This window comes from Neptuniibacter pectenicola (assembly GCF_001597735.1).
In the GTDB taxonomy this organism is placed as follows: domain Bacteria; phylum Pseudomonadota; class Gammaproteobacteria; order Pseudomonadales; family Balneatricaceae; genus Neptuniibacter; species Neptuniibacter pectenicola.
On sequence record NZ_LUTS01000003.1, the window covers coordinates 1 to 115037 of the forward strand.

The window sequence follows — 115037 nt, forward strand, 5'->3', positions numbered from 1 at the left end:
GTGAGAGTAGGTCATCGCCAAGCATTTATTTAGAGAAACCCCGGTTACTACGTAGCCGGGGTTTTTTGCGTCTGGGGGTTAGGTTTTGGCCTCTAGTCTTTCTATATTTTTAATCGATATTGTCATTTATCTGTATTGTGCATGTGCGGTAATAGACGTTAGTATTAATCTATTTAGCAGGGAAGTTCTTATGTCCGACTTATTTATGGCGGGAAAAAAAGTGCTGATTGTTGGCATAGCCAATGATAAAAGTATTGCATACGGTTGCGCCAAAAAGCTCAAAGAGCATGGCGCGGAGTTAGCGATTACCTATTTAAATGAAAAAGCTAAGCGTTTCGTTCAGCCGTTAGCCGAGGAGCTTGGCGCCAGCATCTTTATGCCGTTGGACGTGACGGTTCCTGGTGAGATGGCGGCGGTCTTTGCTGAGATTAAGCAGCAATGGGGCTCTCTAGATGGGGTTATCCATTCGTTGGCTTTCTGTCCCCTCGACGATCTACATGCTCCGATCTCTGAGTGTTCAAGAGAGGGCTTTTTACAGGCGATGGATGTCTCCTGTTACTCCTTTATTGAAATGGCGGGGATGGCGAAAGCATTGATGCCTAACGGTGGTTCTATGATTAACTTCTCATATTTGGGGAGTGCATTAGCGACCGGTGACTATAATATTATGGGGTGTGCTAAGGCATCACTGGAAGCGGCGACCCGTTACTTAGCTCGCGACCTTGGTCCGCAACATATTCGGGTTAACTGTATATCTCCAGGGACGATTGCTACCCGTGCAGCAGGGGGTATTAAGGATTTCGATGCGATGCTGGAATACAATCGCCATAGAGCAGTCGATCAGTTGCTCCCAACAACCGAAGAGGTGGGTGGCGCAGCCCTTTATTATTTGAGTGACCTATCCCGTGGAGTCACCGGAACAACGCATTATGTTGATCACGGTGTTTGCATTGTAGGTTAATCCTTTTTGCGTGTTCCTTTTTTTGGTCTATTATAAACCCAGAGCTATTCTGGGTTTTTTATTTTTCTGTCAAAACAATGTGATAGCCTACGTTATTCATCTATTTTCTATTAAGTAATTAGGTTTTCAGCCGATTACATCAATTAGATAGGCTCTTTATGATAAATCTACCATTAAGTTATTGAATCACAAGTTTAAGCTAGGTAGATTTGTAGTTCGATATTTGAGTAAAAATAGCTCAGGAGTGAAAAGTTTGCTTTCACTGTTTAAAAAGAAAACAAAATCTGGGGGAATAACCTCAGTTGTATTCACTGGGAAAGGCGTTTCCTTTGCCCATATTCAGCAAACAGCCTCCCAGCCAGAGCTATCATTCTGTGAACATATTCTTTCTCCCAACCCTTTTAAAGACACGGCTCGTTTTGCTGAGTTAATTAAAAGCAAAGGCTTGAATGGCACTAAAACATTGATTGTGATGCCCGAGTCGAGTTACCAAATACATTTGGTTGAAAGGCCCGCGGTTCCGGATGAAGAGATTGCGGATGCTCTTCGTTGGAAAATCAAAGATTTAATTGATTTTGATATAGAGCACGCGGTTATTGATTACATTGAGTTGCCTGAGGATGCTTATCGTGGGCGTTCTCGAATGCTTTATGCGGTTGCAGCAGCCCGTAACGAAATTGATCGACGGGTCGCGTGGTGTGAGAGCATAGGCTTAGAGCCGATAGTTGTTGATGTGCCTGAGCTTGCATTACTTAATTTGACTGAAGACCTTGCGGATAGTGAAGCAGGTTTAGCTGCGTTCTTTTTAGGTGATGAAAGCAGTTCGATTAATTTATTATCCGATTCATCCCTCTATTTTACACGTCATCTGCATTATAACCGCAAGGTGGATGCTGATGATGTAGGTGCTGCGGTACTTGAGTTGCAACGTTCGTTGGATTATTACGAAAGCCAGGTAGGTAAGCCACCCTGTGTTCGGCTCTTGGTCATGCCGTTTCAGCCTGATGATACGCCTTTGATGACTGAGTTACGCCAAAGCCTGTATTTAGACATCCACTCTTTAAACCTTAATAACCTTATCTCTAGTTCGGTTGAGTTGTCTGATGATTTACAGCAATGGACTACGGTCGCGGTCGCAGCGGCCTTGAGAAGTGAAAGTTTAGAGTCGGAGGGGGTGATATGAAACAACGGATTAACCTGTATAACCCCCACAAACCTAAACAGGCATTTGACCCGTTAAGTTATCGCGGTAGTTTAGCAATCGCTGCAACCGTGGCCGCTGTATTTTTCTTGCTCGGTTTGGGCTTAAGTTTTTACGCCGGTTACCAGCAGAGCCACGTGGCAGAGTTATCAAAAGAGAAAAAAAATATCGAAGCGGCTGTTATGGCTGAGCAAGCGCGTTTTGCCCATACGGAGGTGAATACGGAAATTCTCGCCGAACAAAAACGATTACAAAATGAGATCACTTCACGCCAGCAGTTAAAAAATCTGTTGTATCGGATTCAACCGAGCCAAGGGGCGAGTTTCTCATCCTACCTTTATGCGTTAGCTGAGGCATCGTTGCCAGAGAGTTGGCTGATTGAATTCCAACTAGATAATACTCAACATAGCTTTATCGCTTTGGGTGCCGCGGTTGATGCTCCGGCTGTTCCTGTGTTGCTCGAAACGGTTTCTGCTACAGAAGCATTTCAAGGCATGAGCGTGAGTGAGCTTGACTTAGAATCAAGTGAGTCGGGTGTTCTCTTCAAGGTTACAGCGGAGTTACGTGCCTATGAGTAAGGTGGAGAGCAAATGGGACGCGCTGAGCACGCGAGAGCGTTCGTTAGTGCTGATAACGGCGGTGGTTGTGCCTATCGTCCTTATCTATATTGTCTTAATTGAACCGAGCATCATGAGCCTCAAACAGCAGCAGGCTAAGTTGGCTGGACTAGAAGCGAGTATAGCGAGTCAAAATCAGGTGCTAACGCTTTTAAAGGCTAAAGAACCTGTTGATCCTAATATCGCTGCACGTGAAGGTTTAAAGCGCTTACGCCTAGAGTTAACGCAAGCCAATGATGAGATTAGACGGGCGGCAACGAACTTGGTCTCTCCTGATCAGATGTTGGCTATGCTCCGAGATGTTTTAAAAGGTGAGCAGGGTGTTGCTTTAGTCAGTGCTAGAAGCTTAGCGATTGAAACTTTGCAACTGGGTGCCGAGACCCAAAACGATGGGTCTGCCTCACCCGCACCACGTGCGTTGATTTATGCCCACCCCTTTGAGATAGAGCTGGAAGGGAGTTATCAGGGTGTCTATGACTACTTACAAAAGATTGAACAATTAGAGGGCGTTTTCTTCTGGGATACGCTGACTTATAAAGTTGATCAATACCCAACGGCGAAAGTAAAAATAAGAGTGCATACATTAAGCTCTGAAGCGAGGTGGCTAGGTGCGTAAACTACTGCTTTGTTTGTGTCTTATCGGTGTCTGGTCGTCTGCAATGGCTGAACGTTTGCCTGCTGACCCGACTCAACCTGCCGCAGGCATGTTTAACCTCTTGTCTGCTAAACCTGCCGTGTCTGCTTATACAATCAGTTCATTGGTTACTGGCAAGAAAAAGAATACAGCGGTGGTGAATGGCCAGCGTGTAGAAGTGGGAGATTTAGTTGATAACGCCACAGTGCTATCAATTAGTCGTGAAGGTGTCATGCTTGATGTTGGAAATAAGCAACAGTTGATCTCTTTATCTGAGCGGAAAGGATTCAGTAAAGTAAAGAGTGGGAAATAGGTCGAATTAGTTATGAAATATATTTTCAATATCCACATCCTACTAAGTGTGCTTTTGTTAGGTGGTTGTCAGGGCATTGCGCCGATTGCTGGTTCAACGACCCAGCAGGAAGGGGTTGCGGCCCTTGAAGAAGCCATTGCAACGAATGAGCAGCAGCGGGATATACCTGTACCGCCGTCAGCTCCGATAGCGCTATTACCCCCCCTAAGTTTGGATGCATCGGCGTCCTCATCGGAGGAGCGTTTTGACATTACGGCTGAAGCGCTACCAGCTAAAGACTTCTTTATGGGCTTAGTTCAAGGAACGCCCTATAACATGATTGTGCATCAGGATGTAGGCGGTGCAATTTCGGTTGAGTTGAAAGATGTAACTGTTGATGAGGTCATGAATGCTATCCAGCGTGTCTATGGCTATGAATACACTCGCAGCGGTAATTTATACCAAGTGATGCCGGCGTCACTGCAAACGCAAATTTTCCAAATTAACTACCTTGATATCGACCGTCAGGGCAGCTCCGATACACAAGTGAGCGCAGGCTCAGTAAGTACATCGGGAGACAACTCTAGCTCTGAAGAGATTATTGGAACGCGCATTAGCACAAAAACATCGACTAATTTTTGGGGCAATCTGCAAGGAACCTTATCGACCATCGTGGCCGGGGAAGGTCGTAAAGTCGTGGTTACTCCTCAAACAGGCGTAGTGGTTGTACGTGCGCTACCTAGTGAGTTAGCGACCGTGCGCGATTATCTGGCGCAAGCGGAGCTTATTCTGCATCGACAGGTTGTTATCGAGGCTAAAATCCTAGAAGTGACGCTTAACAATGGCTTCCAAGCGGGGGTGAATTGGACGGCACTAGGTGAAGTCGGCGCGGGTAAAACTGCCTTATTTAGTTTGTCGTCAGAAACGTTAACTAACAGTGATGATATTGGTGGGATCTTTAAAGCTGACTTGAGTTTAGGTGATTTCACGTCGGTTATTGAGCTGTTGGGTAGCCAAGGTGATGTTCAAGTGCTGTCTAGCCCACGGGTCTCCACAGTCAATAATCAAAAAGCGGTTATTAAAGTGGGTACCGATGAGTTTTTCGTTACGGATGTTGAAAATACGACAACAACCGGTACCAGCACGACCTCCTCGCCCAGTATTGAATTAACGCCATTCTTCTCGGGCATTGCGTTAGATGTAACGCCACAGATCAGTGAAGATGGCGATATTGTTTTACATATTCACCCTACGGTTTCAGAAGTTGTCGACCAGCAAAAACAGATTAGTGTTGGGTCTGATGATTTTAATATTCCACTCGCATTAAGCTCTATCCGAGAATCAGACAGCATTGTTAGGGCTGAGAGTGGGCAGGTGATCGTGATTGGTGGATTAATGAAATCAACGGATAGCGATACCGAAGCGCAAGCGCCCGGTTTAGCTGATCTTCCCGGAATCGGGAACTTATTTAAACAAAAGCGTCAGGCAGGTAGTAAAACCGAGCTCGTTATCATGTTGCGTCCCGTGTTAGCAAATCATGACAACTTGCAGAACGAACTAAAGCGTAGTCTTCGTTCGTTTAAGAATTTGCAGTCTACCCCTACGCAATAGCTGAGGCTAATGGATGTACACGGATCATTTTGGTTTAAGCGAACTACCTTTTACGCTTACGCCTAACACGCATTTCTTTTTGAATATGCCGACCCACCACGAAGCGCTTAACTTAATGTTGGTCGCTTTGGCGGGGGGAGATGGTTTTGTCAAAGTGGTGGGCGAAGTCGGTACAGGTAAAACATTACTGTGCCGTAAGCTGCTTAATGCCTTAGATCAAGATGAGTATGTTACGGCATATATCCCCAACCCTTACTTAAGCCCCTATGAGTTTCGTAAAAGCTTTGCGCAAGAGATCGGACTGGATGTGAATGGGCTTGAGCACTTTGACCTACTGAATGCCATCAATCAGCGACTTATTGAACTCGCACAGAATAAGCGCAAGGTTGTACTGCTGGTTGATGAAGCGCAAGCGATTCCAGAAGAAACGATTGAGGCGCTAAGGCTGTTGACCAACCTCGAAACGGAAACAACCAAACTCTTTCAAGTGGTACTGTTTGGTCAGCCCGAACTCGATGAACTTTTGGGGCAGCAATCGTTAAGACAGTTACTGCAGCGGATCACCTTTAGCTATGAACTCAGTCGTCTCGATGATGAGGCGGTCGCGCACTATATCGATCAACGGGTGCAAAAAGCCGGTTTTAATGGGCTCTCACTTTTTAATAAAGATGCGGCACGTAAGATAGCAAAAGCGTCCGCGGGGACCCCTCGTTTAATCAATATATTGGCCCATAAAGCGTTAATGGTGGCCTATGGTAAAGGCGACCTGAAAGTAGATAGCTCTCATGTAATGCGGGCGATCGAGGATACGCAAGGGATTGTAAAACCAAAAGATAACCGTTCGTTGTTATGGGGGGCTATAGGCGTACTTTTTGTGGCAACCTTGTGTTTGGTTTATATAGGGGTTAACCAATGAGTTTGGTTAATGACATGCTAAGGGACCTTGAGCAGCGCAATGAAAGTACCGCTCATGTACCTGGGCAGCAATCTGGGGTGAAAGCCGCCCAGTATGTGGAAGAAAGCCCTGCGAGCAATGCACCGCGTATAGCACTGTGGTTGATAGGTATTGTGGCGGTTGTCACAACGTGTTGGCTGTTATGGTTGGAAACGTCAACCGAGAACCGGTCGTCTGACTCTCAGGTAGATTCGGCCAGTAGTAGCCTTGCTGCTACCAAGGGGAAAGATACCGCGCGCTTAACGGATACTAGCGGCCGTGTTGATACGCCGGATGTTAGTGTAGCTCCCGATGAGAAACGTGCTGGGAAAGACGTGGCAGCGATGGGTAGCATGCCTGTGGCCACGGCAGAGCTCACAGCGACAGTTGCGATCAGTGATATTAAATGGGCCGGTGCTGATTTTGGCGGTGATTTAGTGGTTAGGTTGAATGGCGACGCGGATATTCAGGTTTTAAACCAGAAAGACAATGTGATCGTCGTGGCGATTGACGATGTTGCTTTAAAAACAACACTGCCTGCTATTACGAGTGACTATATCAACCGTTTAGATATAGCCGAAGACGCTGATCGTAATAGGACGTTACTCACGTTAACAACAACGCGCAAAAGTCAGTTTTCTTTTCGTGTCCAAACGTCACCGACCACGCTGATTCTTGGTGTTATTCCTGAAGAGGTGAGTCAGCCGGTTAAAGATATTACGGAGAGTGGCGCGGTGGCTAAGATCGAGCCTTCGACACCCCTTAAGCCCTTAACCGTGATTAATGTCAGCCCCGACAAACCAAGTATTCGTTCTGGGGCTGAGTTACAAGTTAATATGGCTGACGCATCAGCGCTTAACTCTGCGGTTGTTTCAAAACCGGTGAATAAGTCGACGAATGCGTTAACCGATCGTCAATTTTCAGATCGTGCACGACGCTTGATTACTAAAGGTCAGCGGGAAGCGGCGGAAACATTACTAACAAAAGGGATTGCTCAAAACCGATTAAAGGCTGAGCAATCAAGAGTGCTTTTATCCACCCTGTTGTTATCAAAGGGGGAGACCGGGGCGGCCCAAATCCTTATTCAGCAGAGCCGTGACCTACACCCAGATAATAGTGATCTGAAAAAACTACAAGCTCGTATCTGGATGGCTGAGGGTAAGGCTGATCAAGCGATCGACCTGCTTAGCACGCATGCACCGTTACTCAGCACTGATTTTGAGTACCATGAGTTGTTAGCAAGTGCTTACCAGCAAGTAAATAATCCAGAGGAATCCGCTCGTATTTATTTCCAGTTGTTACAATCGAATAACAGCACTCCCCGATGGTGGATTGGAATGGGTTATGCGTTGGAGCAAGTAAAGCGTTATGCTGATGCGCGTAACGCTTATCAGAGTTCCTTACAGATACCGACGATTGATAGTCGTTTGAAAAGTTATGCTCGCCAGCGTATTAACGCGCTGTCGGGTCGTTAGGAGGACTGGGCGGCATGGGCGCACCCAAGATGAAAATTCGTATTGGTGACTTGCTGGTTCAGAACGGTGTTCTTTCTGAAGCCCAACTAATGGAAGCGTTGGATAAGCAGAAACAGACGCGTCAGAAGTTGGGTAAAACATTGGTATCGATGGGGTATGTTAAGGAACAACAGTTTCTTGATTTTCTCTCCCAGCAATTGAACATCCCTCTCGTTGAACTGACTCACTACGCATTTAATCAGGAAGATGTACTACGGCTCCCTGAAACCCAAGCGCGACGTTTCCGCGCGCTAGTACTGAAGGAAGATGTTGACCATTTTCTCGTAGGGATGTCCGACCCAATGGATATCTTTGCGTTTGATGAACTGCAACGGGTATTGCCTAAGCCTATTGAGATCGCGGTTGTTTCCGAGGCTCAATTACTACAGTCAATGGACTTACTTTATCGTAAAACGAGCGATATAGAAGACTTAGCCGATCAGTTAAATGAAGAGATTGCAGATGATGCGTTTGATTTAGCCGCATTAACGGCAACCGACGAAGTTGATGTCCCAGTTGTTAAGCTACTTAAAAGTTTATTTGAAGATGCGGTTCAAGTCGGCGCCTCGGATATACATATTGAGCCCGATGAAAGCGTCTTACGTATTCGTCAGCGTATTGATGGTGTGCTTCATGAGCATGTTATGAAAGAGAAGCGTATCGCCTCGGCGCTTGTTCTGCGTCTAAAATTAATGGCCTCGTTGAATATATCGGAGAAACGTTTACCGCAAGATGGCCGTTTTAATATCAGCGTTAAAGGTCACAGTGTTGATGTGCGTATCTCAACGTTACCGATTCAGTTTGGTGAGTCGGTGGTTATGCGCTTATTGGACCAGTCGGGCGGCATTATCGGGTTAGAGAAAGCCGGCCTACCTAACAAGATGTTATTGCGGCTACGCAAAATGATTCATGAGCCCCATGGACTTTTGCTCGTTACAGGCCCGACAGGGAGCGGTAAAACCACAACGCTCTATGGTGCTTTGAATGAGTTAAATAGCCATCAGAAGAAGATCATTACCGTAGAAGACCCAGTGGAATACCGATTGCCCCGTGTGAACCAAGTACAAGTGCACCCGAATATCGGCTTAGATTTTTCTACTGTACTGCGTGCGACCTTACGTCAGGACCCTGATATTTTGTTAGTGGGTGAGATCCGAGACAAAGAAACGGCGGATATCGCGTTACGTGCTGCAATGACGGGCCACTTTGTACTGTCTACACTGCATACGAATGATGCGGTATCAAGCGCCATGCGTTTAACGGATATCGGCATAGAAGGCTATCTGGTTGCCTCAGCGCTGAATGGTATTTTGGCACAGCGCTTAGTACGTAAGATTTGTGAGAACTGCACACAAGAGTATTTCTCCAGCGACGCTGAAAGATTATGGCTGGATGCACGGGGTGAGGAGCTGGGTCTGGATGAGATTAGCCTGCAAAAAGGGCGCGGATGTACCTATTGCAATAATACAGGCTATAAAGGGCGTACCGGTATATTTGAACTGCTAGAAATTAATGAACATATGGCCGATGCTTTGCGTCGGAATGATAGTGCGGCTTTTACTATTGCCGCTAAAACAGACCCTCACTACCAGCCTTTAGCTTATAGCGCACTGGAGCTCGCGATAGCGGGAAAAACAACCTTAGATGAAGTTTTCCGTGTCACTGAGCAATTGGATGAATCTATCTATCTTGATGCGCCGGAGGTTGCTGCTGAGTCAAGCTCAATAGCGTCTGGCGGTTTAGAGCTTGAGTAATTGGATAAATAATTAGATGGCAACGTATAGTTATCGAGGTAGAAACAGAGACGGTGAGGAGGTGTCAGGCACGGTTGAGGCGGGGGCCGCAACGCATGCTGCGTCACAGCTATCGCTCGATGGCATCACCCCGATAAGCATTAATGAAACGGTTGCCGCTAAGGAAAGTTCATCTACTGGCAGTAAAGATATCAATTTCCAGCTGTTCCAAAAGATCACCGTTGATGAACTGATCATGTTTAGTCGCCAAATGTTTAGCTTAACTAAGGCGGGGGTGCCGATTACGCGCGCTATGCGTGGTTTGGCTAATACTGTTAATAATATGTTATTAAAGGACACATTAGATGCGTTAGCTGATGAGCTAGAAAAGGGGAACGCACTCTCTTCTGCTTTAGCTAAACATCCCAAAGTATTTAGTGAACTTTATGTCAGTATGATCCATGTAGGCGAGAATACCGGGCAGTTGGATCAATCTTTTAAACAGATGGCGGCATACCTAGAGCTTGAACGTCAGACTGTTCAAAATGTTAAGCAAGCGACCCGTTATCCTATCTTTGTGCTTGTCGCGATATCATTCGCCATTGGCATTATTAACATGTTTGTTATTCCTGCATTTAAGTCGGTCTTTCTGAGTTTTGGCGGGGATATGCCTTGGCAAACTAAAGTCCTGATTTCGGTCTCCGATTTCACTGTTGATTGGTGGTGGGCCATTATCGCGGGCTTGGTTGTTCTGTTTGTTCTTTTTTATCGTTGGAAAAAAACAGACGCCGGTCGTATGACATGGGATCGACGAAAGCTGAAATTTCCTATTGTTGGGTCTATATTTTATAGAGTGATCTTGGGACGTTTCTCGCGGACGTTCAGTATTGTGTTGAAAGCCGGTGTACCTATAGAGCAAGGTTTGTCCATTGTCTCCAATGCTGTTGGTAATCGTTATATTGGTCGTAAAGTGGCAAATATGCGTCAAGGTATTGAGCGTGGGGAGTCCTTTACTCAGACCGCACATCAGGCGGGCATGTTTAGTCCGCTCGTTATGCAGATGCTAGCGGTAGGTGAAGAAACCGGTCGGGTTGATGAGATGCTGGAAGAGGCTGCGGGCTTCTATGAGCAAGAAGTGGAATACGACCTTAAAAACCTGACCAGTGCTATTGAGCCTATTTTGATTGTGGCGATAGGGGGCATGGTTTTAGTGTTGGCACTGGGTGTCTTCCTGCCTTTGTGGGAGCTGAGTACAACGATTAATGGTTAATCTCGATAATCGGCTAAGGGTTATACAGCGAGGTTTCTCGCTACTTGAATTAGTTGTCACCCTTTTAATTATCTCTATTTTAATGGCGGTTGCGTACGCTAAGTTAGAGCAGTTGGCCGAAAAGGTAGAGCGTGTCTCCTTTGAGGGGAGCCGGAATAACATTCAGGCACAAGTCACATTGAAGGTGGCATACTGGTTTGCAGAGCAGCAACAACGTACCGCTGAACAGCTGGTAAAGGGTAATCCGATAGACCTTATTCAGCATATACCTGTGAATTATGCGGGTGAGCTGACCTACAGTGAGCTATGGGCCGCGCCGGGTGAGCATTGGTACTTTATTTCTGATAAACAGTGGCTTGTGTATAAGGTCAAAAGGAATATTCATTTACAGAATGAATTTGAGCAGCACGACGTATTGCCTTTTCAATTAGAGGTGATGTTCCAAAATCAACATCAAGATAAAGGGTTGGTTGTTAGTGCAAAGTTACAACCACTTTACAAGTTTGGTTGGGAAGTGGATAGTGATGACTGAGCTATACAATGCGGTCATAATTTGTTAAAAATCAATTAATTGCAATTTAATAGCTAGGGGCAGAGAATTCCATGAAAAAGCAAGCGGGTTTTACAATCATCGAGTTAGTAGTCGTTATTGCCCTATTAGGCATTTTAGCAGCGGTTGCTTTACCTCGTTTTATTAACGTTACGGATGATGCGCATAATGCAGCCGTTAAAGGTGCAGCGGGCGGTTTTGCGGCAGGTATTGCACTAGCCAAAGCTAAAGCCATTGTTGAAAATGCTGGCTCCGGTGCATCTATACAGTTAGATGGCGTTGCGGCGGTTGCTGTTAATGGGTCAGGTTATCCTGTGGGTGCATCTGGCGCAAATTCTACTATTGATAGCAATATTGAATGCGTTGAGGTTTGGAATAACGTGTTGCAAGGTAGCAGGCCGGTGGCTTCTGATGCTGACCCTTCGTTAGTGCCAGGGGTTGATTATCAGGCAACGTTTGATAGTGCTACTCAGTGTACGTTTACTTACCGTCAAGCTGCACCATCAGGTGATGACCGTGAAATTGTTTACGATGCCGAATCGGGTAACGTAACCGTGAACGGTGCTGACGAGTAATTAATCTCGCCGATCTGACGTCTATGAGCAGTGAACCTTTATCATTAGCTAAAGATCGCTGCTCTCAATCTCGCCAGCGTGGTTTCACGTTGGTTGAGATTATTGTCGTCATCATTTTACTTGGCATTTTGTCTGCGGTGGCTATTCCCCGTATTGGCAATGTCTCAAGCTATCAAGAAGCCTCACTTCGTAGTTCAATTCTCGGATCGTTAAGGCTTGCGCAAAAAACAGCCTTGGCTCAACACGCATCCTCCGTGTATTGGGTACTTGAACGCTCGTCATTAGACCAATGGCAGATTAGTGTGTTGATCGACCCTGACACTAACGATGGCAATCCGCCTGTCGATATATCACCAACCCAGTTACAAGCGCCGATTCCGGGCAATATCAGCCTATCTTATTCAGTTGCGCTGGATGCGGGTGGCCGCCTCGACGGTTCCCTTTCGGCGGGTGATAACGTAGTGATTTTGTACAATCAGTTGGGGGATATGGTGAGTGTTAAAAGCAATATATCTTTAACCAGTGAGAGTGCTTTTCCTAACGCTGCGCAGCCTGTAAGTAGCAGTCTGCAGTTTAGCGATGGGCAGACGGACTTTTGTCTCTCTTTGACGGGGTATAATTATGCATCGACCTGTCGTTGAGCGAGGCTTCTCGTTGGTTGAGGTTGTTATTACCATTGTTATTATTGGTATTGCATTAACGGCGGCCGTGGCAGGCTGGGGTAATATTGCACGGCATAGCTCCGATGTGATGTGGCAAACGCGGGTTTCTTATTTAGGCCAAGCCTATTTAGAGGAGATCTTATCGCGCCGTTATGATGAACTAACGCCCGCGGGTGGTAGCCCTATCTGTGCCCCGTGCTCAACCGAAGGGAGTTTTGGCCCCGACGACAGTGAAACACGAGAAACCTTTGATGATGTTGATGATTATCATGGTTTAACGGAAAACGCGGTGGGGTTGTTTAACGTTTTGGTAACCGCGGGTGGCATCCAGTCGTATAACGGATACCAAGTGAGCGTGCAGGTTAGGTATGTGGGTGGGGATTATTTTTCCGCGGGCAATGAAGAGCTGCTTAAGCAGATTGTCGTAACGGTTTCACCCCCGAAAAATACCGGTCAAAGCCCCGTTCAATTTAGTGCGTTGCGGGGGAATTATTGATGGGGTTCTGTCGTAAACACACCTCGCAGTCAGGCTTTACGCTGATTGAGTTGATCGTTGTTATCACGCTACTGGGGATTATTTCGCTTGTTACTGTCGGCTTTATCACGTCGACCATGCAAGGGTATGCTGATCTGACGCGGCGAGATCAACTATCCTCCGCCGTTAGGGTTGCTATTGAACGTATGGCCCGCGAGATTAGGAATGCGCTGCCCAATAGTATTCGGGTCAATAGTGACGGGAGCTGCTTAGAATTTATCCCATCCCTTGCGGCATCGCGTTATATTTCTGTCCCTTTATCCGCGTCTTCCGCTCGTAGTAGTTTTGTGTCAGTGCCCTTTGCTGTCGAGCCGCCACAGGGACGCATCGCCGTGTATCCTATAGATACAAATAATGGTGATGAGCCCACACGTACCTCCAACCCTATTTATGATTTGGATAGTTGGTCCATTATTTCACCGATGATGAGTGCGAGTAGTGTGTTAGCGGCTGAGTCTGGCACGGTGGATGTCATGTTGAGTGCGGTGCATGCTTTTCCAACGGACTCACCTTCACTGCGCTATTTTATAGTGGATGAGCCGGTTAGTTTTTGTGTGGTAGGGACTGACCTTTATCGCTTTCAAGGCGTTACCGCAAGTAACTATAGCTATGCCATTGATCAACCCGATGGGGCGATATTGCTGTCCAGCCTGTCTGAGCCGCAAGCCGCGTTGTTAGCGAGTGATATTGTGTCTCCCGTAGGGAGTGCTTCCTTTAAATACAGTGATGCCACCTTGTTGCGCAATGGCATCGTATTATTTGATCTATTTGTACAAGACCAGCAGTTATCGGTCTCTGATCCAACCCAAGAGAGTATTCGTATTCAATTTGAGGTGCAGGTAAAAAATGTTCCCTAAAATGACGAACACGCAAGACAAGCGCGCATCTCGGCACAGGCAGACCGGCCTAGGTTTGGTCTCTGCGATTTTTGTGATTACGGTCTTAGCGGTCATCATTGCGGGTATGGTGCGTTTTTTTTCTACTGGACAGAATGTAACTGCGCAAGAGTTTTTAGGGGCGAGGGCGATTACAGCGGCGCAAACGGGTATTGAACTCGAACTAACGTGCTTAGCGAATGGTTTATCCGGCTGTACGGCCTCGTCAGCCGTTGGTAGCGTACCTACCCGTTGGGATTACTGGCCGGGGCCAACCTCAAGTACACGTTTTTCTGTGACCGGTCTTAACGATTGTTATGCCGAGGTGTTCTACGCGACGGTGAGTTCGCCGGTGGGGAGTTTTTGGACCATTGATAGCACTGGGTTTTGTGGCGGTGATGGTCTGGACGGGGCCTCTCGACGGGTGGTGATTAGAGCTGCGCAATAAAAGCAGCGCTAATCTCCCCTGTTTTTCTGTGTGCTAGCCTTCAATACCGTATTCATCGCGGTATTTACGAATCGACGCTAGTTCGTCCGCTTTGTCGCCTTTCTCCGTTAAGTAATCGATTAGATCACTTAAGCTAACAATACTAATCACCGGCATACGGTAGTCACGCTCGACCTCTTGGATCGCGGACAGTTCGCCTGTACCTTTTTCCTGACGGTTAAGTGCGATCACAACCCCTGCCGGTGTTGCGCCAGCTTGATCAATAATCGTCATTACTTCACGAATAGCGGTACCCGCAGTAATAACATCATCAATGATCATCACACCGCCTTCGAGTGCGGCTCCCACTAAACTGCCACCTTCGCCATGGGTTTTTGCTTCCTTACGGTTAAAAACATAAGGGACGTCATCCCCATGATGGTCCGCTAAAGCCACGGCTGTTGTTGCCGCTAAAGGAATGCCTTTATAGGCAGGGCCTAATAAAACATCAAATGAAACCCCCGAGTTTTTGATCGCTTGGGCATAAAAACGGCCCAATTTGGCTAGCGCACTTCCTGTGTTGAATAGACCCGCATTAAAGAAGTAGGGGCTAGTACGGCCGGATTTAAGCGTGAACTCGCCAAAGCGCAACACATTTTGTTCGATAGCAAATTCAATAAACTCACGCTGATAATCCTGCATAGCAATCTCCGATGGATTGGGGGTTAAATAGGCAGGCGCTATTCTACCAGTGAGCGGCCTTAGGCTCCATTGTTCTAGCATGAAGCAAAAAATTTCATTTTTGCTCACTTCGCTATACAATTCGACCCTCAGAGTAAAAATAATACTAATTTGCTATTGGTCTGCTTTCAGACAGGAACACACTCTATGCGCGTCATCACCTTCAATGCACAAGGTATTGAACAAGCTGCAGAAAACGGCTTCTTCGATTGGATGGTCCAACAGGACGCTGATGTTATTTGCTTGCAAGATTTGCGCGCAAAGGAATATCAGCTCGATGATGAACGTTACCATCCCGAAGGCTATCACCCATTCTTTTTCGATGCATGGGAAGATGGTTATAGCGGCGTGGCGATCTACACCCGCGAGCTACCTAAAGCGATCATGACGGGCTTAGGCTTTGAACTCTGCGATCAGCATGGTCGTTTTATTCAAGCCGATTTTGAGCACGTAAGTGTTTCATCCTTCTTTATTCCTTCGGGGCTGAAGAGTGAGGAAGCACAAGCAGAAAAAGAAGCGTTTATGGTCGACTTCCTCGGCCACTTTAATAAAACCTTACGTAAGCGCCGTGAATTTATCTTTTGTGGGACCACTAACATTGCCCATAAAACGGTCGATTTGAGTAACTGGTATGCAAACCAAACGGTGTCCGGCTTTTTACAAGTTGAGCGCGACTGGATGGCTGAGATCTTTGACGAAATGGGGTATGTGGATGCCTTTCGCCAGATCAACAAGGCTGAACGTCAATTTAGCTGGTGGCCTGCCTACAACCGTGCGCGGAAACTCAATGAAGGTGCGCGTTTAGATTATCAGATCGCTACGGCAAATCTGCGTAAAACGGTTAAAAATGCTCAAATCTATCGTGATCAATCCTTTAGTGAACACGCCCCGATTATTATTGATTATGATATTGGCTAACGGCGTAGCACAATTAAAAAAAGGAGCTTAATCGCTCCTTTTTTTGTGCGCTAACGAACGGTTATTCAGCCAATGCTATTTTTTGCGCTTCAACCAACTCATTAATCCCTTTTCGGGCAAGATCGAGCATCGCGTTCAACTCTTCCTGAGAATAAGGTGCGCCTTCAGCGGTGCCTTGAACCTCAATAAAGCCGCCTTTACTGGTCATCACTACGTTCATGTCGGTTTCCGCTTTGCTATCCTCCGCATAATCGAGGTCAAGCACCGCCTCACCGTCATAAATACCGACGGACACAGCGGCAATCGCCTGGACAACCGGGTCACCTTTCATCGCGCCATGCTTATCTTTCTTCAATACATTAATGGCATCCTGTAACGCCACAAAAGCACCGGTGATCGATGCCGTACGCGTGCCGCCATCGGCCTGTAATACATCACAATCGATTGTAATGGTATTTTCGCCCATCTTCTTAAGGTTCAGCGCTGCACGTAAAGAGCGGCCAATCAGACGTTGAATCTCTACAGTACGGCCACTCTGTTTACCGCGGGCCGCTTCACGGCCTGTACGGCTGGTGGTTGCACGGGGCAGCATACCGTATTCAGCTGTTACCCAACCTTGACCCGAGCCACGAAGAAAGCGAGGTACGCCACGCTCAACCGTTGCCGTACAAAGGACTTTAGTATCTCCAAACTCAACTAATACAGAGCCTTCCGCATGCATAGTAAAGCTACGAGTGATCTTAACCTCACGCATCTGATCGTTTTCACGTCCACTTGGACGATGTTTGCTGATACCAAGATTTTGCAGTTGTTCTGAGATAGATGAAGTCATGCCGGTCCTTTAATCAATTTTCTAGTCAGTCATGGCGTGGCAGAGCGGCGCCAGACTGTTACAATTGTATTTAATAACGCATTTTAATCGAGAATGGATCATATGACACGCAGCATGACAGCTTTTGCTCGACAGGAAGCCGAGCATGAATGGGGTTCCCTGAGTTGGGAGATCAGATCAGTTAACCATCGCTACCTAGAACCTCACTTGCGTTTGCCTGAAAACCTGAAAGAACTCGAAGGTTTTCTGCGCGAAAAACTGCGCAAAGCCGTTAGCCGCGGAAAAGTTGAATGTACACTGCGATTTAATCCTGAAGCCACAGAGCAACAACTTGTGGTTAATAAACCTTATGCTAAAGAAGTTATTCAGGCCGCTGAGTCGTTACAAGCGATGGTTGAGAATCACCAACCTTTAGACGCTTTAGAGTTGTTACGTTGGCCTGGCGTTCTACAAGACACCAAATTAGATATGGATCTCGTTAAGAACTCAGCAAAAGCACTTTTTACCAAAGCGCTGGATGACATGCTGGAAGGGCGAGGGCGTGAAGGTGTCGAGCTCGCGACATTAATCAATCAACGGTTAGACGCGATTAGCGCCATCGTGGCAGAAGTGCGCGAAAGCATGCCTAAAATCCTACAAAATCAGCGAGAAAACTTAGCCCAGCGCCTTGCTGAACTAAAAGCTGACCTAGATGAAGGTAGGTTAGAGCAAGAGATTGCATTACTGGCGCAAAAAGCTGACGTAGACGAAGAGATGGATCGTTTAGACACCCATGTTCAAGAAGTGCGCCGTGTTTTAAAACAGAAGGGGCCCGTCGGCCGCCGTTTAGACTTCCTTATGCAGGAGCTTAACCGGGAAGCGAACACACTCTCTTCAAAATCAATTGTCGCCAGCACTACCCAATGCGCAGTTGAACTTAAAGTGCTTATTGAACAGATGCGAGAGCAGATTCAAAACATCGAATAGGTTTCTTGGTAGAAAGTTACCCGTCCAAGAATGTCTTAAAAGCCCCGTATTACCTTGTGAAGAGCATTGAAAATACAGGGCTTTTTTTATTTTTCCCGTCCAAATCGGTTTGCAGTTGTCCGTTATCTGCTGCTGTTTAAGTGGTGCCAGCTATTTTTGCCTCCTCCATTATTTCAGAAACTTTAGAACCATCCATGATAGTTACCCCACAGCCAACTTAGCCGCCTGCTGCCACATAAAGTGAGGCATTGGCTCTTTTAACTGCCAAGTAATGCTCATCGGTTGTGAGCCTGTATGCGATACGTATTCCACTTCACCATAATTAACAAAACCCATAGTGCGGCCGTATTCATCTTTGGTTTGTTCACGCACAAATAAAAACAGACGTTTACCAATATTTTGATGCTTGATGTACTCCAAACCACGCCCTTTGTCGGGCCTTGCGCTATTTTGCGACTGCCAGTGAAAGAGGTGTTCGTTAATCGCGTAATCGTGATACATAGTGGTGGGCGAAAATTGCTTTTCATTTTTGTTCAAGGTGACAAACATCAGTTCAATATTTTGAGCTTTAAGCGCAAACACACCTTCACGTGCTGGAGGTTGGCGCTCAAACGTAGTCGCACCAAATGCCACCAATATTTGCTCACGCGCATAGCGAGCATGCAACTTTAATGAAACTTCAGGCAAGGCCTGCATTGTTGGTTGCTCATGCTTGGTTTTTGCTAGTTGCCAATTTAAGACATCCAATAATTCTGCTTTTAATTCACAAGAATTTAGTTTCGCTAAGCTCTGATCAATGGAATCGAATCCACATTCAGGCCCCGTTGTCTGCCAAAAATCATAATGGCACATTAAGGCATAACGAGGGCTGCCGCCGTTAAGCATAAATTGAGTTTGGCAAAGCTGTTTTAAAAAACTTAAATAGGCATAATCATCACAGGTCAAAATTCGATTATGGATGGCCTTTCTAAATATGTTCAGCAGATTTTCACCAAACGTATTTTCGTTGATTTCATCTTTGGCTTGCTGAACCAGCTGCGACCAGCTGCCTCGCTTATAAAGTTCATTCAAGTCGATATGAGGGTTTAGAGTTAAGAAATTCGCCAGCGTTAACGGCAGTGTGGAATGCTCTGGATACTGCCGGATCATCGCAACTAAACGCTTTAAGGTTAACGAAGCTTGGCGAATATTGCTGAGCACCATTTCTTGCGTGCGCTTGCTTAATTCAATGCGGCAACCCAGTGGCGCATGAGGGAAGCCTTGCTTTATTTCATCAGTGATCGCGCGATGACTTTTACCGACTAGAGCTCTAAATTTATTGGCAAAATCATATTCAGGACGTGAATTGCCAACAAAATCCAACACGGTACAACATTCTTTGCCTTCGGCTAAGCGCAAACCACGGCCAAGCTGTTGCAAGAAAATGGTTAAACTTTCTGTCGGTCGTAAAAACAGTAAGGTATCGACTTCGGGAATATCGACACCTTCGTTGAAGATATCGACCACACAGAGCACATTGATGCTGCCAGATCGAATAGCTTGTTGCTTTTGTTGCCGCTCATGGCTGTTATCACTGGTCAACACATCTGCGTTAACGCCCTTCAACAATAACTGGTGCGCCATATATTGAGCATGATCACGACTGACACAAAACGCCAAGGCTTTCATTTGACTTATGTCGGTGACGATCTCCTGCAAACTCAGTAGTATTTTATCGAAACGCGCTTGGTTATGAGTATAAAGATTAGTGAGCTGCGCGATATCATAACGCCCACGACTCCAAGGGATCTTGCGCAGGTCGGTATCATCATCTATACCAAAATACTGAAAGGGGCAAAGATGGCGACGGTTAATCGCTTCGGGCAAGCGAATTTCTGCCGCAATCACACCGCCAAAATCCGCTAAAATATCCCCCCCATCATGGCGCTCTGGTGTGGCAGTAAGGCCGAGTAATATAACCGGTGAAAAATGCGCAAGCAGTGGGCGATAGCTTGATGCGGCAATATGGTGCACCTCATCAATCACAATGTAGTCATAATAGTCAGCCGTCAGGTTAAGCTGAGCAAGCTGATTGTTCAGCGTTTGAATAGACACAAACAATTGACGGTAGTGCTCTGGCGTATGCCCACCCACCCAAAGTTCACCAAAAGCGCCGTTGCGCAATACACCACGATACGCCGCTCTGGCTTGTTGTAATATTTCTTCGCGGTGTGCCACAAATAAAAAAGTGGCTTGCGGTTTTTGTTTAATAAAACGCGCAAAATCAAAGGCGGAAATCAGGGTTTTCCCTGTACCGGTTGCCGCAACCACTAAATTGCGAAAGCGCTGGTGCACACTGCGCTCAACGGCCAGTTGTTCCAATATGTCACTTTGGTGAGGAAACGGCGAGATATCAAAGAAATGCGTTGGGCTGGCCTCATAATCACCGCGCTGCTGGCTCAACGCTTTTTTGAGTTTTTCGCTACATTTTGCATCATCACTAAAATGCTCAAAATCATTAGAAGCCCAATAGGTTTCAAAGGTACTCAACGACTTATTGATAATGTGTGGAATTTCTTGCGAAGTGATTTTTAAATTCCACTCTAAGCCATTGGTTAGTGCGGAACGCGACAGGTTAGACGAGCCTATGTAGCCAGTGTGATAGCCGGTGTTGCGCAAAAATAAATAGCTCTTAGCATGTAAACGTTCACGCTCAGTGTTGTAGCTCAGCTTCACTTGGGTATTGGGCAAACTGGCCAAATACTCCACGGCTTTGGCATCAGTCGCCCCCATATATGACGTGGTAATTATTTTTAGCTCGCGGCCGCTTGAGGTAAATTCTTCTAGCTCTTTGCGAAAAATCCGTATCCCCGCCCACTTAATAAACGACACCAACCAATAAATGGTATCCGCGGATAGAATCTCTCTTTTTAATTCAGATTCAAGGGACAAACCGGCATTGCTACCACAAAACAGCTCACTTTGCGTTAAACCAGTTAGGGGGGAAATGTCCTTAATGTAATTTTTAAAATCGGCTGAGACCGGATTTTCGAGCTCATAGAGTGCGGTCAGAATTTTACCTTGGCTAACAAGCAAATTGTCTTCGATAAAATCCTTATCTTGAATTTGTGTTTTTAACCATAGTAACAGCTGATTAGACAAAGCAATTTGTTGTTGCAATCGATCATCAGCGGCTGGAATGGAATCAATGGCGTGTTCAATAATGTGCGAGAGGAAACGAGATAACCAAGTCGATGCTTCACTGCTATTGAGCTCTCGTTCACCTACAAAGAATCGCTCACGGTCAATTCGACTAGCAATGAGCTGTGTTATTAGCTGTTCATAAATTCCTATTTGTTGCATAAAAGTCCCTTTTATTCTAATGGCTGGATTAACAGCAGCATCGATTGATATTGCAGTTTTACCGCTAACCCATTTTGTGACTTGCGCATTTCAACTAAGTTGTACTTGCCTAGTGTTTTCAGTGTTCTCGATACATTACTCACTGCTCGTCCCGTGAGCCTAGCCAGTTCAGTTACCGACTGCGGTTGTTGTTCTGCAATCACTTTTAATAGGTGCTGGTTTTCTTTTGATAGCACATTGGCAACCGATTTAAGTGAGTCAAACCAAATATCGACAGGGTAATCAGGGTTGGGCGTTTGACCTTTAATGCCTATTACGCAACGCGATTGTTTGACGTTTTTCATATTCTGTTTATTTCTCAAAAGCTTAGTAATACGTTACAAAGGTATACAGATAGATAAGCGACACATCTTATCAGCCGTTGATAATCGAGCAAGTTTATTTTCTGGTTTTAATGTCCATATAGGGTAAACGAAAAATCGTTGCTGGCGACTTTGGTTTGTTACTGTTGTAGCTGAGTGGCTGGGGTCATTCTTTATTTCCTCACTGATCTGTTAAGTGCAGCTAGGAGTTTGCATGACCATTATTAGGAGTTAAACGGACGCAGTAGGCAGATAAATGCCCAGATCGTGCAGCTTTCTGAGGGTATTGCTAACAACCTGCCCCAAAAGCCCAAGGGGTAAGTGGAGTGTTAAAACACATGGAGTATGAGGCAAAGCATAAAAGTGAAACTATAACTTCTTTATCTGCTGAAAAATGAAAATATAGTTTCACTGACTCATTAAACGTTAAACGCCGATTCTTTCATGGCCTGCTGTGCTCGGCTGATCCCTAGGCGCTTAGCAACGGTTTGCCATTGCTTAACCGCCATTAATACTTCATCGTAAATTTGCGTGGCTTGGGTTTGCGAAAGTCGGAAGAAGTCTTTCACATCAAAGGCTAGCTGGTAGTCTAAGGCGTTGTCTGCATCGGTAATATTCAGATGCAGGCCATGCTTACCCACTATCGGATTTAAATCATAAGCGGGTGATAACTTCCAACCCTTCTTGGTTAATAAAAATCCATGATTACGCAGGTGATCATCGGTGTTGGACACCGCAATATTAAACACGATACGTCGCCATAACTGTGCTAAATCGGCTTCGGTTTGTGCACCAGAATTGGAAATAAATTCAGCAATTTCTAAGTAGCTGGCACCTTGAGATTGTTCACCATCATACTTTTCGTCTACAAAATGGCGAAGCTGTGTCATGGCCGATGAAAAATGCAGCCGTTTTTCACCGTCGCGGTCAAACCGTTTGGTTAAAAAGGTATGGTGCTGTGACGAAAATTGCCTGATCTCACTTGGATACATGTCAATCCCTGCCGCCAACGCCAATTCATAACAGACCATCTCCCACGCGCCCACATCATGGGTATCGTTTAAATTGGGAAACTTAGCAATCCACAAGTGGCCTTGTTCATCTGCCACACAAGCCTTGGGCCTAGCACCGCCTAGTGATGAGCCTGGAGAAATCAGCATTTTCAACCAGCGGTAATACTCGTCACTGTCGATGTTATCGTCTTTTTCAATCTGCATTGCTGCGTGCTCTAGTTCTCGCAAATAAGCCATTGGCGGCGCAGCAAACTCAGCGTTGTCATCTAAGAACGCAGCCGAGCCTGTTCGCTTAAATCGAATACCACCCATCCGGTAAGAGTCGTGCACGCCCAGCAGGTAATCTAGCTCGTTTAATCGACTTGTTGCTCGAATGCCTTTGCGCGCTTCAATGGCTGCACGCCGCTGCATTAAAATACGCCCCCATCTATCAGGCGATGAATCAAGAAATGCACGAAAGTTTTTATTGGCTTCATCGTTGTAGAGTTCACCGGAGTGAAGCGTCAGAATTGGATCAATTTGCAAGCGATAGGCTGAAGTTAAAAATACTTTATCGTAGGCAAAACTAAACACACCACCTCGGCTTGAATCGCTGTAAGAAAGCAGCCCTATTAGCAAAGGCGCCTCAATTGGCTGCCAGTCGGCATAGACTTCGACGATTTCACGGCTCATCTTGAACCTTCCAGCAATTTTATATTTTGCAGCTTGATGCCGACTTCATCATGGGCGGCCATTTCTGCAAAATTACTCTCCATGCCAAGAACGGCCATAACCTTTAAGTAAGTGCCTATGGCAACGCCCGGATCACCTGCGAAGACTTTGTTCACGGTTTTATGGTCAAAACCAGTACGTTCACACAGCAGCTTTTTGGTAAAACCACGTCTTTTCATCGCCAACAGTAAGTCCTCACCAAAATGAGTCAGGATTTTGCGCTGCTTTGGAAACAGTACATTGTGCAAATCACGCTTAGCCATATCACCAACCCAGGGGACTATATTCCCATTATTTAATCATTACTGGGAATATAGTCCAACTTTGAAGTCCAGACAACTCTAACATGTGAAATAAGGGACTATATTCCCACTTTACTGAATATTATCGGATTAATATCCCGCTTTTAGATTTGGTTTGCGCGTTGGCCAAGGCGATGATGTGAATCCCTGAATGCCAAAGGCCATCAAATTACACTTTTATGCGCATAAAAATGTAAAACTCTGCACTTTTCTGCGCGCAAAAGTGTGAAAAGCAAGTTGAACACTCATCAGTGTATTTTACTGAACGGGCAAATGCAGCGGTTAGACATCTACGCAAGGTGACTTTAAAGGTAACAATCTGTAGATCTTGATGCCTGATATTCGACACTTAGTCTTATTTCTATTGGATACCATTGTATCCATATCGAGCTTATATCTATTAAAATGGATGCCATAATGTCCATTTCAGGCTAGGTGAGCTTTCTGCTGACTCATTACTATCGCGTAGAACCAGTAAAAAAATAGCAAAGCTATGTTGACGGAAATCGTGCTCGATAAAGCCCTTCAAAACTGCTATTTTTAGATCCTAACAGCAAGCATAAAAACGGCGTTGTTTTTCCATTGCTAACCACTAAGATTTAGTAAAAGCCAGAGGCAAGTGGTGGGCAGTTTGGTGGGCAAACAAGCATTTTTGAACGGTTTCTTTTCGATAACTCATTGAGTTTGTTAGGGTCTAGACCGCTACTCAATGAGCAGATTCAAAACATCGAATAACCACAAGCTGACCTGAGCGCAAAAAAACGCACCCATAGGATGCGTTTTTTACGATAGACGATACCTACTTAGAAGTCATATTTCGTATCGGTATAGATCTGGAACGCTTTTTCCCAAACTTCGCCCACTTCACCGTCGCCTACCGGTTTGCCGTCAAGTTGAGTCACGGGTGCGATCTCTTTTGATGAGCTGGTAATCCATAGCTCATCTGCATTGCGGACTTCGTCCATTGTGACCACACGCTCTTCTACTTTTAGCGAGCCGTCAGCTCTTAGACTGTCCAAAATAATACGGCGGGTAATACCCGGTAGGATTTGGTTGTCCTGAATCGGTGTGATGACGACGCCATCTTTTACGATAAAGGCATTACATGAGCTGCCTTCTGTTAATTCGCCGTCGGCGTTGTACAGTAGGGCTTCATCATTTCCGGACGAGTAGCCTTCTTGGAAATGAATCACGTTACCTAGTAGCGCAGTCGATTTGATGTGGCAGCGCTGCCAGCGAAGATCTTCAGTGCTGATCATACTGTATTGAGTTACTTTCGCGCGATCTACAGGCTCTGGATCTTTAATTGGGAAGGTGAAAGCAAAGACCGTTGGTTCAACATTCTCTGGGTAGGCGTGGTAGCGCTTTACGTCAGTTCCGCGTGAGATATGAACATAGACACCTAGGTTAGCTGCTAAGTCGCTGTTGCGTGCAACAAGGTCGTCTAGAAGGGCTTTCCACTCATCGGCTGTTTTAGTGCATTTGATTTCAATTGCTGCAAGGCCATTGATCATGCGTTCGATGTGGGGCATTAAGCCGACAGACTTACCGTTGTAGTAAGGGATAACTTCGTAGATGCCATCACCGAATAGAAAGCCTCGGTCTAGAGGAGAAATTCGTGCTTCTGACAGAGGTTGATATTCGCCATTCAGGTATGAAATGCTCATACTAACTTTCCTTCCACTGATATTCGTATGGGGTCTTTCTGCTTCGTTACTGCCTACTCAGTATAGTATGGGGTGGTAAATGGGTTTAAGTCGAGTTGGCTCGTAAGTCAATCACATGATTTACATGTGTTGGATAACCGTTAAGTTGATCCGTTGAATCTGGTGCAGCCGTTAAGCGGTGGCACAGACCGTTGGGGTGAAGCAGTAATGGGCGAAGTTTCTAGTAAAAGTTTATTTCTTTCAATACCCTAAAAAAAATAAGGCAATAATCTTGTTTGGTTGAAATATAGAGTTTTTATTTCTTCTTTTATTTGTTTTTGTAGGTTATTCGACTTTTTTTCAGGATTGTTATCTTGGCGACGGGGGCGCAGCAGGCTTAGCCGGTAATGATTTTTCGCCCGCTATCGGCGAGTAGTTTAGGTAATATGCGGTCGTCATCTAAGCGCCAGTTGCAGCTAAATCCAAGCTCAGGGGGCGCTTGTTCGAGGTCTAGTTTAATCAGGCGTCCTTGCGTAAGGGAGGCTTCAATAACTGGCTCTGGAAGGAGTGCCACACCGACTGCGTGTTGGGCTAAGGTGAGTAGGTTGATGACAGAGCTACAGGTGTGAAACAGGAGTTGGTCTTCGTAGGGGCGGAACAGTTGCTGGAGGTATTCCCACGGGCGAGTATCTGGTGGAAAGCTGAGAATCGAGTAGTGCGTGAGATCCGCGAGGCGTGTGATTTTATCGGCATTAGGTAGCGCCGGTGAGGCAACCCAATGTTGTGGATAACTACATAGGGGCTCACTCACTAACTTAGGATTTGATGTGAAGTTTTCCACTGTCAGAGCGAGGTCGAGTTGATACTCTTCAAGTTGTTTGGTGAGGGTGGTCGTTACGTCACTGATCAGCTCAAATGAGATGAGTGGGTGTTGTTCTTGCCAGTGTTTTAGCAGTTTTGGGAGCCATAAGTAGGAGAGGGTATCGGTAATACCGATTCTTAAGGTGCCTTTTTGGGGGTTCTCTTCGCTAACTTGTTCTTTCATCTCTTGGCTGATAGCCAAAATCTTTTCCGCATAAGGGAGCAGTTGGATACCCCGTGGCGAGAGGCAAGTGCCACTTTTGTCGCGGATGAACAGTTGTACGCCTAGCTCGTTTTCAAGGGCATTAATGCGTGCGGATATGGCGGGCTGTGTTGCATGTAGTTGTTGGGCGGCTGCATGAAAACTGCCGAGCCTCGCAACGTTAACAAATGTATTTAGGTTTCTTAGCCGCATAGCGCGTACCCCTCCAAGCGAAGCCATTCACTATAGCGAAGTACGTTGAGCCAATCTAGCGGAATAAATAAAGCCACGGCTCCGTGGCTTTAGGTTTATGGGTTTAGACGTTATAGCCGATCAGGCGACGTAGCTCGGCAATGATGCTATCCCCTTCAGAGACGGGTAGGCCATCTTCTGTGAGCTCGTTTTCACGGGTAACACCGTCGACACTGCCCAGTTTTGACAGGTATTTTAAAATCTCTATCGGTTTGATGTCACCGAGGAGGTCTTTGTCATTCCACAGGCTCAAAAAGGCGATAATACCGTAGGCGCCCCAGTTAGAGACGTCGGCGATAAGGAGCTCATCTACTTGTGTGGCTGAGGCTTTAATATCTAATGCTTTTAGGGCCTCTTGGATATTGCCCATACCGATCTCATTGCCGCCATCGCCAATCCCGATGGTTGGACATTTGGCATTACGGACAAAGGTATCAAAACAGGCGGTGCGGTCGCTGATGCTTTCTCCGCGCATGTTGTAATAACCACCGTCTTCGGCCTGGCCTGGGCGCTCAATGGATAACACTGCATCAGGGTTGTAGTTATACAGCGCTTTAAACGCTTCAAGCGTGCGCTCTTGATGCTCCCCGACACGGATTTCATGCACACGATATGTATCCATAAGTGCATCAGATACCGGTGGGCCACATACAATGACCGGTGTGGCGCCCAAGGCTTCTAAGGCTTGATACAACGCGATCGCACCGACGGGGCCATCTGTTTCGAAGGTATCAACAACGGGAAAGCCGGTTCCGATGAGCACGTGGCCTCTGCACTTGTTGAGGGTGCGTGCGGCCCGAAGGTAGTAGCCGCTGGCTAACGCGGGTTGTATTGTCTTCATCCCACGTAAGTTACGCGCCACCAATAGATCTTCAATTTGCTTACTTAATACGGTTTCGTTGATCGAATTGTTTTGCATAGGTTTTGTTTCCAAAATTATGTTGACCCGCAGGCAGGCTGCGAACGCGTATCTGTCGCTTACGGTGCTATTTGCCTAGGTCTTCCGGCTCTGTACGTTCAAATTTGACGTGGGCAAGGCAGTGTAAATTATGGGCTTCATCAATACTGATCTCTTCAAACGAGACTTTAGATCCCGGTAGTTGCTGCGCCATGCGCGCGGTATCTATAGAGATCATTGAGCCTATTTTTGGATAACCACCAATCGTTTGGCGGTCATTCAGCAAGACAATAGGTTGGCCATCGGCGGGAATCTGGATCGCACCGTGGCAGATACCCTCTGACAAAATGCCCTCCATTGACGCTTTTATTTCTGGGCCGGATAGGCGGTATCCCATACGGTCGGCACGGTCGGTGACTTCATATTCACTGCTAAAAAACATGCGCTTATCAACATCACTAAACGCTTGCTGCTGGTATCCAGTAATCACACGTAGGTTGATGTTGTCTTGATACTGTGGACGGTGCTGTTCTGCTAACCGGAATGATTGCCCCTTGGTATTTGAGGAGCAGGGTAGGTAATCCCCCGGCTGAAGCTTACCGCCATTCAGGCCGCCAATGCCCTCGCGTGAGACAGTCGCACTGCTGGAAAAGTCATGTTGAATATCAAACCCATCGGTGACCGCGAGGTACGCTCTGGCTCCCTGTTTAGAAAAGCCCAGTTCGATACGATCCCCTTGGCGAATGCGATGTGCATGCCAGCGATCCTGCTCGACGCCGTTAATCTTTAATGGCATCTCTGCGCCCGTCACGACGAGGAATGTGTCCACTTCCGATGCTAATACCAGCCCACCAATACTCACTTCGAGCAGGGTGCTATTAAGTGGATTACCCAATAAGCGATTGGCCCACTTAAAGGCTTGCATGTCTAAAGGGCCGCCATTAGTGAGGCCGATACGATGGTGACCAAAACGGCCAGCATCTTGAATGAGGGTTAATAGGCCGGGTTGGAGTACTTTAAAACCACTCATAGCTCACCTCCCAGCTCGATAAACCGTTCACGACTAATGGGTTCAAACTTAACGCGGTCGCCGACTTGTACCGGCATGGTAGGTTCTGCTTTCGGGTCAAACATGGGGGTAGGGCAGAGACCGATTAAATTCCAGCCGCCGGGTGACACGGCAGGATAGACAGCGGTTTGCTGGTCCGCGATAGCCACCGCGCCTTTAGGTACTTTCTGGCGTGGTGTTGCGAGGCGCGGTGCCGCAATACGGGGATCAACTTGGCCGAGATAGGCAAATCCGGGGGCGAACCCGATAGCATAGACTCGGTACTCTATCTCGCTATGGATGTTAATCACCTCGTCTATGCTGAGTTGGGCCCGTTTTGCTAAAGCTGCAAGGTCGGGGCCGGACTCTGTGCTGTAGTAAGCAGGTAAGGTTACTATTTTACCTGATACAGCATTGGTTTCTTCGAGCTGGCCAAGGAGCTTGCGTAATTGACTACGCATCTCCAAGTGGTCACAGCGGAGCATGTCATAGATCACTAAGAGTGAGGCGTATGAGGGCACCATGTCGATCAGTTTGTCAGCCAACTCAGTCTCTAAAATAGTGACCGATTGCTGCACTTTGGCGGAGGTTGCTGGGTCTGTTTGTTCACCAAAATAGATGATAAGTGCATTCTCGCCCGCTATTTCAATGTTCATGATCTGATGAGCTCGCGGATCTGCTGGATTGCATTGACGCCATCCATGTTGTCACCGTGGACACATAGGGTGTCAGCCCGTAAGTGAAGTGTTGTGCCGCTTACGGTGGTGACCGTGCCGCTGTCTTTTAACTGTTTAACCTGTGCGAGCATCTTCTCTTTGTTATGCACCGCACCCTCTTTACTGCGCGCAAGTAGCTTTCCATCATCGTCATAACAGCGGTCAGCAAAGATTTCGAACCAAAGCGCAATACCTAAATCATTGGCTTCTTGCTGGTGCTGATCTGCACTGGGTGTGCTTTGTAGCATTAAGGTTAACGGGCGGTGATAATCCGCGATAGCCTGCATCACTACCGCACGCACCGCGCTGTCAGCCATCATGTCGTTATACATAGCGCCGTGAGGTTTAACGTACGCTAAGGTTAAACCGACCGATGCGGCCATCCCATCCATGGCGGCAATTTGGTAGGTCAGCATCGCTTTTAATTCCTCAGCACTGGTTTTTATGCTGCGGCGGCCAAAACCGACGAGGTCGGGGTAGCCCGGGTGTGCGCCGATCATGACATTATGCTGCTTGGCGAGTGCCAGCGTTTTCTGCATGACTAATGGGTCCCCTGCATGGAAACCACAGGCGATATTCGCTTGGTCTATATGGGGCATAACTGCTTCATCAAGGCCCATTTTCCAAGCGCCGAAGCTTTCACCAAGATCACAGTTCAAGCGTAATGACATAGATAAGCTCCTTATTTAAAGTATCGCCAAACGGGAATTGGGTAGATCCGTTACGATCATATGGCCAGGGCTATGGGTAATGCAAAACGGAGGTTTTGCCTGTTCGATGGCGACTTGAGGCGTGACACCACACGCCCAAAATACAGGCAGTTCACCCTCGTTAATGGTGACCGCGTCTCCAAAGTCAGGGGTGTTGATATCAGTAATGCCGATCTGTGATGGATCGCCTAAGTGTAAGGGGGCGCCATGTACAGAAGGGAAGCGTGTACAGATCTGGACTGCGCGAATCGCATCAGCGGCTTTCATTGGTCGCATACTGACAACGGTTGTACCACTAAAGCGCCCCGCGGGGCGACATTCAATGTTGGTTCTATACATCGGAACATTGACGCCTTCGGTAATATTTCGTATTTCAAGGCCGTCAGCTAGCAGGGCTTCTTCAAAAGAAAATGAGCAGCCGAGAACAAACGTGACAAGGTCATCGCGCCAAACATCTGAAACATCATTGAGCTCTTGCGTCATGATGCCGTGTTCATAGATGCGGTATTTAGGAATGTCGCGACGGATATCTAAGTCTTCACCTAGATCCGGCAGCATAAACTCACCGGGCGTGCTGGACATGCCAATAATAGGGCAGGGTTTAGGGTTGAGCTGGCAAAATTGCAAAAAGTCATTTGCCCATTCTTGCGGCATGATGGCTAAATTACCTTGCACAAAGCCTTGCGCTAGACCGGAAGTATTCGCGTTATGCTCACCACGACGAATCATCTGGCGAATCTGTAAAGGCGTTTTATCTGAATTCATAGCTAACCCTGTTAATCGTGAGTTGTAACGATATCGATGACTGTTATGCATCTGCCCGATTAAACCGTCAGGCTTAATGGGTGCAAGACCTCCGCCGTTGATGAAGGTCGCCGACGTTTAAAGCGTACGCTTACAACCAAATAGAGCGGTAAGAATAGGTTGTTATTGCGCGGTTATCCATTGCTGAGCGGCTTCTTCTGTATAGGCAAAAAAGACAACACGGGATTGGGTACTTAATTTGCCATTTCTATCGACAGAGCGGCGTTGCACCCACCAGCTATTTTCATCCGCTTTAATGATTTCATCAACATGACGGACACGAAGAAACTGATCCAATGGCATTGTGTTGTTCTGACTCATTTTACTAAGGCCTTTTCCTTTCAGCGCTGAATGTATTGTAATAATCGCTGAAGGAGGGGGGAGCGTCTAATCAATAATTGATCACAGTGCTGATAAATAAAACTTATCAGGCCGGGTGGGGTATGAGGGCTGACCGGCTTGGGTGTCGATACGGCAAACCTTAACCTGTTGGGCTGGTGGACAGAATAGAGGACGCGCTATGACGCGATACTCTATTCTGTGTGTGATGGGGGGTTATCGATTAAAGGGTCGATGTGTCTGCGTTTTGCTTATTGAGTACCAGTTGTTGTTTATTGGCGGTTTCGATTTTGGCCAAATAATCTTTTAACTGGCGCTGGAACGCTTCTTTTTTCTTGCCGGTAAGGGATACTGCAATCGGTATTTTAGCGGTCATCGCATTGACGGGGCGGCCATTCACATGCAACTCAAAATGTAGGTGAGCGCCAGTGGATCGACCGGTATTACCTGATTTAGCGATGCGTTCTCCGCGTTTTACCCGTTGTCCTTTAACCACATATGATTTGCTCAAATGCAGGTAACGCGTTTTATAGCTTTGGCCATGCTGGATCTCAATGTAGAGCCCTGCATATTTATGGCGAACAACGCGAGATACGATGCCATCGCCAATACTTACAACGGGAGAGCCTACGCGCATCGCGAAATCAGTACCATTATGAGGCCTAATTAAGCCTGTAATTGGGTGGCGTCGTTTGGGGTTAAAGTTAGAGGAAAGGCGGTATTTTCCATTGAATGGATAACGTTGAAAGGCTTTCTCTAAATTACGGCCTTTCTCGTCGTAATAGTTATCTTCAAACAGGAAAGCATTGATCTCATGGCGACGATTTTTAATACGGATCGCCTCGATTTTATTATTGCCGGTGGCTTCATTATCTATATATTGACGTGACAGTAGGACCTCAAACTTATCTCCTTTTTGGATGTCACGGCGAAAATCAACGCGCTGCTTGAGCAGTTCGGTAATGGTTTGTGCTTCCCATTGGCTAAGGCCCGCCTGTTTACCTGAACCGGTAAAACTATAAAGGATCTCGCCACTAATGAGCTTTTGTTGCCAGTCGCCGTCGAGCTGAACTTCGTTGAACTCAAAGCCGTCGCCTTCTTTGCGTTGATACACCACTTTATGGGCAAGGCTAAACTGTAGCTCTAAACGTTGTAGCAGCTGATCCTGCTTTTCAAACACCAACGTGTGACCTGGTTTTAGGTTATCTAACGCAAGGACGTTGAGGTCGGCTTCCAGTAGTTGATACATGGTTTTTTGCGGCAGCTGTAAGCGCTCAAAAATGCTGCTTAGGGTATCGCCTGTACGCACAATATACTGATAACTGTTACGTTGGCCGCCCATAGGTACTAATAAGGTTTCGTTGTCAGGTACGGTATCAAATGCCCAAGGGGCTTTTAATTGACGAATGCTGAACTTAGGGACCTCGAATAGCGGCGCATCGGTATCAACAATATGATCCAGTGGTAGCGGTGTGCTAACCGAACTATTAGAGGAGGGCAGAAGAAACGCCACCAGTAGCAGCACAGCTAAAGAGGCGAGCGCTTTGCGGTGGATTTTTGGCAGTGCCGTGACAAAATTTGCTGAGAAAGAGATCCAGCGCATCAATTTACCATCATACAAAAGATTAGAGTTATATTGAGTTAATCATATATGATTAATGCCTGAAAGGCCCGTATTTGCTCGTTATAACTCTGCGCGCGGTCACTGTTTTAGTGATAAAATAATAATTAATGTGACTTTTGGGGTCTATTTTGGCTGAGTGTTAGGGTAATTTATCCGACGGACTTTATTAATTAGAGATCGGCGAATGGACCGGTCTCAAGCGTATCTGATTGACGAGAGAAGATAATCTAATGGCTAAAGGCACCTTGTATGTTGTTTCTGCCCCTTCCGGTGCGGGCAAAACCAGTTTAGTAAAAGCGATGTTGGAGCAAGATAGCGAGATCGTCGTCTCGGTGTCCCATACCACACGTGATATGCGCCCGGGTGAAGTTGATGGGGTTGATTACAACTTTGTCTCGATGGACCAGTTTAATCAGATGATTGAAGATGCGGATTTTCTTGAATTTGCTGAAGTGTTTACCAATAAATACGGTACATCACAGCGTTGGGTCGAGACGCAGTTAGCGCAAGGTAAAGATGTTATTTTAGAAATTGATTGGCAGGGTGCCCAGCAGATTCGTCGTTTAATGCCGGATTGTTTGTCTATCTTTATCCTGCCCCCCTCACGTGATGTGCTGGAACAGCGTTTAAAAGGACGGGGTACCGACAGTGATGAGGTGATCGGTTTGCGGATGTCTGAGGCCGCCAGTGAGATGAGTCATTATCCTGAATATGATTACCTCGTGATTAATGACAACTTTGATACTGCATTAAAGGAGTTACACGGCATCTTTTTGTCCCAACGGATGAAAATCGACCGTCAGAAAGATCATTACCATGATTTGCTCGTTAGTCTCTTGTCATAATATCGATCTATCGGTACACTGTCCGGTCTTTCAATATACCCAAAATTTTCGAGGTTTTACCGATGGCACGAGTTACAGTTGAAGATTGCCTGGAAAATGTAGATAACCGTTTCCAGTTAGTAATGGTTGCTGCTAAGCGCGCACGTCAGCTGGCTACTGGCGGTAAAGAAGCAAAGGTAGAGTGGGAAAACGATAAGCCCACGGTTGTGGCATTGCGTGAAATCGCTGAAGGCCATATCGGTCGCTCTATTTTGGATGAAATCGAACGCGATTAATCGCTCGGTTCTGACGTTCTTTTTAAACGCCCTGATTTATCAGGGCGTTTTCGTTATTAAAGACTTTTCCTAGTCGCGTTATTACGGCATTATTTCTGTAGAGACGCACGTAGTATGGAGAGGCAATGCAAACAATAGACGCACTATCACAACGCTTAAGCGATTACTTGGATCCTATGCAGATCCAACAGGTGCGTCGTTCCTATTTTTACGCGGAACAGGCCCATGATGGCCAGAAACGTAAAAGTGGTGAGCCTTATGTTACCCACCCTCTAGCGGCCGCTAATGTGCTGGCCGAGCTACGCATGGACCATCAGAGTCTAATGGCGGCAATGCTCCACGATGTGATTGAAGATACCGATATTAGTTATGAAGGTATTGAGTCGCAGTTTGGTAAATCTGTGGCTGACATTGTTGATGGTGTTTCCAAACTAACCCACCTTGAATTTGAAACCAAAGCCGAAGCGCAGGCAAGTAACTTCCAGAAGATGGTCTTGGCCATGGCGGAAGATATTCGCGTTATTTTGGTTAAGTTAGCCGATCGTCTTCACAATATGCGCACCTTGGGAGCAATGCCGCCCCATAAACAGCGCCGTATTGCCCGTGAAACCTTAGATATTTATGCACCGATTGCTGCCCGTTTAGGTATGCGTGATGTTCAGGTCGAGCTAGAAGATCTGGCGTTTCAGTCCCATTATCCGATGCGTGCTAAATATATACGTCGTGCTGTTGTTCAGGCGCGAGGGCAGCGTAAGGATATTATTAGTTCCATTCAGGAAACGATTGAAAAACGGTTAGAGAAAGAGGGCTTAAGCGGTACCGTTACGGGGCGTGAAAAGCATCTATATAGCATCTACTCTAAGATGAAAGCGCAGCGTAAATCGTTTTCTGAAATTATGGATGTGTTCGCATTCCGTATCGTGACTGATAATGTGGATGATTGTTATCGCACGCTCGGGGCTGTGCATAACTTATATAAGCCTGTCCATGGACGTTTTAAAGATTACATCGCCATTCCTAAAGCCAATGGCTACCAATCCTTACATACCGACCTCTTTGGTGCGCGAGATATTACGATCGAAGTACAGATCCGCACCCATGAGATGGATGTGGTCGCGAGCCAAGGGATCGCGGAGCATAGTCACTATAAGAATGATGATGGTAGTGATGCTTCGGAGAGCGCTTTAGGTTCTTATAAGCGCGCCCGCAAGTGGGTTAAAGGCCTGCTGGAGATGCATCAAAGCGCCGGTAACTCCATGGAGTTTATCGATAGCGTTAAGACCGATCTCTTTCCTGATGAAGTATATATCTTTACTCCCCTCGGTAAGATCATGGAGTTGCCGAGTGGTGCGACAGCGGTTGATTTTGCTTACGCGGTACACACCGATGTGGGTAATTCCTGCGTATCTTGCCGAATTAATCGCCGCTTAGCGCCGTTGTCCCAGCCTTTAGAGAATGGTCAAACGGTCGAGGTGATTACAACGCCTAGCGCACAGCCGAATATGGCATGGTTAAACTTTGTTGTCACCGGTAAGGCGCGAACCGCGATTCGACACTACCTGAAAAACCAGCAACGACATGAGTCTGTCGAGCTTGGTCAACGCCTGTTAAACCAGTTCCTCGCTAATTATGGCACCTCAGTGAATGATATAGATCCGTTTAAATTGCGTGATCTGCTGCATGAAGCTGAGCTTGCGAACCTAGATGATCTGCTTGAAGACATTGGTTTAGGCAACCGGATGGCTTATGTTGTGGCACGACGTTTACGTCCTGAGCAACCGGCGAATAATGATGAAACGGGAAGTGAGCGCTTACGTAACCAAAAACCGATGTCCATTAAAGGGACAGAAGGTATGGTGCTGCAATATGCGAAATGCTGTTTACCGATTCCGGGCGATAAAATCATCGGGCATATTAGTACAGGTCGAGGTTTAGTGATCCATCAAACGGATTGCCGGAACATTGGCTATCTACGTGATGACCCGGAAAAATGTATCTACCTTGAGTGGTCCGATAAGCTGGAAGAGGAGTTCAGTGTAAACCTGAAGACCGAGGTGGAATCCCATCGCGGTATTATTGCTGAATTAGCCACAACTGCTGCCAGTGCTGGTGCTGATGTGGTCGCCATTGATATAGGTGACCACGAAGGTCCGTTAGCCAATGTGCATATTGAAGTGACTGTGGCGGACCGTATTCATTTAGCAAGGGTAATGAAGAAGCTACGTAACCTGAAAAGTGTTAATCGTATCGCGCGTGAATAACCTGGTCTAGGTTTACTCGCCTAAGGCCAGCCCCTCTCTTCGATTGTCGACCCCGCTCTCCCACAGGCCGTTATCGGTACGGCGAAACGCATGTAATCCACTGTTTAAATCACGTATTTTTATTTCATGGCCCATGTTGCTTAATGGCTCTGCCAGCTGCTCTGCGGCCGTGTCCGCCTCTAATTCGGTAATGCCATTACGGTTACTGACGTGGGGGGTGTTGATCGCTTGCTGAAGCGGTAGGTCTGTATTCAGCATCATTAATAAGCTTTCTGCGACATAGTTAATGATACGGCTGCCGCCGGGCGAACCCACTGCCGCATATAAGTTCCCCTCCGCATCAAAAACCATAAAAGGCGACATGGAGCTACGGGGGCGTTTCCCCGGCTGTACTCTATTCGCAATGAGCTGACCTTGTTTCTCAGGTGTGAATGAGAAATCGGTTAACTGATTGTTGAGTAGAAAGCCGCCCACCATGAGGGTTGAGCCAAATGCCATCTCAATACTGCTGGTCATTGAGGCTGCATTACCCCATTGGTCGACAACGACAAAATGGCTGGTGGAGGGGAGTTCCGGTGATTGGTCATCTCGCCACGCGCTATTCATGCCTTCAGGCTGGCCTGGTGCGATCGTACCCGCATCCTGCGTAGATTGGATCAATGTGGCCCGCTGCTGGATATAGTCTGCATTTAAAAGTCCCTCGACAGGGACATCGACAAAATCGCTATCAGCGAGGTAGCGGCCCCGATCGGCATATGCGAGGCGTGATGCTTGGGTAAATAGGTGTTTTGCGAGCGGACTGTGGGGCGGAAGGGCTGAGTAATCGGTATGTTCTAATAAGGTTAATATCTGTAATACAGTTACGCCACCCGAGGTTGGTGGCGGAAAGCCGCAAACCTTATAGGTTTTATAAGGCTGACAGATGGGGGTGCGCTCTATCGCTTGATACTGTGCTAGGTCGCGACTACTGAGTAGCCCCGGGTTGTCTTTGATTTCCTGTATACGGGCAACAATCTTTTTGCCTAAAGTGCCTTGGTAGAAGGCCGAACTGCCCTGTTGAGCAATCAGTTTTAAGCTGCTGGCTAAGGCGGGGTTTTTACGTAGAAAGCCGACCGGAAGCGGAGAGCCATCTTCGGCATAAAAGTAATTGCGTGCTTCAGGGTATCGGTTTAAACCGGGGTTGATACCGCTGGCGATCAGTTTATGTAGCCGTGGGCTGACCTTAAACCCTTTTTCGGCTTGTACGATGGCACCTTTAAACAAAGGCTTCCACGGCAGCTTCCCGTGTTTAGTGTGTGCTAGTTCCAGCATTTTCAGCACGCCGGGCGTGCCGACTGAGCGACCTCCTACGAGTGCATCAACCCAGCGCATCGGCTCTTTATTGCGATAGAAGAGTTTCTCATCCGCCGCGAGGGGCGCTGTTTCCCTACCATCTAACGCGGTTAGTTTGTTCTCCGCCTGGTCCCAATAGAGTAAAAATGCGCCACCGCCAATACCCGATGATTGGGGTTCGACTAAGGTGAGCATGGCCTGAATTGCAACCGCAGCATCGGCGGCACTCCCGCCCTGTTGTAATATGCTTAAACCGACACGGGTCGCAAGGGGGTTTGCGGTTACAACAAGCGAGGGGTAAGCATTTGATGCTATATTGGTTTGTCGCCCAGTGGCGTTTTCGGGTGCGAGATCTTCATCAACTGCATAGGCACTTGAAAGCGACAATGGAACAATGCAGAGTAGGGCGCGAAGTATATGCAGTAATTTCATAGTTGAAAGGGTAAAAAGTACACGAATAAGTGAATAATCGGTTAAGAACTTTGCTTTCCGAAAGTGTTACTAATAATCTACCCTTAACATTAAGCTAAGACTAGCATTTGGAGAAAGGAAATTGTCAGTAGGTGTATGCGTGTTGGAAAATCGCGGTGAGCTACCGCAGTTTCGTTTAGTGTTGTTACATGACGCTGAAGGAAAAGCATTAGCTATATTGCCTGCTAATTCGCTACTTAATTTGGTGGCGATTTGGAAACAGACAGAGCGCCAACTTCAGCCGGTGAAGAGTGAGGACGCGAAACGCTATTTTGGCCAAGAAGCGTTGCGATTTCCTGATGGCCAAGCAAAGCTGCTCTCCTTAAAATTACTGATCTCTCCTGAATGTTTAGAGCATGCGCAGCTCGAATTGATCGAACCTCACTCCGGTTTAAGCATTGTGGCTATTTCTGAACAGTTGCAGTTAGGCCAGCGTCTTGACCTTGGGTTAACACTGCCACAGATCGCTGAAATGCAGCCTGAGGGGGGGGATGACACGGCGGTTATCTCTAAAGCGGTAGAGCGTTTTACCGTTTTGCGTATCCAGCAGCGGCTTGAAGATACTTTAGGCTTGCCCTCGTTACCGCCCACCGTTAAAAAAATTATCATGCTGCGTTCTGATCCCGAGGCGAGTGTTAAGGAGTTAGTCCCTGTTGTTAAGGTCGACCCGAGTCTATCGGCTCAAGTGATGAGCTGGGCGGCGTCGCCTTATTACGCCGCGCCGGGTAATGTAAGTTCAATAGACGATGCGGTTATTCGTGTCCTTGGTTTTGATCTTGTGATCAATATGGCCTTAGGTACGGCGATGGGGCAGATGCTGAAAATACCGGATGATCTGCCTCGCGGTGCCACACCTTACTGGATGCAGGCGGTTTATAATGCCAGCCTTGCAGAAAAGCTGTGCCGGATGATGCCGGGGAATGATCAGCGTCCACTACCGGGTTTAGTGTACCTGTCAGCTCTGTTGCATAATTTTGGCTATTTAGTGTTAGCGCACCTATTTCCACCACACTTTTCGTTGCTTTCTCGCTATATTGAGGCGAACCCTCACTTTGCATTGGATGCGATAGAGCAGCAAATACTGAGCGTTACCCGTGAGCAAATCGGAAGTTGGCTACTGACAAGCTGGGACCTTCCTAAGCCTGTGACGGTTGCGATTAGGCAGCAAAACAGCCTTGATTACGCAGGTGAGCATCACCAGTATGCAAAACTACTTTATCTCTCTAATCGTTTACTGCGTCAGCAGGGACTCAGTGATGGCCCTGTGAGCCAAATACCTGACGAGTTGTATCTATCCCTAGGGTTAAACGAGGGCGAGGTTGCAGCCGCGTTACGCGAGCTAATGAGTAATGATAGCGATATTAAAGAATTGACGGCTCTGCTAGGAGACTAGAGGGCGATATAGCCACGGTATAGTGCATACCGTGGCTATATGAACTAGGTTTCTAATTCGCTGAGTTCCTCTTCCAGCGTTTCGAGTGCTTCCTGCTGCTCCATCCATTCCAACTCGGTTGCTTCCGCTTGTTGTTTAAGACGTGCTTGCTGTTGTAAGAGATCTTTTAGTTTGTCTTTGTTTTCCGCTTCATAGAGGGTGCTTTCGCTGAGCGCGGCCTCTATCTCGGTTAACGTTTTGTGTTGTGTTTCCATATCGGCATCAAGCTGTTCGATCCGTTTTTTGATGGGGCGAAGTTGATTTCTACGCTCCGCCGCTAAACGTTTTTGCTCTTTTCGCTCGGTTGCCGACAGGGATTTTTTTTCATCCGGTTGTGCCGTCGAGAAGGCATCCGCTTCTGTTTTTTGCTCTTGGCGTTTTTGTTCTAAAAGCCACGCCTGATAATCCTCTAGGTCTCCTTTGAACTCCGCAACCTGACCGTTCGCAACCAGTAGAAACTCATCCACTGTGTTACGCAGCAAGTGGCGGTCATGGGAGACCAGAATAAGCACCCCTTCAAAGGATTGTAGCGCCAGCGTAAGTGCATGGCGTACCTCAAGGTCAAGGTGGTTGGTCGGCTCATCCATCAAGAGTAGATTCGGCTTCTGCCACGCAATCATCGATAGGGCCACGCGCGCTTTTTCGCCACCTGAGAAGTTTTGCACCGGTTCGAGTGCTCGATCACCGATAAAACCAAAGGAGCCTAAGAAGTTGCGAATCTCTTGTTCTGACGCACTGGGTGTTATGCGTTTGATATGAAGCAGAGGTGATGCCGCCATATCTAATGCTTCGAGCTGGTGCTGGGCAAAATAGCCGATCTTTAAATTATCGCTTTCATGACGTTCCCCGTTACAGAGGGTTAAATCGCCCACTAAGGTTTTAACTAAGGTGGATTTCCCCGCGCCATTCGGGCCAAGTAAGCCAATACGTGTTCCGGGTGTAAGTGAAAGAGAACTTTTATTTAGAACGGTTTTGCCTTCATACCCACACTCTGCATCAGATAAGGTGAGTAGGGGGGAGGACATTTTGTCAGAGGAGCAAAACTGAAAACTAAAGGGGCTATCAATATGCGCAGGTGCAATTTTTTCCATGCGCTCGAGCTCTTTGATACGGCTTTGGGCTTGTTTTGCTTTTGTGGCCTTGGCGCGAAAACGACGGACAAAATCTTCAACTTCGCTGATACGTTGTTGCTGTTTGACGAAGGCGGCCTGTTGCTGGGCTAAACGCTCGGCTCTTTGGCGTTCAAAGGCCGAATACCCACCTTTGTAGAGCAGTAGTTTTTTCTGTTCAACATGGGTGATATGGGTGACAACATTATCTAGAAAATCACGGTCATGGGAGATAAGAATCAGCATGCCGGGGTATTGTCTAAGCCACTGTTCTAGCCAGATCGTTGCATCTAAATCTAAATGGTTGGTTGGCTCATCGAGTAACAGCAGGTCAGAGGGGCACATCAGTGCCTGAGCGAGGTTTAAACGGATTCTCCAGCCCCCTGAGAACTCTTTCACGCCGCGTGTGATGTCGGTATGGCTAAAGCCGAGCCCTGACAATAGCTGGGCGGCACGGGATTCCGCCGTATAACCATCGAGGTTGTCGAGTTCGGCATGCAGTTCGCCAATGCGAGCATGTTGGTGCTCTTGTTCTGCGCGGGCTAACTGCTGTTGGACCTTGCGTAGTTCAATATCACCGTCTAACACATACTCCAGTGCGGAGCGGTCCGATGTAGGGACCTCCTGAGCCATATGGGACATGCGTAAACCGCCCGGTAGCTCTAAGTCACCGCTATCACAATGGAGCTCGCCTAAGATGAGCTTAAAGAGTGAGGTTTTGCCTGCACCATTGGCGCCAACAAGCCCTACTTTCCAACCAGGGTGTAGTGTTAAATCGGCCTGCTCTAGCAAAATGTTATGGCCGCGTTGTAAGCTTACTTTTTGTAATTGAATCATGGCGGCGGATTTTAACATACAGATGCAATTGAAAAACGATCTATGGGACTTTGCGCTCAATTTTTATCAACAACCTGAGGTTGAGCCCACTTGCCTGTTGCTGCAAGCGCAGTTTGGCGTGAGCATTAATCGGCTCATCTATGCGGTCTGGTGTGGTTGTCGAGGTGAGCAAGCGGTTGACGGGGCCTCGCAGGGGGCTGATCGATGGCAGCGTGAAGTGACCCATGCACTGAGAGCCATACGTTTTAATGTACGGGAGAAACGAGCTGAATTAGATGGATTGGATGCCTGTTATCGCCAATTAAGGCAGGCTGAACTTGCCTGTGAGCAGGTTGAGTTGGCCATGCTCTATCAGCAACCACGGGTGAGTATGCATGATCAAGATATTCGCGCGTTGGTGTTGAGCAATATTAAACGTTATCTGGTCGAGTCGAATGTTGCGTTTGATGCCGCGTTAGAAGTAGCACTTCAGCCTATATTATCAGCGATAAATCACTACTTATGAACAAATGGGGCGGTTTGGGGTGGTTTGAGAGTGAACTTTGCGGTTTAATCGTGGACTAAGAAGCGAGAGAGTGAACCTGAAATATCTTTTCTCTGGCCGATAAATAGCTTGATTATTAGGAAGAGAACCATAGTTATTGGCTTCCGTTGAATGACAAATAAGGATAAGAACAGATGAAACAAACTTTGCTAGCGGTTGCTCTTGGTGCCGCATTAATCTCTCCAACTGTTACCGCAGTGGAACTAAAAACTGAAGAGCAGAAAGTTAGCTACAGTGTTGGTTTGATGGTAGGTGAACAGCTTAAAACGATTCCTAATCTTGATTTTGATACGTTTATTGCTGCAGCTAAAACAACCTACGCGGGTGAAGAGCCACAGCTTACACCTGATCAAGTGGGTGATGTGATGAAAGCCTTCCAAGAGCGTCAAGTTGCAGAACAGAAAAAGAAATTTGATCAGCTAAGCCAAGACAATCTGGATAAAGGTACAAAATACCTAGCTGAAAACGGTAAAAAGAAAGGCGTTGTAACAACTAAGTCTGGTTTGCAGTATCAAGAACTAACGGCGGGTAAAGGCAAAAAACCTACCGCTGAAGATATCGTGAAAGTTCACTACCGTGGCACGTTGATTGACGGTACTGAGTTTGATAGTTCTTATGCCCGTAACGAGCCTGTTTCTTTCCCTCTAAGTGGCGTTATCCCTGGTTGGACTGAAGGTCTACAGCTGATTAAAGAGGGTGGTAAAGCACGTTTAGTGATTCCATCTGAACTTGCTTACGGCCCAGGTGGTATGGGCGGTGCTATTGGACCGAACGAAACACTGATCTTTGAAGTTGAGCTACTGGAAATTAACCCAGAAGCTGAGCAAGCAGCAGAAGAAGGCGCTAAGTAATAACGTCTTTATCGGGTATTAATAAAAAGGCCGCTACATAACTGTAGCGGCCTTTTTGTTTGTCTTGACCCGTTATGGGTGGGGGTTATTGCAGTTCGTTCATAAAGCCATTAGAGCCGAGAGCGTAATATTTGTCTTGGCCAAAGCCAACGGCGTAAACCCCAGCTTGTACTGGGCCATAGGCGTCTCTACGATGCACTCTCCAGCTTTTAAGTTGTTCGCCTGTCGTTACATCCCATAGTTGCACTAAGCCTGATGCGGTACCTGTGAGTAGCTGCTGGCTATCAGGGGAGAAGCGGGCGCTGAGGTAGCTGATTCTTTTTTGGGAGAAGCTAGCGATGTCACTGAGGATATGCATTTCGGTACCGGAATCGATATCCCAAATAACGGCTTTATCTAAGCTGCCTGCACTAAATGCGGTTTTCATATTGGGTGAGAGGGCGACAGTATCGACCACATTGCCTAAGCTAAGTTCTTTTAATAGCTCGCCGGTTTCAACGCTCCAGAGTTTTACTTTGTAAGCGTCTGAGCCTGTTAATGCTAATGAACCATCGTCACTTAGATCAACACTACGGACTCGGGCTTCATGGCGGAAGGTGCGTTTGACTCCCCCCTGTTTTACATCAAAATATACGGCGGTATGGTTAGCTAACCCTAAAAGGGCGTAATCCCCATTGGGAGAGAGATCCATCTGCATAATTTCTGCGGGTGAACTCCAAAACCCTTCCGCTTGACCGTTACGTAAGTTCCACAGCACTAAGTCTTGTTGATTTGCGGTGGCGGCGTACTTCTCCTCGGGTGAAAACGCAGTGGCGGCGATAATTGAAAAGGTTTTGGCCTTATGGTTCCAATTATAGAGGCGCTCATTGTTTTCCAGTGTCCATAAGCTTCCGCCATGATCAAACGAGCCGATTGCACTATAAGTACCCGTAGACGATATGCTGGCTGTATACGCGCCCCTAAGCGCGTATTCAGACCAGGAGGTAGGCGCGTCGCTGCTGTCACAGCCCGCCAGAGAGAGTAATCCACCCGCAAGGAGTACGTAAGTTACGGCATGACGCATATTTCAATTCCTACTCAACTACAACCGAATCACGATGAGAGGTATGTAAAACGGCGATCATTTTATCTTCTAGCTCAAAGCGTTCTTCCAACGCCTCACCTAGGTGGGATAAATGTTCAGAAAACTCTCTAATTGTCTGTACCGTTGGTTCAGATAGGGTAGAAAAATCATCATTAAAATCTAAGGCAATGTCGGTGCTGACCTGTATTTTTGGTAACAGCTCTTGCCCCTCTTGTAAGCTGCCATCGGCAAAATCTCGACCTTCGAGTAACAATTGCTCGTAAACTTCAAAATGGCCGGATGAAAGATAATCCATCATGACTTGGCAGAACATTTGAACGCGACCGTTGAGTTCGTCGTTGATCGGCTGTTCGGGTAAATGGACAAATAAGCTGATGAGTTTTTGTCGCCCTTCTAGCCAGTTATCGATTATTTCGCTTACTCCGCCCCAGCGTTCTTTAGCGCTCTTACATTTTTCTAACATTTGCGCACCTCTGCTGCCTTTAATTTAGGCAGTCATATAAGTCTAAGCTTGAAACAAGCGTTAGTGTTGCTCTCTGATTAACTATCATCATATTCCTAAGCTGTTTCAGGGTGCAACAGCCGTTTTCTGAAAAACGGGCTTTTATTAATTATCTAATGGTAGAACGTCGTTTTTGCCGGGATGAGTAAAAATATTTTTATGAGCGACTGTTGAGCCTTACGTGAGCACGCTATACTCGGAATATTGTTAGATCTTACGGGGCGATAAATGTTTAAACGACTGGTTTTATTAATGGTAATGATTTTCTCTGTGCAGTTTGCAGCGGCAGAAACAGAGAAAACAGTTGAAGATTATGTGAACTATATCGAGTTGAAGTCATTTACAACCAATCTAGATGGCGTAGGCAAACCGCGTTTTCTTAAATGTGAGGTGACAATTCAAGTGTCGAGTGAGTCGGCGCACCATGCGGTGAACGCGCATATGCCACAGATCAGAAATGATTTAGTCTTCCTGCTCAGTTCGCAAAGTGATGAGACGGTGGGTACGGTTGATGCGCAAAATAGGCTGGCGAAAAAGGCATTAGAGGCGGTCAAAAAGGTACTGATGGAAGAGGAAGGTGAAAGCTTTGTCTCAGACCTGTTTTTTACCAGCTTTGTGGTGCAATAGGGCCGGTTGATCGCGCGATAAAGTTATATAAAAAATGCAGGCTTGGCCTGCATTTTTTATAGCTGAACAATGGCGTTGTTAATTGGCCATGTACTCAGTAAGGTAGCTGTCGAAATCCTTCTGGTCAGCTGCTTCAATATCCTGTTGCTGCTGTAATGAGTTGCCGCGCATCGCTGCCAATTTGATCTGCATAGCCTGATCAATAGGTGTGGATAGCAGGGTCTCCCGGTGCAGTTTCGCTTGCTGCATTACAAACTCCCCGTGGCTCAAGTTTTGTGTGCGCATTGCGTTAAGTACTTGTGCCGAAGGCGTTAGCTCAGGGTCATCCAGTTTTTTCTGTTGCGCTTGAACCGACGCTGAATAGCGGGTGCAGCCGTTCGCTTCATCAAGCAGTACGGCGGTCTGCTGTATTTCGCTTAGCAGGTCACTGCCCCATTGATGCAGGGATATATGTTGATCATCTTTAATCAGCGTTAAACCGGGTTCGCGCCCACGGGTGACCACGCGTTGATGGTTCTCGCTAATTTGTTCACACTCCTCTGTACTGATCTCGCGTTCTTCCATCAGTAAGCAGGTGAGTAGAAAGGCATCTAAGAAATCAGCTTGGCATTGGTCCATGCCGAGGGGGAGGAATGGGTTGATGTCGGTATTGCGCACCTCAATATACTCTACGCCACGGGCGATCAACGCATGTACGGGCTTTTCGCCAGATTGAGTAACGCGTTTAGGCCGAATATCGCTGTAGTATTCATTTTCAATTTGCAGAACATTGGCGTTTAGCTGCTTATATTCCCCATTGACTTTGACGCCTAGTTTTTCATACGGCGTGTAGGGTGTGCGAATCGCACGATTAAGCGAACTCGCGTAAGTCGCTAGGTGGTTAAAGCAGATATTGAGATCGGCTTGAGCCTTGTTTGAATAGCCTAAGTCACTCATGCGTAGCGATGTGGCATAAGGGAGATAGAGGGTGCCTTCAGACAAGGTTTCGAGTGTGTGCTGTTTACCCTTGAGGAATGAGCCACATAACGCAGGGGACGCGCCAAACAGGTACATAAGCAGCCAAGAGTAGCGGCGGAAGTTTCTGATAAGGCTAAAATAGGACGCGGAGCGAAACTCCTGTAATGACCCTGTGTTTTTGCTATAGCGTTGCAGTAGCGGCCAGAAAGCCGTCGGCATGGATACGTTATAGTGGATCCCTGCAATGGTTTGCATCATCTTGCCGTAGCGGTTTTCTAATCCGACACGGTAGATATATTTCATCTTGCCTACGTTTGAGTCGCCGTAATGGGCGATAGGAATCGCTGACTCATTGAGTAGGTGACATGGCATGCTGGCTGGCCAGATGAGTTCTTCATCTAAATTTTGATAAGTATAGCGATGTAGATCAGCCAAAAACTGTAATGCGTCCGATGATTGTTCAAAGACAGGGGTAATAAACTCCAGCAAGGCTTCAGAGTAGTCTGTAGTGATATGCTCATGTGTTAGAGCGGACCCTAGCGCTTCCGGATGGGGCGTTTGTGCGAGCTCTTGATCAAGATCTACGCGTAAACCCTCTTTTTCTAATCCGTGTTGAAGCTGAGTTAATAGTCCAGTATGGCCATTTTCTTTTAGCCAGCTGAGCTTCTGCTGTAGTTGAGAAGTCGATGTAGTGGAAGACAAACGCGAGTCCTTAAAATCACCATTGAAGGAGGGCTATTATAATTGAGCCATTGTTAAATTGCTGCAACGAAACGAAGAGTTCGCGATTTTGACCGGATTCGGGCGAAATAATTCATGGGGGCCGGTAAAAAATACCGACGCCCATGGTGTGTGGTCAGGATACGCACAAGACTTGCATTGAGTTGGTGCCGCCATGTTGTCCTAAGGTTGCGCCTCGGGTCAGTATGACAAGGTCTCCGGTTTGGAGCAGATTACGGGCTTTAAGTCCGGCTAGTACCTCGGTATTGAGCTTTTCTTCACTGATTTGGGTCGCATCAAAAAAGATAGGTTCAACACCACGGTAAAGAGCAGTACGGCGCATGGTTCTTTCATTACGGGTGAGAGCAAAGATCGGTAGACCTGAACGTATACGGGACATCCATAACGGTGTTGATCCCGACTCGGTTAGACAGATGATCGCTTTAACCCCAATCAGATGGTTGGCGGTATACATGGCTGAGAGGGCTATGGTTTCGTCAAAGCGGTCTAGCTTAACGGAGATGTTGGTTTCCATCGGACGGGCGATCTGGTGCTTTTCTGCGCCTTGGCAGATAGAGGTCATGGATTTAACCACTTCGACGGGGTGTTTTCCTGCCGCAGTTTCTGCCGAGAGCATTACGGCATCGGTGCCATCAAGGATAGCATTCGCTACATCAAATACCTCTGCCCGTGTAGGCATCGGGTTTTCGATCATGGACTCCATCATCTGTGTTGCAGTGATAACAAAGCGGTTCAGTTCTCGGGAGCGTTGAATGATATGTTTTTGCACACCAATTAACTCCGCATCACCAATCTCTACCCCTAGATCGCCTCGGGCAACCATAATGCCGTCGCAGGCAAGAATGATTTTGTCGAGCGCGTCATGGTTTGCAACGGTCTCAGCCCGTTCGATTTTTGCAATGATCTCTGCGCGGCTACCGGCCTCATCCAGTAATTTACGTGCTTCATGCAGATCTTCGGCACAGCGAGGGAAGGAGACGGCGATATAATCCATGTCGATTTCGCCCGCTACTTTAATGTCTCGGCGGTCTTTCTCCGTTAGGGCGGCTGCGGATAGACCACCGCCTTGGCGGTTAATGCCTTTATTGTTGGACAGAGGGCCCCCAATAATGACTTCGGTCAGAATTTTACTGCCATCAATGCTTAATACCTTGAGCTGTACTCGACCGTCATCTAATAAAAGAATATCACCCGCGGAGCTGTCTTCAGGTAGGGCTTTATAATCGATACCCACTTGATGCTGGTCACCCTCTTGGTTACCTAGTTGGGCATCCAACGTAAACGAGTCACCTGTATTTAAGGTGATACGATCGTTCTTAAAACGAGCAATGCGGATCTTTGGGCCTTGGAGATCACCCAAAATAGCGATAGAGAGGCCTAACTTACGCGCTATTTTTCTAACCTCACTCGCTCGTTTGCGATGATCGGCGGCGCTACCGTGAGAAAAGTTCAGCCGAACAGTGTTTACCCCATTACGTAGAATATCTTCCAAGACACCCGGCTGATCAGTGGATGGACCTAAGGTAGCGACGATTTTTGTACGTTTCAACATGAGAAAAACTTGCTCCGTATTTGAGAAACATTAGACTCTAGTATAGTGCTACTAGGTGTACGAATTAAGTATTTCTCGATACTAAGTATAAAAAGAGCTTTAATAAACGAGTAGTTAACCTAACCGGCGTTAAATTTATGTCTTATATGTTGTCGACGACATGGCGTCGTTATCGGTTCCTTTTTTTTATTATTTTAGCCTTTACGTTTGTGTTGGTGGTTGGGCAAACAACACTGATTAGCCGCTCTCAAGGCCTTGAACAGCTGCAACATCGCTCAAGTGCCGATTTAAATCGTTACCTTTTGAGCCTGCAGCAAAAGCTCGATCGTTATAAAGACCTGCCCGGGCTTTTATCAACCCATTCCACCTTAACCGACGCCCTACAACAGCAAGACGATCCGTTTTTAGTGCAACGTGCAAATACCTATCTTGAGCAGGTCAATCAGACCATTAATGCTGCCGACGTCTATTTGATGAATAACAGTGGGGATACCCTTGCTGCCAGTAACTGGGCAGATGATCGCTCTTTTGTTGGCAACAATTATGCGTTTAGACCCTACTTTAAGGACGCCATGAAAGGGAAAGCCGGGCGTTATTTCGCACTGGGCTCCGTATCTAAAAAGCGAGGCTACTATTTTTCGTACCCGGTTTATAACGTGGGTGAAATTATCGGTGTTGTCGTTTTAAAAATTGATCTTAATGAGATCGAGTCGGATTGGACCGATCCTGATCTGGACATCGTTGTGACCGATGAAGATGGGGTTATCTTTATTTCAACCCAGACCGATTGGAAGTTCAGAACACTTCGTCCTTTGTCTCAGCAGGGCATTCAGCGGATAGCTGAAAGTTTAAGGTACGGTGACCATCAGCTAACCGCGTTAGATATTGTTGAGCAGAAAGAGCGAGAAGAGGGCGGGACACTCGTGACGCTGGTGGACGGTAAACGCATCAATAATGAAGCGCTTGATGGGGTTAAGGCCAAAGAGTTTCTACTTCTCAGTCGTGAGTTAGCGGGCAGCGGCCTCACGGTGGTTGTCTTGGCGAGCACTAAACCGGTCAAGGTGCGGATGTTTTATACCGCGTTAACGATAGGGTTTATCTTTAGTGCATTAGTGCTGTTGGTTATGGTGTTACTGACGCGTCAGCGCATTACGCGGGAACGTGTACGTTTTAAGCTACTGGAAACTAAAGCGCTGGAAGCCAACGAAGCGAGGGTCAGGGCGATTATTGATAATACCCGTGCGGGGTTAATCACCTTGGATGCCCAAGGGCGGATTGAAAGCATGAACTCCATGGCTGAAAAACTGTTTGGTTATGGTGAAGCAAACGTTAAGTATGACTATATAAGTAAGCTGTTAGCGCAAGCGGATAGGGCGATCTGCTGGCGTCACATTACGGCGTCCGATGCGGATCGCCAAGAGGAGTTGTTTACTGAAGCGCAAGGCTTACGACAAGATGGCTCTGTGTTTCCTATTGAGTTAATCATTGGGCATATGGATTATGGTGCGATTAAGCGCTTTATTGTCACCATTCACGATATCACCCAGCGTAAGCAATACGAAGAGGAACTACAGCATGCACGTGAGCTACTTGAGCATCGTGTTGAGGAGCGAACCGTAGACCTGACTGACGCTAACAGAAAGCTGCTAGAGGAGGTCGAAAAGCATAAAAACACACAAGATGAGTTGATTCAGACGGCGAAGCTTGCGGTATTAGGGCAGATGTCGGCAGGGATTAACCACGAGTTGAATCAGCCGTTAACGGCGATTCGCACTTATGCGGATAATGCTAATGCCTTCTTGGCGATGGGCCGCATGGAGACTGTCCAAAAAAACTTGAATGAAATTAGTCAGCTGACGGAGAGAATGGCTAAAATCATCCATCCATTAAAAGAATTTTCACGTAAGACCTCTGGCAACGCTGAACCGGTGTGTTTAAAAAATGTGCATGATGGTGCGATGTCTATTATGTATGGCCGCCTTAGTAAGGTAAAAGCACAGGTTAATTGGCCCGATGGGTTAGAGTACAATTATGTGATGGGTGATACTGTCCGTCTTGAGCAGGTGCTAGTTAACATGATTAGTAACGCGTTACAGGCCATGGAAAAGCAAGTAACCCCGGTGATTGATATCGCGCTACACTGCGACGAACAGTGGGCGGTCTTGCTTGTGAGAGACCACGGTCCGGGGATTCCTCGCGACGATGTGAACCGTGTTTTTGAGCCGTTTTATACCACTAAAAAAGCGGGACAAGGTTTGGGACTAGGGTTGTCGATCTCCTACCGAATTATTGAGAGTATGGGTGGGTTGTTATCGGTGGAAAACCACCCTCAAGGGGGCGCGGTCTTTAAGATCTGTTTACCTAGAGCTCAAACCCCTGATAATGTTATTTCTTAAATAGATAGTTGGAATCTTATATGAGCGATCAGAGTCCCCTGCCCATTATTCTTGTTGATGATGAGAAACATATCCGTTTGGCAGCGGGGCAAGCGCTAGAGCTTGGTGGGTATGAAGTCACAACCTTAGAAACCGCCGAACAAGCATTAAAAATAATCACGGCCGATTGGCCGGGTATTTTGATTACGGATATTAACCTGCCGGGTATGGATGGTTTAGATCTGATGAAACAGGTGGTGGCGTTAGATGCGACTCTGCCGGTGATCTTGATTACAGGGCACGGCGATATCTCCATGGCCGTTAGTGCGATGCGAGATGGCGCTTATGACTTTATCGAGAAACCCTTCTCCTCTGAACTTCTACTCGATGTGGTACGTCGCGCAATAGAAAAGCGTCACCTGATTATCGAAAACCGCCGCCTCAAGCAGGAGCTTGAAGCGCAAAGCGTACCTGGCCCGCGCATTATTGGTAAAACGGCGCCAATCGCGCACGTGCGCAACCTTGTGCACACCATCGCCGATACCCCCGCTGATATTTTGATCTTAGGTGAAACGGGCACAGGTAAAGACCTGCTGGCCCGTTATATCCATGAACACAGCAACCGTAGTGATAAAAACTTTGTGGCGATTAACTGTGGTGCCGTGCCTGAAAACTTAATTGAATCGGAACTTTTTGGACATGAAAAGGGCGCGTTTACCGATGCAAAAGCGCGCCGTATCGGTAAGTTTGAATATGCGAATGAAGGCACACTCTTTCTTGATGAGATAGAGAGTATGCCCATGACCTTGCAGATAAAATTGCTTCGCGTGTTAGAAGATCGATCGATTGAACGCTTAGGTGCCAATGAGATTATACCGTTGGATCTACGGGTTATTGCAGCGACAAAAGTTGATTTAAAAGAAGCATCAGAACGGGGCGAGTTTAGGGAAGATCTTTACTATCGCTTAAATGTTGTTCGTGTCGATATCCCAGCCTTACGAGAACGTCGAGACGATGTGGGTATGTTGTTCCAGCATTTCGCGCTTATCGCCTCGTCCCAATATGGGCGAGAAGTCCCGCTACTTTCACCGGAGCGGATGCATAGCTTAATGATGCATGATTGGCCGGGTAATGTCCGTGAGTTGCGTAACTTAGCGGAACGTTATGTCTTATTGGGAGAAAGCTGCTCTTTTGATTTTGAAAACCGCCCGATCACGGATGTTAACGCCAGTAATCATATGACACTGCCTGATAAGGTGGATCAATTTGAACGGATGTTGATCCAAGCTGAGCTCTCTCGTTGTGGTGGTTCAATTAAGGAAACGCTAACGAGTTTAGGCTTACCGCGAAAAACACTTTACGACAAAATGAAAAAGTACGGTTTAGATAAAAAAGACTTTAAATAGCCGGTTATATGGCGCCTGCCGTGCGTTATTAGATAAAACGAAAACGCCCCAGACTCACAAATCTGGGGCGTTTTTTTTGTTGCGTTATTGTAACTAAGTTACAGCTTGAATTTTTGCACCATTGATTCCAGCTGGCTGGCTAGTGTGTTGAGCTCATGGGCCACTTGGTTGAGTGTTCCTGCACGGGACGAGGTTTGTGCGGCGGTGCCTGCAATCTCTTGGACGCTTTTCTCGACACTACTTGCCATTGCCGCCTGCTCCTGTGCGGATGAAGAGACCATATGATTCATATCGTTAATCATCTGGACTTCGCTGGATATCTTGGTCAACGCTTCGGCGGTTTCTTGAACTTTAGCCACGCCTAGCTCTGCACTGGTGTGGGCTTGGTTCATTACTTCGACAGCGTCTTGAGCATCCTGTTGCAGTTCTTCGATAATGGCATCGATCTCTTCTGTTGAGGTGCGGGTTTTGCTGGCTAAGTTTCGTACTTCGTCTGCGACCACAGAGAACCCGCGGCCATGTTCTCCTGCACGGGCGGCTTCAATGGCGGCGTTCAGTGCGAGGAGGTTAGTTTGCTCCGCAATTTTTTGAATAACTTCCAGTACGGTGCCAACGTTTTGGCTTTGTTGGTCGAGCTTGGTGATCACACCTAGCGCGCGGTCGATATTATTTCTGAGCTGCTCAATTGCTTCTGTTGCTTGCTGAGTGATAAGGGTGCCGTTTCGACTCTGCTGCAATGCCATGTCCGATGCTGCAACGGTGTTACTGGCATTATCCTCTACATGCTTAGTGGAGACTTCCATCTGCTCCATGGCAACGGCGACCGCATCGGTTTGTATCTGTTGGCTATGCACCGCGTTATTGGCTAAATCGGCAATATCATTAATGGATATACTTGAGGTGCTGAGCTGGTGAACTGTTGAGCTGACTTTACTTAAGCTGCTGTGAAAATCTTCCAACATCACATTGAGTGAGTTGGACATCATGCCAATTTCATCTTTTGAGTTGACGTCGATTCTAAGCTTTAGATCGGAGTTGTTGTGGATCGTATTAATGGTTTTGCCCATTCTGCGGACAGGGCGCACAACAAGGTGGCCGAGTAGCAAGCTGATGAGAATAAGGCCACCAATAAATAAGATCAGTTCAGTCACGGCGACGCTTATTAAGTTGCTACGGATGGTGTTATCTAAGTTTTCAAAAGAGTAGGTGACGCGCACAGCTCCTAAAACATTACCCTCTTGTGTTTGGTGGCAGAGTAAGCAATTTGTGCCTTTATAGTCGGGCAGGGCTTTCATTGGCGTGACAATCGTGAGGCGATGGCCTTGCTCGTCATTGATCTCTTCGACGATATGCTCACCCTCCATCGCTCTGCGGTCGAGGTCATCTTCAATTTTTGAGTCAGGTGTACCCGGGCCGTAAACACTGGCAACAATATCTCCGCGGATGATGCGGGCTTCTAGTACGTCAGGGTTGGCGAGAATCTTTTTTTGCAGGGTTTCACGGTTGGACATCGCTCCGCTCAGCATCAGTATATTGATGCTATCAAAATAGGAGTCTGCGGTATCAGCGGTGTTCTTTTTTATAACCTCGGAGACCAGCCCTGATTCGCTGCGATAGATCGCAGTGAGTGAGCTGACTAAGATAATAATAAAAACAGCAGCTAACGAAAGGTTTACTTTTGTTTGAATTGAAAGGCCATTCAGTTTCACACCTTAGCTCCTGTTTTATCGAGGTTCGGCAATCATAGTAGTCGTTTAGTTATAATAAGGTGAAGTGCCATGTAGGTACACCCCCTTATGGCTCAACTAGATAGATGTAGGTCAAGCAAAGCAGAGGATGTGTATCGAGGGTAGCAGATCGTACAAAAAAGGGTCAGTATCCCCCTTATTATTTGTTTGAATGTGTGGAAATCCGCCACTTTTGAGTGGAGGCGGATGTTTTTATATCGGGTGGCGTTGAGTGTCTTCGGTACTTGTTATGGGCGGTTCAGCCATGTCCTGTTGTTATTTTCTTAAATTGGCCCCCTTCTTGCTCTAATGCTTCTATGGATTCAGATAAGTCTGTGAGCGAAAAAAACAGAAAACGAGCTGAGTTTAATAACAACAATGATAAATAAAAGTCCCATAACAGGAGATTTCACATGCGTTTATTGACTGCTGCAGTCACATCCCTAGCTTTGACCCTTGGTGCACAAGCTATCTCTGCTGCCCCAGTGGAAATTAAATTTTCACACGTAGTGGCTGAAAATACACCAAAAGGCCAGATGGCTATCAAGTTTAAAGAGCTTGTAGATGAGCGCCTTGCGGGTAAAGTGGAAGTTAAAGTTTTCCCTAACTCTCAGCTTTTTGGTGACAACAAAGTACTTGAAGCGATGTTGTTGGGTGACGTGCAGATGGCTGCACCTTCACTGTCTAAATTCCAGAAGTACACAAAAACACTACAAATTTTTGACCTTCCGTTCCTATTTAAAGATATGGCGGCGGTAGAGAAGTTTCAGAATGGCCCAGAAGGTCAGAAACTACTGAACGCTCTACAGAAGAAAGGCCTTGTAGGTCTAGGTTACCTACACAACGGAACGGTATGAAACAGCTATCGTCCAGTAACCCACTTAAAGTACCTGGCGATGCGTCAGGTAAAAAATTCCGTATCATGACCTCTGATGTACTTCAGGCGCAGTTTGAAGCGGTTGATGCTGTTCCATTGAAAAAACCATTCTCTGAAGTATTTACACTGCTACAAACGAAAGCGATCGATGGCCAAGAAAATACATGGTCTAACATCTATTCGAAAAAATTCTTCGAAGTACAGCCATACATCACAGAGTCTAACCACGGTGTTCTTGATTACCTAGTGGTAACGTCTGCTGAGTTCTGGATGGGCCTAGATAATGATCTGAAAGTTGAAGTGAAAAAAGCACTTGCTGAAGCGATTAAGCACGGTAATACCATCGCTGCGCAAAAAGCACTCGCTGATAAACAGAAAATCATCGATTCTAGACGTTCAGAAGTGCTAACGCTTTCTGATGCAGAACGTGCACAGTGGGTTGAAGCAATGAAACCTGTATGGAAAAAGTTTGAAGATCAGATCGGTGCTGATCTAATCAAAGCTGCAGAAGCGTCTAACAACTAATACGTTGAGACCCTCCGTCGGGTAGAAGGTATCTTCTACCCGATATCTACCTCTCCCACATTCAGAGGAGAGCTTCAGACAGGTCAATCAGTAGATTGGAGCTGTCCTGTGAATGTTGTCTCATTACTCATTATTCTAACGACGTGAGTCGCTGCGGGGACCGTTATGGTACGTAATCTCATAACTAAACTGGAAGAGGGCTTTTTGTCTGTTCTTCTAGTCTCAATGACCTTGCTTGTATTTGCTGAAGTGATCGCGCGCTTTGGCTTTAATGCAGGTATCCACTGGGCGCAGGAAGTGACACTGCTTCTTGCCGCTTGGTTTGTTCTTTTTGGTGCCTCTTATGGCGTTAAAGTAGGTGCTCACATCGGTGTTGATGTGTTCGTGAAACTCCTACCTCAAAACACACACCGCTTTATTACATTAGTCGCGGTGGGATTATGCTTGGTGTATTGCGGGCTGTTTTTATACGGTTCTTGGATCTACCTCAGCAAAATGAAAATGATCGGTATTGAGTTAGAGGACCTTCCTATTCCTAAGTGGATCCCTATGAGTATTCTGGTGATCGGTTTTGTTTTACTGATTATCCGTTTCTTACAACTGGGCTGGAAGGTTGTGACGAATCAAGCAGATGGTTTTCATTTTGCTGATGAAGCGGAAGAATCCATGGAGATCGCTAAAGGGCTAAAAGAAACGGTGCTTGGCGAAGATCAACCTCAGAAGGCTGCTAAAGAGGGGGATAAATAATGACTATCGCCGTACTATTTATCACACTTTTCGGCTGCATGTTGATCGGTATGCCGATCGCTATTGCGTTGGGTTTATCCTCGGTAACGACGATTCTGCTGTTTTCAAATGATTCGCTTGCATCCATTTCATTGAAGCTATTTGAAGCGACATCCGAGCACTATACGTTACTGGCGATTCCATTCTTTATTTTATCTTCATCGTTCCTATCGACCGGTGGTGTTGCTAAACGATTGATTAACTTTGCGGTTGATACGGTTGGCCACATTCGTGGTGGTTTGGCGATGGCATCCGTCATGGCGTGTATGCTCTTTGCGGCTGTATCGGGTTCATCACCTGCCACCGTGGCGGCTATCGGGACTATCTGTATCGCGGGTATGGTGCGCTCGGGTTATCCACAGTCCTTTGCGGCAGGCGTTATAGCTAATGCGGGTACGTTAGGTATTTTGATACCGCCTTCGATTGTTATGCTGGTTTATGCTGCTGCGACTGAAGTATCTGCGTCCCGTATGTTTATGGCCGGTTTTATTCCTGGCTTAATGATGGGGCTTATTTTAATGATCGCAATTTACATTGTTGCGAGAGTTAAAGGTCTTCCTTCTCAGCCATTCCCTGGCTTTAAAGCGCTTGCGAAATCAGGATTGATTGCGCTAGGTGGCTTGATGCTTATTATCATCGTATTGGGTTCTATATACGGTGGTGTGGCATCGCCAACGGAGGCGGCGGCGGTAGCGGCTGTGTATGGTTACTTTATTGCGGTAATGGGATACCGAGATATAGGGCCTATGAAAGGGATCCCTTGGCAGAAGTCGGGGGAAAACATCATTTCTGCAGCGGTACGTAACGTTGTGCAGATGATTATCGCGATCCCTAAATCGGTGAGCGACCCTGAAGTCCGTAAAGTGCTGCTGGATGCGTCAAAAGTATCCATGATGCTGCTCTTCATCATTGCGAATGCGATGTTGTTTGCTCACGTTCTAACGACAGAGCGTATACCACACACGATTGCAGAACAGATTATTGCATGGGGCTTACCTGCGTGGGGCTTCCTGATTGTGGTCAATATTCTGCTGTTGATTGCGGGTAACTTTATGGAGCCTTCAGCAATCTTGTTGATTATGGCGCCTATCTTGTTCCCGATTGCGATGAAGCTGGGTATCGACCCTATTCATCTAGGTATCATCATGGTGGTAAATATGGAGATCGGGATGTTAACCCCGCCTGTGGGGCTCAATCTCTTTGTCACCGCCGGGATAACCGGGCAGAACATGATATGGGTGATCAAAGCCTGTCTCCCTTGGTTGTGTTTGCTCTTAGGTTTCTTAATGTTGATTACATACGTTCCTCAGATCTCGCTCTTCTTGCCAGAGTATATCGATCAGTTGAACGGGTATTAATTAATCTCGTCCTAGGGAGACTTCCCTTAAAGTCTCCCGCCCCTAATCTGTTGATTAGTGCATTTAACCACCGTTTACGGTGGTTTTTTTTTGTCTATAAGAATTTTCGTTACTTAGCACTATTGGGTAGTTCAGCTGGTAACAGGTATAATCCGCGCTTCAATCTATTTATGACAAAAAGAGATACTAGGGTGTTAGGTTATTTAGCAGCGGTGTGGGGTATTACCGGTATTGGCCTATTGTTGGGCAGTGCTATCTATCGTTTAAGCTCGATAGGTTGGCAAACGTTCTCCTATCAATTGGATTGGTATCATTGGTTAGCTATGGCGGTTTGTGTTGCCTTTATGGGGTTTGCCGAAGGTTATCGTGGCTTTCAACAAGCATGGTCGCCACGCGTTGCTGCGCGTATCTTGTACTTGTCGAAGAATGTATCCCCTTTACGTTTGCTATTTGCACCGTTGTTTTGCATGGGTTTTTTCTCCATTGTACGTAAACGTATGATTGTGACCTACTGCCTAACATTAGGCATTATCGGTATGGTGCTTTTAGTGCATCAGTTGGAACAGCCTTGGCGCGGTATTATCGACCTAGGGGTCGTGACTGGATTAATTTGGGGCGTTACTTCGCTGATCCTCTTTACCTTGCAAGCCTTTTTCGGTCAGCGTTTTAATCACTCGCCTGAGATGCCTTAAGTGCATCTATGACCGCCGAGTCCGCGCCGTTCTGCCTAACCTTTAAGGTATTTCATTCTGAAATATCGCTAACTCAGTTTCTTGCCGCTCGCCTGGTGGATGCCCATCAGGTGAGGCTACCGACACTTTTCTCCCAAGGGTTCATTTTAGTTGATGGCCAGACAGCGCGATCAGAACAAGGGGTAAGCCTTGGACAGACGGTGAAGGTTTACTTGCCGGGGCATCAGGAAGCAGCGGTTGATACCCGATGGCGCCGGGTCTGGGAAAATGAGGAGCTGTTGGCGCTGTATAAGCCCCACCTGCTGCCCGTAAGCCGCACTACGCGTAACCTGTACCATACGCTGATCTCCCTTGTTCGGCGTGAAACGCCTTATACTGAATGTCAGCTGTTACACCGGTTAGATACGGAAACGGCTGGGCTTATTGTGCTGGCTAAAGATAAAGCGGCAGACCGGAAGTGGAAGCCGTTACTTAACCAATTGATGGTTGAGAAGATCTATTATGCGTGGGTCAGTGGTGAGCCTGAATGGGCGCATAAGGAGTACGCGTGTGAACTGTCCGAGAAAAAAGGCAGTTTAATTCGTAGTCAGGTCTATGTTGTTGAGCCGCAAGCGTCTGCGCTGTTCCTTAAACCAAAATACAGTAAAACAGCGTTTAGCGTTGTGCAGCGAGAACCCGGACGCGCGCTTATAGAGTGCCAACTCTTTACTGGACGTAAACATCAAATTCGTGCCCAGTTAGCGCATTTAGGTCACCCTTTACTAGGGGATAAGATATACGCACATCAAGGCTGGTATTATTTGCAGCGCTTAGAACGGGCGCTATCAGAACAGGATTACCAGCGACTGACGAGCCGATATCAGCGTTTAGAGGCTGTAAAATTGGTGTTGTCGTTACCTGAGAGAGTTGAGATAACGACTGATACCTATCGATACTAGTAGTTATTCAAGGGGTGGCGCTACCCTAAAAACAGTTTATACGCTGTATTATCTGTTTCTTCCCAGTAGTTGTAGCCAATTTCAGACAGAAACTCACCCACTTGGGCCCGTTCAGAATCGGGAACCTGCATGCCGACCAATACACGACCATAGGCCGCGCCATGGTTGCGGTAGTGAAACATTGAAATATTCCACTTGCCACCCAGTTTACTGAGGAAGTTCATCAAAGCGCCCGGACGTTCAGGGAACTCAAAGCGGTAGATCACTTCATTGGTGAGGCTTTTAGGTGAGTGACCGCCGACCATATAGCGCACATGGAGTTTAGCGATCTCATTCTCTGTAAGGTCTTCGACCTCATAGGCTTGATCACGCAACTCTTTGAGCAGTTCATCACGGCCATTTCCGCCTGAGGTGAGCTGAATACCCGCGAAAACAATTGCGTTGTTGTCATCACTGTAACGGTAATTGAACTCCGTGATATTACGTTTACCTAAGGCCGAGCAAAACTTCTTGAAGCTGCCTGCTTTTTCAGGAATACGCGCGGCAATAATCGCTTCACGTTTTTCCCCTAACTCCGAACGCTCAGCAATATGTCGTAAGCGATCAAAGTTAACGTTGGCACCTGAGTCGATAGCGATTAATGTTTTTTCGCGACAGGCTTCGCGAGCAACATACTTCTTCATACCGGCTACACCAAGTGCGCCGGCAGGTTCACAGATCGAGCGAGTGTCATCGTAAATATCTTTGATGGCGGCACAGATCTCATCAGTGGAGACCGTGATCACTTCATCGACATATTTTTTTGCGACCTCAAAGGTGTTTTCACCAATGATGGCAACGGCAACACCGTCAGCAAAAATGCCCACTTGGTCGAGGGTCACTCGCTTACCTGCATCTAGGGCTGCTTTTAGGCACGCGGAATCTTCCGATTCGACACCGATCACTTTGGTCTCGGGGCGAAGGTATTTCACATAGGCGGCAATACCTGCGATTAAACCGCCCCCGCCAACAGGGACAAAAATCGCATCAATAGGGCCTGATTCTTGACGCAGAATCTCCATTGCCACGGTGCCTTGGCCCGCGATCACATCAGGGTCATCAAATGGATGGACATAGGTCATGCCCTTTTCTTTAACAAGCTTCTGCGCATAGGCGGCCGCATCATCATAAGCATCCCCGTGCAAAACAACTTTGCCACCTAAGCGGCGAACATTGTTTACTTTTACATCAGGGGTTGTTTTTGGCATGACGATGGTGGCTTTGACGCCTAAGTATTTAGCCGACATGGCTAAACCTTGTGCATGGTTGCCTGCGGACGCGGCAACAACGCCACAGTCTCGCTGTGCTTGGCTCAGTTGAGCCATCTTGTTGTACGCGCCGCGAATTTTAAATGAGAAGACGGGCTGCTTATCTTCGCGCTTAAGTAAAATTCGATTTTCCAGACGTTCGGAGAGGCCTTTGGCTTCATCCAAGGGGGTTTCTATTGCCACGTCGTAAACACGTGCTTCTAAAATTTTCTTTATATAACGGTCTGGCATAGGGATAACTTCATCTGAAAAACCAAATAGGGTAGAAATGGTAAAGGCAAAGCGGTATTGCGTCTACACGATGGAGGCGATGCAGCGTATAATTTACGCAGAAATTAACATTTATTAGCAAATACGGGTGTTTTAACCGCCCGTTAAGCACAGGTGCCAATCATGACGCAGGATGAGATGAAAAAAGCAGTTGCCGAAGCTGCTGTGGAATACATCAAACCTAAACTGAATAAAGAGAGCATTGTGGGTGTAGGTACAGGCTCCACTGCAAATTTCTTTATCGATGCACTTGCTGAAATAAAGCATATGTTTGATGGTGCTGTTGCAAGTTCAGAAGCGACCGCTGAGCGGTTGAAAGCGCAGGGAATCGAGGTGTTCGATTTGAACGCGGTGTCTGAAATGGATGTGTATGTTGATGGTGCTGATGAATTTGATTCCGGTTTGAACCTTGTTAAAGGGGGAGGTGGCGCATTAACACGCGAGAAGATCGTTGCTGCCGTGGCGAAAGAGTTTGTGTGTATTGTTGATAGCACTAAAAAAGTGGGTGTACTCGGCGCATTCCCTTTGCCTGTAGAAGTGATCCCTATGGCACGTTCATATGTGGCCCGTGAGATTGTTAAATTAGACGGTATGCCTGAATGGCGAGAAGGCTTCGTTACTGATAATGGTAATCTGATCCTTGATGTTCATGATATGGAAATCATGCACGCTAAAGCGTTAGAAACGCAGCTCAATAATATTGTGGGTGTTGTCACTAATGGTTTGTTTGCTAACCGCGGCGCGGATGTTGTCTTGATGGGCACGCCGGACGGCGTTGAAACGATCGCGCTATAAGCGATGTCTCGCTCGTTATTAAAAGCCTCGCGTTTGCGGGGCTTTTTTGATTGCGTGCGGCCTTACTCTGTTTGGCCTGCTTTCTTTGTTCTATCGGTACAGCGCCATCCACCCATGATTGCAAGCCCAACAAATAGAAGTGCCGTCATCTCTATACTGTTGCTGACGAGCATTAGTTTGGCATGGTAAAGGCTTGATGCGCCAAGTACTAAACCTGCACTAATCACACAGGTTACCGCCCCGATTAAAAACGCAATGTAAGTTGGCTGCTCTCGTTTTGCACACCATTTAGCTAATAAGCCAATGGTAAGCCAGTAGCTGAGTAAGATGGCAATCGCGGTTAAATTTTCCATGGGTTTCCAGATGGTTGCTATAATTGGGCTCAGGCTCAATAAACCGGTTGGTCATTGTATCAGGGCTTTATGACACCGGGGTTAAATGATGGGTCGATATCCCTGTTTTTAAAAAATCGCATTTATTCTGTTTATTCCTATCCTTGTTAATCTGTTGTAGTTAGCGTATTTCGCGGCGCCCGTTGCTTTCCTTATTAAATGACGGCTCATTTTTCTGCCCATCTGTCTTTCTAGATAATAGATATGATTGATAAATTGAGATCAAGGTGGATACCCATGACGAAAGAAGCAGACGTAATAAATATCGCTGTATTAATTGTTCATGGCACTCAGGTTTTAGATATAACGGGGCGTGTTGTCGCTAGATAACGCCTGATTTTTTTGCGCTTAATGTTAAAAAGAGGGTGGTGTAGCAGGGAGAATCGGGTGTGTTTATCGAGCACTGAGCAGTGGTTGTTATCGCCCGATAAATATTGAGCTGTTTTTATGGATGTAGATGTAAAAACAGCTCAATGCTTTTTGCAGTTTTCCTTAGACGCTTAGAACGTCATCCGGCTAACGGCAATGCTCGCAGGCATGGTAATCCAAGCCATAGCGATTAAATTAATGATGATCCAAGCGAAGCCAGAAGAGTCGCGGAAGTTTTCGTTATGTTCTGCCATGGTAGTCACCCCTTATTTAAGACATAACGGTGCCAACCTATTCAGCGAAGTAAATGATCTATTACTTCAACCCTATTCGCCTGAACCTTTAAGGTTTCTTTTGGCCGGGTATCGTGAACGGTTAGAACCGTAGTTAATATGCATAGAACTGTCTTGGTTTGTCTGTAATAGACGCGCCCAATGGCGCGGGATTTTAACAGGGTTGGTTAAAATTTAATAGATAATTTATATGAGCTACTTATGATGTAATAGCGGCGCTATATCATTACTTTTTATATGGTTTTAGTAGGCGGTTGCCAATTAATTAAGTATTCGTGAGCAATATGTTGGTTTTTTATGGAATGTTCGGCCCCTATTCATAAAATTCGATTATGATTAAACGATTAGTGTTATGTAAATGGGCGAAAAATAATTATGGTACGTTTTCTTCTTATCATCCTCGTTGCAATGGCTCTGTTATTGCACAACCTTCCGTACCTTGTACGGGATCAGGTTGTTATTTGGTTATTGAATAATGGCGCTGAGACGGCAGAGTTAAAAGCGATTAACGTGGATTGGTTTGATGGGCGCTTAAGTATCGAAGGGCTTAAGGCTTCTGCGGAGGGTAAGCCCGCGCTTGCGGTTGATCAGCTCAGTGTGGCGCTGGATTATGCCCAGCTAGCCGACGAGAGAGTACTATTAACGGCGGTTGAGCTGGCGGGTATCAATGTGGGTATCCGAGAGCAAGATAAACAGTTGTGGCTTGGGCCTCTCGATCTGAACCAATTGACCCAGAGTGATAAGACCGTAGAGGCGGAACCCGACGCGGAAGAGGGCAGCTCTAATTGGAGTTTTGGACTGAAGGAGTTGCAGTTACGTGATATTAATTGGCGGGCCGAAGTTGCAGGACAAAAACACCATTTAACCTTAAGCACGGGGCGTGTAGCGGATTTCTACCAATGGGATCAGGATCAATTGGTAGCGGTCGACTTAGAGGGTACCTTAAATGATGCACCTATTTTGCTCTCGTCCAACTCTCGCCCGTTACCAGAAGAGAAAAGCTCAGAGCTCAAAGTTAAACTCAAAAACTTCCCCCTACACAGCGTTACCGCTGTCTTTTTGCCAACGTTGCGCGCACATATCGATCTTGATTTAAGTATTAAGGCGCAAAGTAATAGTGGTAGCCATTTAACCTCTATTGTTCAAAGCGGTTCGGTTCGCGTGAGAAACCTGAGTTATGCGCAAGAGGGGCTACAGGTTAAAGAGCAAAGCTTGGCGTGGAATGGCGGTGTTAATGTGGCGCTACTTGGCAGTGAGTTAAAATCGCTCAAAACCAAAGGCGAGTTGGCCCTGCAAGGGTTGGCTCTGACCCAAGCCGGTAGCCAGGTTTCATTGGACAGTCTTAAGGTGAACTCTGCTATTAATTTGCAGGGGTTAACGTCGTTGAATCTGTCCGCTCTGGTGCTTGATGCCAAAAAGCTGCAGCTCTCCCAAGCTGCTCAGGCGATGAATGCGGATGACCTTCACCTCACGGCCGATGCCATTAACCTACAGGATCTAACGCAACTCAGCCTGTCTGGGCTATTGCTCGATGTGAATCAATTGCAGCTGTCTCAAGCGAAGCAGCGTGTACAGGTCAGTAGGTTACAGTTGTCCGCAGGTGCTGAAACTCAAGATATGCAGATATGGCAAGCCACGGTTCCAACGTTAACGCTCGCGGATATTGATCTATCGGCGGCGGGCGAGTCGCTCGTGACCTTGAAAGGTTTAACGCTGAAATCAGCGGTTGTGCAACATACCGATAAAATCTCTCTGGCCGAGTTAGAGGCTGATCAGTTAGTCGTTGAAGGTGATGGGGGAGTCTTTACCCAGTGGAATAAAATTAGCGCGAAAGGGGTTACGCTTGACCAGTTGCAATCCCTCAGTATTAATCAGTTACTGCTGCACAACAGTAAAACCCGCTTATACCTCACCCCAAAGCGGAACCTGTCGGATCTGGACTGGTTATTAGCACAGCTCTCATCGGCAGAGAGTAACGCGGGTTCGGGCAGCAAGGCGGCATCCTCTAGCGCGCCTTTTCGCGTGAAACTTAATCGTCTATCCCTGTCAGGGAGTAACACCCTTAATGTGGTCGATAGGGGTGTGAAACCGGCGTTTAAAACCCAGCTGGATATTAGCAAGGTTGAGTTGCGCAAACTGGACACTGCAGCCAAAGGTGAAACGAGCTTTGAGTTAGCGGCGAAGAGTAAGTTCGCCAAAATCTCAGCTAAAGGGGCTATGGAGCTATTCAGCGGTAATTACGGGGGACACTGGGATGCAGAAATTAAAGGTCTAGAGCTACCAGAAGTTAGCCCTTACTCACTGGAATATACCGGCTATTATTTGCAAAGTGGTCAGCTAACGTTAACCACAAAAGGCACCATTAAAGACCGGAAATTGAGTGGCGATTCCGATATACGGTTAAACAGACTTGAAGTTGAGGCACGTAATAGTGAGCGTAGTGGTGAGTTTGACCAAAAGGTCTCAATGCCGCTGGGTACCGCGATCATGGTGCTACAAGACAATGATAGCAATATAGATCTGCAAATCCCCTTGGAAGGCTCTTTGGATGATCCTAAGTTTGGTTACCAAACCATTATTAATAAACTGGCAGGTAAGGGGCTTAAAAATGCCGCCATCGGCTACATAAGCAATGCGCTGCAGCCCTTTGGCGCGTTAATTTCGATCAGCCAGATGGTGATGGATGCCCAAGAGAATGGGTCGTTTATCACGCTGCAACCTGTGATCTTTGAGCCGGCGGAAACTACCCTGTCGTCCGAATCAAAGGCCTATATGGCTAAGTTAGCGGAGATGATGAACGAGCGTAAAGGGATGCGTATGAACATTTGTGGGGTTGCGGTATTAGCCGATAAACCTGCTATTTGGGCGCAGTTGCAAGAGACGAATAAACAGCAGAAAGCACCGCTTGATGAAACGCTTCTATTGCTGGAGTTAGAGCCTGCATTACAGGCCTTAGCGCAACAGCGTAGTGATGCGGTGAAGACCGAGCTATCCGATAAGCAAGGGATTGATAGCGAGCGTCTCTTTAGTTGTTACCCTAAAGTGGACCTAAAATCTAAAGATAAACCGCAGGTTTCATTAGGGTTATAAGCATGAACCTGTTCCGTCATTCAGATGATGGTATCAATCTGAATGACGGATTTGTACCTCCGTGCTTCTGTGCAAAGGGTTAGCGGCTGATCAGGGTTCGATAGCTGCTGGCCAAACTTTGTTGTCGATGGCTGAGCTTACTTATCAACATAAATAGGCCACAGCTTAGTATTGGCAGACTTATCCACAGGTAAGGGTGTACCACCGGGTCCAGTTTCAGCAGTTGTTGATGGATGGGCCATAAGCTTAACTCGCTAATAATGACCGCCATAAACCCGCTAATCATACCGATTAAACCCATTTCCATTCGATCGAGCTGCTTGCACTGTTGTTGGCTTGCGCCGAGGGTTTGTAGCAAGGCATTTTCATAACGGCGCTGCTCCAGCTCTTGCGTGAGCGTGACATATAATAAGATTAAACCAGCGCTGGTGGTGAGTAGCATCAGTAGGCTAGAGAGCATGGATAAGCGTGTCAGCAAGTGTTGTAGCTGTTCAAGTATTTGCCGGACATCGATCAGGGTTAAGGTCGGAAACTGCTCAATCAGTTGTCGGCTAATGTCAGCGCTATTGTCCCCTAAATGGAAACTGGTTAAGTAACTTGCCGAGATATCCTCTAGCAGTCCCGGCGCAAAGATAAAATAGAAGTTCGGCTGGAAGGAGTCCCACTGAACGCTACGTATGCTATTAACCTCTGCGCTTCGCTCTATACCCCCGATATTAAACGTCACGATATCGCCCAGCGTTAAGCCTAACTCTGAGGCTATCTTCTCCTCAATCGATACCTGTCCGGTCAACGGTGTATCGGTCTTCTCTGTCTGTTTAGAGGCCCGCCACTGGCCCGCTACAAGGGTATTGTGCGCGGGCAGTTGTATCGTGGTGGTTAAATTAAGCTCGCGATTCAACGAAGGGTGGTCCTGTTGCTTTTGAGTGAGCGCCTCCGATAGGGGCTGGTGGTTGATGGCATTGAGTCGCCCACGGTAAATCGGCCACAGCTGAGGGTCGATTTGGTGGCTATGTAGTAGGGTTTGTACGCCCTCTTTTTCCCATTCTTGGATGTTAATCACAAAGTGGTTAGGGGTTTCCTCGGGGAGCTGAGCTTGCCAGCGGCTGAGTAGGTCGTTTAATGCGATTAAGTTGATACTTAACAGTGAAAAAAGCAGGCAGATCACCGGTATTTGTAGTTTATACCAGCGCTGTTGCTGTTGAACGCGACTGAACAGCAAATTCCCTAGGGGGTGATGAGGGGCGAATTTTTGACTGATCACTTTACTGAGATAGGCGCCGAGACTGCCCAACAGGCCGCCCACCACAAGTAGACAGAGCGTTAAGCTGATGGTTAATAGCAGGTTGTTTAAGTACCAAGCGGTAGCACCGACCAAGATAAGCATAGCGGCTGCATAAGGCAACTTATTACCCCATGTTAGTGGGGCGGTTTGGTCTTGAATCAGCTGTAAGGGGTTGCTGTTTTGTAACTTAAATAGCGAAGGTAATCCTAAGCAGAGCAGGATCGTTATCCCTAAGAGGGGGCCGGATAGATAGGTGAATATTGAGGCCGCAGGGACGGGTTGGGGGAGTACGCCTTGTAGCAGTGTTAGCCCCGCGCTTTCTAATAACCAGGTCAGGATAACCCCTGCAACGGAACATAGCAGCCAAGCTAAACACAGTTGAATAATATAGAGCTGTAGTATCTGTTGATCGCTTACGCCTAAGGTTTTTAACAGTGCAGCGCGTTTGTATTGGCTTTGTGTAAACCGTCGTAGGCTTAGAAAGATGGTCATCGCCGAGATCAGCAAGGCGAAGAGTGCGCCTAACCGTAGGTAAGAGGAGGCTTTATTGAGGGCGCTATTCTGTTGCCCCTCTTCTGACGTAATGGATGAGAGTTTTTCCCCGGTCTTTAAATTCTGCTCAAGACGCTGCCTTAACGTGGCAATCTGGGTCGGTGTTCCCGCAAAAAGTTGGCGGTAGCTCAGGCGCGCGCCCGGCCCTAATAAGCCGGTTTGCTCTAACTGCTGGCGATTAATAATCAGCTGAGGGTTAAAGCTAATAAAACCTCGCCCGCGATCGGGGGCTGATTGAATCACGGCGGTTAAGGTAAACGAGACGCTCCCCAGCGTGATCTGATCGCCTAAGGTTAGGTTTAAACGATCCAATGCGCTTTGCTCAGCCCAGACCTCATTGGGTTTTGGAAGGTTTAAGGGTGTGGGCGGTTCTAGGGTTATTTTTCCCCGGGGGTAGGCGGCCTGTAGTGCGCGAATGGTGACTAATAAAAAGCGTTCATCATGGCTGGCCATGGTCCCTAGTTGAACGACTTCACTGGCGGTAATACCTGACTCTTGAGCGCTCACCAGCGTGCTTTCATCCAGTGTTCGACTGCTACTGAGAATTAAGTCGGCGCCTAAAATGTCGCTACCTTGACGCATCAACGTGCGCTCGATGCGTTCGCCTAAAACAGCCATGAGGCTGGCAATGGTAACGGCTAATAGCAGGGCAATAATTAAGGCACGCCATTCACTCAACTTTAGGCAACTAATGCTTTGTTTAGCGGCTAACTGGAGGGGTGTTGTTATACTCATAGGTCGATCTCGGTTAGCTCACCATTTTGTAGCTTTAAGGCGCGCTGGCAGCGTTTCGCGAGGGAGGGATCATGGGTGATCAAAATCAGTGTCGTATTCTGCTCTTTATTGAGGGTAAATAGCTGCTGGATGATCTGTTCGCCCGTTTGTTCATCCAAATTTCCGGTCGGCTCGTCGGCAAAGAGTAGCGTGGGTTGTGTGGCAAAGCTGCGAGCAATCGCTACACGCTGCTGTTCGCCTCCTGACAGCTCTGCGGGTTTATGATTAAGACGTTCGGCTAGGTCTACCTTGTTGAGCCAGTGGGTGGCTTCCTGCGCTGCATTTTTGTGGTTACGAATCTGCAGGGGGAGCATGACATTTTGCAGTGCAGTTAAATCGGGGAGTAAATGGAACGCTTGGAATACAAAACTAATATGTTGATTACGGAACGCCGCCCGTTGTTTATCACTTAAACCTTCGAGGTCTGTGTTGTTGAGCAGGATAGTGCCCGTGCTGGGTTGGTCTAAACCCGCTAATATAGCAAGTAAAGATGATTTTCCCGTGCCGGATGGGCCAATGATCGCAACAGTTTCGCCCCGTTGGATTTCGAGGTTCAGGTCTTTAAATAACTCTAAATTCCCCGCTTGAGTCTTAAACCGTTTTGCGAGATGCTGAGCGCTGATAACCGTATCTGTTTTCTGATTCATTAGGTGTCCCTGTGCGAATTCTACTTTCACTGCTTATTATTCTAGGCCATTTTACATTGACGTTACCTGCAAGCGCAGGTTCCCTTGTTGTGTTGGGCGATAGTTTGTCCTCTGCTCATAATATGAAACCAGAACAAGGTTGGGTTCATTTACTCGACCAGCGTATACAGCGTGAAGGTTATTTGATCGATGTGATTAACGCGAGCGTGAGTGGTGATACTACCCAAAATGGAATTGCACGTCTCAAAATGCTATTGCAAAAGGTTGATGCAGAAATAGTTATTATCGAGCTTGGTGGAAATGATGGACTACGAGGCACGCCTCCGTTCGCTATCCGTAAAAACCTAGTACGCTTGATCGACATGGTGGAAGAGGTTGATGCTGAAGTGGTGCTTTTAGGTATTCAGCTACCGGCCAATTACGGCGTGGCCTATACCCAAGCATTTAAAGAGATCTATCCTGATATTGCGGATGAAACGGGCGTGTTTTTTGTGCCATTTTTTATGGAGCAGGTGGCACTGGTGCCAGAACGGATGCAAAAAGATGGAATTCACCCTAATGCAAAAGGTCAGCCCTATCTGGTCGATAAAGTCTGGCCTTATCTTGAGCCGTTGTTAGAAGAGCGGGATTAGCCTTTTCCTTGTTATAGGGGCTAGTAGCCTGATGACGAAAAAAAAGGCACCTAAGGTGCCTTTTTTGTGTAAAACGAAAATTTATGCGAAGTTTGCGTTTACGAAATCCCAGTTAACAAGCGCCCAGAAACCTTTAAGGTAATCAGGACGAACGTTACGGTAATCGATGTAGTAAGCGTGTTCCCAAAGGTCAACAGTCAACAATGGCGTCTGACCTGTTGTAAGTGGGCAACCTGCATTGCTAGTGTTAACGATTTCTAGAGAACCGTCAGCATTTTTAACTAACCAGGTCCAGCTAGAGCCGAAGTTGTTTACAGCTTTATCGTTCAATGCTTCTTGGAACGCTGCGAAAGAGCCCCATTTAGTGTTGATTGCATCAGCGATAGGGCCTGTTGGCTCGCCACCAGCGTTAGGTGCTAGGCAGTTCCAGTAGAAAGTGTGGTTCCAGATCTGTGCTGCGTTGTTGAATACGCCGCCAGCAGGCGCTGAAGTGATGATCTCTTCTAGCGTTTTGCCTTCAAATTCAGTACCAGGAACCAAGCCGTTTAGCTTAACAACGTATGTGTTATGGTGCTTACCGTGGTGGAAGTCTAGAGTTTCTGAAGAAATGTGTGGTTCCAGAGCATCCTTAGCATAAGGTAGCGGCGGAAGTTCAAAGCTCATAAGTGTCACCTTATTGTGTCAGTCTATATTAGACAAATTATCAGGCAGCTGCTTACCATTATTTAGTGCTCTCACTATGATAGAGCAGCCGGTAAATATTAATTCGAGTGAATCATAGCACTCAATACTTTACATTTCATGGTACAAAAAGTGTGTTTAATCGTTCATTTGCCATCAAATGGGGGTGCTTCCGCTCTGCTTGCGACTAAAGTTTGCTGAAACTGCGGCTTATTCGCCCTAGAATAACGGGCTGTTTATTTTATATAACTATAAAAAAGTGATTATTTTACGATGTATAAAGTTCTTATTTGGATAGCCCTTGTTGCGTTAGGTATTTTAGCGGTTAAAACGCAATTTTTGACGTCAAGTACCTTTGGCCCGTTTAAAGAAGGCTGTATGCAAGCAGAGGGGACGACTGAAGCCCGTTGTGACTGCTTAGCTAAATATGTGCATAAGCACTTTAGTGATAATGAAGTGAAACTGATTATGGGGGGGAAAATTAGCGATCCCGATTTCAGATTTAAAGTGGATGAAGTTGTGCGTACGGGTTCTAACGCCTGCGCAGCTGAATAAGCGTATAAAAAGAGAAAGGGGCATTTCGTCGTTTTCTTCATCCCCGTCAGTAACTGAAAGGTGCGTATCTTATAGCACCTTATCTGTTACTGGTGGCGGCCCTTTTTAAATAGTGTTCTATTAACAACCCTGCCACGTCACGCCGGTGGTGTGGCCCTATGCAGCGCGACCTCTTCTAGTGGGAATTGAGGATCGCCACAGACATAGAAAAATGGGTTTTCCAACGACTCCTGTTCGTTATAGGCTAATGGCTGCAAGCTGGTTGCATTCACTAACCGTCCACCTGCCGCTTCGACAATAGCTTGTGCTGCTGCGGTATCCCATTCGCTGGTTGGAAATAAACGAGGATAAAAATCGGCCACGCCTTCTGCGATTAGACACATCTTTAATGAGCTGCCGACCGCTTGATTGTGTACGCGCCGAAAATATTTGTAGAGAGGCTTGAGTAGGACGTCATTACGCGTCTGCCCATGTCTGCGGCTTGCGGCAATAATTAATTCCTGCCCTAAAGGTCTACTGCGGATCTGCGCGGAGCGTTGGCCGTCGATCTGCTTATGGGCGGGGAGTTGTGTGCTACCCCAGTAAGCGGTTTTAGTGGCGGGGACATAGATAATGCCAAGCACCGGCTTGTGCTGCTCAATCAAGGCAATATTGATGGTGAACTCATCATTCTGTTGAATGAACTCTTTTGTGCCATCTAATGGATCAATACACCAGAATCGGTCCCACTGCTGCCGTTGCTGAAAGGTTGTTGATTCATCTTCTTCGCTAAGCTGTGGAATGTCGGGGGTGAGGGCAAGTAATCCCTTTTGGATGATTTCATGTGCTGCTAGGTCCGCTTTGGTCACGGGTGAAAGGTCTTGCTTAATACGAATAGCGAAGTCTTTGCTCGTGTAAACCTGCATGATCGCTTCACTGGCCTGCTCACACAGGGGAATAAGTGATTTGATGAGTTTTTTATGATTCATCACAACGGCCCTTTTTTTGTTATTGAACCTTGATTGTTACGCCTCTGTTTACAGTCTAGTCTCTTTTTGACGATTGTTTAGCCAAAAAATCTTTTACCATATATAAGGCGGCAATCGCGCGGGCTTCTGTGAAATCTGGATCTGCAACGAGTTGCTCTAATTTATCAAGCGGCCAACGAACAACCTCCATCTCTTCAGGCTCATCACCTTCCAATCGGCAGGGGTAAAGGTCTTGCGCAACTACGGCCGTAACCGCATGACCCATATAGTTGGGGGCGGAAGTCATAACCTTTAAGGTATGTAAGCGGTTACTACCAAATCCCGCTTCCTCTTTTAGCTCGCGGTCGGCAGCGGTATGTTCATCCTCGCCTGGATCAATTAAGCCTTTTGGCAAAGTGAGTGTGTAATCTTCTATGCCTACCGCATATTCACGAATAAGTAATACGTCGCCATTCTCGGTAATAGGGATAATCATAACCGCGCCATGACCGCGATTAGCTAAACGTTCATAGGTACGCTCTGCACCGTTAGAAAAGCGTAGTTCTATCTCTTCAACGTTAAATAATCGACTTTTAGCGGTGTTAGTTATCTTCAAAATCTCGGGTTTAACCGTCATACTGAACCTTCCTCCTACAAATGGCCTGAGTAATGTTTGATTGGCAAAATATCGATACCGTGTTGTTAGATATGGACGGCACGCTTCTTGACCTACACTTTGACACTTTTTTCTGGCTTGAGCATCTTCCTCTACGTTATGCCCAGATACATGCGATGAAGGTAGATGAGGCTCGTCAGTGGCTTCATGAGCGTATCATAGAGGAGCAGGGCTCGCTTAATTGGTATTGTTTAGACTATTGGACGCGGGAGCTTAATGTGCCCGTGGCGGAGCTGAAAAGGGAAGTGGCAACGAAAATCGCGTTTAGGCCCCACGTAGAGGATTTTTTGTTGGCGTTAAAGCAGCAGGGGATTCGCACCGTAATTGTTACCAATGCGCATCAAGATAGTTTATCCCTGAAGGCAGAAACAACGAACCTGGATCAGTTGGTTGATCATGTGATCTGTTCACATGACTTTGGCCTTGCTAAGGAAACATTTGGTTTTTGGGATAAACTACAAGAGGTCGAAGCGTTTGATAAAGAACGAACACTGCTGGTGGATGATAGCTTTGCTGTGCTTGAAAGCGCCAAAACGTATGGTATCCGTTATCTGCTTTCAATTTTTCAACCGGATAGCCAGCAGCCTAAAAGAGAGATCGAAGGCTTTTTAGCGATTGATCATTTCAATGAAATTACACCGAAGTAAGACGGAAAAGAATGACACAGCCTGACGAGAAAGTTCGTTTAGATAAATGGCTTTGGGCCGCCCGTTTTTATAAAACCCGAGCCGTTGCAAAACAGATGATTGATGGGGGCAAAGTCCACTACAACGGACAGCGAACTAAGTGTAGTCGCCATGTTGAAGTGGGTGCCACATTAACTATTCGTCAAGGATTTGATGAGAAAGAGATTGTTGTGGTTGAGCTGTCCGATCGACGTGGAGGCGCACCTGATGCGCAAAAACTCTACCGCGAAACCGACGCAAGTATCCGCAAGCGGGAAGAGAATGCGGCGCAAAGAAAAGCGATGGGTAGTGGGTTAAACCCACGCAACCGGCCCAACAAAAAAGAACGGCGCCAGATTATCTCTTTTAAGGATAGTGAACGCGGTATTTTTGATAAGTAAGCTCGCGTGCTTATGCGTTAGGCGCGGTGTTATGCCTAACGCACTTGTCCCTTGTTAACGAGGCTGTTTCAGAATTGGCAGTTGGTTCAGCCATGGGATCTTGCCAAATAAATCAATTAACGGGCGTAATAGTTTATGTACACCTGATGTGAAATAGTGCATTAGCGGGGTGCAAAAGGCCCAACTAAGCGTCAGCATCGCCGAGAAGGCCCCGCCAACCAGATTGTCACTGGCCCAGTGAGCGCCACCGACAATACGCGGTAACATAAATAGAAGGGCTAAAAGCAGGGCGCTTATGGATAGCGCGCTCCGTGCATTTAATAGAATAAAGCCGGCCCACGTAAGTACCACTGCGGCATGGTCGCCAGGGAAACTATGGCCAGCGGAATCTTTAGCTGGGATATCCGGAACGATTTTGCTGAATTTAAACGAGGGTTCAAGCACCAGTGAGGGGCTATTGCCGCTCAGGCCGATTGCGCGCGCATATTCGTAAACGGACTCCCGTATAGGGAACATCAGTACCAGCAAAAGAATAAACCCAATAAACGCTTGTTGTAGGCGATCCCGTTTTATTCCCATCCCCGGAAACGTAATGCTCGCCAGCATGATAAGCAGTGGGATCATGTCGAAAATACGCACATTGGACCATGCCCAGAACCGTGTCCAGCTGTTGTCTTCAGACAGCGTGCCGTTCAAGGTAAAGAAGATGTTTTGATCAATGCTGCGCCAGAACGCAAAGCCTGTATCCGTCAGGAAAAAACCAATCCATATAAACGCAACGACATGGCTGATGAGCAGGGCTTTGATATTCCAACGGGTGTTAAAAACAGTAATAGTATTCATTATTATATTTGTATCTATGGCTGGCTCGAATAGTAGAGTGGGTATGATAAAATATATCTACAGCCTTGAATATCAATTTAGGTATTCAACTTCCTCTCTAATCAGCGAATAGACTTATTTATATGAGTAACCCGGATCAAATCCAGCGCATTATGTTTGATGAGTTGGATATACGAGGCGTCGTTTCAGGCCTTAAACAAACCTGCAGTGATTGTTTTGAAAATCATGACTATCCACCCGTGATTAAACAGGTGCTAGGTGAGATGTTGGCGGCGGTTAGCTTGCTGAGCTCTAACCTTAAGTTTGAAGGGCGTTTAATTCTTCAGGCTCAAGGGCAGGGGAATGTACGTCTTTTAATGGCAGAAACAAATCAGAACCGAGATGTGAGGGCGATTGCCCGCTTAGAGGGTGATGTGCCTGACAATGCCTCTTTTGTTGAATTGCTGCCCCAAGGGCAGGTGGTATTGACGATTGAGCCGGAAAATGGACATCGTTATCAGGGTGTTGTGCCTTTAGATGGTGAAAACTTAGCGAAATGCCTTGAGCGTTATTTTATTAGCTCCGAGCAGCTGCCCACTTATGTGCAATTAGCATCGGATGGTGAGATGGCGGCGGGATTGATGCTGCAAGTGTTACCAGCGGAAGGCTCAGGCCAAGAGGATTGGGAACGCATCAGTTTATTGGCATCGACCCTAAAGAGTGTTGAGTTGCTTGAATTAGACAACGAAACGTTGCTGTTCCGTTTATTCCATGAAGAAACATGCCGCCTTTATGAGCCTGACCCTGTGCAGTTTAAGTGTACCTGTTCACGGGCGCGTAGTTTGGCGTCGCTGAAGTTGGTAGGTAAGGCTGAGCTAGAGTCGCTGATTGAAGAGGAGGGGCAGATTGATGTGCATTGTCAGTTCTGTAATAGCCACTACCGATTCGATTTGGCGGATGTTGACGCGTTATTTTCCGAATCTGGGCACACCGATGATAGCGGGAATGTACATTAATTGAACACCTTTAGCTCAAAATTGCGTTAAGTCAACTCTTAAATGTTTTGGGGAATGGCGTTTAGTGCGATTTTTGTGCATAATACGCCTCCTTATAAATACGATATATAGACACCTTACGCCTTATTATTTAGGAAACGTTATTGGCGCCTATGCCAAGGGAACCCAGTAATGACCAAAGATTCATTGAACATTGCATACCGAAATTTAAGCCCAGCTGAGCTAGTTGAAAAAGCCATTCTTAATGGTGAAGGTACACTAGCTGATACAGGCGCCCTCGTAGTAACAACGGGCAAACGTACAGGTCGCTCACCGATGGATCGTTACATCGTTGACGAGCCAAGTACTTCAGATTCGATCGATTGGGGCAATATCAACCGTCCTTTCGATACCGATAAGTTTGATGCCCTATGGACTCGCGTAGAAGAGTTTATAGCGGATAAAGAACACTTCGTATCTAACGTACACGTCGGCTCCGATCCAAGTCACTACCTTGCTGTTAAAATGACAACTCAGACTGCGTGGCAGAATCTGTTTGGTCAAAATCTATTCATTCGCCCTGCGGAGTACAATCCAAAAGCGAAAGAAGAGTGGCAAGTCCTAAACGTTGCAGGTTTCGAGTGTATTCCTGAGCGTGATGGTACTAACAGTGATGGTTGTGTCATCCTTAACTTCGCGCAGCGTAAAGTATTGCTTGTGGGCATGCGTTATGCGGGCGAGATGAAGAAAGCGATGTTCTCTGTTCAAAACTTCCTACTGCCAGAAAAAGATGTGCTTCCAATGCACTGTTCTGCCAACGTAGGCGAAGATAACAGTACTACATTGTTCTTCGGCCTTTCTGGTACAGGTAAAACAACACTGTCTGCTGACCCTGATCGTTACCTTATTGGTGATGACGAGCATGGTTGGGGCAAAGGCGTTGTCTTTAACTTGGAAGGTGGTTGCTACGCTAAGACAATCAACCTAAGCCAGAAAAATGAACCTATTATCTGGGATGCTATCCGTTTTGGTGCGATCGTTGAGAACGTAACACTTAATGAAAAGCGTACCGCTGATTATGATGATACGTCTCTGACTGAGAATGGTCGTTGTGCATACCCATTACAGCATGTTGAAAAACGTACTGAAACGAACATGGGCGATGAGCCAGATTCAATTGTCTTCCTAACATGCGACTTAACCGGTGTATTACCGCCGGTTTCTGTATTAACGAAAGAAGCGGCTGCGTACCACTTCCTATCGGGTTATACCGCGCTTGTCGGTTCAACTGAAATGGGTTCAGGTGGTGGTATTAAATCTACCTTCTCTACGTGTTTTGGTGCGCCTTTCTTCCCGCGTCCAGCGCATGTGTACGCTGAATTGCTAATGAAGCGTATTGAAGAGTTCGGCTCTAAAGTTTACCTAGTTAATACTGGCTGGACAGGCGGTTCTTACGGTACAGGCCAGCGTTTCAGTATTCCTACAACTCGCGGTATTATTAGTGCGATTCAGAACGGTGCTCTAGCGGGTGCTGAGACGATTAAGTTGGATGGTTTGAACCTTGATGTGCCAGTTTCCGTTCCTGGTGTTGATTCTGGTTTATTAAACCCACGTGAAACATGGGCTGATAAATCAACGTATGATGCCGCTGCAACAGACCTGATTGGTCAGTTTGTTTCAAACTTTAAGAAGTTTGATGGCGTATCAGAAGATATTGTTGCAGCGGGCCCTAAACTTTAAGGCATCGCTGACCCTATAAAAAGCCCCTGTATTTCTACAGGGGCTTTTTTGTGGCTGGCTCAAAAAAAACGGTTTAGATATTACTGAACGCGCAGTTTTATATCGGCTCCGTTTAAGTAGTCTGCTTCCTGTTCTAAATCAGCCAATGTTAACGGGTGAAGCTCTAGCCAGCCCTCAGGAAACTCGACGATAAGCTTTTTGTTATCCACACGAAATGCGATGGCGGGTAGTCTGTCTTTTGAGCGGCTTCTGTGTAATACAACGGCGATGCGCAATAAAACACACAAGTGGGCATAGGCGTCTTGCAGGCGTTTAGGCAGTGTTTTGAACTCATCCTTGGGGAATTTTCGCCGATGACCCCTGACCAAGGTTGCTAGCTGCAATTGCTCCTGGGTGGTGAAGCCGGGAAGATCAGCGTGGGTGAGTAAATAGGCACTGTGTTTGTGAAACTGACTATGGGCAATGGTTAAACCTATCTCGTGGGTTTTCGCCGCCCAGCTCAACATATCGTAATGCTTGCGAGAGAGTTGCCAGTCATCTTTGACTTGGGCCCAAGCTAATAGGGCCGTATGTTCCACTCTATCCGCCTGTTCTTGGTCCACATGGTAACGCTGCATAATGGCGTTGATTGTACGATCGCGTACATCTTCATGGCGAAGGCGTCCGGCCATGTCATAAAGCACGCCTTCACGAAGTGCGCCCTCAGAGAAGGCCATCTCTTTAATATCGAGTGCTTCAAATGCTGCGCATAATATAGCAACACCAGCGGGGAATACTTTCTGTCGTTCAGGTTTTAGGTCTGCAATATCAATATCTGCGCTGTTTTCAAAGCTTAAGATTTTGTCTCTCAGCGCGTGCAAGGCTGTTTTTGTGATTCGGTCGTCGCTCAGTCCGATGCTAATGCAAGCATTACGAACCGCTTTGATCGTGCCTGATGAGCCGACAACACTGTTCCAGCCATGATCTTGGTAGGAAAACTTGATTGACTGTAGCTCTTGCAGTGCCGCTGTTTGCGCACGTTTAAAGTTTTTGGCATTGATGCAGTCATCAGGAAAGTAACGTTTGGTGAAGCTGACGCAGCCCATATGTAGGCTTTCCATCATATTGGGTTCGAACCGTTCACCAATAATAAACTCGGTACTGCCGCCGCCAATATCAATCACTAAGCGGGCACCTTTATCATCGGCTAATGTATGCGAGACGCCGAGATAGATCAGGCGCGCTTCTTCGCGTCCGGCGATGATCTCAAGCGGGGTGCCTAGAATATTTTCAGCTTCATCAATGAATTCGCGGCTGTTTTTAGCCTCGCGTAGCGCGTTGGTGCCAACGACCCTTACGGCATCGCTAGGCAGGTCTTTTATACGCTGAGCAAAGCGACTAAGGCAGTCAAGACCGCGTTTTTTGGCTTCATCAGTGAGGTAACGTTTATCGTTGATCCCAGCAGCAAGCTGAACTTTATCGGACATAACATCAACGGTCCGCAGTTCTCCTTGATCAAGCTGCGCTACCACAATGTGGAAGCTGTTTGACCCAAGGTCTATAGCAGCGAGAAATTGCTCTTCAATGTTATCTATAGCAGTGGTCTGCTCGGTCATTATGAAAAAGCCTCATGGACAATAGAGATGGAAGCGGAGAGTAGAGTACCAAAAGAAACCGCGGGCTGCAGTCGCTTTTCATTCACATAGTGCAAAGGGATAATACTGACTTGTTTTACAACGATTTATTACGATCAATCACCCTTCTAATCGATAAAATGGTCGCTAATTGGCGACAACCCCGTTACACAACGGCCTGTTGGGTGTTATTATCGGCGGTCTGATTAAAGTGTTGGGTGCAGCGGAGAAGAGTCCCCATGAGTGAAAACATTGTAAATGTTACAGATGCTTCCTTCGAAGAAGATGTTCTCAAGGCTGAAAGTGCGGTCTTAGTGGATTACTGGGCTGAATGGTGCGGTCCTTGTAAGATGATTGCTCCAGTTCTTGAAGAAATTGCAAAAGAGTATGGCGATCAGCTTAAAATTTGTAAGCTGAATATCGACGAAAACAGTGAAACACCACCAAGGTTCGGTATTCGTGGTATTCCTACGCTAATGTTGTTCAAGGGCGGTAATGTTGAAGCAACGAAGGTGGGTGCTTTATCAAAATCCCAGCTAGCTGCGTTCATCGAAGCTAACCTGTAAGTGAATAAGCCAAGAAAGTGTGATGTTGTATAAAACATGACACTTTCTCGTCTTTTTCTATAGACAGGCGGTTTTCTTCCTTCTATAGTGTTCAGAGTTTGGCCAGCCTGCTAAAACTTATCCTTCTTTTTTCTTTGTTTTAGTAATGAGCTATTAAAGGCCATTTTTGTATTTCTTCCTAAATTCCATCCAAATAAAAAAATCAGCCTAGTGCTTGTTTCCTCCAAACTATGAATCTTACTGAATTAAAAACTAAAAGCGTTCCCGAGTTACTTGATATTGCCAAAGGCATGGGAATGGATAACTTGGCGCGTTCCCGTAAACAGGATGTTATTTTTGCTATCCTGAAACGTCATGCTAAAGGTGGCGAAGATATATACGGCAACGGTGTCCTCGAAATTTTGCAGGATGGCTTCGGCTTTCTGCGCTCAGCTGACTCCTCCTACTTAGCTGGCCCTGATGATATTTATGTATCACCAAGCCAGATTCGTCGTTTCAACCTACGTACAGGTGATACGATTGAGGGTAAGATTCGTCCACCTAAGGATGGCGAGCGCTATTTTGCATTGTTAAAAGTTAATGAGATTAACTACGACAAGCCAGATAATGCCAAAAATAAAATTTTATTCGAAAACCTGACGCCGTTATTTGCGCAGGATCGTTTAAGAATGGAGATTGGTAACGGCAGTACAGAAGATCTGACTGCTCGCGTTATCGATCTTGTTTGCCCTATGGGTAAAGGTCAGCGTGCATTGGTGGTATCGCCACCTAAAGCGGGTAAGACCTTAATGTTACAGAATATTGCGAACAGCATTACGCGTAACAATCCAGAAACACATCTAATTGTCTTGCTAATTGATGAACGTCCAGAGGAAGTAACAGAGATGCAGCGCACCGTTCGTGGTGAAGTTGTTGCGTCAACGTTCGATGAGCCTCCAGCACGTCATGTTCAAGTCGCAGAGATGGTTATCGAGAAAGCTAAACGTCTGACTGAACATAAAAAAGATGTGGTTATCCTCCTTGATTCGATTACGCGATTGGCGCGTGCCTATAATACGGTTATTCCATCGTCTGGTAAGGTGCTAACCGGTGGTGTTGATGCCCACGCATTGGAACGTCCAAAACGTTTCTTTGGTGCTGCGCGTAATATTGAAGAGGGTGGCAGCCTGACAATTATCGCTACGGCGTTGGTTGATACAGGTTCTAAAATGGACGAAGTTATTTTCGAAGAGTTCAAAGGTACAGGTAACTCTGAAGTTCATCTCGACCGTAAGATTGCTGAGAAACGTGTATTCCCTGCAATTAATATCCGTCGTTCAGGCACACGCCGTGAAGATCTTCTGACCTCTGAAGAGGAGCTGCAACGTATGTGGATTCTACGTAAGCTGCTTGATTCAATGGAAGATACGGCAGCAACAGAGTTTGTTATTGATAAGTTGAAAGACTTTAAAACAAATGATGAGTTCTTCCTGTCGATGAAGCGGAAATAAACCAGTTTACGTATAAAAGGGTGAGCTTCTGCTTGCCCTTTTTTGTTTTTACTAGGTTCTATACATGGCGACTCCAAAATACAAAGACCTGCGTGACTTTATCCATATGCTGGAAGCGCGCGGCGAACTTAAACGGATTAAACAAGAGATCGATCCCAACCTTGAAATGACCGAGATTAGTGATCGGACACTCAAAGCGGGCGGTCCTGCACTCCTGTTTGAAAACCCTAAGGGCTATGATTACCCTGTACTGACTAACCTTTTCGGCACGCCGGAACGGGTTGCCATGGGCATGGGTGAAGACAGTGTTGTCGCGCTGCGCGAGGTGGGTAAACTGCTTGCGCAACTGAAGGAGCCTGAGCCCCCAAAGGGGATGAAAGACGCATGGGATAAACTACCTATCTTCAAACAAGTTTTGAATATGGGACCTAAAGTGGTTAAGACCGCCGCGTGTCAGAAGCATGTTATTGAAGGCGATGATGTAGATCTGAATAAGTTGCCTATTCAAACCTGTTGGCCTGGTGATGCGGCACCGTTGATTACATGGCCATTAGTGATTACCCGTGGGCCGAATAAAGAGCGTCAAAACTTAGGTATTTACCGTCAGCAGCTGATTGCGAAAAATAAGTTGATCATGCGTTGGTTGGCGCATCGCGGCGGGGCGTTAGATTTTCGTGAATGGAAACAGGAGCACCCTGGTGAACCGTTTCCTATCGCGGTGGCTTTGGGTGCTGATCCGGCCACGATTCTTGGTGCTGTAACGCCAGTGCCGGATACCTTATCTGAATATGGTTTTGCCGGTTTGCTACGTGGCGGCAAAACGGAAGTGGTTAAATGCTTAGGCAGCGACCTGCAGGTGCCTGCGAGCGCTGAGTTTATTTTAGAAGGGTATATTCACCCGGATGAGATGGCTGATGAAGGCCCGTTTGGCGACCATACTGGGTATTATAATGAGGTAGACAGCTTCCCTGTGTTTACTGTTGAGCGTATTACTCACCGCAGTAACCCTATCTATCACAGTACCTATACCGGAAGACCGCCAGATGAACCGGCGATTTTAGGCGTAGCGCTGAATGAAGTGTTTGTGCCTATTTTGCAGAAGCAGTTCCCCGAAATTGTTGATTTCTACCTGCCGCCAGAAGGCTGTTCATACCGCATGGCGGTTGTGACGATTAAGAAGCAATACCCCGGCCATGCAAAACGTATTATGTTGGGGGTTTGGTCTTTCTTGCGCCAGTTTATGTATACAAAGTTTGTCATTGTTTGTGATGATGATGTAAATGCGCGGGATTGGAATGATGTGATCTGGGCGATTACTACGCGGATGGACCCTCAGCGTGATACGGTGATGATTGATAACACGCCTATAGATTATCTTGATTTTGCTTCACCGGTTTCAGGTTTAGGTTCTAAGATGGGTATGGATGCCACGAATAAATGGGAAGGCGAAACCACCCGTGAATGGGGAGTGCCTATTGAGATGGATCCTGATGTACAGAAAAAAGTAGATGATATTTGGGCTGATCTGGGTATTCTGGATTAAGTGATGGCTCACCAAATCGTTATTGAAAATATTGGCCATAGCCTCACCGGCCAATCAGGTGAAACCTTATTAGAGAGTCTTCAGCGCCATGGCTATAAACTTCGAGTAGGGTGTAGAAATGGCGTGTGTGAAATTTGTGAAGTTAGGCTGATAGAAGGCGAAATTGTACAAAGCTATCCTGAAAAGAAGCTGATGTTAAGCAACACGATAAATCAGACGTCAGAGGGTGTGTTTGCGTGTACATGTCGGCCTTTAAGTGACGTTAGGGTGAAAATAGAGGGGCTGGAATGCCCTGGAGAATTGTTAGTGAAAAAACTGTTATGTGATATTACAGCGATTGAAAAGCTGAATGCAGATGTTTACCGTGTGCGGCTTCAGTTGCCTGCTACAGCATCTATGTCGGCCGAGTTCTATGCCGGTCAATATTTAGACCTTATTCTCCCTAGTGGGAAGCAGGCGTCCTTCTCAATAGGCTCTGCACCGGATCAAGGGCGTAATGTAGAGCTGCATATTCGCCATATCCCCGACAGCGAGATGTCTAATAATATTATTCATCATCTGCAGAATGAGAAGACGGTAGAAATCGAGATTCCTAAAGGGGATTGTTATCTACAAGCGCATAAGATCAGCCCTGATACGCGTCTTATTTTTGCGGCTGCGAGTACAGGATTTGCGCAAGTTAAAAGTGTGGTCGAACACCTGCTGGCTAACCAGTTTAGTAATCCGATCTATATCTACTGGGGCGCACGGGTAGAGGATGATATTTACTTAAGTAACCTGCCGTTACAGTGGGCTGCCGAGCATACTAATGTGCATTTTGAGCGGGTTGTGAGCGAGTCCGAGAATAGCCCTAATTGGGCTGGGCGCATCGGTTTGCTGCCTTCTGCTATTTTGGATGACTTTAGCGATTTTGAGAATGTAGAGATCTTTGCCAGCGGCTCACCTGCGATGGTTTATGCATTGCTTGAGGCCTGTGAGGCGAAGGGCTTTAAGGAAGAAAATATGCATTCCGATGTGTTTGCTTACGCGCCGCGGAATAAATAGGCGGCTATCTTGCCTGTCTAGATTTAGAGGTACAAAAAAGGGATGCATTGCATCCCTTTTTTAGTTGTTAAGCCTAAGCGCTATGCTTTTTCTTGCTCGGGCATAGGCAGTTCTGGCAGCCCAGATGCAACAAGGTTTAAATTTTGTTGTAACAGTACTTGCGCACGATCATTGTCACCTAAATGGCGAAGTAAGCGGGCAAGTTCGGCTAACGTTTCAGAGCTGGGATCTAATGCTAAGCTTTGTTCAAAATACTTAACGGCTTGCCCCCAATGCTGGTTACGCATAGAGAGTCGACCTAATGTCAGTTGTAGACTTGGGCTGTCGTCGTGTGATTTAAGCCAGCCACGCGCAGTATCTAACTGCTTCTTCGCATTCTCACCGCTTAGGCGACCGTATAGATTCACAAGCTTATCATCCCAGTTACGCTTGAGAAGATCTTTAAGGCTCTGCTCGGCACGGCTTTCGGCGCCAAGAGAGACCAGCAGTTCGGTATAGCGTTGAACTAAGTCGCCATCCCGTGATAAGTCGCTCGGCAGGTCGTTCCATGCCTTGCCTAAGGCCTTAAGGCGATCGTCATTGCTGGTTTCAACGGGCAGCTTGTTGATGCTCTCTTCCAGTAATTGACCGTAGCAATCGCGGCTGAGCTGACTGAGTTCGTCCTCTTTAAGTGCTTGATGCTTGCGCAGTATTGGAATGAGTTTAGACAGTGCTTGCCAATCCTTCAGTCGCAGATAGATATCTTTTAGCAGCTTCATTACATAGGTGTTTTTCGGCGCTAAGGTCCGTAGACGCAGGAGCGTTGCTAAGCAAGGCTCTAACTGACCACGGGATAGTTGTATCTCTGCTTGCGATATTGCAACCGTCACTTCGGCTTCTGGCGTTGAATTTCGTGCTTTTTGTAATAGCTCGTCGGTCGCTTGCTCGTTGTTTTGCTCATGGGCCGCGCGCGCAGCCGCTAAGTAGTTAACCAGCGGCAGGTCTGAGCGTTCAGCGGCTTGTGCCAGCTGTTTCTGTGCTTGAGCCCAGTTCCCTTCTGATAAGGAGGTAAGGCCTTTCAGGGTCTTGCGGCGGCTAATTAAATGGTTACGGTGATCTTTCCACGCTTTGAGTTTAGTCGTCGGCAGTTTTGTATGGGTGATCACATTGATAACCCAGTGCAATACGATAAAGGTAATGAGCAGTGCTACCAACAGTACCCATAAACTGGTTTCAATGGTGGTTTGATTATAAGCGATCAGGACATAGCCGGAGTCCTGAATCATCAGCTCACCGACAAAGGCACCCGCGCCTAAAATAACCAACAGAATGAGGAACAAAATCTTCATTAGGATGCTCCCTGTTCCTTAAGCTTCGCCATCTGAGATAGGTAGCCTTTAAGTGTGCGCAGTGAGCCTGAAATATCGGGCATCTCCGCGGTAACTTTTACACCCTGTAACTCGGTGATGCCGTTTAGCAGGCTTTGGGTTGTACTGTCTTTCTCTTCAAAGTAGGTGGCGATCCAGCCGTGTGCTTTTTCTAAGCTGGCGTCATAGGAGGCCTGTTTACGTTGTAGAAGTGCCAGTTGTGCCTGTTCTAGCATTAAATGCAGGTTCTGTTGCAGGTAATAGGATTGCTCAGGTGAGAGTAATGGCTCAATAGGTTCGTCTCGGTGTTGAATTACGACCAGTTTATCGAGCTTGTCGACCGCTTTGCCCCATGAGGCTTCTAAGCCTGCGGTCCAAGATTCAGAGACTGAATCCGGCGTCACCTCTTCCAGTAGGTCGGGTAGTTTGCGTTGCTCCGAAATAGGGATGAGCCGTAGGTTTGGCACTTGGTTATTAAGTGCGCCTAATTTTAAAAACACCCCTTCCGTATCAAGGGCTGGAACCGCTTCTAGAGCAGCGATATCAGCGGCAAGTGCTTTACGCACTTCATAGATGGAAACGTCATCGGTCTCTTTTAGAATCTTATCGGCTGACTTGAGCAGTTTAATCGCGCCTTCAGTGGTTTGTTCCATCAATACGCGTTGATTGGCGAGGCGTAGCAAATACTCAACTTCCGCCAGTAGCCAATCTTTACGAGAGGTGTTTTGTGTGGCGGTGACTTGTTGAATGCTTTTGGTTAAACGGGCTTGAAGCTCATCAATATTGTTTTTGTCCGCTTGGCTTTGTGCTTGTAGCTGGCCAAGTTTTTGATTCATGCTGGCCAGTGACTGATCGATGGCGCTACGAGCGTCGCTTAGGGATGCGCTGACTTGAGCTTCAATGGCGGCGTTGTTTTGCTCTACACTGCTGTTTTGCTGCAGGGATAGCCAGTAAAGATAGCCGGCTGCGCCAAGGGCAATAATAGATAAAGGTAGGGCGAGCTTGCCAGGCCATGTGGCGCGTTGTTTCTCTTGCTTGGCGAGCTTTTCGGCCACGACTTCGTTGGCCGCCGCTGTTTTGTTGATTTCAGCATTTTTAACCGCTTCATCGATCGCGTCGTTGACGTCTGCCTCGTCGTTCGGCGGTGTCGGATCTTTGGCGTTATCTTTTGAGTCTAAGGTGGCCGTTTCTTCGACGGTTTCCTTCGTCTCTTCCGTCGCCTCATCTAACACGTCAGACGTATGTGATTTTGGCGCTTCAGTGCTCTCTTCCTGTGGCGTTTTCTTCTTGTCGCTCATCTGTCGATTTCCGCAAAAGTCAGTTACTGCAACAAGGCGGTGATCATTGATTGATCATCAGGGCCTGCTGCTGTGGTTATTCTTGTGAATCCTGCTGATTCAGCGTCGTGCTTGATGCGTTCACTTGGCACTATAAGATGGCATTTTAATAGTGAATCAGTGCTGAATTGTTGTTGGCTTCCTTTAGCGATGCTCATCAGGTTGTGTAAACCCTCTCCACTACTGATGAGAATGGCATCAAGCTTATTCTTATATAAGGCTTCAGCAACCTCGCCATCTTTGTATGTCGGTTGTTCCCGGCGATAGAGTTCAGCATAGCTAACCTCGGCGCCTCGTGCACGCAGTTCTTCGGCCAATTTCTCACGACCGCCTTCCCCGCGTATAATAAGTACTTTCTCCCCGCTGATGTTGTTGAGTGCTGGTGAGGCGAGGAGTGTCTCTGAATCGTAGCCTAATGGGCTGTGATAGGCATCTATACCATAGTTGCTGAGGGCGTTAGCACTTTGCTTGCCTATGGCTAGCCATTTTATGCCGATGGGCAGCTGTGGCCAATATTGATCAATCCAATTATAGCCGTTATGTACCGCATTTGGGCTGACAAAGATTAGATGTTGAAAGTGATCTAAATCTATTATCTGTTGCTTTAATCTGTGGTAATTCGCATCAGACTCAGTAATCGGGCTGATTTTGAGCAGAGGAAAGGCAATGGGCTCCGCGCCTTGGCTGCGGAGCGCTTGGAGTAATTTGGATGCCTGATGGTGCGGTCGTGTAACGAGCACTCTCAGGCCGGTTAAACAATCTGTTGGCATAGGTTAAGCGTTAGGTGTGTTGTAGACAGCGTCTAGGATTGTTTTTGCGCCGGCAGCTAATAGACGATCGGCTACTTTAATGCCCATCGCTTCTGCGTCTTCCGGCTTGCCTGTTTCTTCATCTCTAAGGATAAGTGTGCCGTCAGGTTTAGCGACTAAGCCGCGTAAGTAAAGCTCGCTGTTGTCATCGTTTAGGGTTGCATAACAGGCGATGGGCACTTGGCAGCCACCCTCTAATCGGCGGTTCATGGCGCGCTCTGCGGTCACTCTCCATGCGGTTTCTTGATCATGCAACGGCTGTAGTAGTGCAATTAGCTCGGCATCATCTGTGCGGCACTCGATACCGACAGCGCCTTGTCCGCCCGCAGGTAGGCTCACGTCTACAGAGATCTCTGAACGGATACGTTCAGGCATTTTTAAACGTAACAGCCCCGCGGTTGCTAAGATAATGGCATCGTATTCCCCGTCATCTAACTTGCGTAAGCGTGTGTTGACGTTGCCGCGTAGCCAGTTGATCTTAAGGTCGGGACGTCTTTCCCTGATCTGTGCTTCGCGCCTAAGAGAAGAGGTGCCAACGATAGCGCCTTCAGGTAGTTCATCAATGCTGTTGTAGTGATTAGATACAAAGGCATCGGTGGGGCGTTCGCGTGGACAGATAACGGCCAAGCCTAAGCCCTGTGGGAACTCCATCGGTACATCTTTCATGGAATGAACGGCGATATCCGCATCGCCTGCTAGCATAGACTCTTCTAACTCTTTAACAAAAAGGCCTTTGCCGCCCACTTTGGCTAAGGGGGCATCGAGTATTTTGTCGCCTTTAGAGACTATGCCAAGAATTTCAACCTTGATGCCTGAATGATGGCGTTCAAGTTCAGCTTTAACATATTCAGCTTGCCAAAGGGCAAGTGGGCTTTTTCGGGTTGCAATACGGATAGTTCTGCTCATAAAAGTTGTCTCTAGCACGACATTTGGAATATTTGTTGTTAATTGTATCAGATTGCCGTGCTTGTTATAGCCGCGTGAAGTCAAAGGGCGTGATATAATGTTGCGCAAATTTATAGAGTCAGCCTGATTTAGGTTGAAGCATAACTGAGCTATTAGAGGTTTTCCCATGAGTGATAAAACCAACCAGCAGTGGGGTGGTCGTTTTAATGAGCCAACTGATGCGTTCGTGGCACGTTTTACAGCATCGGTAGAGTTTGATCAGCGCATGTATCTGCAGGATATTCGCGGTTCTATTGCCCATGCAAAAATGCTGACCCAAGCGGGTGTGTTAACGGAGCAAGAGCGTGACGATATTATTCGTGGGTTAGGCGAAATTCGCGTTGAGATTGAACGGGGTGAATTTGAATGGTCTATCGCACTGGAAGATGTGCATATGAACATCGAAGCCGCACTGACCGCTAAAATTGGCATTACAGGTAAAAAATTGCATACGGGTCGTTCGCGTAATGATCAGGTTGCTACCGATATTCGACTATACCTACGGGATGAGATCGATCTGATTTTGCCTGAGATTACACGTTTACAGCAAGGTTTGTTGACCTTGGCTGAAGGCGAGGCCGACACTATTATGCCCGGCTTTACTCATCTGCAAACGGCACAACCTGTGACATTTGGTCACCACTTACTCGCATGGTTTGAAATGCTAAGCCGTGACTACAGCCGTTTTGTTGATTGTCGTGAGCGTGTCAATATTATGCCTCTAGGTGCCGCTGCTCTGGCTGGAACGACGTATCCTATTCAGCGTGATTTAACCTGTGAGCTACTTGGCTTTAGTGCACCTGCAGAAAACTCCCTTGATGCGGTATCCGATCGTGATTTTGCGATTGAATTTTGTGCGGCGTCTAGTGTGTTGTTGATGCACATGACGCGTATGTCCGAAGAGTTGGTTTTATGGACATCGGCGCAGTTTAACTTCATTAACTTGCCGGATCGTTTCTGCACAGGCTCCTCCATTATGCCGCAGAAGAAAAATCCAGATGTGCCTGAATTGGTGCGTGGTAAGAGTGGTCGTGTCTATGGTCACTTGATGAGTCTACTTACGCTGATGAAATCTCAGCCTTTGGCTTACAACAAAGATAACCAAGAAGATAAAGAGCCGTTGTTTGATACGATCGATACGGTTAAAGGTTGTTTGCGTGCGTTTGCCGACATGGTGCCCGCATTAGAATCGAAGAAAGAGAGCATGCGAGAAGCGGCGTTACGTGGATTCTCTACTGCTACGGATTTGGCTGATTATCTTGTGCGTAAAGGGATGCCATTCCGTGATGCCCATGAAGTGGTTGGTAAGTCAGTGGCTTACGGTATCGCGCAGAATAAAGATTTGGGTGAAATGAGCTTAGAAGAGTTGGTTCAGTTCTCTGACACGATTGAGCAGGATGTGTTTGACGTATTGAGTCTGGAAGGTTCTGTGGCGGCACGTGACCATATTGGTGGTACAGCCCCTGATCAAGTACGCGCTGCGGTAAAACGCGGTCAGGCTAAACTGGATCAGCGTGCTTAAGCTCGTTTAGGTACGTCTGTAGGTAGAAAAACGCACCTTAGTCGGTGCGTTTTTTTGTTGGGCGCTACTGTGTTTCTGTACACCTTAAATAAAACGGTGATGGCTGCGCCGCGGTGCTTATGTGTTAAAGACAATATCAACCATTAAATCGTTAGCGATGTTCTCAATCGACGCCTGAAGGGCATCAATATCTAACGTGGTGCTGGCTAACAGGTCCGCCTCGGCTTTAAATAGTAGTTCAGCAGACATGGAGCCAGATACCAGTTCAGTTGTTAGGCGTTCAACGTTGACATGGTGCTTTGCTAATACGCTGGAGATGTCCCGTACGATCCCCGGCTTGTCATGACCCACCAGCTCTAATGTAAAATGTTGCGTGAGTGCGTTATTCTCCGGGCTATCAGAGCGTTCTACGGTGACTTTAAGGCCTTGGGTTTCTAACGCCTCTAATGCGTTAATTAATTGGTCGGCATGCTTTTCTGGAACTTCAGTAATGAGAATGCCCGCAAACTTGCCGGCCAAACGTGACATGCCAGACTCTAACCAGTTACCGCTATTATTTGCGATGGTTTGTGCTAGCATCTCCACCAACCCAGGCTTGTCCGGGCCGATGACGGTTAATACGAGAGATGTCATCATAATTCTGCTCCACTCTGTTGCGTCATTATTTATTTTATAAAAGTACTATACCATTATGATTGAGATAATCAGTGCCTTGTGGCCCGTATTTGCGTTGATTCTATTGGGGTATGTTGCCAAAAGGGCGCAGTTCCCCGGTGAAGCGTTTTGGCGACAAGCGGAAAAGGCCACCTATTTTATTCTGTTCCCTATTTTGTTGGTGACGCGGCTGTCTACAACCGATATGTCGGTTGTAGATCTGGGCGCTGTTGGCCTAACGATATTGTTAATGGTGTTTATTGCCAGCGTCTTAGCGTTTATTGTCCGGTTGTTCACGGACTTTGATGCGGCAGGCTTTACCTCTCTCTATCAAGGGTCTGTACGGTTTAATGTTTATGTGGGTCTGGCGGCATCTGCAACGCTGTATGGGAGCTTAGGTCTCGCCGTGGGGGCCGTTGTGATGGCAATCATGATCCCGCTGCTTAACTTGTGCTGTGTGTTAGTCTTTTCTGTTTTTACCCATAAAACCGGTAATATCAGCTCCATTTTCTTGGCGATCACTAAAAACCCTCTGATCATTAGTAGTTTATTGGGTTTACTGCTGAATCAGACGGGGGTGGGGTTTCCTGTGGTATTGGAGCCAGTGGCGGATCTGTTAAGCCGTATGGCGTTACCACTGGGTTTGCTTTCGGTGGGGGCTGGGCTCAGCTTTCGGGTGTTAGTTAAAAGCGGGAAAGAGATTGGCTGGGCTTCTTTTATAAAATTAGGGCTGATGCCGATTGTTGCTTTTGCGCTGTGCGCTGTACTTGCCTTAGATGTAGAGAGCGCGGAAATTATTTGGTTATACGCAGCACTTCCAACGGCAACCTCATCTTATATTTTGGCGCGTCAGCTGGGCGGTGATGCGCCGATGATGGCCGCAATTATTACCGGACAGACGTTAATTTCGATGATTTCCATCCCTGTTGTGTTGATTTTCTTGTCTTTTTTGCAAAAATCATTATAAATCAGTAAGTAATTGGCTCTTTCTGTGTTTTTGCATTAAGATTAAGTTGTAACTGGCCGATAAGTTCATTAGAGTGATATTTTGTAAACGCTTGCAAAATACTTTAAATGTGAAAAACTACGCGCCAGCCATAAAATAAACGGGCGTTTGTTTTATGTACGGTAAACCTCTATAGGCAGGGTAATGAAAAAAGGTCCAGATCTCGTATTAATATTAGTCGTTGTGTTTGTGCTGGGTTCAGTGATGACCGGTGTATCGCATGCTGATTTCGAGCTCGCTTCATTATTTCAGCAAGTCTTCAATAGCTAATCGTTGTTGTTATAAATAGCTTTTGGTATCTGTAATAATGGAAGTTAAAGGGATATCCCAGTTTTCTACCGGGAGTTCTTCTACTTTTTGAATTTCATGTGCCAGCCCAATCAATTTAGGTCCTGTTAGCCCCTTTCTCAATGCTTTAAAGCTAAACGTGCGGTCATAATAGCCACCGCCCATACCCATTCTGTTACCCCGCTCATCGAACGCAACCAATGGAAGTAATACTAAATCCAGTGACCACGCTGTACGGCGTTGGTGAGGAATAAGGGTCGGCTCTTGTATGCCGTAAATGTTTTTGATCATCTTCGTTTTTGGCGTATAAGGCACAAACCATAATCGGTTGTGTAAAACCGGATGTAGTACGGGGAGGTATACGTGTTTGCCTAATGTCCAGCACAGTTGTATCAGCGGTTCCGGATTAATTTCGCCATCATTGGGTAGGTACATTGCAATGTTTTTGGCGCGACGAAAATCAGCTCGATTACGGATGTTCGCGAGCAAACGGTCTGCTGCTTGCTGTTGTTGACGGGGGGTGAGTGATCGCCGGAGTGTACGAATTTTTTGGCGAAGTGTTTTGCGTTGATTCATTGCTAAGTAAAAGAAGATCCCCAAGGTGCCGACGTCGGTTAAGGCCCTGAACCCGAAGGTTCAAGGAGGGGGTTACTGAGTAACGTTAGGCTTCCCGATAAATCGGACATGCACACCAGAAACTACGAGTAACCTCCAAAAGTGTGGTTATCGGCTCGAGGGACGTAACTAACAACCGAACACCCCAGGGCATAAGCCCATTATACGCCTTCTAGTTTGACTGTCAGGTCTTGTATTAATATTAATTTATGCTAGAAGCCCGGTAACTGTATGTCTTTTAAGCAAATTTGCGCCAGATGAAAAAAATTCAAGCTTTAAATTGTATCGTCGCTACTTCCCGACCGATTGTTCGCCTGGAGAGCGGTATCAATTTTATTACCTAAGTGGCGAAGACGGTGTTCAACATTGTCATTGGCGCTCTGACGTGACTGCAATAGTTCATGGGCTAGGTTTAAAGCCGCCATAACGGCGATACGCTCTAGGCCGAGAACTTTGCCTGATTTTCGAATATCACGCATTTTTTCATTGAGCAGGTCCGCAGAGGCGAGCAATTCAGCTTCGGCATCGGCGGGGCAGTTAAAGCTAAACTCTTTATCTAATAAGCTTATGGATACGGTTTGTGAATCTGCATGACTCATCGGTTTTGCTCCAAGGCTTTCAGTCGAACAATCATCGCTTTTATCTTGCTCTGAGTCTGTTCGTTGATTTGAGTTAGCTGCGCGCGCTCTTCTTTCAGCGCTTGCTCGCGTTCACGAAGTTGAGCGTTTTCCTGCTCTAGTGCTGTGTAGCGCTCAAGAATCTGGTCAATTTTTTGTTCTAGCGCGTCAAAATAATGCTCGGCCATGCAGAATCGAGACTCCTAAACCTTTTTTTAAACCCTGCTTTTGAGTTGGTAAATCCTAATGATTAAGAAGCGCAGGTTTATTCTTCTCTGCAGGACTATAATCAGCCGTTGCCTGAGGGTCAATGACGCTGCACGTGATTCGCGGAAATGCTAGGATTAGCAGCATATTAATATTGATGGACTTTTATTCATGTCTTTAGAAAATGTACCTGTAGATCTGCCTGATTTTGAGCTTGTTGCTAATATGTTTGTGGAGGAAGGCGTGCGCGTAGTGTCGCCTTCAGAATTGCATGGTTTGATCTCTGGTCACTTGGCTGCCGGTGCTAGATTACAACCTACAATGTTGCTGCAGACGGCTTGTGAGCTGTTGGATATTGAGGCGTTGTCGCACGAAAGCAGTAAAGTTACTTTAGTGAATCTGTATTCAGCCTCCTGTGAGGCGTTAGAAAGTTTAGATTTAGATTTTGAAATGTTACTTCCTGATGATGAAAACGAAATCTCTCAGCGGGCTGATGCATTAGGTCGCTGGTGCCAAAGTTTCTTAAGTGGGTTTGGTTTATATGGCAAGCATACTGATGCGTCGCTGTCCTCTGAAGCAAAAGAGACATTGACTGATTTAGGTCAAATTGCGCAAATCTCCATTGAGTTAGAAGAGTTAGATGAGAATGAATCTGACCTAATGGAGGTGCAGGAGTATGTAAGGATGGCTGTGCTTATGCTCTTCACCGAATGTAATAAAGCGCTAGAAAATAAAGAGAAAGCGTTTGCCCAAGTTGAACCGGAAAATAGCAGGTTACACTAAATGAAAATTAGCTTGGACCAGTTTGCTACGCGTCGACAAAAACTCATGGATAGCATGCTACCCGGTAGTATTGCGATTATCCCTGCTGCGCAAATGAAACAGCGTAACAGCGATGTTGAGTATCCCTTCCGGCAGGATAGCCATTTCTATTACCTAACCGGTTTTAATGAGCCTGATGCGGTTTTGCTGTTGATTCCAGGACGTGCCGCCGGTGAATCGGTCATGTTTTGTCGTAATCGCGACAAGCTAATGGAGATATGGAACGGTTATCGAGCCGGCCCTGAAGGGGTCGTTGCTGATTATCATATCGCTGAAGGGCATCCGATTGATGAGATCGATACGATTCTGCCTACGCTGCTTGATGGTCTGGCGCGTATTTACTATTCCATTGGCCGAGATGAGGATTTAGACCAGCAAGTAAGGCATTGGCTAAATCTGATTCGAGGGCAGGTTCGTCAGGGTGCGGTTGCACCATCTGAATTGGTCATGCTGGATCAGCTATTGAATGAGATGCGCTTGATTAAAACCGATGCTGAGCAGGCGTTGATGCGTGAAGCGGGAGAGATCTCAGCACAAGGTCATATTCGAGCGATGCAGGTCTGTAAGCCGGGGATGATGGAGTATCAGCTCGAAGCCGAAATTCTTTATCATTTTACCTTAAAGGGCTGCCGACAGCCGGCTTACTCCACGATTGTAGGGGGTGGCGCTAATGGCTGCGTGTTGCATTACATTGAGAATGATCAGCCGCTGCAAGATGGCGATCTTGTTCTGATTGATGCGGGTTGTGAGTTGGATCATTATGCGGGTGATATTACCCGGACCTTCCCTGTAAATGGACGGTTTAGTGCAGAACAGAAGGCACTTTACCAGCTGGTATTGGATGCGCAAAAAGCTTGTATTAACTTGGCTAAACCGGGCGTCCTTTGGGATGAGGTGCACCAAGCCTCCGTTAACGTGCTTACTCAAGGTTTAATTGATCTAGGGCTCTTAACGGGACCTTTAGAGGATGAGATTGAATCCGGCGGCTATCGCGATTTTTATATGCATCGCGCGGGACACTGGTTGGGCATGGATGTGCATGATGTGGGTGATTACAAAGTAGAGGGTGAGTGGCGGCCTTTGCAGCCGGGCATGGTGATGACCGTTGAGCCGGGCATCTATGTGGCGGTGGATAACGAAAACGTTGAGGCTCGTTGGCGTGGCATTGGGATACGTATCGAAGATGATGTATTAATTACAGATCAAGGGTGCGAGATTCTAACGGCGGCGGTGCCTAAAGAGATCGATGAAATTGAAGCGTTAATGGCCTCTGCATGAAACAGCATTACGATATAGTCATTATTGGGGGGGGCATGGTAGGCGCAAGCTTAGCGTGCGCTCTTTTGCCGATGTCTGACGCGTTAGACCTCAATATTGCCGTTATTGAGTCCGTTGCATTGCCGACCCACGATGTAGAAGAGTACCAGCCAAGTTACGATGCTCGCTCGACAGCACTGGCGTATGGCAGTCGCTCTATCTATGAAGCAATGGGTGTTTGGACACGTTTAAAAGCACATGTATCACCTATTAGCGATATCCATGTGTCCGATAAAGGATATTTTGGTGTGACGCGGCTCAATGCTAAAAAGGAAGGGGTTTCCGCGTTAGGTTATGTGGTCGAAAACCAATGGTTGGGCCATGTGCTACTCGACCATTTACAGCAAGCCGCCAGCCCTCGTATCGATTTTATCTGTCCGGCGAGTGTTACGGCGGTTGAAAGTCGTGCCGATAGCATGGGCGTGACCGTTGAGTATCAAGGTGAACATGCAGAGCTTAGCTGTGAACTGGTGGTTATGGCGGATGGTGGGCGTTCTCCTTTACGTGCGTCGATGGGGATTAGTTACAGCGAAACAACGTACGATCAGCATGCCATTGTGGTGAATGTGAGTACCGACCAGCCCCATAATGGTGTTGCTTATGAACGCTTTACGGATAGTGGCCCTATGGCGTTACTGCCGTTGGAAGATAAGGATGGGAGCCCTCGCAGTGCCCTAGTCTGGACGGTGCCTAATGACCTCATTGATGAGGTGCTTGGTTTAGATGATCAGGCGTTTATCGCACGCTTTCATGAGCGGTTTGGCTATCGTGCAGGTAATGTTATCCATGTGGGTCAACGCTTTTCCTATCCGTTGAAATTAACCGTGGCGGATGAGCAGGTCAGGCGAGGCTTAGTCGTTTTAGGTAACGCGGCGCATGCGCTGCACCCTATCGCGGGCCAAGGTTACAACCTTGCATTGCGGGGCGTTGCTAGTTTAGCTGAAACACTAATTCATGCGCGCAAACAGCAACAAAATTTAGGCGATTTAACACGGTTACAAGCGTTTTATGAGCAGCAGCGTTTAGATCAGGTACGTACTATCGGGTTTAGTGATCAGACGATGAAGCTTTTTTCTAATCATAATCCGTTGTTAGCGGTGGGCCGAAATGTAGGCCTTCAGCTGTTAGATATTTGCCCTACCGCCAAAACATTATTTGCCCGTAGCGCGATGGGGCTTGATATGCCGGCCCCCGATCTGAAATAGGAATATGTCGATGTCAGAACAGATTGAAGCGGATGTAGTGATTGTAGGCGCGGGGATGGTGGGTTTGACTTTAGCTGCAGGGTTAGCGCCGAGCGGTATGAAGATCCTTGTGCTTGAGCAGCGTTCGGATAAACACCCTGATATAGATGCCCTTTGTCAGTTGCCTCCCGAGCGCTATGACCCGCGGGTGAGTGCGCTGACTTGTGCATCCCAGCAGGTGCTTACCGCGATAGGCGCATGGCCACATATGCAACGTTGTCGTATTACACCTTATACCGCTATGGATGTCTGGGATGGAGAGGGAACAGGGCACATAGCGTTTTCAGCAAACGCGCTACATGAGCCCGTATTGGGGCACATTGTTGAGAATCGCGTTACGCTCGCTGGGCTTCAGCAGGCGATACAGTCCCATGACAACATTGAATTGGCTGTGGGAGTCAACGTGACAGCGCTCTCTAATCACGAAGGTGATTATCGACATATTACCTTAGATGATGGGCGAGAGATTCAGGCGTCATTGGTCGTTGCTGCTGACGGAGCCTTGTCAAAAACTCGACAGATGGCGGGTATCCCTATGTGGGAATGGGACTATGGCCACGATGCGATAGTGACCACCGTGCAAACAGAAAACGCGCACCAGCAAACCGCTTGGCAGCGTTTTACCGATGACGGGCCTTTGGCGTTTCTGCCGTTGAGCAGTGAAGATGGTAAACACTATTGTTCGATTGTCTGGTCAACGTCGCCTGCCCACGCTAAAACGTTAATGGCGTTAGATTCGCAGGCCTTTGCTAGCGCCTTAGGCGATGCGTTTGAGCAGCGCTTAGGTAAGATTATCTCGGTGGACCCGCGTTTCTCCTTTCCGTTAAAGCAGCGCCACGCTAAGCACTACGTGCGGCCTAGCTTTGTGGCGATTGGAGATGCCGCGCATACTATTCACCCCTTAGCGGGGCAGGGTGTGAACTTAGGGCTGATGGATGCGGCTCAGTTAGTTGATACGTTGATGGAGGCATTGGAGCGAGGTGAGTCGATCGGCAGTGAGCGCGTATTAACGCGTTTTCAGCGTATCCGACGAACCGAAAATATTCAGATGTCCGCAGCGATGGAAGGGTTTAAGCGGCTATTTGCTAATGATCAGCCATTTTTGCGTTTGGCGCGGAATATGGGTATGAACCTATTGAACGGTTTGCCTCCGGTTAAAAACCATATTGTACAGCGTGCGATGGGGTTGTCGGATGATGTTCCTACGCTAGCAAAACGGCCTATTAAAGCGTAAAACGTAGGTATCCGTCGGTGCTTTTATTCATCTCTGCGGTGTGTCGCGACTATAGTTGCAGAGATGTTTTTTGTCCAAAGATTGAACTAAAGAGCAAATCCCTATAAATTGTCATCCCTTTTTTGCTTTTTAGGCTCCTTTGATATTTATCTATGCTTGGAATGCAATGAACATAAAGAGCGGTCTTGGTCATAGTTAGGTTACAGAAACGTTTGATTGATGAACCAAACCCTTAATGCAGACCCTTAATAAGAGTTAATAGAATGGGTAGTAAAACAGCGCTATATGAAAAGCACCAAGAAATGGGTGCTAAAATTGTTGATTTTGGTGGTTGGGATATGCCCATCCATTATGGTTCTCAGGTTGATGAGCATCATCAGGTGAGAACCGCATCAGGTATGTTTGACGTTTCCCATATGACGGTTGTAGACGTTACCGGAACTGATGCAAAAGAGTATTTACGTTACCTGCTTGCTAACGATGTGGTTAAGCTGCAGGAGAAAGGTAAAGCACTGTACAGCGGTATGTTGAATGATAATGGTGGGGTTATTGATGACCTGATCGTTTATCTTATGACTGAGCCGGGCGTATCGGGTGAATGGTTCCGCGTTGTAGTCAACTGTGCTACCCGTGAGAAAGACCTACGCTGGATGGCCGACCACACAGTGGGTTTTGACGATGTTGCGCTCACAGAGCAGCCAGATCTTGCTATGATTGCGATACAAGGGCCTAAGGCTATTGAGTTGAGCAAGCAAGCCGTTAGTGAATCACGCGCTAAGTTAATTGATCAGCTGAGTGTGTTCCAAGGGTTGGAGTCTGAGGGCTGGTTTATTGCAAGAACCGGTTACACAGGTGAAGATGGATTGGAAATCATGCTACCAGAAGATGAAGCCGCTGATTTTTGGCAGGCATTATCGGATGCAGGCGTAAAACCTTGTGGTTTAGGTGCACGTGATACCTTACGTTTGGAAGCGGGCATGAACCTATATGGTTCCGATATGGATGAGACAGTCTCGCCATTAGCCGCTAACATGGGATGGACGATTGCCTGGGAACCGCAAGAACGCCAGTTTATTGGCCGCGAGGCGCTTCAAGCTCAAAAAGAGAGTGGCGTTACTGATAAACTTGTTGGCTTGGTGATGGAGGCACGCGGTGTATTGCGCGCTCATCAAAAGGTTATTGTTGACGGTGTGGGCGAAGGCGAAATCACAAGTGGAACCTTCTCTCCAACCTTAGGTTTTTCTATCGCAATGGCGCGGGTGCCAGCGGCGACGGGAGAGCAAGCGGATGTGGAGATTCGTGGTAAGCGAGTTCCAGTACGTGTGCTAAGACCATCATTTGTTCGAAACGGCAAAAAAGTTTTCGATTAAGAAACTAGATAAGAACTAAGACCACAAGGGTAGGAAATAAACATGAGTAACATCCCATCTGAACTGAAATACGTTGCTAGTCATGAATGGATCCGTGTCGAAGGAGACGGTATCGTTACTATCGGTGTAACTGACCACGCACAGGATCTACTCGGTGATGTGGTTTTTGTTGAGCTACCAGACGTAGGCGCAGAGCTTGCGGGTGGTGACGAGGCGGGTGTTGTTGAGTCCGTTAAAGCTGCTTCCGATGTATACGCACCGCTAAGTGGTGAAATTGTTGCTATCAATGAAGAGCTAGAAGACTCACCTGAATTAGTTAACTCCGATCCTTATGGAGATGGCTGGTTCTTCAAGATTAAGCTAAGCGATACTGCTGAGCTGAATGATCTATTAGATGCCGAAGGTTATACGGGTCTTTGTGAATCAGAAGCATAAGCGTATAGCTCTATAAGCCTACGGGACCTTAGGTTCTGTACAAGTTAAATTATTGTCCCGGCTTTATGCCGGGATAATTGTTTATAAAAACTGTCTGTCAAAGCTGGAAAATCATGTCACTGCAAACACTAAAACTTAATAGTGGCGCTGAGCGTCGTCTTCGGGGTGGTCACCTTTGGATCTACAGTAATGAGGTAGATAACCGTGCCACGCCGCTAAAAAGCTTCGCTCCCGGTGAACAAGTGATTGTTGAAACGGATAAAGGTAAGCCCTTAGGTGTGGCTTATGTTAATCCCAATACGTTGATTTGTGGTCGTATTGTCAGTCGTGACTTGAAATACACCCTTGACCGTTCCTTGATTATTCATCGGTTAAAGGTTGCCTTGTCCCTACGTGAGAGCTGTTTTAGTGATAGCTGCTACCGTTTAGTCTTTGGCGATAGTGATGGCTTGCCTGGCTTAGTTATCGATCGGTTTTATGATATTTTTGTTGTACAGATTTCGACCGCTGGGATGGAAGCTGTGCTGGATGAGATTATCGAATCGCTCAATAAAGTCTTTACCCCTAAAGCTATTTTGCTACGCAATGATGGCAAAATGCGCGATATGGAAGGGTTAGAAACCTATACAGAGGTTGTGCAGGGCGATATCCCTGATCTATGCCCTCTGATGGAAAACTCAGTGCCGCTGTTAGCACCGTTGCAGAAAGGTCAGAAAACCGGCTGGTTTTATGATCACCGTAACAACCGTGCGCAGATGCAGCGTCATGTTGACGGTAAGCGCGTACTGGATCTGTTTAGCTACGTAGGTGGCTGGGGCGCGCAAGCCCTAGCCGCAGGTGCTTCCCAGGCCATTTGTGTTGATGCTTCGCATTTTGCGCTAGAAGTGGCCGCAGAAAACGCACGGATCAACAATGCTTCAGATCGTTTTGAAGGCTTTCACGGTGATGCGTTTGATATTTGTAAATCGCTTATTGCCGATAAAGAAAAATTTGATGTGGTTGTGCTCGATCCACCGGCGTTTATCCAGAAGAAAAAAGATATTCGTAATGGTGAGCGGGCTTATGCGCGTATGAATAATTTTGCTATGCGTCTGCTAAAGAAGGATGGGATTTTAGTCTCCGCATCGTGCTCTATGCATTTAGAACGCCAACGTTTAGTTGATATTATTCGCAGCAACAGCCGCGAGCTTGATCGCAATGCGCAGATTTTTGACCAAGGCCACCAAGGGGCCGATCACCCAGTACATCCCGCTATTCCTGAAACAGACTACTTGAAATCGTTTTTTGTTCGGGTTTTGCCATCGTCATAAACGAAAGAGGAGATCGCTTTGCGTTATAACCTATTAGGAAAAACAGATCTAAAGGTCAGTGCCATTTGTTTGGGTACCATGACATTTGGTAGCGACCAAAGCGAGGCTGACGCGTTTGAGCAGATGGATTATGCGGTTGAGCAAGGTGTTAACTTTCTTGACGGTGCAGAAATGTACCCGATCCCGACGTCGCCTCGCTATCAGGGGCGAAATGAAACGATCATAGGGAACTGGCTTAAGGCGCGCAAAAACCGTGAGCAGATGGTTGTCGCGACCAAAGTGACAGGCCCGGGTGAGATGGTCAGTTATATTCGCCCAGATATGGCGCTAGACCGTCGTAACATTCGTGAGGCGGTGACGAACAGCCTTAAGCGTTTACAAACGGACTATATCGATCTTTATCAAATTCACTGGCCTGATAGGGCGGCGAATTTTTTTGGTCAGTTGAACTACCAACACCAGCCGGAGAAAGACGGTACACCTTTATTGGAAACACTGGAGGTGATGAACGAGCTGGTGCAGGAAGGTTTGATTCGCCATGTGGGTTTATCTAACGAAACTGCATGGGGGACCATGAAGTTTTTGCAGTTAGCTGAGCAGCATGAACTACCTAAATGTGTGTCTGTACAGAACCCTTTTAACCTTCTTAATCGAAGTGTAGAAGTGGGTCTGACAGAGGTACTGCATCGGGAAGGTGTCTCTTTATTACCTTATTCGCCATTAGGGTTTGGTGTTTTGAGTGGTAAGTACCTTGCTGGTGCTCAGCCCGAGGATGGACGATTAACCCGATACCCTGTTTTTGCTCGGTATGTTAATGAGCAGGGACAGTTAGCTACGCAAGCGTATGTTGAATTGGCGCGTCAGCATGGGATAGATCCCGCGACGATGGCGCTGGCTTGGGTTAATAGCCGAGACTTTGTATCGAGTAATATTATTGGTGCCAGTAACTTGACCCAATTAAAAACGAATATCGATTCTTTATCGGTGGATTTGAGTGCTGAGCTACTCGCTGCTATCGATGAGATTCACATTCGTTTCCCTAACCCTTGCCCTTAGCTTAAATGGGCTTTTGGAGCAGCAGCTCTGCTGCTCCTTATCTATTTTGTTGCCATTTGTGTGTTTTTTGCCAGACTTTATTCAGTGATAAGCAGAATAAGGTGGCCTTATGTTGCAAATAAAAGACGCGATGTGTCCCGTCATTCATCCGCTCAGAACAGATATGCCGTTGGTTGATGCGGTCACGACCCTTCTTAAATCCGGTTATTTAGGTTTGCCTGTTGTTGATAAGAACCTAAAGATTGTGGGTTTCCTATCCGAGTTTGATTGCCTTCCCCATCTACTGGCGGATAGCTATCACTGTGATAGTCATGTGACCGTTGAAACGCTTATGCGCAGAGATCCTTTGGTGGTTAAACCTAATATGAGTGTTGTTGATCTTGCGCAGCAGATGGCCTTAGATAAACCTAAGGTGTACGCGGTGGAGGATCAAGGCAAGCTGGTGGGTGTTATTACGCGAAGTATGTTGATGAGGACGCTGAATGAAGCGCTGAAACAGTGTAATGCGGTCGCTTAAGGGGTGTGTTCAGCATACCTCACCATTATTGGTGACGTATGCTAAACCTGTGCATTTACCGCAGATCTAAAACCGGCCATAGGTGCTCATTGGCGTGGGCCTCAAGAATCTCATCGGGGTTGACCGCTATGGGGTTAGTCACTAACTCCAGTAGCGGTAGGTCGTTGTGAGAGTCGCTGTAAAAATAGCTGTTATCCAGTGAGTGTGGGCTTGTTGATAACCACTCATGCAGGCGTGTTACTTTGCCCGCTTGGAAACAAGGGATTCCCGCTACTTTACCGGTGTACTGCCCGTCGATGACTTCAGGATCTGTGGCGATAATGGCATCCACACCTAAACGTTTCGCAATGGGGCCAGTAACGAAGTGGTTGGTTGCCGTAATAATCAGGAGATAGTCGCCACGGGCTTTGTGGTTTTTTAAGAGCTCGAGCGCTTTAGGTAAAATAATAGGCTCTATCTTCTCGGCCATAAACTGTTGGTGCAGCGTATTAAGTTGCGTGGTGTCCAGTTTGGTCAATGGGCGGAGTGCAAAGTTTAGGAACTCATAAATATCTAAACCGCCATTTTTATATTGTTCATAAAAATAGTCATTTGCACGGCGGTATTCATCGCTGTCTACGATCCCTTTCTCACATAAAAACTCGCCCCAAGCGTGATCACTATCACCACCAAGCAAGGTGTTGTCTAAATCAAAAATGGCTAAGCTCACTGGGTATCTCCTATGCATATTCGCGTATCTGCGCGTCAGACCGTGAGCATAGGGAGGTTCGTAAATGAATGCAATCGTCAGGAGCGGGGTGGGTGGCGCTGAGTACTGTTTTTCTGCCCTTTAATGAAGCCCCCTGAGTATTGACGTCATTTTTCTCGGTTTTTTTCTCTAAAATAGGTGCTTCTTGGGTGTATTGACCATATTCGAGCGTAATATTTTGTCAGAGGATTTGCTGAGTGTGAAAGAAGTATGGAACAATAGCTGAAAAGAGTTTAGGGATTATAAAGTGATTGATTCAGATGGGTTCAGGCCGAATGTCGGTATCATTCTGGCTAACTCGCTGGGTCAGGTCCTTTGGGCAAGACGAATTGGCCAAGATGCTTGGCAGTTTCCGCAGGGTGGCATCAATGAAGACGAAACACCTGAAGATGCGATGTATAGAGAGCTGCGGGAAGAGATAGGACTCAAAGTATCAGATGTTGAAATCGTTGCGGTGACGCGCGGTTGGCTCAGATATAGATTGCCCAAACGAATGATCCGGCGCAATTCGCATCCAGTATGTGTCGGCCAGAAACAAAAATGGTTTTTGTTGAGGATGTTAAGTACCGATAGTGCCGTTACTATCGATCACACCGATTCGCCAGAGTTTGATGGCTGGGAATGGGTGAGTTACTGGTATCCGCTTGGCCAGGTTGTGTCTTTTAAGCGAGAGGTTTACCGCAAGGCAATGCGAGAGTTGTCTCCAAAGCTATCGCGTATTAATGATAACAATACCTGAGTGGAGAAATTGAGTGCTGAATGTATTAAGAACAATTGTGCAAGAGGTCAGTGCCGCCCCAGATTTGGAGACGGTGCTTAACCTTATCGTGCAAAGAATTCAGCGCTCAATGCACACGCAGGTCTGCTCTGTTTACCTGTTTGACCCTGCAGATCAGTGCTATGTGCTGATGGCGTCGGAGGGGTTAAATAAAGAGGCGGTTGGTAGTGTTCGTCTATCTGCATCCGAAGGTTTAGTGGGTACGGTCGTCCAACGCGCCGAGCCGATTAACCTTGAAAATGCAGCTGAACATCCCGCCTATAAGTATGTTGAAGCCACAGGCGAAGAGCGTCTCAGTTCATTTTTGGGTGTGCCCATTATTCGTCATCGTGACGTATTGGGTGTGCTGGTGGTCCAGCAACTGGAGGTGCGCCGGTTTGATGAAAGTGAAGAGGCATTCCTTGTTACGCTTTCAGCCCAGCTAGCCGGTGCGATTGCCCATGCAGAAGCCACCGGTTCTTTGGCCGCCATTGGAGGCCCATCGGATGATGTGATAGATCTTCGTTTTGGCGGCGTAGCGGGTGTTGCCGGTGTTGCAATTGGTACGGCGACGGTTATCTCTCCCCCTGCGGACTTAGGGTCCGTGCCTGATAAAGCTGCAAAAGATATTGAGAAAGAGATCGCTAGCTTCCAAGAAGCGCTAAAACTTGTGCGCCGCGATATCAAAGTGGTCGGTCGGAGTTTAGCGCAGCGGTTAAGATCAGAAGAGCAAGCGTTGTTTGATGTGTACCTACGCATGTTAGATGACAACGCATTAGCCGGTGAAGTGGTGTCACGTATAGAGCAAGGTAATTGGGCTCAAGGTGCACTTAGGGAAGTGGTAAGTGAACACGTGCATCAGTTCTCCATGATGGGTGATCCCTATTTACGAGAGCGGGCGACAGATATTAAAGATCTTGGTCGCCGTGTCTTGGCCTATCTGCAAGAAGCCGCGCCTGCGTCTTTAGAGTTTACTGACGAGACCATACTGGTTGCTGATGAGCTGACACCCGCTATGTTGGGTGAGGTGCCGAGTGAAAAATTAGTGGGTCTTGTTTCGGTACATGGATCGAGTAACTCCCATGTGGCTATATTGGCCCGCTCAATGGGTATCCCAACCATTATGGGGGCTGTCGATCTGCCGCTGACCCGTATTGATGGGCGAGAGTTAATTCTTGATGGTTATTCGGGGCGCATCTATGTGCAGCCGAGTAAAAAGCTACTAACGGCCTACAGTGATATTGTTCGTTGCGAGCAGGAACAGGCGACTGAGCTTGAAGCGTTAAAAGACCTTCCAGCAGAAACCACTGATGGCTTTGTGATGCCTTTGTGGGTAAATACCGGATTAGTTGCAGATGTAGCGCGCTCTCTTGATCGAGGTGCAGAAGGTATTGGTTTATACCGTACTGAAGTACCTTTTATGATCCGAGAGTTTTTTCCTAGCGAACAGGAGCAAGCGGACACTTATCGTAAGCAGATTGAAGCGTTTTCACCTCGTCCTGTGACTATGCGTACGTTAGATATAGGGGGCGATAAAGCGCTGCCTTACTTCCCGATCAATGAAGAGAATCCTTTCCTTGGTTGGCGCGGTATTCGGGTAACGTTGGATCATCCTGAAATCTTCTTAGTTCAAGTGCGTGCCATGCTCAAAGCGGGAGAGGGGTATGATAATCTCCGGATTATGCTCCCGATGGTGACCAGTGTTGGTGAAGTTGAAGATGCGAGTCGTCAGATTGATCGTGCTGTTCGTGAGTTGCAGGATGAAGGCTATGCGATTAAGCGCCCGCTTGTTGGGGTGATGGTCGAGGTGCCTGCTGCGGTTTATCAGGTGCGCCGATTTGCCCGTCGTGTCGATTTTATATCGGTGGGCTCAAATGATTTAACGCAGTATCTGTTAGCGGTCGATCGCAATAACCCACGTGTTGCTGGATTGTATGTGAGTTATCACCCCGCTGTATTGAAGGCATTGCAGCATATTGCCCGTGAAGCTCATAAAGAGGATGTTACGGTCTCTATCTGTGGCGAAGTCGCCTCTGAGCCGGGCGGTGCACTGCTGTTAATGGCGATGGGGTATGACGTGCTCTCTATGAATGCGACGAACCTGCCTAAGGTGAAGTCAGCGATTCGCTCGGTGAGTAAGCAGGATGCCGATCTGTTACTGAAAGAGGTAATGGCGATGGATGATGCGGACCGGATACAGGTCTTTATCAACGAGCGGTTAGAGGAGCTGGGTATTGCCTTGCCTGCTCAGCCGGTTATCGCCGTATAGGGTCGCTTCGTTTATAGCGGGGGAACACACAGTGTCTGTGTACGTCGCGCTATCTTGCCCTGTTTATCATAGCTCTGTTCTGTCACTTGAGTTTTTCCGTTGTGTTCTTGCAGTAAAACAGTGGTCGCGCGTGTGCCGTAGGTTTCTGTGTTAATAAAGATTGAAGATAACGTTTTTTCCCATGGGGTACTTATCCCTGTATCGGGGAGCTGTGTATCTGGTGCTGTCTTCGGATCGCTCATAATCCCAATGAGTGACTCAACATCCAACTGTTCATTCTCTATCGCTTGTGAAAGCTGCTCTTTAATAGTGTTGAGCTTGGGCCAAGGTGTATTCAGTTGTGCATTGCTCAGACCATATATGCCGGGTTTGAGTGGTTCAGGCCCCCTGTTGTGGGTATTGGAAAAGTAGTAGAGCCCAGATGAAGGGGTGCCGATAAGCAGGTTGAAGTCACCAAACTGGTTTTGTTCTAACCTAAGTTGTTCGAGGTAGTGCGGAGCGGGCTGATGGGTGCTGAGAAAATTACGGGTGAGCTCTCCGCGCGAGCGTAAATCACCGGAGGGATGTTTGCGCCCATCCCGATAGTTTGTCACCGCAGCAATCTGACCCCGTGTGTTGATGCCCAGCCACGTGCCCTGTTTTAGCTGGTCCCTACCCGCTAATATGTTGGGATCATCTTGCCAGTAGGCTAATAAATCACTCGGTCGTACATAAAACTCATCCCTGTTGGCGATAAGGATAAGTGAATATTTAGGGTGGCAGTGGTAAGCAAATCCAATCAGACACATAGTAAATATCCGTTAATTAAGTAAGATAGCGGTCCTGTTTCGTTTCTAGCTGCTTGTTGTGCATGGTCAGTGCTAAGTATTTAGAAGCAAAAATTCACATCAGTAAAGGTTGGCGTGATGTTAATTACAATTGTGACCTATCTGGTCTTGGGTGCCGCCGCAGGTGTTGTCGCGGGTTTGTTTGGAATTGGTGGTGGGCTGTTAATTGTACCGGTGCTTATTCTTTGCTTTGAATTGCAAGGGATGTCCGCTGAGGTATTGACCCATGCAGCGGTTGCAACATCGCTTGCGACCATTGTGGCGACCTCGATTAGTTCGACGCTTGCGCACCACCGTAAAGGGGCGGTTCGTTGGGATATTTTTAAGCCTCTGGCGTTAGGGATCTTAGTCGGCGCGGTGCTGGGTGTTAAGACCGCCGGGCAGATGAAAGGTGAGTGGTTGCAGATTGCGATAGGTTGTTTCGCGATAGCGGTTGCTTTCCAGATGTCCCTTAACTTAAAACCCTCGGCGGGAGAAAAGGAGATCACGAAAGGGGCGTTTGTTTTTTCGGGCGGTTTGATCGGCTGGCTTTCGAGTATCTTTGGCATTGGGGGCGGTACATTAACGGTGCCTTATCTCACCTGGGGGCGCGTACAGATGCAGCAGGCGGTTGCTACCTCGGCGGCCTGCGGTTTACCGATAGCGGTCATGGGTGCGTTGACGAATATTTGGGAAGGTTGGGGTCATGCAGAGATGCCTGCATGGAGTGCGGGATATATTTATCTTCCTGCCTTTTTAGGCATCGTGTTAACAAGTACCCTATTTGCCAAGGTGGGCGCTAAGCTTGCGCATAGTTTACCTGCGCCTGTGTTGAAGCGGGTTTTCTCCGTGTTTTTGTTGTGTGTAGGTTTACGTTTTTTACTGACTAACTTGTTATAAGGAGATACAGATGTGGGTGCATGATATAGACCCAATTGCCGTGGCGTTAGGCCCCTTAAAGATTCATTGGTACGGCTTAATGTATTTAATCGGTTTTGCGGCAGCATGGTGGTTAGGTGTAAGGCGTGCGCGTAGGGCGGGATCGGGTTGGAGTGAAGAGCAGATCTCCGACATTATATTCTGGGGGGCTATGGGGGTCGTGCTTGGTGGGCGTGCCGGTTATGTGCTCTTTTATAATTTTGATAAGTTTATCGCTGATCCGCTCTGGTTGTTCGCAGTATGGGAAGGGGGGATGTCTTTCCATGGGGGCTTGCTCGGCGTTATTGTGGTGATGTATCTCTTTGGTCGCCAACATAAAAAAACGTTATTTCAAATGACTGACTTTATTGCCCCGCTTATTCCTGTCGGGCTTGGTGCTGGGCGTATCGGTAATTTTATCGGTGGTGAGTTATGGGGGCGTGTGACGGATCAGCCTTGGGGTGTTGTCTTTCCTCGGGGAGGGGAGTTGCCTCGACACCCTTCCCAGCTGTATGAGTTTGCGTTGGAAGGTGTTGTGCTGTTTGTGCTCTTATGGTGGTTTTCATCTAAGCCAAGACCGCGTATGGCGGTGTCGGGCCTGTTCCTGCTGCTATATGGGATTTTCCGTTCAATGGTCGAGTTCGTTCGAGAGCCGGATGCTCATATTCAGTTTTTAGCGTTTGATTGGCTGACAATGGGGCAGCTACTATCGTTGCCAATGATTATGGTGGGTATGCTTCTTCTTTTCTGTGCAAAACGATCGGGCGGGGTAAAGGACGCTGCGAGCTGAATAAGCATTAAGAGAGATAGGGTGAAAGGTTTAGAGGGGCGTTGCCGTGGGGTATACCTCTGCATACAGCGTTTTTATTGGGGCTGTATGCAGGGAGGTTATCTGTGCTTACACTGAAAATGGGTATTGTATGGCGGGGTGGTGCTCATAACCCTCTATCTCAAAGTCATCAAGTGTAACCCATGTTTCTAGGTCTTCTAGCGATTTGATATCAGGGTTAATAATGAGTTTGGGCGGAGTTAATGGTTCACGTTTAAGCTGTACGTTGGTCATTAATTCCAGTTGGTCTTCATATATGTGTGCATTTACAATTTTATGAAAAGCCAGTCCGGGTTTGTTTCCGGTGATTTGAGCCATGATGGCTAATAAGAAATAAACCTGAACCATATTGAAGTTTAAGCCCAGTGGCACATCGCAGCTTCTTTGCGTGCTGTTTAAGTATAAGGTATCACCGAGTAGGGAAAAATGATGGCTGTACATGCAGGGGCGTAAGCAGCCCATGTGAAACGCGCCGGGATGATAGAAGGTATAAATCTCTCCGCGGTCGTCGATGCCATTAGACAGGTCATCTACAATCTTGCGAAGTAGATCAATGCTGCCACCATCTATTTTAGGGAAGTTGCGCCCGATCTTGCCGTAGATTAATCCGCAATCATCTGTCCCTTTGCGATGAGGATTGGCAAGCCAGTCAGCGTTGTCGTTAGCGTTGGCGTCCCAAGTCTTTGTGCCGATTTTTCGAAAATCAGCAGCGTTATCGTAGCCTCGAATGTAGCCAATAATCTCCGCAATAGCCGATTTATAAAAGCTTTTGCGGGTAGTGACAAGAGGGAACTCCCCGTCTTTTACGTTATAGGTAAGGTCCGCGTCGATAATGGTTAGACACTTCTTTCCTGTTCGTTTGTTGTCAACCCAGATTCCCTGATCAACTATTCTTTGGCAAAGATCTAGATATTGCTTCATCGCTTTGTTATTAACCTGAATTCGATTTGAGACTAGTTTATGATAACGATAATCGAGAATGTCATATAGTAATATTTTTTAAGACGAGAAGGAGGTGTGGAGGTGAAGTTAGCGGTTATTGTTGCGCAAGATAAAAACCGAGCGATCGGTATTAATAATAAATTACCTTGGCACCTGCCTGAGGATCTGCGCTATTTCAAGCGTGTGACCATGGGGAAGCCTATCATTATGGGGCGCAAAACGTTTGAATCTATTGGCCGCCCGTTGCCGGGCCGGGTTAATATTGTTGTTTCGCGCCAAAAAGCCTATGCCCCTGACGGTGTAAAGGTGGTGGGTAGTTTGGATGAAGCGGCTGAGTTGGCGGAGAGTATATGTCTCATTGATGGCGCTGAAGAAGCAATGATTATAGGTGGTGCGCAGATCTATTCACAAGCGATTGAAAAAGCAGATCGCTTGTACCTTACGGAAGTTGATGCAGAGATTAATGGCGATGCGTGGTTTCCTGAGTTTGATCGGTCATGTTGGAACGAGGTAGGTAGAAAGGACTTTTTGGCTGAAGGGCCAAACCCTTATAACTACAGTTTCATTATATTGGACAGAATTTAATTAAATAAGGCTAAGTAGTATGACGATCCGTTCGTTGTTGTCTATTTTGGCTGATGGCAAGTTTCATTCAGGGCGAGAGCTTGGTGATGAAGTTGGCATTAGTCGTAGTGCGATCTGGAAGCATATGCGTCGTTTTGAAGACGGTGGTTTGGAAATTTTCAGTGTTAAAGGGCGAGGCTATCGCGTGCCTGGGGGTTTGGAACTACTCGATATCGAGCGAATTAATCAGGGATTGTTACCTGAAGTGAAGGCCTTAATTGGTTGTCCTGATTTGCAGTTGAGTACGGAGTCGACCAATGAGTTGGCGATGAAGGCAAGTCAGCAGGGCGACTGTCATGGTCGTTTGTTCTTAGCTGAGCAGCAAAATGCGGGGCGTGGTCGTCGCGGGCGAGAATGGGTAAGCCCTTTTGCGCGTAATCTTTACTTCTCGTTAGTGTGGCGGTTTGAACAAGGTGTGGCGGCGCTTGAAGGGTTGAGCTTGCTGGTCGGTCTTGCGGTTGTACGCGCGATGGAAAAAATGGATATCAATGGCGTTGAGCTTAAATGGCCAAATGATCTCCTCTATCAGAATAAGAAGCTTGCGGGTATTTTGCTCGAAGTTCATGGTGAAGCGTCTGGCCAATGTCAGGTGGTGATCGGTGTTGGCATTAACGTGGAGATGTCGCAGGCTTTTAGTGATGCGATTGATCAACCGTGGACTGATCTAAAAACGATTGCCGGTGATGTCGTAAGTCGTAATACGTTGTTGGCGGTTATTCTTAATGAGCTAGTGGTCTGTTTGGGTGATTTTGAAAAAAATGGTTTTTCAGGGCTGGTTGATGAGTGGCAGTCGCGTCATGCCATGCAGAATGAGGCCATTATCTTGCAGATAGGCCAAGAGCTGGTGGAAGGTGTGTGTCGAGGGATTGATGGCTCTGGTGCGTTATTGCTCCAGTCACCGGCGGGTGTTAAGGCTTATCATGGCGGTGAAATTAGTATTAGACGTTCGGTATGATTCTAGAGATCGATGCGGGAAATACATTTGTTAAATGGCGACGATTAGCTGATTCAGTTGTTGTGGATCGTGGCCGTTTCCTCACGCAACAGTTTGATACCGATATTCCAGTCACGTGGGATACGCCGTTTTCGGCCATTCGGGTCGCGTCTGTTGCGGGTGAGGCGGTTAATCAAAAGATCGCGGCCCTGTTTTCCGAATCTCAATCAGTCGATGCGCTGTTTGCTGAAACTCAAGAGCAATGTGCCGGTGTAAAGAATAGTTATTTACAGCCGACCCGAATGGGGGTTGATCGCTGGTTGGCTATGTTGGCTGCATACAATAGAGCAAGGCAAGCGTGCTGTGTTGTGGATTGCGGTAGTGCGATAACGATCGATTACATTGATTCATCGGGTGCTCATGAGGGTGGTTATATTGTACCGGGCCTGCGGTTGATGAAACAGGGGTTGTTGTCAAACACAGCCGAGATTGAAGTGGATCAATCTATATCAGACTTTAATGTACTCCCGGGAACGCACACATCAGCGGCGGTTGCCCATGGTATTAATTACCTATTTCTTGCGTTGGCTGAGCGGGTAGCAAAAGAGCTTGATGGGTCGAGGCAGGGTTATCAACTGCTTGTGACCGGTGGTGACGGCCCGTTGTTTGCTTCGCTTGTTGATGGGGCGACGTATCTGCCGGATCTGGTTCTGGATGGTCTTGTCTGGAGCGTTGGGCCGTAATGTTGCGTTGGATTGCGTTGTTTACGCTATTGGCTAATGCGCTGCTATTTTTGTGGTACTCCATACAAGTGGCCCCGGTTGCGGATAAAGCGAGTGCGGCGGTTGATATTGATACGTTGCGTCTTGTGAGTGAGATTAATCCAAAGTCGTTAGCTTGGTTGCAAGGTGATGTGGAAACCTCTTCCTGTGTAGAGTTTGATGGTTTTGGTAGTTGGGTTAAAGCCAGTGCCGTAAAGCGGTTTGTCTATGAACAAGGCTTTACATCAGAAATTGATCAGGTGCGGGTGAATGGGGAGCGGAATCATAGGGTCGTTGTTATGCTTCCGCCGCAACTAAATGAACGGATGAAAGTTATTGATTACTTAGCGCGTACTGAAAAGCGGGAATTGGATGATATGCTTGATTTTGAGTATGTGATAACGGAATTTAAGGACCGTCACGCAGCAGAAAAAAAGCTGACGCAGCTGAAAGGCGCTAAAATAAAGGCTCGCATCGAATTTGACCCGGTTAATCAGCTCCGTTTTAAAGTGCGTGTTTTTGAGTATATTGATCGAAAATTATCCAATGAAATCAAAGAAGTAGTGGTAGAAAGCTATTCTGTAGAAAAAAATGAAAAAAAAGTGTGTCAAAGGGTTGCAAGCCTAAGGCCTACTGAGTAATATACGCGCCACTTCGTTGTTGAGAAGCCGGTATAGCTCAGTTGGTAGAGCAACTGACTTGTAATCAGTAGGTCCGGGGTTCGACTCCTCGTGCCGGCACCATCTCAGGCCAGACGAAGTTGTTGAAATTGTTGGTGAGGTTCCCGAGTGGCCAAAGGGATCAGACTGTAAATCTGACGCGAAAGCTTCGGTGGTTCGAATCCACCCCTCACCACCATTCATTGCAAGGCGGGTATGGTATAGTGGCTATTACCTCAGCCTTCCAAGCTGAAGAGGCGGGTTCGATTCCCGCTACCCGCTCCAATGACCTATTGCTCAAGTAGCTCAGGGGTAGAGCACACCCTTGGTAAGGGTGAGGTCGGCGGTTCAATTCCGCTCTTGAGCTCCAGAATTTATTTTAGGGTAGATATAGAAATATATCTGCCCTTTGTTATATTTGGCGCTTTGTAAATTAATTGTACTGGTAGAGACCGATGGCTAAAGAACAATTTGAACGCTCAAAACCGCATGTTAACGTTGGTACAATCGGCCACGTTGACCACGGTAAAACTACACTTACTGCTGCTCTAACTCGCGTATGCGCTGAGGTTTGGGGTGGTGCTGCTGTTGCTTTTGATGGTATCGATAATGCTCCAGAAGAGCGTGAGCGTGGTATCACAATTGCGACTTCACACGTAGAGTATGATTCTCCAGCGCGTCATTACGCACACGTTGACTGCCCAGGACACGCGGATTATGTGAAAAACATGATCACAGGTGCGGCGCAGATGGATGGTGCTATCTTGGTATGTGGCGCGACTGATGGCCCTATGCCACAGACACGTGAGCACATCCTACTATCTCGTCAGGTAGGTGTACCTTTCATCGTAGTATTCTTGAACAAAGCTGACCTTCTTGCAGAAGATTGTGGCGGTGCTGATTCTGAAGAATACGAAGAGATGCTTGAATTGGTTGAAATGGAGCTACGTGAGCTTCTAGACCAGTACGACTTCCCAGGTGATGACACACCAATCATCGCGGGTTCTGCGCTAATGGCATTGAACGGCGAAGATGAAAACGAACTAGGCACAACAGCGGTTAAGAAACTAGTTGAAACACTAGACTCTTACATCCCTGAGCCAGAGCGTGCAATCGACGGTGCATTCATCATGCCTATCGAGGACGTATTCTCTATCCAGGGTCGTGGTACTGTAGTAACAGGTCGTGTAGAGCGCGGTATTATCAACACAGGTTCTGAAGTTGAGATCGTTGGTATTCGTGAAACACAGACAACGACTTGTACAGGTGTTGAAATGTTCCGTAAGCTGCTTGACGAAGGTCGTGCAGGTGAGAACATTGGTGCACTTCTACGTGGTACTAAGCGTGAAGATGTTGAACGTGGTCAGGTTCTAGCTGCTCCAGGTTCTATCACACCGCATACTCGTTTCGAAGGCGAAGTGTACGTACTATCCAAAGAAGAGGGTGGCCGTCATACACCTTTCTTTAAAGGCTACCGTCCACAGTTCTACTTCCGTACAACGGATATTACAGGTGCATGTGAGCTTCCAGAAGGCGTTGAGATGGTAATGCCAGGTGATAACATTCAGATGGATGTTACCCTAATCAACCCAATCGCGATGGAAGAAGGTCTACGTTTTGCGATCCGTGAAGGCGGTCGTACAGTAGGCGCAGGCGTTGTATCTAAAATTATCGAGTAAAATTAGATAATTAGGTATTGCCAATCGATAGGGAGGACTATACAATACGCCTCCCTATTATACGATAGGCCAGTGGCTCAATTGGCAGAGCAGCGGTCTCCAAAACCGCAGGTTGGGGGTTCGAGTCCCTCCTGGCCTGCCAACTCATTCAGAGTTGGTATCTTGTAAGCGAAGCGATTTTAGTAATCCTGAGGCCCTAAGCGTGAATGCGAAAGTGAATCCCGAAGGTTCAAAGTTTGATGCCCTTAAGTGGGTGGTTGTTGTAGCGGTTGTCGCTGCCGGTGTTGTGGGTAACTCCATTTTTGCTGATCAGTCTTTGTTCTACCGTGTAATAGCATTGCTGGTTTTGGCTATGGTTGCAGGTTTTGTCTCTCTGCAAACAGCTAAAGGTAAGGCGTTCTTCTCTTTGTTTAAAGAGGCGAAGCAAGAAATTCGTAAAGTAGTATGGCCGACACGTCAAGAGACGTTACAAACAACAGCGATTGTCGTTGTGGTCGTGTTGGTTGTTGGTTTGATGCTATGGGGGCTAGACTCTCTACTGAGTTGGCTTGTATCTGGGGCGATAGGTTAAGAGGCTATATAAGCATGTCTATGCGTTGGTATGTGGTACATGCGTACTCCGGGTACGAGAAGCGTGTGATGAATACGCTAAAGGAACGAGTTGAGCTGCATAGTATGCAGGACCTTTTTGGTGAGATCTTGGTTCCCACTGAAGAAGTTGTTGAGATTCGTGACGGTAAAAAGCGTAAGTCTGAGCGTAAGTTCTATCCGGGTTATGTATTGGTAAATATGGATATGAACGACGAAAGCTGGCATTTGGTGAAAAATACACCTCATGTTCTAGGCTTTATCGGTGGTACAGCGGGTAAGCCTGCGCCGATTACTGAGGCTGAAGCGAACGAGATTTTAAGTCGAGTGGAGAGTGGTGTTGATAAACCGCGTCCTAAGACTGTGTTTGAGCCCGGTGAAATGGTGCGTGTTACTGATGGCCCATTTGCTGACTTTAACGGTGTTGTAGAAGAGATTAATTACGAGAAGAACAAGCTGCACGTTGCGGTATTGATCTTTGGTCGTTCTACGCCGGTTGAATTGGATTTTGGTCAGGTAGAAAAGGCCTGATAAAACGTATGAAGGAATAACCTCAGCGAGAGCTGGGGTTTTTCTGTCTTGTGAAAATGGGGAGCCGTAAGGCGTTTGGACCCACTAGGAGTACATTGAAAAATGGCTAAGAAAATTGAAGCTTATATTAAGCTGCAAGTTCCTGCCGGTGGCGCGAACCCGTCACCTCCAGTAGGTCCTGCATTGGGTCAGCATGGTGTTAACATCATGGAATTCTGTAAAGCGTTTAATGCTCAGACGCAGGGCATGGAAAGCGGTTTGCCTGTTCCTGTTGTAATTACTGTTTATGCTGATCGTAGCTTTACGTTTATTACTAAAACACCTCCTGCAGCAGTATTGTTGCTGAAGGCTGCCGGTCTTAAGAGTGGTTCTGGTCGTCCGAACACTGAAAAAGTGGGTTCTGTTACTCGCGCTC

110 protein-coding genes, 5 tRNA genes, 1 other RNA gene and 1 pseudogene (1 of these 117 running past the window's edge) are annotated in these 115037 nt (G+C 47.0%); 73 read left to right on the forward strand and 44 right to left on the reverse strand.

Features of this window, described 5'->3' with window-relative positions:
• The first annotated feature begins 190 nt into the window (after nt 1-190).
• The 16 genes from fabI to A3773_RS04640 all read left to right on the forward strand — a co-directional run bounded on the left by fabI (nt 191) and on the right by A3773_RS04640 (nt 14412).
• Entirely contained in the window at nt 191-961 is a 771-nt protein-coding gene (gene fabI, locus A3773_RS04565; RefSeq protein ID WP_067983580.1) for an enoyl-ACP reductase FabI, read from the forward strand.
• A gap of 253 nt (nt 962-1214) precedes the next feature.
• Nucleotides 1215-2144 (forward strand): type IV pilus biogenesis protein PilM, encoded by a 930-nt coding sequence (gene pilM, locus A3773_RS04570; protein WP_156473439.1) that lies wholly within the window; start codon nt 1215-1217, stop codon nt 2142-2144.
• Complete coding sequence (locus tag A3773_RS04575) at nt 2141-2740, forward strand: hypothetical protein (protein ID WP_067983584.1); 600 nt, start codon at nt 2141-2143, stop codon at nt 2738-2740. The genes pilM and A3773_RS04575 overlap by 4 nt, the downstream gene beginning before the upstream one ends.
• Nucleotides 2733-3395, forward strand: coding sequence for a type II secretion system protein M (locus A3773_RS04580; protein WP_067983587.1), 663 nt, complete (start codon nt 2733-2735; stop codon nt 3393-3395). Before A3773_RS04575 ends, A3773_RS04580 begins: the two co-directional genes overlap by 8 nt.
• The gene (locus tag A3773_RS04585) at nt 3388-3726 is read left to right on the forward strand and encodes a hypothetical protein (RefSeq protein ID WP_156473440.1); all 339 of its coding nucleotides are present in this window, start codon (nt 3388-3390) and stop codon (nt 3724-3726) included. The genes A3773_RS04580 and A3773_RS04585 overlap by 8 nt, the downstream gene beginning before the upstream one ends.
• A gap of 12 nt (nt 3727-3738) precedes the next feature.
• On the forward strand, nt 3739-5316 hold the full coding sequence (gene mshL, locus A3773_RS04590) for a pilus (MSHA type) biogenesis protein MshL (protein ID WP_067983591.1): 1578 nt from the start codon (nt 3739-3741) through the stop codon (nt 5314-5316).
• Between the two features lie 13 nt (nt 5317-5329).
• Nucleotides 5330-6232, forward strand: coding sequence for an ExeA family protein (locus A3773_RS04595; protein WP_067983593.1), 903 nt, complete (start codon nt 5330-5332; stop codon nt 6230-6232).
• A complete protein-coding gene (locus tag A3773_RS04600; RefSeq protein WP_067983595.1) occupies nt 6229-7725 on the forward strand; it encodes a tetratricopeptide repeat protein in 1497 nt (498 codons plus the stop codon). The genes A3773_RS04595 and A3773_RS04600 overlap by 4 nt, the downstream gene beginning before the upstream one ends.
• A 14-nt stretch (nt 7726-7739) precedes the next feature.
• The gene (locus tag A3773_RS04605; protein ID WP_067983597.1) at nt 7740-9518 is read left to right on the forward strand and encodes a GspE/PulE family protein; all 1779 of its coding nucleotides are present in this window, start codon (nt 7740-7742) and stop codon (nt 9516-9518) included.
• 16 nt (nt 9519-9534) lie between these two features.
• Entirely contained in the window at nt 9535-10767 is a 1233-nt protein-coding gene (locus tag A3773_RS04610) for a type II secretion system F family protein (protein ID WP_067983599.1), read from the forward strand.
• Complete coding sequence (locus tag A3773_RS04615; protein ID WP_067983601.1) at nt 10760-11299, forward strand: prepilin-type N-terminal cleavage/methylation domain-containing protein; 540 nt, start codon at nt 10760-10762, stop codon at nt 11297-11299. The genes A3773_RS04610 and A3773_RS04615 overlap by 8 nt, the downstream gene beginning before the upstream one ends.
• Before the next feature lie 71 nt (nt 11300-11370).
• Nucleotides 11371-11892 carry a type II secretion system protein gene (locus A3773_RS18510; protein WP_067983604.1) on the forward strand — a complete coding sequence of 174 codons (522 nt, stop codon included), beginning with the start codon at nt 11371-11373 and terminating at the stop codon, nt 11890-11892.
• 23 nt (nt 11893-11915) lie between these two features.
• Nucleotides 11916-12533 carry a pilus assembly FimT family protein gene (locus A3773_RS04625; RefSeq protein ID WP_067983606.1) on the forward strand — a complete coding sequence of 206 codons (618 nt, stop codon included), beginning with the start codon at nt 11916-11918 and terminating at the stop codon, nt 12531-12533.
• Nucleotides 12514-13050 (forward strand): prepilin-type N-terminal cleavage/methylation domain-containing protein, encoded by a 537-nt coding sequence (locus A3773_RS04630; RefSeq protein ID WP_067983608.1) that lies wholly within the window; start codon nt 12514-12516, stop codon nt 13048-13050. The genes A3773_RS04625 and A3773_RS04630 overlap by 20 nt, the downstream gene beginning before the upstream one ends.
• Entirely contained in the window at nt 13050-13946 is an 897-nt protein-coding gene (locus A3773_RS04635; RefSeq protein WP_067983609.1) for a PulJ/GspJ family protein, read from the forward strand. Before A3773_RS04630 ends, A3773_RS04635 begins: the two co-directional genes overlap by 1 nt.
• 1 nt (nt 13947) lies before the next feature.
• Nucleotides 13948-14412 (forward strand): hypothetical protein, encoded by a 465-nt coding sequence (locus A3773_RS04640; protein ID WP_156473441.1) that lies wholly within the window; start codon nt 13948-13950, stop codon nt 14410-14412.
• A 33-nt stretch (nt 14413-14445) separates the two neighbouring features.
• On the opposite strand, the gene pyrE is transcribed toward A3773_RS04640, so the two are convergent.
• Nucleotides 14446-15093 carry an orotate phosphoribosyltransferase gene (gene pyrE / locus A3773_RS04645; RefSeq protein WP_067983613.1) on the reverse strand — a complete coding sequence of 216 codons (648 nt, stop codon included), beginning with the start codon at nt 15091-15093 and terminating at the stop codon, nt 14446-14448.
• A gap of 186 nt (nt 15094-15279) precedes the next feature.
• Between pyrE and A3773_RS04650 the strand changes: the two genes are divergently transcribed.
• The gene (locus A3773_RS04650; RefSeq protein WP_067983615.1) at nt 15280-16050 is read left to right on the forward strand and encodes an exodeoxyribonuclease III; all 771 of its coding nucleotides are present in this window, start codon (nt 15280-15282) and stop codon (nt 16048-16050) included.
• 61 nt (nt 16051-16111) lie between these two features.
• Here A3773_RS04650 and rph read toward each other — a convergent pair whose 3' ends face one another.
• Nucleotides 16112-16882: a ribonuclease PH gene (gene rph, locus A3773_RS04655; RefSeq protein ID WP_067983617.1), complete on the reverse strand. Its 771-nt coding sequence runs from the start codon at nt 16880-16882 to the stop codon at nt 16112-16114.
• Nucleotides 16883-16996: 114 nt separating this feature from the next.
• Here rph and A3773_RS04660 point away from each other — a divergent pair, with 114 nt between their 5' ends.
• Nucleotides 16997-17848, forward strand: coding sequence for a YicC/YloC family endoribonuclease (locus A3773_RS04660; RefSeq protein WP_231902147.1), 852 nt, complete (start codon nt 16997-16999; stop codon nt 17846-17848).
• Nucleotides 17849-18049: 201 nt separating this feature from the next.
• Here the strand turns inward: A3773_RS04660 and A3773_RS04665 are convergent, their stop codons facing one another.
• The 13 genes from A3773_RS04665 to A3773_RS04725 form a co-directional block, all read right to left on the reverse strand.
• Nucleotides 18050-21190, reverse strand: coding sequence for a DEAD/DEAH box helicase (locus tag A3773_RS04665; protein WP_067983621.1), 3141 nt, complete (start codon nt 21188-21190; stop codon nt 18050-18052).
• Nucleotides 21191-21201: 11 nt separating this feature from the next.
• A complete protein-coding gene (locus A3773_RS04670) occupies nt 21202-21534 on the reverse strand; it encodes an HVO_A0114 family putative DNA-binding protein (RefSeq protein ID WP_067983623.1) in 333 nt (110 codons plus the stop codon).
• Nucleotides 21535-21971: 437 nt separating this feature from the next.
• Complete coding sequence (locus tag A3773_RS04675) at nt 21972-23237, reverse strand: type II toxin-antitoxin system HipA family toxin (RefSeq protein ID WP_067983624.1); 1266 nt, start codon at nt 23235-23237, stop codon at nt 21972-21974.
• A complete protein-coding gene (locus tag A3773_RS04680) occupies nt 23234-23539 on the reverse strand; it encodes a helix-turn-helix domain-containing protein (RefSeq protein ID WP_004249763.1) in 306 nt (101 codons plus the stop codon). Before A3773_RS04680 ends, A3773_RS04675 begins: the two co-directional genes overlap by 4 nt.
• Before the next feature lie 842 nt (nt 23540-24381).
• On the reverse strand, nt 24382-25245 hold the full coding sequence (locus A3773_RS04685) for an aminotransferase class IV (protein WP_067983626.1): 864 nt from the start codon (nt 25243-25245) through the stop codon (nt 24382-24384).
• A gap of 376 nt (nt 25246-25621) precedes the next feature.
• Nucleotides 25622-26500 carry a LysR family transcriptional regulator gene (locus A3773_RS04690; protein WP_067983628.1) on the reverse strand — a complete coding sequence of 293 codons (879 nt, stop codon included), beginning with the start codon at nt 26498-26500 and terminating at the stop codon, nt 25622-25624.
• Between the two features lie 103 nt (nt 26501-26603).
• Nucleotides 26604-27458, reverse strand: a complete 855-nt coding sequence (locus A3773_RS04695; protein WP_067983630.1) for a DUF4392 domain-containing protein — start codon at nt 27456-27458, stop codon at nt 26604-26606.
• A gap of 67 nt (nt 27459-27525) precedes the next feature.
• Nucleotides 27526-28467 carry a 5-oxoprolinase subunit C family protein gene (locus A3773_RS04700; RefSeq protein WP_067983632.1) on the reverse strand — a complete coding sequence of 314 codons (942 nt, stop codon included), beginning with the start codon at nt 28465-28467 and terminating at the stop codon, nt 27526-27528.
• Nucleotides 28464-29141, reverse strand: coding sequence for a 5-oxoprolinase subunit PxpB (gene pxpB / locus A3773_RS04705; protein ID WP_067983634.1), 678 nt, complete (start codon nt 29139-29141; stop codon nt 28464-28466). The genes A3773_RS04700 and pxpB overlap by 4 nt, the downstream gene beginning before the upstream one ends.
• Nucleotides 29138-29872, reverse strand: a complete 735-nt coding sequence (locus tag A3773_RS04710; RefSeq protein ID WP_067983636.1) for a 5-oxoprolinase subunit PxpA — start codon at nt 29870-29872, stop codon at nt 29138-29140. Before A3773_RS04710 ends, pxpB begins: the two co-directional genes overlap by 4 nt.
• 15 nt (nt 29873-29887) lie before the next feature.
• A complete protein-coding gene (locus A3773_RS04715) occupies nt 29888-30676 on the reverse strand; it encodes a putative hydro-lyase (protein WP_067983638.1) in 789 nt (262 codons plus the stop codon).
• A gap of 162 nt (nt 30677-30838) precedes the next feature.
• Nucleotides 30839-31036: a hypothetical protein gene (locus tag A3773_RS04720; RefSeq protein ID WP_156473442.1), complete on the reverse strand. Its 198-nt coding sequence runs from the start codon at nt 31034-31036 to the stop codon at nt 30839-30841.
• 241 nt (nt 31037-31277) lie between these two features.
• Nucleotides 31278-32657 (reverse strand): peptidoglycan DD-metalloendopeptidase family protein, encoded by a 1380-nt coding sequence (locus A3773_RS04725; protein WP_067983642.1) that lies wholly within the window; start codon nt 32655-32657, stop codon nt 31278-31280.
• A 251-nt stretch (nt 32658-32908) separates the two neighbouring features.
• Here A3773_RS04725 and gmk point away from each other — a divergent pair, with 251 nt between their 5' ends.
• The 3 genes from gmk to A3773_RS04740 all read left to right on the forward strand — a co-directional run bounded on the left by gmk (nt 32909) and on the right by A3773_RS04740 (nt 36059).
• A complete protein-coding gene (gmk, locus tag A3773_RS04730) occupies nt 32909-33523 on the forward strand; it encodes a guanylate kinase (RefSeq protein ID WP_067983644.1) in 615 nt (204 codons plus the stop codon).
• Between the two features lie 62 nt (nt 33524-33585).
• Nucleotides 33586-33798, forward strand: a complete 213-nt coding sequence (rpoZ, locus tag A3773_RS04735; protein WP_067983647.1) for a DNA-directed RNA polymerase subunit omega — start codon at nt 33586-33588, stop codon at nt 33796-33798.
• A gap of 125 nt (nt 33799-33923) precedes the next feature.
• The gene (locus tag A3773_RS04740; RefSeq protein ID WP_067983648.1) at nt 33924-36059 is read left to right on the forward strand and encodes a RelA/SpoT family protein; all 2136 of its coding nucleotides are present in this window, start codon (nt 33924-33926) and stop codon (nt 36057-36059) included.
• Between the two features lie 12 nt (nt 36060-36071).
• Here the strand turns inward: A3773_RS04740 and ggt are convergent, their stop codons facing one another.
• On the reverse strand, nt 36072-37823 hold the full coding sequence (ggt, locus tag A3773_RS04745; RefSeq protein WP_067983650.1) for a gamma-glutamyltransferase: 1752 nt from the start codon (nt 37821-37823) through the stop codon (nt 36072-36074).
• Nucleotides 37824-37962: 139 nt separating this feature from the next.
• On the opposite strand from ggt, the gene A3773_RS04750 reads away from it, so the two are divergent.
• The gene (locus A3773_RS04750; RefSeq protein WP_231902148.1) at nt 37963-39255 is read left to right on the forward strand and encodes an HDOD domain-containing protein; all 1293 of its coding nucleotides are present in this window, start codon (nt 37963-37965) and stop codon (nt 39253-39255) included.
• 44 nt (nt 39256-39299) lie between these two features.
• Here the strand turns inward: A3773_RS04750 and A3773_RS04755 are convergent, their stop codons facing one another.
• On the reverse strand, nt 39300-41240 hold the full coding sequence (locus tag A3773_RS04755) for an ATP-binding cassette domain-containing protein (protein WP_067983652.1): 1941 nt from the start codon (nt 41238-41240) through the stop codon (nt 39300-39302).
• A gap of 22 nt (nt 41241-41262) precedes the next feature.
• On the opposite strand from A3773_RS04755, the gene A3773_RS04760 reads away from it, so the two are divergent.
• Both A3773_RS04760 and A3773_RS04765 read left to right on the forward strand, forming a co-directional pair.
• Nucleotides 41263-41745, forward strand: coding sequence for a TIGR02444 family protein (locus A3773_RS04760; RefSeq protein ID WP_197462724.1), 483 nt, complete (start codon nt 41263-41265; stop codon nt 41743-41745).
• A 173-nt stretch (nt 41746-41918) separates the two neighbouring features.
• Nucleotides 41919-42635 (forward strand): FKBP-type peptidyl-prolyl cis-trans isomerase, encoded by a 717-nt coding sequence (locus A3773_RS04765; protein WP_067983656.1) that lies wholly within the window; start codon nt 41919-41921, stop codon nt 42633-42635.
• Between the two features lie 85 nt (nt 42636-42720).
• On the opposite strand, the gene A3773_RS04770 is transcribed toward A3773_RS04765, so the two are convergent.
• Together A3773_RS04770 and A3773_RS04775 are read right to left on the reverse strand one after the other, a co-directional pair.
• On the reverse strand, nt 42721-43698 hold the full coding sequence (locus A3773_RS04770) for a WD40 repeat domain-containing protein (RefSeq protein WP_067983658.1): 978 nt from the start codon (nt 43696-43698) through the stop codon (nt 42721-42723).
• 10 nt (nt 43699-43708) lie between these two features.
• Nucleotides 43709-44182: an Rsd/AlgQ family anti-sigma factor gene (locus A3773_RS04775; protein ID WP_067983660.1), complete on the reverse strand. Its 474-nt coding sequence runs from the start codon at nt 44180-44182 to the stop codon at nt 43709-43711.
• Nucleotides 44183-44449: 267 nt separating this feature from the next.
• Here A3773_RS04775 and A3773_RS04780 point away from each other — a divergent pair, with 267 nt between their 5' ends.
• Nucleotides 44450-44848 (forward strand): flagellar basal body-associated FliL family protein, encoded by a 399-nt coding sequence (locus A3773_RS04780; RefSeq protein WP_067983662.1) that lies wholly within the window; start codon nt 44450-44452, stop codon nt 44846-44848.
• Between the two features lie 78 nt (nt 44849-44926).
• Here A3773_RS04780 and gshA read toward each other — a convergent pair whose 3' ends face one another.
• Together gshA and pyk are read right to left on the reverse strand one after the other, a co-directional pair.
• Entirely contained in the window at nt 44927-46507 is a 1581-nt protein-coding gene (gene gshA, locus A3773_RS04785) for a glutamate--cysteine ligase (protein WP_067983663.1), read from the reverse strand.
• 154 nt (nt 46508-46661) lie between these two features.
• Nucleotides 46662-48098 carry a pyruvate kinase gene (gene pyk, locus A3773_RS04790; protein ID WP_067983665.1) on the reverse strand — a complete coding sequence of 479 codons (1437 nt, stop codon included), beginning with the start codon at nt 48096-48098 and terminating at the stop codon, nt 46662-46664.
• Nucleotides 48099-48235: 137 nt separating this feature from the next.
• On the opposite strand from pyk, the gene A3773_RS04795 reads away from it, so the two are divergent.
• On the forward strand, nt 48236-50494 hold the full coding sequence (locus tag A3773_RS04795; protein WP_231902149.1) for a PAS domain-containing sensor histidine kinase: 2259 nt from the start codon (nt 48236-48238) through the stop codon (nt 50492-50494).
• A gap of 20 nt (nt 50495-50514) precedes the next feature.
• Nucleotides 50515-51879 (forward strand): sigma-54-dependent transcriptional regulator, encoded by a 1365-nt coding sequence (locus tag A3773_RS04800; protein ID WP_067983668.1) that lies wholly within the window; start codon nt 50515-50517, stop codon nt 51877-51879.
• Between the two features lie 98 nt (nt 51880-51977).
• Here A3773_RS04800 and A3773_RS04805 read toward each other — a convergent pair whose 3' ends face one another.
• The gene (locus A3773_RS04805) at nt 51978-53588 is read right to left on the reverse strand and encodes a methyl-accepting chemotaxis protein (protein WP_067983670.1); all 1611 of its coding nucleotides are present in this window, start codon (nt 53586-53588) and stop codon (nt 51978-51980) included.
• 431 nt (nt 53589-54019) lie between these two features.
• Between A3773_RS04805 and A3773_RS19420 the strand changes: the two are divergent.
• The 5 genes and pseudogenes from A3773_RS19420 (at nt 54020) to A3773_RS04830 (ending at nt 58782) form a co-directional block, all read left to right on the forward strand.
• Nucleotides 54020-55008: pseudogene (locus A3773_RS19420) on the forward strand (TRAP transporter substrate-binding protein).
• Between the two features lie 165 nt (nt 55009-55173).
• Nucleotides 55174-55755: a TRAP transporter small permease gene (locus A3773_RS04815; RefSeq protein WP_067983672.1), complete on the forward strand. Its 582-nt coding sequence runs from the start codon at nt 55174-55176 to the stop codon at nt 55753-55755.
• Nucleotides 55755-57152: a TRAP transporter large permease gene (locus A3773_RS04820; RefSeq protein ID WP_067983674.1), complete on the forward strand. Its 1398-nt coding sequence runs from the start codon at nt 55755-55757 to the stop codon at nt 57150-57152. Before A3773_RS04815 ends, A3773_RS04820 begins: the two co-directional genes overlap by 1 nt.
• Before the next feature lie 191 nt (nt 57153-57343).
• On the forward strand, nt 57344-57844 hold the full coding sequence (locus tag A3773_RS04825; RefSeq protein WP_067983676.1) for a hypothetical protein: 501 nt from the start codon (nt 57344-57346) through the stop codon (nt 57842-57844).
• Nucleotides 57845-57852: 8 nt separating this feature from the next.
• Nucleotides 57853-58782: an RluA family pseudouridine synthase gene (locus tag A3773_RS04830; RefSeq protein WP_082800548.1), complete on the forward strand. Its 930-nt coding sequence runs from the start codon at nt 57853-57855 to the stop codon at nt 58780-58782.
• Nucleotides 58783-58802: 20 nt separating this feature from the next.
• Here the strand turns inward: A3773_RS04830 and ilvA are convergent, their stop codons facing one another.
• The gene (gene ilvA / locus A3773_RS04835) at nt 58803-60320 is read right to left on the reverse strand and encodes a threonine ammonia-lyase, biosynthetic (RefSeq protein WP_067983678.1); all 1518 of its coding nucleotides are present in this window, start codon (nt 60318-60320) and stop codon (nt 58803-58805) included.
• A 162-nt stretch (nt 60321-60482) separates the two neighbouring features.
• On the opposite strand from ilvA, the gene rpiA reads away from it, so the two are divergent.
• Nucleotides 60483-61154: a ribose-5-phosphate isomerase RpiA gene (gene rpiA, locus A3773_RS04840; RefSeq protein ID WP_067983680.1), complete on the forward strand. Its 672-nt coding sequence runs from the start codon at nt 60483-60485 to the stop codon at nt 61152-61154.
• 62 nt (nt 61155-61216) lie between these two features.
• On the opposite strand, the gene A3773_RS04845 is transcribed toward rpiA, so the two are convergent.
• Complete coding sequence (locus A3773_RS04845) at nt 61217-61507, reverse strand: hypothetical protein (RefSeq protein ID WP_067983682.1); 291 nt, start codon at nt 61505-61507, stop codon at nt 61217-61219.
• A 539-nt stretch (nt 61508-62046) separates the two neighbouring features.
• Complete coding sequence (locus A3773_RS18525; protein WP_269454482.1) at nt 62047-62169, reverse strand: hypothetical protein; 123 nt, start codon at nt 62167-62169, stop codon at nt 62047-62049.
• Nucleotides 62170-62583: 414 nt separating this feature from the next.
• Between A3773_RS18525 and A3773_RS04850 the strand changes: the two genes are divergently transcribed.
• Nucleotides 62584-65298, forward strand: coding sequence for a DUF748 domain-containing protein (locus A3773_RS04850; protein WP_067983684.1), 2715 nt, complete (start codon nt 62584-62586; stop codon nt 65296-65298).
• Between the two features lie 79 nt (nt 65299-65377).
• On the opposite strand, the gene A3773_RS04855 is transcribed toward A3773_RS04850, so the two are convergent.
• Together A3773_RS04855 and A3773_RS04860 are read right to left on the reverse strand one after the other, a co-directional pair.
• Nucleotides 65378-67870, reverse strand: coding sequence for an ABC transporter permease (locus tag A3773_RS04855; protein ID WP_067983686.1), 2493 nt, complete (start codon nt 67868-67870; stop codon nt 65378-65380).
• Nucleotides 67867-68556 (reverse strand): ABC transporter ATP-binding protein, encoded by a 690-nt coding sequence (locus tag A3773_RS04860; RefSeq protein WP_067983688.1) that lies wholly within the window; start codon nt 68554-68556, stop codon nt 67867-67869. Before A3773_RS04860 ends, A3773_RS04855 begins: the two co-directional genes overlap by 4 nt.
• An 11-nt stretch (nt 68557-68567) precedes the next feature.
• Between A3773_RS04860 and A3773_RS04865 the strand changes: the two genes are divergently transcribed.
• A complete protein-coding gene (locus A3773_RS04865; protein WP_231902150.1) occupies nt 68568-69188 on the forward strand; it encodes an arylesterase in 621 nt (206 codons plus the stop codon).
• Nucleotides 69189-69269: 81 nt separating this feature from the next.
• Here A3773_RS04865 and A3773_RS04870 read toward each other — a convergent pair whose 3' ends face one another.
• Nucleotides 69270-69851 carry a superoxide dismutase gene (locus A3773_RS04870; protein WP_067983690.1) on the reverse strand — a complete coding sequence of 194 codons (582 nt, stop codon included), beginning with the start codon at nt 69849-69851 and terminating at the stop codon, nt 69270-69272.
• Nucleotides 69852-70142: 291 nt separating this feature from the next.
• Between A3773_RS04870 and A3773_RS04875 the strand changes: the two genes are divergently transcribed.
• Nucleotides 70143-70424, forward strand: coding sequence for a hypothetical protein (locus A3773_RS04875; protein WP_067983692.1), 282 nt, complete (start codon nt 70143-70145; stop codon nt 70422-70424).
• A 137-nt stretch (nt 70425-70561) separates the two neighbouring features.
• Here A3773_RS04875 and cysQ read toward each other — a convergent pair whose 3' ends face one another.
• Nucleotides 70562-71392 carry a 3'(2'),5'-bisphosphate nucleotidase CysQ gene (gene cysQ, locus A3773_RS04880; RefSeq protein ID WP_067983694.1) on the reverse strand — a complete coding sequence of 277 codons (831 nt, stop codon included), beginning with the start codon at nt 71390-71392 and terminating at the stop codon, nt 70562-70564.
• 55 nt (nt 71393-71447) lie between these two features.
• Nucleotides 71448-72008: an ADP compounds hydrolase NudE gene (gene nudE, locus A3773_RS04885; RefSeq protein ID WP_067983696.1), complete on the reverse strand. Its 561-nt coding sequence runs from the start codon at nt 72006-72008 to the stop codon at nt 71448-71450.
• 32 nt (nt 72009-72040) lie between these two features.
• Between nudE and yrfG the strand changes: the two genes are divergently transcribed.
• Nucleotides 72041-72694: a GMP/IMP nucleotidase gene (yrfG, locus tag A3773_RS04890; protein ID WP_067983698.1), complete on the forward strand. Its 654-nt coding sequence runs from the start codon at nt 72041-72043 to the stop codon at nt 72692-72694.
• Between the two features lie 11 nt (nt 72695-72705).
• Nucleotides 72706-73113, forward strand: a complete 408-nt coding sequence (gene hslR, locus A3773_RS04895) for a ribosome-associated heat shock protein Hsp15 (RefSeq protein ID WP_067983701.1) — start codon at nt 72706-72708, stop codon at nt 73111-73113.
• Nucleotides 73114-73167: 54 nt separating this feature from the next.
• Here the strand turns inward: hslR and A3773_RS04900 are convergent, their stop codons facing one another.
• The gene (locus A3773_RS04900) at nt 73168-73956 is read right to left on the reverse strand and encodes a phosphatase PAP2 family protein (RefSeq protein WP_067983703.1); all 789 of its coding nucleotides are present in this window, start codon (nt 73954-73956) and stop codon (nt 73168-73170) included.
• Between the two features lie 122 nt (nt 73957-74078).
• Between A3773_RS04900 and hslO the strand changes: the two genes are divergently transcribed.
• Nucleotides 74079-74951, forward strand: coding sequence for an Hsp33 family molecular chaperone HslO (hslO, locus tag A3773_RS04905; RefSeq protein ID WP_067983705.1), 873 nt, complete (start codon nt 74079-74081; stop codon nt 74949-74951).
• Between the two features lie 171 nt (nt 74952-75122).
• Complete coding sequence (locus A3773_RS04910; protein ID WP_067983708.1) at nt 75123-76670, forward strand: phosphoenolpyruvate carboxykinase; 1548 nt, start codon at nt 75123-75125, stop codon at nt 76668-76670.
• An 80-nt stretch (nt 76671-76750) separates the two neighbouring features.
• On the opposite strand, the gene ppx is transcribed toward A3773_RS04910, so the two are convergent.
• Nucleotides 76751-78265 (reverse strand): exopolyphosphatase, encoded by a 1515-nt coding sequence (ppx, locus tag A3773_RS04915; RefSeq protein WP_067983711.1) that lies wholly within the window; start codon nt 78263-78265, stop codon nt 76751-76753.
• A 257-nt stretch (nt 78266-78522) separates the two neighbouring features.
• On the opposite strand from ppx, the gene trxA reads away from it, so the two are divergent.
• The 4 genes from trxA (at nt 78523) to A3773_RS04935 (ending at nt 82926) form a co-directional block, all read left to right on the forward strand.
• On the forward strand, nt 78523-78849 hold the full coding sequence (gene trxA, locus A3773_RS04920) for a thioredoxin TrxA (RefSeq protein WP_067983713.1): 327 nt from the start codon (nt 78523-78525) through the stop codon (nt 78847-78849).
• A 230-nt stretch (nt 78850-79079) separates the two neighbouring features.
• Nucleotides 79080-80339, forward strand: a complete 1260-nt coding sequence (gene rho / locus A3773_RS04925) for a transcription termination factor Rho (protein WP_067983715.1) — start codon at nt 79080-79082, stop codon at nt 80337-80339.
• A gap of 64 nt (nt 80340-80403) precedes the next feature.
• The gene (gene ubiD / locus A3773_RS04930) at nt 80404-81882 is read left to right on the forward strand and encodes a 4-hydroxy-3-polyprenylbenzoate decarboxylase (protein WP_067983717.1); all 1479 of its coding nucleotides are present in this window, start codon (nt 80404-80406) and stop codon (nt 81880-81882) included.
• 3 nt (nt 81883-81885) lie between these two features.
• On the forward strand, nt 81886-82926 hold the full coding sequence (locus A3773_RS04935) for a 2Fe-2S iron-sulfur cluster-binding protein (RefSeq protein ID WP_067983719.1): 1041 nt from the start codon (nt 81886-81888) through the stop codon (nt 82924-82926).
• A gap of 80 nt (nt 82927-83006) precedes the next feature.
• Here A3773_RS04935 and A3773_RS04940 read toward each other — a convergent pair whose 3' ends face one another.
• From A3773_RS04940 to hemC, 4 genes are read right to left on the reverse strand one after another with little or no spacing between them, the layout of a single operon-like run.
• Nucleotides 83007-84254, reverse strand: coding sequence for a heme biosynthesis HemY N-terminal domain-containing protein (locus tag A3773_RS04940; protein WP_067983721.1), 1248 nt, complete (start codon nt 84252-84254; stop codon nt 83007-83009).
• Nucleotides 84254-85570 carry a uroporphyrinogen-III C-methyltransferase gene (locus A3773_RS04945; RefSeq protein ID WP_075109489.1) on the reverse strand — a complete coding sequence of 439 codons (1317 nt, stop codon included), beginning with the start codon at nt 85568-85570 and terminating at the stop codon, nt 84254-84256. The genes A3773_RS04940 and A3773_RS04945 overlap by 1 nt, the downstream gene beginning before the upstream one ends.
• Before the next feature lie 23 nt (nt 85571-85593).
• Nucleotides 85594-86379: a uroporphyrinogen-III synthase gene (locus A3773_RS04950; RefSeq protein WP_067983722.1), complete on the reverse strand. Its 786-nt coding sequence runs from the start codon at nt 86377-86379 to the stop codon at nt 85594-85596.
• Nucleotides 86380-86382: 3 nt separating this feature from the next.
• Nucleotides 86383-87324 (reverse strand): hydroxymethylbilane synthase, encoded by a 942-nt coding sequence (gene hemC, locus A3773_RS04955; protein ID WP_067983725.1) that lies wholly within the window; start codon nt 87322-87324, stop codon nt 86383-86385.
• 166 nt (nt 87325-87490) lie between these two features.
• Between hemC and argH the strand changes: the two genes are divergently transcribed.
• Nucleotides 87491-88885, forward strand: coding sequence for an argininosuccinate lyase (gene argH, locus A3773_RS04960; RefSeq protein ID WP_067983727.1), 1395 nt, complete (start codon nt 87491-87493; stop codon nt 88883-88885).
• 117 nt (nt 88886-89002) lie between these two features.
• On the opposite strand, the gene A3773_RS04965 is transcribed toward argH, so the two are convergent.
• Nucleotides 89003-89521, reverse strand: coding sequence for a glycine cleavage system transcriptional repressor (locus A3773_RS04965; RefSeq protein WP_197462725.1), 519 nt, complete (start codon nt 89519-89521; stop codon nt 89003-89005).
• 55 nt (nt 89522-89576) lie between these two features.
• Here A3773_RS04965 and A3773_RS04970 point away from each other — a divergent pair, with 55 nt between their 5' ends.
• Together A3773_RS04970 and A3773_RS18530 are read left to right on the forward strand one after the other, a co-directional pair.
• Nucleotides 89577-90506: an AEC family transporter gene (locus tag A3773_RS04970; protein ID WP_067983728.1), complete on the forward strand. Its 930-nt coding sequence runs from the start codon at nt 89577-89579 to the stop codon at nt 90504-90506.
• A 183-nt stretch (nt 90507-90689) separates the two neighbouring features.
• Nucleotides 90690-90815, forward strand: coding sequence for a hypothetical protein (locus tag A3773_RS18530; RefSeq protein WP_269454483.1), 126 nt, complete (start codon nt 90690-90692; stop codon nt 90813-90815).
• 9 nt (nt 90816-90824) lie between these two features.
• Here A3773_RS18530 and A3773_RS04975 read toward each other — a convergent pair whose 3' ends face one another.
• The 4 genes from A3773_RS04975 to A3773_RS04990 form a co-directional block, all read right to left on the reverse strand.
• Nucleotides 90825-91409, reverse strand: a complete 585-nt coding sequence (locus tag A3773_RS04975; RefSeq protein WP_067983730.1) for a 5-formyltetrahydrofolate cyclo-ligase — start codon at nt 91407-91409, stop codon at nt 90825-90827.
• A gap of 13 nt (nt 91410-91422) precedes the next feature.
• Nucleotides 91423-91603: non-coding RNA, 6S RNA (gene ssrS, locus A3773_RS04980), on the reverse strand.
• Between the two features lie 120 nt (nt 91604-91723).
• Nucleotides 91724-92047, reverse strand: coding sequence for a cell division protein ZapA (locus tag A3773_RS04985; RefSeq protein ID WP_067983732.1), 324 nt, complete (start codon nt 92045-92047; stop codon nt 91724-91726).
• Entirely contained in the window at nt 92044-92253 is a 210-nt protein-coding gene (locus A3773_RS04990; protein WP_067983734.1) for a TIGR02449 family protein, read from the reverse strand. The genes A3773_RS04985 and A3773_RS04990 overlap by 4 nt, the downstream gene beginning before the upstream one ends.
• Nucleotides 92254-92443: 190 nt before the next feature.
• On the opposite strand from A3773_RS04990, the gene A3773_RS04995 reads away from it, so the two are divergent.
• The 9 genes from A3773_RS04995 (at nt 92444) to A3773_RS05035 (ending at nt 101577) form a co-directional block, all read left to right on the forward strand.
• Nucleotides 92444-93055, forward strand: a complete 612-nt coding sequence (locus A3773_RS04995; RefSeq protein ID WP_067983736.1) for a UPF0149 family protein — start codon at nt 92444-92446, stop codon at nt 93053-93055.
• On the forward strand, nt 93056-94372 hold the full coding sequence (gene pepP / locus A3773_RS05000; RefSeq protein ID WP_067983738.1) for a Xaa-Pro aminopeptidase: 1317 nt from the start codon (nt 93056-93058) through the stop codon (nt 94370-94372). It abuts the gene before it with no gap.
• Nucleotides 94369-95616, forward strand: a complete 1248-nt coding sequence (gene ubiH / locus A3773_RS05005) for a 2-octaprenyl-6-methoxyphenyl hydroxylase (protein WP_067983740.1) — start codon at nt 94369-94371, stop codon at nt 95614-95616. The genes pepP and ubiH overlap by 4 nt, the downstream gene beginning before the upstream one ends.
• 10 nt (nt 95617-95626) lie before the next feature.
• Nucleotides 95627-96889, forward strand: a complete 1263-nt coding sequence (locus tag A3773_RS05010; RefSeq protein WP_197462726.1) for a UbiH/UbiF/VisC/COQ6 family ubiquinone biosynthesis hydroxylase — start codon at nt 95627-95629, stop codon at nt 96887-96889.
• Between the two features lie 263 nt (nt 96890-97152).
• Entirely contained in the window at nt 97153-98259 is a 1107-nt protein-coding gene (gene gcvT / locus A3773_RS05015) for a glycine cleavage system aminomethyltransferase GcvT (protein WP_067983742.1), read from the forward strand.
• 42 nt (nt 98260-98301) lie between these two features.
• Entirely contained in the window at nt 98302-98694 is a 393-nt protein-coding gene (gene gcvH / locus A3773_RS05020) for a glycine cleavage system protein GcvH (protein WP_067983744.1), read from the forward strand.
• Between the two features lie 113 nt (nt 98695-98807).
• Nucleotides 98808-100004: a class I SAM-dependent rRNA methyltransferase gene (locus A3773_RS05025; protein ID WP_067983746.1), complete on the forward strand. Its 1197-nt coding sequence runs from the start codon at nt 98808-98810 to the stop codon at nt 100002-100004.
• 18 nt (nt 100005-100022) lie between these two features.
• Nucleotides 100023-101060, forward strand: coding sequence for an NADP(H)-dependent aldo-keto reductase (locus A3773_RS05030; RefSeq protein ID WP_067983749.1), 1038 nt, complete (start codon nt 100023-100025; stop codon nt 101058-101060).
• Nucleotides 101061-101169: 109 nt separating this feature from the next.
• Complete coding sequence (locus tag A3773_RS05035; RefSeq protein WP_067983751.1) at nt 101170-101577, forward strand: CBS domain-containing protein; 408 nt, start codon at nt 101170-101172, stop codon at nt 101575-101577.
• A 55-nt stretch (nt 101578-101632) separates the two neighbouring features.
• Here A3773_RS05035 and A3773_RS05040 read toward each other — a convergent pair whose 3' ends face one another.
• Nucleotides 101633-102286 carry a histidinol-phosphatase gene (locus A3773_RS05040; protein ID WP_067983752.1) on the reverse strand — a complete coding sequence of 218 codons (654 nt, stop codon included), beginning with the start codon at nt 102284-102286 and terminating at the stop codon, nt 101633-101635.
• 286 nt (nt 102287-102572) lie between these two features.
• Here A3773_RS05040 and A3773_RS05045 point away from each other — a divergent pair, with 286 nt between their 5' ends.
• Complete coding sequence (locus tag A3773_RS05045; protein WP_067983754.1) at nt 102573-103064, forward strand: RNA pyrophosphohydrolase; 492 nt, start codon at nt 102573-102575, stop codon at nt 103062-103064.
• Nucleotides 103065-103077: 13 nt separating this feature from the next.
• Entirely contained in the window at nt 103078-105351 is a 2274-nt protein-coding gene (gene ptsP / locus A3773_RS05050) for a phosphoenolpyruvate--protein phosphotransferase (RefSeq protein WP_067983756.1), read from the forward strand.
• A gap of 11 nt (nt 105352-105362) precedes the next feature.
• Here the strand turns inward: ptsP and A3773_RS05055 are convergent, their stop codons facing one another.
• Nucleotides 105363-106139, reverse strand: coding sequence for an NRDE family protein (locus A3773_RS05055; RefSeq protein ID WP_067983758.1), 777 nt, complete (start codon nt 106137-106139; stop codon nt 105363-105365).
• Nucleotides 106140-106256: 117 nt separating this feature from the next.
• Here A3773_RS05055 and A3773_RS05060 point away from each other — a divergent pair, with 117 nt between their 5' ends.
• Entirely contained in the window at nt 106257-107057 is an 801-nt protein-coding gene (locus tag A3773_RS05060; protein WP_082800549.1) for a sulfite exporter TauE/SafE family protein, read from the forward strand.
• A gap of 10 nt (nt 107058-107067) precedes the next feature.
• Nucleotides 107068-107865, forward strand: a complete 798-nt coding sequence (gene lgt / locus A3773_RS05065) for a prolipoprotein diacylglyceryl transferase (RefSeq protein ID WP_067983760.1) — start codon at nt 107068-107070, stop codon at nt 107863-107865.
• A gap of 108 nt (nt 107866-107973) precedes the next feature.
• Here the strand turns inward: lgt and A3773_RS05070 are convergent, their stop codons facing one another.
• Nucleotides 107974-108825, reverse strand: coding sequence for a thymidylate synthase (locus A3773_RS05070; RefSeq protein ID WP_067983762.1), 852 nt, complete (start codon nt 108823-108825; stop codon nt 107974-107976).
• A 102-nt stretch (nt 108826-108927) separates the two neighbouring features.
• On the opposite strand from A3773_RS05070, the gene A3773_RS05075 reads away from it, so the two are divergent.
• From A3773_RS05075 to rplK, 13 genes are all read left to right on the forward strand, one after another.
• Nucleotides 108928-109431 (forward strand): dihydrofolate reductase, encoded by a 504-nt coding sequence (locus tag A3773_RS05075; RefSeq protein WP_067983764.1) that lies wholly within the window; start codon nt 108928-108930, stop codon nt 109429-109431.
• 19 nt (nt 109432-109450) lie between these two features.
• Entirely contained in the window at nt 109451-110425 is a 975-nt protein-coding gene (gene birA / locus A3773_RS05080; RefSeq protein WP_067983766.1) for a bifunctional biotin--[acetyl-CoA-carboxylase] ligase/biotin operon repressor BirA, read from the forward strand.
• Nucleotides 110422-111147, forward strand: coding sequence for a type III pantothenate kinase (locus A3773_RS05085; protein WP_067983768.1), 726 nt, complete (start codon nt 110422-110424; stop codon nt 111145-111147). The genes birA and A3773_RS05085 overlap by 4 nt, the downstream gene beginning before the upstream one ends.
• The gene (locus tag A3773_RS05090) at nt 111147-111806 is read left to right on the forward strand and encodes a hypothetical protein (protein ID WP_067983771.1); all 660 of its coding nucleotides are present in this window, start codon (nt 111147-111149) and stop codon (nt 111804-111806) included. The genes A3773_RS05085 and A3773_RS05090 overlap by 1 nt, the downstream gene beginning before the upstream one ends.
• Before the next feature lie 26 nt (nt 111807-111832).
• Nucleotides 111833-111908 (forward strand) — tRNA-Thr (locus tag A3773_RS05095).
• 31 nt (nt 111909-111939) lie between these two features.
• A tRNA-Tyr gene (locus A3773_RS05100) sits at nt 111940-112023 on the forward strand.
• A gap of 11 nt (nt 112024-112034) precedes the next feature.
• Nucleotides 112035-112109 (forward strand) — tRNA-Gly (locus A3773_RS05105).
• 10 nt (nt 112110-112119) lie between these two features.
• Nucleotides 112120-112194 (forward strand) — tRNA-Thr (locus tag A3773_RS05110).
• 85 nt (nt 112195-112279) lie between these two features.
• Nucleotides 112280-113503: an elongation factor Tu gene (gene tuf, locus A3773_RS05115; protein ID WP_067983773.1), complete on the forward strand. Its 1224-nt coding sequence runs from the start codon at nt 112280-112282 to the stop codon at nt 113501-113503.
• 66 nt (nt 113504-113569) lie between these two features.
• Nucleotides 113570-113645 (forward strand) — tRNA-Trp (locus tag A3773_RS05120).
• A gap of 60 nt (nt 113646-113705) precedes the next feature.
• On the forward strand, nt 113706-114074 hold the full coding sequence (secE, locus tag A3773_RS05125; protein ID WP_067983775.1) for a preprotein translocase subunit SecE: 369 nt from the start codon (nt 113706-113708) through the stop codon (nt 114072-114074).
• 14 nt (nt 114075-114088) lie between these two features.
• Nucleotides 114089-114622 (forward strand): transcription termination/antitermination protein NusG, encoded by a 534-nt coding sequence (nusG, locus tag A3773_RS05130; protein WP_067862911.1) that lies wholly within the window; start codon nt 114089-114091, stop codon nt 114620-114622.
• 102 nt (nt 114623-114724) lie between these two features.
• A protein-coding gene (gene rplK / locus A3773_RS05135) for a 50S ribosomal protein L11 (protein ID WP_067862909.1) crosses the window boundary here: on the forward strand, nt 114725-115037 show its 5' portion. 122 nt of this gene lie beyond the right edge of the window; 313 of the gene's 435 nt are visible here — the first part of the coding sequence; the start codon lies at nt 114725-114727; its stop codon lies beyond the right edge, outside the window.

What these genes read in the sequence shown, in the direction of transcription:
- A3773_RS04975 (WP_067983730.1), bottom strand. Translation starts at nt 91,409, where the DNA reads ATGAATCAACGCAAAACACTTCGCCAAAAAATTCGTACACTCCGGCGA.
- A3773_RS04800 (WP_067983668.1), top strand. Translation starts at nt 50,515, where the DNA reads ATGAGCGATCAGAGTCCCCTGCCCATTATTCTTGTTGATGATGAGAAA.
- A3773_RS04610 (WP_067983599.1), top strand. Translation starts at nt 9,535, where the DNA reads ATGGCAACGTATAGTTATCGAGGTAGAAACAGAGACGGTGAGGAGGTG.
- A3773_RS04860 (WP_067983688.1), bottom strand. Translation starts at nt 68,556, where the DNA reads ATGAATCAGAAAACAGATACGGTTATCAGCGCTCAGCATCTCGCAAAA.
- A3773_RS04995 (WP_067983736.1), top strand. Translation starts at nt 92,444, where the DNA reads ATGTCTTTAGAAAATGTACCTGTAGATCTGCCTGATTTTGAGCTTGTT.
- A3773_RS04690 (WP_067983628.1), bottom strand. Translation starts at nt 26,500, where the DNA reads ATGCGGCTAAGAAACCTAAATACATTTGTTAACGTTGCGAGGCTCGGC.
- A3773_RS05035 (WP_067983751.1), top strand. Translation starts at nt 101,170, where the DNA reads ATGTTGCAAATAAAAGACGCGATGTGTCCCGTCATTCATCCGCTCAGA.
- rpoZ (WP_067983647.1), top strand. Translation starts at nt 33,586, where the DNA reads ATGGCACGAGTTACAGTTGAAGATTGCCTGGAAAATGTAGATAACCGT.
- A3773_RS04795 (WP_231902149.1), top strand. Translation starts at nt 48,236, where the DNA reads ATGTCTTATATGTTGTCGACGACATGGCGTCGTTATCGGTTCCTTTTT.
- hemC (WP_067983725.1), bottom strand. Translation starts at nt 87,324, where the DNA reads ATGAGCAGAACTATCCGTATTGCAACCCGAAAAAGCCCACTTGCCCTT.
- A3773_RS04615 (WP_067983601.1), top strand. Translation starts at nt 10,760, where the DNA reads ATGGTTAATCTCGATAATCGGCTAAGGGTTATACAGCGAGGTTTCTCG.
- A3773_RS05085 (WP_067983768.1), top strand. Translation starts at nt 110,422, where the DNA reads ATGATTCTAGAGATCGATGCGGGAAATACATTTGTTAAATGGCGACGA.
- A3773_RS04970 (WP_067983728.1), top strand. Translation starts at nt 89,577, where the DNA reads ATGATTGAGATAATCAGTGCCTTGTGGCCCGTATTTGCGTTGATTCTA.
- ubiH (WP_067983740.1), top strand. Translation starts at nt 94,369, where the DNA reads ATGAAACAGCATTACGATATAGTCATTATTGGGGGGGGCATGGTAGGC.
- A3773_RS04640 (WP_156473441.1), top strand. Translation starts at nt 13,948, where the DNA reads ATGACGAACACGCAAGACAAGCGCGCATCTCGGCACAGGCAGACCGGC.
- A3773_RS04680 (WP_004249763.1), bottom strand. Translation starts at nt 23,539, where the DNA reads ATGGCTAAGCGTGATTTGCACAATGTACTGTTTCCAAAGCAGCGCAAA.
- mshL (WP_067983591.1), top strand. Translation starts at nt 3,739, where the DNA reads ATGAAATATATTTTCAATATCCACATCCTACTAAGTGTGCTTTTGTTA.
- yrfG (WP_067983698.1), top strand. Translation starts at nt 72,041, where the DNA reads ATGTTTGATTGGCAAAATATCGATACCGTGTTGTTAGATATGGACGGC.
- A3773_RS04600 (WP_067983595.1), top strand. Translation starts at nt 6,229, where the DNA reads ATGAGTTTGGTTAATGACATGCTAAGGGACCTTGAGCAGCGCAATGAA.
- A3773_RS04875 (WP_067983692.1), top strand. Translation starts at nt 70,143, where the DNA reads ATGTATAAAGTTCTTATTTGGATAGCCCTTGTTGCGTTAGGTATTTTA.
- A3773_RS04665 (WP_067983621.1), bottom strand. Translation starts at nt 21,190, where the DNA reads ATGCAACAAATAGGAATTTATGAACAGCTAATAACACAGCTCATTGCT.
- A3773_RS04630 (WP_067983608.1), top strand. Translation starts at nt 12,514, where the DNA reads ATGCATCGACCTGTCGTTGAGCGAGGCTTCTCGTTGGTTGAGGTTGTT.
- A3773_RS18510 (WP_067983604.1), top strand. Translation starts at nt 11,371, where the DNA reads ATGAAAAAGCAAGCGGGTTTTACAATCATCGAGTTAGTAGTCGTTATT.
- A3773_RS04950 (WP_067983722.1), bottom strand. Translation starts at nt 86,379, where the DNA reads ATGCCAACAGATTGTTTAACCGGCCTGAGAGTGCTCGTTACACGACCG.
- A3773_RS05010 (WP_197462726.1), top strand. Translation starts at nt 95,627, where the DNA reads ATGTCAGAACAGATTGAAGCGGATGTAGTGATTGTAGGCGCGGGGATG.
- A3773_RS04965 (WP_197462725.1), bottom strand. Translation starts at nt 89,521, where the DNA reads ATGATGACATCTCTCGTATTAACCGTCATCGGCCCGGACAAGCCTGGG.
- A3773_RS05060 (WP_082800549.1), top strand. Translation starts at nt 106,257, where the DNA reads ATGTTAATTACAATTGTGACCTATCTGGTCTTGGGTGCCGCCGCAGGT.
- A3773_RS04650 (WP_067983615.1), top strand. Translation starts at nt 15,280, where the DNA reads ATGCGCGTCATCACCTTCAATGCACAAGGTATTGAACAAGCTGCAGAA.
- gcvT (WP_067983742.1), top strand. Translation starts at nt 97,153, where the DNA reads ATGGGTAGTAAAACAGCGCTATATGAAAAGCACCAAGAAATGGGTGCT.
- A3773_RS04900 (WP_067983703.1), bottom strand. Translation starts at nt 73,956, where the DNA reads ATGAATACTATTACTGTTTTTAACACCCGTTGGAATATCAAAGCCCTG.
- A3773_RS04675 (WP_067983624.1), bottom strand. Translation starts at nt 23,237, where the DNA reads ATGAGCCGTGAAATCGTCGAAGTCTATGCCGACTGGCAGCCAATTGAG.
- A3773_RS18530 (WP_269454483.1), top strand. Translation starts at nt 90,690, where the DNA reads ATGAAAAAAGGTCCAGATCTCGTATTAATATTAGTCGTTGTGTTTGTG.
- ilvA (WP_067983678.1), bottom strand. Translation starts at nt 60,320, where the DNA reads ATGCCAGACCGTTATATAAAGAAAATTTTAGAAGCACGTGTTTACGAC.
- A3773_RS04715 (WP_067983638.1), bottom strand. Translation starts at nt 30,676, where the DNA reads ATGAATTCAGATAAAACGCCTTTACAGATTCGCCAGATGATTCGTCGT.
- rpiA (WP_067983680.1), top strand. Translation starts at nt 60,483, where the DNA reads ATGACGCAGGATGAGATGAAAAAAGCAGTTGCCGAAGCTGCTGTGGAA.
- gmk (WP_067983644.1), top strand. Translation starts at nt 32,909, where the DNA reads ATGGCTAAAGGCACCTTGTATGTTGTTTCTGCCCCTTCCGGTGCGGGC.
- A3773_RS04575 (WP_067983584.1), top strand. Translation starts at nt 2,141, where the DNA reads ATGAAACAACGGATTAACCTGTATAACCCCCACAAACCTAAACAGGCA.
- A3773_RS04765 (WP_067983656.1), top strand. Translation starts at nt 41,919, where the DNA reads ATGAAACAAACTTTGCTAGCGGTTGCTCTTGGTGCCGCATTAATCTCT.
- hslO (WP_067983705.1), top strand. Translation starts at nt 74,079, where the DNA reads ATGAGTAACCCGGATCAAATCCAGCGCATTATGTTTGATGAGTTGGAT.
- A3773_RS04700 (WP_067983632.1), bottom strand. Translation starts at nt 28,467, where the DNA reads ATGAGTGGTTTTAAAGTACTCCAACCCGGCCTATTAACCCTCATTCAA.
- birA (WP_067983766.1), top strand. Translation starts at nt 109,451, where the DNA reads ATGACGATCCGTTCGTTGTTGTCTATTTTGGCTGATGGCAAGTTTCAT.
- A3773_RS04580 (WP_067983587.1), top strand. Translation starts at nt 2,733, where the DNA reads ATGAGTAAGGTGGAGAGCAAATGGGACGCGCTGAGCACGCGAGAGCGT.
- nusG (WP_067862911.1), top strand. Translation starts at nt 114,089, where the DNA reads ATGTCTATGCGTTGGTATGTGGTACATGCGTACTCCGGGTACGAGAAG.
- A3773_RS04945 (WP_075109489.1), bottom strand. Translation starts at nt 85,570, where the DNA reads ATGAGCGACAAGAAGAAAACGCCACAGGAAGAGAGCACTGAAGCGCCA.
- tuf (WP_067983773.1), top strand. Translation starts at nt 112,280, where the DNA reads ATGGCTAAAGAACAATTTGAACGCTCAAAACCGCATGTTAACGTTGGT.
- ubiD (WP_067983717.1), top strand. Translation starts at nt 80,404, where the DNA reads ATGGCGACTCCAAAATACAAAGACCTGCGTGACTTTATCCATATGCTG.
- trxA (WP_067983713.1), top strand. Translation starts at nt 78,523, where the DNA reads ATGAGTGAAAACATTGTAAATGTTACAGATGCTTCCTTCGAAGAAGAT.
- A3773_RS04635 (WP_067983609.1), top strand. Translation starts at nt 13,050, where the DNA reads ATGGGGTTCTGTCGTAAACACACCTCGCAGTCAGGCTTTACGCTGATT.
- A3773_RS04740 (WP_067983648.1), top strand. Translation starts at nt 33,924, where the DNA reads ATGCAAACAATAGACGCACTATCACAACGCTTAAGCGATTACTTGGAT.
- A3773_RS05090 (WP_067983771.1), top strand. Translation starts at nt 111,147, where the DNA reads ATGTTGCGTTGGATTGCGTTGTTTACGCTATTGGCTAATGCGCTGCTA.
- A3773_RS05025 (WP_067983746.1), top strand. Translation starts at nt 98,808, where the DNA reads ATGTCACTGCAAACACTAAAACTTAATAGTGGCGCTGAGCGTCGTCTT.
- ggt (WP_067983650.1), bottom strand. Translation starts at nt 37,823, where the DNA reads ATGAAATTACTGCATATACTTCGCGCCCTACTCTGCATTGTTCCATTG.
- A3773_RS04660 (WP_231902147.1), top strand. Translation starts at nt 16,997, where the DNA reads ATGACAGCTTTTGCTCGACAGGAAGCCGAGCATGAATGGGGTTCCCTG.
- rho (WP_067983715.1), top strand. Translation starts at nt 79,080, where the DNA reads ATGAATCTTACTGAATTAAAAACTAAAAGCGTTCCCGAGTTACTTGAT.
- pepP (WP_067983738.1), top strand. Translation starts at nt 93,056, where the DNA reads ATGAAAATTAGCTTGGACCAGTTTGCTACGCGTCGACAAAAACTCATG.
- A3773_RS04830 (WP_082800548.1), top strand. Translation starts at nt 57,853, where the DNA reads ATGACCGCCGAGTCCGCGCCGTTCTGCCTAACCTTTAAGGTATTTCAT.
- argH (WP_067983727.1), top strand. Translation starts at nt 87,491, where the DNA reads ATGAGTGATAAAACCAACCAGCAGTGGGGTGGTCGTTTTAATGAGCCA.
- hslR (WP_067983701.1), top strand. Translation starts at nt 72,706, where the DNA reads ATGACACAGCCTGACGAGAAAGTTCGTTTAGATAAATGGCTTTGGGCC.
- nudE (WP_067983696.1), bottom strand. Translation starts at nt 72,008, where the DNA reads ATGACGGTTAAACCCGAGATTTTGAAGATAACTAACACCGCTAAAAGT.
- cysQ (WP_067983694.1), bottom strand. Translation starts at nt 71,392, where the DNA reads ATGAATCATAAAAAACTCATCAAATCACTTATTCCCCTGTGTGAGCAG.
- A3773_RS04780 (WP_067983662.1), top strand. Translation starts at nt 44,450, where the DNA reads ATGTTTAAACGACTGGTTTTATTAATGGTAATGATTTTCTCTGTGCAG.
- A3773_RS04940 (WP_067983721.1), bottom strand. Translation starts at nt 84,254, where the DNA reads ATGAAGATTTTGTTCCTCATTCTGTTGGTTATTTTAGGCGCGGGTGCC.
- pyk (WP_067983665.1), bottom strand. Translation starts at nt 48,098, where the DNA reads ATGTTGAAACGTACAAAAATCGTCGCTACCTTAGGTCCATCCACTGAT.
- A3773_RS04775 (WP_067983660.1), bottom strand. Translation starts at nt 44,182, where the DNA reads ATGTTAGAAAAATGTAAGAGCGCTAAAGAACGCTGGGGCGGAGTAAGC.
- A3773_RS04990 (WP_067983734.1), bottom strand. Translation starts at nt 92,253, where the DNA reads ATGGCCGAGCATTATTTTGACGCGCTAGAACAAAAAATTGACCAGATT.
- A3773_RS04935 (WP_067983719.1), top strand. Translation starts at nt 81,886, where the DNA reads ATGGCTCACCAAATCGTTATTGAAAATATTGGCCATAGCCTCACCGGC.
- A3773_RS04720 (WP_156473442.1), bottom strand. Translation starts at nt 31,036, where the DNA reads ATGAGTCAGAACAACACAATGCCATTGGATCAGTTTCTTCGTGTCCGT.
- A3773_RS04595 (WP_067983593.1), top strand. Translation starts at nt 5,330, where the DNA reads ATGTACACGGATCATTTTGGTTTAAGCGAACTACCTTTTACGCTTACG.
- A3773_RS04755 (WP_067983652.1), bottom strand. Translation starts at nt 41,240, where the DNA reads ATGATTCAATTACAAAAAGTAAGCTTACAACGCGGCCATAACATTTTG.
- A3773_RS04710 (WP_067983636.1), bottom strand. Translation starts at nt 29,872, where the DNA reads ATGTCATTACGCTTGAACTGTGATCTTGGTGAAAGCTTCGGCGCTTGG.
- A3773_RS05055 (WP_067983758.1), bottom strand. Translation starts at nt 106,139, where the DNA reads ATGTGTCTGATTGGATTTGCTTACCACTGCCACCCTAAATATTCACTT.
- A3773_RS04605 (WP_067983597.1), top strand. Translation starts at nt 7,740, where the DNA reads ATGGGCGCACCCAAGATGAAAATTCGTATTGGTGACTTGCTGGTTCAG.
- A3773_RS04625 (WP_067983606.1), top strand. Translation starts at nt 11,916, where the DNA reads ATGAGCAGTGAACCTTTATCATTAGCTAAAGATCGCTGCTCTCAATCT.
- lgt (WP_067983760.1), top strand. Translation starts at nt 107,068, where the DNA reads ATGTGGGTGCATGATATAGACCCAATTGCCGTGGCGTTAGGCCCCTTA.
- A3773_RS04815 (WP_067983672.1), top strand. Translation starts at nt 55,174, where the DNA reads ATGGTACGTAATCTCATAACTAAACTGGAAGAGGGCTTTTTGTCTGTT.
- rph (WP_067983617.1), bottom strand. Translation starts at nt 16,882, where the DNA reads ATGACTTCATCTATCTCAGAACAACTGCAAAATCTTGGTATCAGCAAA.
- A3773_RS04910 (WP_067983708.1), top strand. Translation starts at nt 75,123, where the DNA reads ATGACCAAAGATTCATTGAACATTGCATACCGAAATTTAAGCCCAGCT.
- pyrE (WP_067983613.1), bottom strand. Translation starts at nt 15,093, where the DNA reads ATGCAGGATTATCAGCGTGAGTTTATTGAATTTGCTATCGAACAAAAT.
- A3773_RS04985 (WP_067983732.1), bottom strand. Translation starts at nt 92,047, where the DNA reads ATGAGTCATGCAGATTCACAAACCGTATCCATAAGCTTATTAGATAAA.
- A3773_RS04850 (WP_067983684.1), top strand. Translation starts at nt 62,584, where the DNA reads ATGGTACGTTTTCTTCTTATCATCCTCGTTGCAATGGCTCTGTTATTG.
- A3773_RS04670 (WP_067983623.1), bottom strand. Translation starts at nt 21,534, where the DNA reads ATGAAAAACGTCAAACAATCGCGTTGCGTAATAGGCATTAAAGGTCAA.
- A3773_RS04820 (WP_067983674.1), top strand. Translation starts at nt 55,755, where the DNA reads ATGACTATCGCCGTACTATTTATCACACTTTTCGGCTGCATGTTGATC.
- A3773_RS18525 (WP_269454482.1), bottom strand. Translation starts at nt 62,169, where the DNA reads ATGGCAGAACATAACGAAAACTTCCGCGACTCTTCTGGCTTCGCTTGG.
- A3773_RS04760 (WP_197462724.1), top strand. Translation starts at nt 41,263, where the DNA reads ATGCAATTGAAAAACGATCTATGGGACTTTGCGCTCAATTTTTATCAA.
- A3773_RS04725 (WP_067983642.1), bottom strand. Translation starts at nt 32,657, where the DNA reads ATGCGCTGGATCTCTTTCTCAGCAAATTTTGTCACGGCACTGCCAAAA.
- A3773_RS04845 (WP_067983682.1), bottom strand. Translation starts at nt 61,507, where the DNA reads ATGGAAAATTTAACCGCGATTGCCATCTTACTCAGCTACTGGCTTACC.
- A3773_RS04770 (WP_067983658.1), bottom strand. Translation starts at nt 43,698, where the DNA reads ATGCGTCATGCCGTAACTTACGTACTCCTTGCGGGTGGATTACTCTCT.
- pxpB (WP_067983634.1), bottom strand. Translation starts at nt 29,141, where the DNA reads ATGAACATTGAAATAGCGGGCGAGAATGCACTTATCATCTATTTTGGT.
- fabI (WP_067983580.1), top strand. Translation starts at nt 191, where the DNA reads ATGTCCGACTTATTTATGGCGGGAAAAAAAGTGCTGATTGTTGGCATA.
- A3773_RS04695 (WP_067983630.1), bottom strand. Translation starts at nt 27,458, where the DNA reads ATGCAAAACAATTCGATCAACGAAACCGTATTAAGTAAGCAAATTGAA.
- A3773_RS04685 (WP_067983626.1), bottom strand. Translation starts at nt 25,245, where the DNA reads ATGAGCATTTCATACCTGAATGGCGAATATCAACCTCTGTCAGAAGCA.
- A3773_RS04870 (WP_067983690.1), bottom strand. Translation starts at nt 69,851, where the DNA reads ATGAGCTTTGAACTTCCGCCGCTACCTTATGCTAAGGATGCTCTGGAA.
- A3773_RS04855 (WP_067983686.1), bottom strand. Translation starts at nt 67,870, where the DNA reads ATGAGTATAACAACACCCCTCCAGTTAGCCGCTAAACAAAGCATTAGT.
- A3773_RS05070 (WP_067983762.1), bottom strand. Translation starts at nt 108,825, where the DNA reads ATGAAGCAATATCTAGATCTTTGCCAAAGAATAGTTGATCAGGGAATC.
- gcvH (WP_067983744.1), top strand. Translation starts at nt 98,302, where the DNA reads ATGAGTAACATCCCATCTGAACTGAAATACGTTGCTAGTCATGAATGG.
- ppx (WP_067983711.1), bottom strand. Translation starts at nt 78,265, where the DNA reads ATGACCGAGCAGACCACTGCTATAGATAACATTGAAGAGCAATTTCTC.